The 114,930-nt window shown below is 58.1% G+C and carries 99 protein-coding genes, 7 pseudogenes and 1 riboswitch (2 of these 107 running past the window's edge); of the genes and pseudogenes, 57 read left to right on the plus strand and 49 right to left on the minus strand.

Annotation, left to right across the window (positions count from 1 at the left end):
• From B8783_RS17705 to B8783_RS17750, 10 genes are all read right to left on the minus strand, one after another.
• A protein-coding gene (locus B8783_RS17705) for a hypothetical protein (RefSeq protein ID WP_084421668.1) crosses the window boundary here: on the minus strand, positions 1-796 show its 5' portion. It extends 515 nt beyond the left edge of the window; the window shows 796 of its 1,311 coding nt (coding positions 1-796); the start codon lies at positions 794-796; the stop codon falls past the left edge of the window.
• A 102-nt stretch (positions 797-898) separates the two neighbouring features.
• Positions 899-1,642 (minus strand): SDR family NAD(P)-dependent oxidoreductase, encoded by a 744-nt coding sequence (locus B8783_RS17710; protein ID WP_169711850.1) that lies wholly within the window; start codon positions 1,640-1,642, stop codon positions 899-901.
• A 111-nt stretch (positions 1,643-1,753) separates the two neighbouring features.
• A complete protein-coding gene (locus B8783_RS17715) occupies positions 1,754-2,995 on the minus strand; it encodes an MFS transporter (RefSeq protein ID WP_084421672.1) in 1,242 nt (413 codons plus the stop codon).
• Between the two features lie 147 nt (positions 2,996-3,142).
• On the minus strand, positions 3,143-4,549 hold the full coding sequence (locus B8783_RS17720) for an aromatic ring-hydroxylating oxygenase subunit alpha (RefSeq protein ID WP_084421674.1): 1,407 nt from the start codon (positions 4,547-4,549) through the stop codon (positions 3,143-3,145).
• A gap of 145 nt (positions 4,550-4,694) precedes the next feature.
• Positions 4,695-4,928, minus strand: a complete 234-nt coding sequence (locus tag B8783_RS17725) for a biotin/lipoyl-containing protein (RefSeq protein WP_084421676.1) — start codon at positions 4,926-4,928, stop codon at positions 4,695-4,697.
• Complete coding sequence (locus tag B8783_RS17730; protein ID WP_084421678.1) at positions 4,925-5,848, minus strand: MaoC family dehydratase; 924 nt, start codon at positions 5,846-5,848, stop codon at positions 4,925-4,927. Before B8783_RS17730 ends, B8783_RS17725 begins: the two co-directional genes overlap by 4 nt.
• Positions 5,849-5,945: 97 nt before the next feature.
• The gene (locus tag B8783_RS17735) at positions 5,946-6,935 is read right to left on the minus strand and encodes an alpha-ketoacid dehydrogenase subunit beta (RefSeq protein WP_084421680.1); all 990 of its coding nucleotides are present in this window, start codon (positions 6,933-6,935) and stop codon (positions 5,946-5,948) included.
• The gene (locus tag B8783_RS17740) at positions 6,932-7,915 is read right to left on the minus strand and encodes a thiamine pyrophosphate-dependent dehydrogenase E1 component subunit alpha (RefSeq protein ID WP_084421682.1); all 984 of its coding nucleotides are present in this window, start codon (positions 7,913-7,915) and stop codon (positions 6,932-6,934) included. Before B8783_RS17740 ends, B8783_RS17735 begins: the two co-directional genes overlap by 4 nt.
• A gap of 112 nt (positions 7,916-8,027) precedes the next feature.
• Entirely contained in the window at positions 8,028-9,572 is a 1,545-nt protein-coding gene (locus tag B8783_RS17745; protein WP_084421684.1) for an AMP-binding protein, read from the minus strand.
• Between the two features lie 233 nt (positions 9,573-9,805).
• Positions 9,806-10,609, minus strand: a complete 804-nt coding sequence (locus B8783_RS17750; RefSeq protein ID WP_084421686.1) for a TetR/AcrR family transcriptional regulator — start codon at positions 10,607-10,609, stop codon at positions 9,806-9,808.
• 190 nt (positions 10,610-10,799) lie between these two features.
• Here B8783_RS17750 and B8783_RS17755 point away from each other — a divergent pair, with 190 nt between their 5' ends.
• Positions 10,800-11,576 (plus strand): 2-oxo acid dehydrogenase subunit E2, encoded by a 777-nt coding sequence (locus tag B8783_RS17755; RefSeq protein ID WP_084421687.1) that lies wholly within the window; start codon positions 10,800-10,802, stop codon positions 11,574-11,576.
• A gap of 23 nt (positions 11,577-11,599) precedes the next feature.
• Here B8783_RS17755 and B8783_RS17760 read toward each other — a convergent pair whose 3' ends face one another.
• From B8783_RS17760 to B8783_RS17770, 3 genes are read right to left on the minus strand one after another with little or no spacing between them, the layout of a single operon-like run.
• On the minus strand, positions 11,600-12,379 hold the full coding sequence (locus B8783_RS17760) for an SDR family NAD(P)-dependent oxidoreductase (protein WP_084421689.1): 780 nt from the start codon (positions 12,377-12,379) through the stop codon (positions 11,600-11,602).
• A 19-nt stretch (positions 12,380-12,398) separates the two neighbouring features.
• Complete coding sequence (locus B8783_RS17765; RefSeq protein WP_084421691.1) at positions 12,399-12,998, minus strand: CoA transferase; 600 nt, start codon at positions 12,996-12,998, stop codon at positions 12,399-12,401.
• 41 nt (positions 12,999-13,039) lie between these two features.
• Positions 13,040-13,933, minus strand: a complete 894-nt coding sequence (locus B8783_RS17770; RefSeq protein ID WP_084421693.1) for an aromatic ring-hydroxylating oxygenase subunit alpha — start codon at positions 13,931-13,933, stop codon at positions 13,040-13,042.
• Positions 13,934-14,125: 192 nt separating this feature from the next.
• On the opposite strand from B8783_RS17770, the gene B8783_RS17775 reads away from it, so the two are divergent.
• From B8783_RS17775 to B8783_RS17800, 6 genes are all read left to right on the plus strand, one after another.
• Positions 14,126-15,478 carry an aromatic ring-hydroxylating oxygenase subunit alpha gene (locus B8783_RS17775; RefSeq protein ID WP_139792414.1) on the plus strand — a complete coding sequence of 451 codons (1,353 nt, stop codon included), beginning with the start codon at positions 14,126-14,128 and terminating at the stop codon, positions 15,476-15,478.
• The gene (locus tag B8783_RS17780) at positions 15,475-16,437 is read left to right on the plus strand and encodes an alcohol dehydrogenase catalytic domain-containing protein (RefSeq protein ID WP_084421697.1); all 963 of its coding nucleotides are present in this window, start codon (positions 15,475-15,477) and stop codon (positions 16,435-16,437) included. The genes B8783_RS17775 and B8783_RS17780 overlap by 4 nt, the downstream gene beginning before the upstream one ends.
• A 123-nt stretch (positions 16,438-16,560) precedes the next feature.
• Entirely contained in the window at positions 16,561-16,968 is a 408-nt protein-coding gene (locus B8783_RS17785; RefSeq protein WP_139792415.1) for a Zn-ribbon domain-containing OB-fold protein, read from the plus strand.
• The gene (locus tag B8783_RS17790; protein WP_084421699.1) at positions 16,965-18,107 is read left to right on the plus strand and encodes a thiolase family protein; all 1,143 of its coding nucleotides are present in this window, start codon (positions 16,965-16,967) and stop codon (positions 18,105-18,107) included. Before B8783_RS17785 ends, B8783_RS17790 begins: the two co-directional genes overlap by 4 nt.
• 38 nt (positions 18,108-18,145) lie before the next feature.
• A complete protein-coding gene (locus tag B8783_RS17795; protein ID WP_084422180.1) occupies positions 18,146-18,466 on the plus strand; it encodes a 2Fe-2S iron-sulfur cluster-binding protein in 321 nt (106 codons plus the stop codon).
• Between the two features lie 502 nt (positions 18,467-18,968).
• Complete coding sequence (locus tag B8783_RS17800) at positions 18,969-21,359, plus strand: TonB-dependent receptor (RefSeq protein ID WP_169711851.1); 2,391 nt, start codon at positions 18,969-18,971, stop codon at positions 21,357-21,359.
• A gap of 237 nt (positions 21,360-21,596) precedes the next feature.
• On the opposite strand, the pseudogene B8783_RS18925 reads toward B8783_RS17800, so the two are convergent.
• Positions 21,597-21,743: pseudogene (locus B8783_RS18925) on the minus strand (IS6 family transposase); the annotation flags it as partial.
• A gap of 226 nt (positions 21,744-21,969) precedes the next feature.
• On the opposite strand from B8783_RS18925, the gene B8783_RS17805 reads away from it, so the two are divergent.
• Positions 21,970-22,437: a hypothetical protein gene (locus B8783_RS17805; RefSeq protein WP_139792416.1), complete on the plus strand. Its 468-nt coding sequence runs from the start codon at positions 21,970-21,972 to the stop codon at positions 22,435-22,437.
• A gap of 54 nt (positions 22,438-22,491) precedes the next feature.
• On the opposite strand, the gene B8783_RS17810 is transcribed toward B8783_RS17805, so the two are convergent.
• The gene (locus B8783_RS17810; protein ID WP_084421705.1) at positions 22,492-23,355 is read right to left on the minus strand and encodes a hypothetical protein; all 864 of its coding nucleotides are present in this window, start codon (positions 23,353-23,355) and stop codon (positions 22,492-22,494) included.
• A gap of 4 nt (positions 23,356-23,359) precedes the next feature.
• Positions 23,360-24,001 (minus strand): hypothetical protein, encoded by a 642-nt coding sequence (locus tag B8783_RS17815; RefSeq protein ID WP_233355856.1) that lies wholly within the window; start codon positions 23,999-24,001, stop codon positions 23,360-23,362.
• A 194-nt stretch (positions 24,002-24,195) separates the two neighbouring features.
• Between B8783_RS17815 and B8783_RS17820 the strand changes: the two genes are divergently transcribed.
• Positions 24,196-26,013, plus strand: coding sequence for an alpha/beta fold hydrolase (locus B8783_RS17820; protein WP_084421709.1), 1,818 nt, complete (start codon positions 24,196-24,198; stop codon positions 26,011-26,013).
• Here B8783_RS17820 and B8783_RS17825 read toward each other — a convergent pair.
• Positions 26,010-26,627 carry a hypothetical protein gene (locus B8783_RS17825; RefSeq protein ID WP_139792417.1) on the minus strand — a complete coding sequence of 206 codons (618 nt, stop codon included), beginning with the start codon at positions 26,625-26,627 and terminating at the stop codon, positions 26,010-26,012. The genes B8783_RS17820 and B8783_RS17825 overlap by 4 nt on opposite strands.
• A 267-nt stretch (positions 26,628-26,894) precedes the next feature.
• Between B8783_RS17825 and B8783_RS17830 the strand changes: the two genes are divergently transcribed.
• The gene (locus tag B8783_RS17830) at positions 26,895-30,056 is read left to right on the plus strand and encodes a hypothetical protein (protein ID WP_084421712.1); all 3,162 of its coding nucleotides are present in this window, start codon (positions 26,895-26,897) and stop codon (positions 30,054-30,056) included.
• A 153-nt stretch (positions 30,057-30,209) separates the two neighbouring features.
• Here the strand turns inward: B8783_RS17830 and B8783_RS17835 are convergent, their stop codons facing one another.
• The 5 genes from B8783_RS17835 to B8783_RS17855 form a co-directional block, all read right to left on the minus strand.
• Positions 30,210-31,223, minus strand: coding sequence for an NADP-dependent oxidoreductase (locus B8783_RS17835; RefSeq protein WP_084421714.1), 1,014 nt, complete (start codon positions 31,221-31,223; stop codon positions 30,210-30,212).
• A gap of 105 nt (positions 31,224-31,328) precedes the next feature.
• Complete coding sequence (locus tag B8783_RS17840) at positions 31,329-32,087, minus strand: SDR family NAD(P)-dependent oxidoreductase (RefSeq protein ID WP_084421716.1); 759 nt, start codon at positions 32,085-32,087, stop codon at positions 31,329-31,331.
• A gap of 83 nt (positions 32,088-32,170) precedes the next feature.
• The gene (locus B8783_RS17845) at positions 32,171-33,226 is read right to left on the minus strand and encodes a phosphotransferase family protein (RefSeq protein WP_084421718.1); all 1,056 of its coding nucleotides are present in this window, start codon (positions 33,224-33,226) and stop codon (positions 32,171-32,173) included.
• Between the two features lie 14 nt (positions 33,227-33,240).
• Positions 33,241-33,978, minus strand: coding sequence for an SDR family NAD(P)-dependent oxidoreductase (locus B8783_RS17850; protein ID WP_084421720.1), 738 nt, complete (start codon positions 33,976-33,978; stop codon positions 33,241-33,243).
• Positions 33,979-33,992: 14 nt separating this feature from the next.
• A complete protein-coding gene (locus tag B8783_RS17855; RefSeq protein WP_084421721.1) occupies positions 33,993-35,261 on the minus strand; it encodes an acyl-CoA dehydrogenase family protein in 1,269 nt (422 codons plus the stop codon).
• A 138-nt stretch (positions 35,262-35,399) separates the two neighbouring features.
• Between B8783_RS17855 and B8783_RS17860 the strand changes: the two genes are divergently transcribed.
• A complete protein-coding gene (locus tag B8783_RS17860) occupies positions 35,400-36,323 on the plus strand; it encodes a LysR family transcriptional regulator (protein WP_169711852.1) in 924 nt (307 codons plus the stop codon).
• Between the two features lie 229 nt (positions 36,324-36,552).
• Here B8783_RS17860 and B8783_RS18885 read toward each other — a convergent pair.
• Positions 36,553-36,835: pseudogene (locus tag B8783_RS18885) on the minus strand (IS6 family transposase); the annotation flags it as partial.
• A 515-nt stretch (positions 36,836-37,350) separates the two neighbouring features.
• Between B8783_RS18885 and B8783_RS17870 the strand changes: the two are divergent.
• Positions 37,351-38,241 carry a LysR family transcriptional regulator gene (locus B8783_RS17870; RefSeq protein WP_084421725.1) on the plus strand — a complete coding sequence of 297 codons (891 nt, stop codon included), beginning with the start codon at positions 37,351-37,353 and terminating at the stop codon, positions 38,239-38,241.
• A gap of 15 nt (positions 38,242-38,256) precedes the next feature.
• Here B8783_RS17870 and B8783_RS17875 read toward each other — a convergent pair whose 3' ends face one another.
• Positions 38,257-38,964: a Crp/Fnr family transcriptional regulator gene (locus B8783_RS17875; RefSeq protein ID WP_084421727.1), complete on the minus strand. Its 708-nt coding sequence runs from the start codon at positions 38,962-38,964 to the stop codon at positions 38,257-38,259.
• 183 nt (positions 38,965-39,147) lie between these two features.
• Between B8783_RS17875 and B8783_RS17880 the strand changes: the two genes are divergently transcribed.
• From B8783_RS17880 to B8783_RS17900, 5 genes are all read left to right on the plus strand, one after another.
• The gene (locus B8783_RS17880; RefSeq protein ID WP_084421729.1) at positions 39,148-41,355 is read left to right on the plus strand and encodes a TonB-dependent receptor; all 2,208 of its coding nucleotides are present in this window, start codon (positions 39,148-39,150) and stop codon (positions 41,353-41,355) included.
• A gap of 72 nt (positions 41,356-41,427) precedes the next feature.
• Complete coding sequence (locus B8783_RS17885) at positions 41,428-42,807, plus strand: acyclic terpene utilization AtuA family protein (RefSeq protein ID WP_084421730.1); 1,380 nt, start codon at positions 41,428-41,430, stop codon at positions 42,805-42,807.
• 38 nt (positions 42,808-42,845) lie between these two features.
• Entirely contained in the window at positions 42,846-43,154 is a 309-nt protein-coding gene (locus B8783_RS17890; RefSeq protein WP_084422181.1) for a DUF4387 domain-containing protein, read from the plus strand.
• 44 nt (positions 43,155-43,198) lie between these two features.
• Positions 43,199-43,957, plus strand: a complete 759-nt coding sequence (locus B8783_RS17895) for a class II aldolase/adducin family protein (protein ID WP_084421732.1) — start codon at positions 43,199-43,201, stop codon at positions 43,955-43,957.
• Between the two features lie 133 nt (positions 43,958-44,090).
• On the plus strand, positions 44,091-45,470 hold the full coding sequence (locus tag B8783_RS17900; protein WP_169711853.1) for an MFS transporter: 1,380 nt from the start codon (positions 44,091-44,093) through the stop codon (positions 45,468-45,470).
• 67 nt (positions 45,471-45,537) lie between these two features.
• Here the strand turns inward: B8783_RS17900 and B8783_RS17905 are convergent, their stop codons facing one another.
• The 5 genes and pseudogenes from B8783_RS17905 to B8783_RS17920 form a co-directional block, all read right to left on the minus strand.
• Positions 45,538-46,536: a phosphoglycerate dehydrogenase gene (locus B8783_RS17905; protein ID WP_084421736.1), complete on the minus strand. Its 999-nt coding sequence runs from the start codon at positions 46,534-46,536 to the stop codon at positions 45,538-45,540.
• Between the two features lie 22 nt (positions 46,537-46,558).
• Positions 46,559-47,164: a 3-isopropylmalate dehydratase small subunit gene (gene leuD, locus B8783_RS17910; protein ID WP_084421737.1), complete on the minus strand. Its 606-nt coding sequence runs from the start codon at positions 47,162-47,164 to the stop codon at positions 46,559-46,561.
• Positions 47,154-48,584 (minus strand): 3-isopropylmalate dehydratase large subunit, encoded by a 1,431-nt coding sequence (gene leuC, locus B8783_RS17915; RefSeq protein ID WP_084421739.1) that lies wholly within the window; start codon positions 48,582-48,584, stop codon positions 47,154-47,156. Before leuC ends, leuD begins: the two co-directional genes overlap by 11 nt.
• A gap of 151 nt (positions 48,585-48,735) precedes the next feature.
• A pseudogene (locus tag B8783_RS18890) lies at positions 48,736-48,822 on the minus strand (IS6 family transposase); the annotation flags it as partial.
• A gap of 110 nt (positions 48,823-48,932) precedes the next feature.
• Positions 48,933-49,847 (minus strand): LysR family transcriptional regulator, encoded by a 915-nt coding sequence (locus tag B8783_RS17920; protein ID WP_169711854.1) that lies wholly within the window; start codon positions 49,845-49,847, stop codon positions 48,933-48,935.
• Positions 49,848-50,225: 378 nt separating this feature from the next.
• On the opposite strand from B8783_RS17920, the gene B8783_RS17925 reads away from it, so the two are divergent.
• Positions 50,226-52,442: a TonB-dependent receptor gene (locus tag B8783_RS17925; RefSeq protein ID WP_084421743.1), complete on the plus strand. Its 2,217-nt coding sequence runs from the start codon at positions 50,226-50,228 to the stop codon at positions 52,440-52,442.
• Between the two features lie 184 nt (positions 52,443-52,626).
• Here B8783_RS17925 and B8783_RS17930 read toward each other — a convergent pair.
• The 3 genes and pseudogenes from B8783_RS17930 to B8783_RS17940 form a co-directional block, all read right to left on the minus strand.
• A pseudogene (locus tag B8783_RS17930) lies at positions 52,627-52,848 on the minus strand (DDE-type integrase/transposase/recombinase); the annotation flags it as partial.
• 173 nt (positions 52,849-53,021) lie between these two features.
• The gene (locus B8783_RS17935) at positions 53,022-53,945 is read right to left on the minus strand and encodes an NADP-dependent oxidoreductase (RefSeq protein ID WP_084421747.1); all 924 of its coding nucleotides are present in this window, start codon (positions 53,943-53,945) and stop codon (positions 53,022-53,024) included.
• 44 nt (positions 53,946-53,989) lie between these two features.
• Positions 53,990-54,361: a hypothetical protein gene (locus tag B8783_RS17940; RefSeq protein ID WP_084421749.1), complete on the minus strand. Its 372-nt coding sequence runs from the start codon at positions 54,359-54,361 to the stop codon at positions 53,990-53,992.
• A 116-nt stretch (positions 54,362-54,477) separates the two neighbouring features.
• Between B8783_RS17940 and B8783_RS17945 the strand changes: the two genes are divergently transcribed.
• Entirely contained in the window at positions 54,478-55,395 is a 918-nt protein-coding gene (locus B8783_RS17945) for an AraC family transcriptional regulator (protein WP_084421751.1), read from the plus strand.
• 112 nt (positions 55,396-55,507) lie between these two features.
• Here the strand turns inward: B8783_RS17945 and B8783_RS17950 are convergent, their stop codons facing one another.
• From B8783_RS17950 to B8783_RS17960, 3 genes are all read right to left on the minus strand, one after another.
• Entirely contained in the window at positions 55,508-57,847 is a 2,340-nt protein-coding gene (locus tag B8783_RS17950; RefSeq protein ID WP_084421753.1) for a serine/threonine protein kinase, read from the minus strand.
• Between the two features lie 77 nt (positions 57,848-57,924).
• On the minus strand, positions 57,925-60,510 hold the full coding sequence (locus tag B8783_RS17955; protein ID WP_084421755.1) for a hypothetical protein: 2,586 nt from the start codon (positions 60,508-60,510) through the stop codon (positions 57,925-57,927).
• 82 nt (positions 60,511-60,592) lie between these two features.
• On the minus strand, positions 60,593-61,159 hold the full coding sequence (locus tag B8783_RS17960; protein WP_084421757.1) for an ECF-type sigma factor: 567 nt from the start codon (positions 61,157-61,159) through the stop codon (positions 60,593-60,595).
• 220 nt (positions 61,160-61,379) lie between these two features.
• Between B8783_RS17960 and B8783_RS17965 the strand changes: the two genes are divergently transcribed.
• Complete coding sequence (locus B8783_RS17965; protein WP_084421759.1) at positions 61,380-61,841, plus strand: hypothetical protein; 462 nt, start codon at positions 61,380-61,382, stop codon at positions 61,839-61,841.
• Between the two features lie 103 nt (positions 61,842-61,944).
• Here B8783_RS17965 and B8783_RS17970 read toward each other — a convergent pair whose 3' ends face one another.
• Positions 61,945-62,817 carry a hypothetical protein gene (locus B8783_RS17970; protein ID WP_084421761.1) on the minus strand — a complete coding sequence of 291 codons (873 nt, stop codon included), beginning with the start codon at positions 62,815-62,817 and terminating at the stop codon, positions 61,945-61,947.
• Positions 62,817-64,343, minus strand: coding sequence for a vWA domain-containing protein (locus B8783_RS17975; protein WP_169711855.1), 1,527 nt, complete (start codon positions 64,341-64,343; stop codon positions 62,817-62,819). The genes B8783_RS17970 and B8783_RS17975 overlap by 1 nt, the downstream gene beginning before the upstream one ends.
• Before the next feature lie 233 nt (positions 64,344-64,576).
• Here B8783_RS17975 and cobT point away from each other — a divergent pair, with 233 nt between their 5' ends.
• The 4 genes from cobT to cobO are packed head-to-tail and all read left to right on the plus strand — an operon-like array spanning position 64,577 to position 67,471.
• A complete protein-coding gene (gene cobT / locus B8783_RS17980) occupies positions 64,577-65,593 on the plus strand; it encodes a nicotinate-nucleotide--dimethylbenzimidazole phosphoribosyltransferase (protein ID WP_084422182.1) in 1,017 nt (338 codons plus the stop codon).
• Positions 65,590-66,348 (plus strand): adenosylcobinamide-GDP ribazoletransferase, encoded by a 759-nt coding sequence (gene cobS / locus B8783_RS17985; RefSeq protein WP_084421765.1) that lies wholly within the window; start codon positions 65,590-65,592, stop codon positions 66,346-66,348. Before cobT ends, cobS begins: the two co-directional genes overlap by 4 nt.
• A complete protein-coding gene (gene cobC / locus B8783_RS17990; RefSeq protein WP_084421767.1) occupies positions 66,339-66,857 on the plus strand; it encodes an alpha-ribazole phosphatase in 519 nt (172 codons plus the stop codon). Before cobS ends, cobC begins: the two co-directional genes overlap by 10 nt.
• Before the next feature lie 11 nt (positions 66,858-66,868).
• On the plus strand, positions 66,869-67,471 hold the full coding sequence (cobO, locus tag B8783_RS17995) for a cob(I)yrinic acid a,c-diamide adenosyltransferase (protein ID WP_084421769.1): 603 nt from the start codon (positions 66,869-66,871) through the stop codon (positions 67,469-67,471).
• A 72-nt stretch (positions 67,472-67,543) separates the two neighbouring features.
• Here cobO and B8783_RS18000 read toward each other — a convergent pair whose 3' ends face one another.
• Complete coding sequence (locus B8783_RS18000; protein ID WP_169711856.1) at positions 67,544-68,170, minus strand: YceI family protein; 627 nt, start codon at positions 68,168-68,170, stop codon at positions 67,544-67,546.
• 155 nt (positions 68,171-68,325) lie between these two features.
• Positions 68,326-68,514, plus strand: a riboswitch (cobalamin riboswitch).
• A gap of 171 nt (positions 68,515-68,685) precedes the next feature.
• Here B8783_RS18000 and B8783_RS18005 point away from each other — a divergent pair.
• Genes B8783_RS18005 through cobD form a run of 7 tightly spaced genes read left to right on the plus strand, consistent with a single transcriptional unit; the run spans position 68,686 to position 76,545 of the window.
• Complete coding sequence (locus B8783_RS18005) at positions 68,686-70,530, plus strand: TonB-dependent receptor plug domain-containing protein (RefSeq protein WP_084421772.1); 1,845 nt, start codon at positions 68,686-68,688, stop codon at positions 70,528-70,530.
• 9 nt (positions 70,531-70,539) lie between these two features.
• Positions 70,540-71,385, plus strand: coding sequence for an ABC transporter substrate-binding protein (locus B8783_RS18010; protein WP_084422183.1), 846 nt, complete (start codon positions 70,540-70,542; stop codon positions 71,383-71,385).
• Positions 71,382-72,371, plus strand: a complete 990-nt coding sequence (locus B8783_RS18015) for a FecCD family ABC transporter permease (RefSeq protein WP_233355859.1) — start codon at positions 71,382-71,384, stop codon at positions 72,369-72,371. Before B8783_RS18010 ends, B8783_RS18015 begins: the two co-directional genes overlap by 4 nt.
• Entirely contained in the window at positions 72,364-73,125 is a 762-nt protein-coding gene (locus B8783_RS18020) for an ABC transporter ATP-binding protein (protein WP_084421776.1), read from the plus strand. The genes B8783_RS18015 and B8783_RS18020 overlap by 8 nt, the downstream gene beginning before the upstream one ends.
• Positions 73,122-74,609, plus strand: a complete 1,488-nt coding sequence (locus B8783_RS18025; RefSeq protein ID WP_084421778.1) for a cobyric acid synthase — start codon at positions 73,122-73,124, stop codon at positions 74,607-74,609. Before B8783_RS18020 ends, B8783_RS18025 begins: the two co-directional genes overlap by 4 nt.
• A complete protein-coding gene (gene cbiB, locus B8783_RS18030; protein WP_233355860.1) occupies positions 74,606-75,556 on the plus strand; it encodes an adenosylcobinamide-phosphate synthase CbiB in 951 nt (316 codons plus the stop codon). Before B8783_RS18025 ends, cbiB begins: the two co-directional genes overlap by 4 nt.
• Positions 75,553-76,545: a threonine-phosphate decarboxylase CobD gene (cobD, locus tag B8783_RS18035; protein ID WP_084421780.1), complete on the plus strand. Its 993-nt coding sequence runs from the start codon at positions 75,553-75,555 to the stop codon at positions 76,543-76,545. The genes cbiB and cobD overlap by 4 nt, the downstream gene beginning before the upstream one ends.
• On the opposite strand, the gene cobU is transcribed toward cobD, so the two are convergent.
• From cobU to B8783_RS18050, 3 genes are all read right to left on the minus strand, one after another.
• Positions 76,535-77,041, minus strand: a complete 507-nt coding sequence (gene cobU / locus B8783_RS18040) for a bifunctional adenosylcobinamide kinase/adenosylcobinamide-phosphate guanylyltransferase (RefSeq protein ID WP_084421787.1) — start codon at positions 77,039-77,041, stop codon at positions 76,535-76,537. The genes cobD and cobU overlap by 11 nt on opposite strands.
• Before the next feature lie 186 nt (positions 77,042-77,227).
• Positions 77,228-78,001 carry an SDR family NAD(P)-dependent oxidoreductase gene (locus tag B8783_RS18045; RefSeq protein WP_084421789.1) on the minus strand — a complete coding sequence of 258 codons (774 nt, stop codon included), beginning with the start codon at positions 77,999-78,001 and terminating at the stop codon, positions 77,228-77,230.
• A gap of 32 nt (positions 78,002-78,033) precedes the next feature.
• Positions 78,034-79,302, minus strand: coding sequence for an aromatic ring-hydroxylating oxygenase subunit alpha (locus tag B8783_RS18050; RefSeq protein WP_084421791.1), 1,269 nt, complete (start codon positions 79,300-79,302; stop codon positions 78,034-78,036).
• Between the two features lie 78 nt (positions 79,303-79,380).
• On the opposite strand from B8783_RS18050, the gene B8783_RS18055 reads away from it, so the two are divergent.
• A complete protein-coding gene (locus B8783_RS18055) occupies positions 79,381-80,124 on the plus strand; it encodes an SDR family NAD(P)-dependent oxidoreductase (RefSeq protein ID WP_169711857.1) in 744 nt (247 codons plus the stop codon).
• Here the strand turns inward: B8783_RS18055 and gloA are convergent.
• Entirely contained in the window at positions 80,121-80,537 is a 417-nt protein-coding gene (gene gloA, locus B8783_RS18060; RefSeq protein WP_084421794.1) for a lactoylglutathione lyase, read from the minus strand. The genes B8783_RS18055 and gloA overlap by 4 nt on opposite strands.
• A gap of 78 nt (positions 80,538-80,615) precedes the next feature.
• On the opposite strand from gloA, the gene B8783_RS18065 reads away from it, so the two are divergent.
• Positions 80,616-81,926: a cytochrome P450 gene (locus B8783_RS18065; protein ID WP_084421796.1), complete on the plus strand. Its 1,311-nt coding sequence runs from the start codon at positions 80,616-80,618 to the stop codon at positions 81,924-81,926.
• Between the two features lie 123 nt (positions 81,927-82,049).
• On the opposite strand, the gene B8783_RS18070 is transcribed toward B8783_RS18065, so the two are convergent.
• Positions 82,050-84,419, minus strand: a complete 2,370-nt coding sequence (locus tag B8783_RS18070; RefSeq protein ID WP_169711858.1) for a TonB-dependent receptor — start codon at positions 84,417-84,419, stop codon at positions 82,050-82,052.
• Positions 84,420-84,596: 177 nt separating this feature from the next.
• Here B8783_RS18070 and B8783_RS18075 point away from each other — a divergent pair, with 177 nt between their 5' ends.
• Both B8783_RS18075 and B8783_RS18080 read left to right on the plus strand, forming a co-directional pair.
• Entirely contained in the window at positions 84,597-85,895 is a 1,299-nt protein-coding gene (locus B8783_RS18075) for a spinster family MFS transporter (protein ID WP_084421799.1), read from the plus strand.
• A 166-nt stretch (positions 85,896-86,061) separates the two neighbouring features.
• Positions 86,062-86,799, plus strand: a complete 738-nt coding sequence (locus tag B8783_RS18080) for a FadR/GntR family transcriptional regulator (protein WP_169711859.1) — start codon at positions 86,062-86,064, stop codon at positions 86,797-86,799.
• Here B8783_RS18080 and B8783_RS18085 read toward each other — a convergent pair.
• Both B8783_RS18085 and B8783_RS18930 read right to left on the minus strand, forming a co-directional pair.
• Positions 86,791-88,185: an FAD-binding oxidoreductase gene (locus B8783_RS18085; RefSeq protein ID WP_084421803.1), complete on the minus strand. Its 1,395-nt coding sequence runs from the start codon at positions 88,183-88,185 to the stop codon at positions 86,791-86,793. The genes B8783_RS18080 and B8783_RS18085 overlap by 9 nt on opposite strands.
• Before the next feature lie 543 nt (positions 88,186-88,728).
• Positions 88,729-88,827 (minus strand): annotated as a pseudogene (locus B8783_RS18930) (IS6 family transposase); the annotation flags it as partial.
• A gap of 326 nt (positions 88,828-89,153) precedes the next feature.
• On the opposite strand from B8783_RS18930, the gene B8783_RS18090 reads away from it, so the two are divergent.
• The 22 genes and pseudogenes from B8783_RS18090 to B8783_RS18895 form a co-directional block, all read left to right on the plus strand.
• Entirely contained in the window at positions 89,154-89,915 is a 762-nt protein-coding gene (locus B8783_RS18090) for an SDR family NAD(P)-dependent oxidoreductase (protein ID WP_169711860.1), read from the plus strand.
• A 345-nt stretch (positions 89,916-90,260) separates the two neighbouring features.
• Positions 90,261-90,929, plus strand: coding sequence for a TetR/AcrR family transcriptional regulator (locus B8783_RS18095; protein ID WP_169711861.1), 669 nt, complete (start codon positions 90,261-90,263; stop codon positions 90,927-90,929).
• Between the two features lie 128 nt (positions 90,930-91,057).
• On the plus strand, positions 91,058-91,897 hold the full coding sequence (locus B8783_RS18100) for a phytanoyl-CoA dioxygenase family protein (RefSeq protein ID WP_084421808.1): 840 nt from the start codon (positions 91,058-91,060) through the stop codon (positions 91,895-91,897).
• A gap of 4 nt (positions 91,898-91,901) precedes the next feature.
• Complete coding sequence (locus B8783_RS18105; protein WP_169711862.1) at positions 91,902-92,687, plus strand: phytanoyl-CoA dioxygenase family protein; 786 nt, start codon at positions 91,902-91,904, stop codon at positions 92,685-92,687.
• Positions 92,684-93,064, plus strand: a complete 381-nt coding sequence (locus B8783_RS18110; RefSeq protein WP_084421812.1) for a nuclear transport factor 2 family protein — start codon at positions 92,684-92,686, stop codon at positions 93,062-93,064. The genes B8783_RS18105 and B8783_RS18110 overlap by 4 nt, the downstream gene beginning before the upstream one ends.
• 263 nt (positions 93,065-93,327) lie before the next feature.
• Positions 93,328-95,547 carry a TonB-dependent receptor gene (locus B8783_RS18115; protein ID WP_084421814.1) on the plus strand — a complete coding sequence of 740 codons (2,220 nt, stop codon included), beginning with the start codon at positions 93,328-93,330 and terminating at the stop codon, positions 95,545-95,547.
• A 152-nt stretch (positions 95,548-95,699) separates the two neighbouring features.
• The gene (locus B8783_RS18120) at positions 95,700-96,860 is read left to right on the plus strand and encodes a CaiB/BaiF CoA transferase family protein (protein ID WP_084421816.1); all 1,161 of its coding nucleotides are present in this window, start codon (positions 95,700-95,702) and stop codon (positions 96,858-96,860) included.
• A 134-nt stretch (positions 96,861-96,994) separates the two neighbouring features.
• Complete coding sequence (locus B8783_RS18125; RefSeq protein ID WP_084421818.1) at positions 96,995-98,059, plus strand: phosphotransferase; 1,065 nt, start codon at positions 96,995-96,997, stop codon at positions 98,057-98,059.
• A gap of 678 nt (positions 98,060-98,737) precedes the next feature.
• Entirely contained in the window at positions 98,738-100,021 is a 1,284-nt protein-coding gene (locus B8783_RS18130; protein WP_084421820.1) for a tyrosine-type recombinase/integrase, read from the plus strand.
• A complete protein-coding gene (locus B8783_RS18135) occupies positions 100,018-100,635 on the plus strand; it encodes a hypothetical protein (RefSeq protein ID WP_084421822.1) in 618 nt (205 codons plus the stop codon). Before B8783_RS18130 ends, B8783_RS18135 begins: the two co-directional genes overlap by 4 nt.
• Before the next feature lie 102 nt (positions 100,636-100,737).
• The gene (locus B8783_RS18140) at positions 100,738-100,926 is read left to right on the plus strand and encodes a helix-turn-helix transcriptional regulator (RefSeq protein WP_084421824.1); all 189 of its coding nucleotides are present in this window, start codon (positions 100,738-100,740) and stop codon (positions 100,924-100,926) included.
• The gene (locus tag B8783_RS18145) at positions 100,923-101,240 is read left to right on the plus strand and encodes a hypothetical protein (RefSeq protein ID WP_084421826.1); all 318 of its coding nucleotides are present in this window, start codon (positions 100,923-100,925) and stop codon (positions 101,238-101,240) included. The genes B8783_RS18140 and B8783_RS18145 overlap by 4 nt, the downstream gene beginning before the upstream one ends.
• A complete protein-coding gene (locus B8783_RS18150; protein ID WP_084421828.1) occupies positions 101,233-101,502 on the plus strand; it encodes a hypothetical protein in 270 nt (89 codons plus the stop codon). Before B8783_RS18145 ends, B8783_RS18150 begins: the two co-directional genes overlap by 8 nt.
• Positions 101,502-102,629 carry an AAA family ATPase gene (locus B8783_RS18155; protein WP_084421829.1) on the plus strand — a complete coding sequence of 376 codons (1,128 nt, stop codon included), beginning with the start codon at positions 101,502-101,504 and terminating at the stop codon, positions 102,627-102,629. The genes B8783_RS18150 and B8783_RS18155 overlap by 1 nt, the downstream gene beginning before the upstream one ends.
• A gap of 238 nt (positions 102,630-102,867) precedes the next feature.
• Positions 102,868-104,382 carry a terminase TerL endonuclease subunit gene (locus B8783_RS18160; RefSeq protein ID WP_199288168.1) on the plus strand — a complete coding sequence of 505 codons (1,515 nt, stop codon included), beginning with the start codon at positions 102,868-102,870 and terminating at the stop codon, positions 104,380-104,382.
• A complete protein-coding gene (locus B8783_RS18165; RefSeq protein WP_084421831.1) occupies positions 104,373-104,696 on the plus strand; it encodes an HNH endonuclease in 324 nt (107 codons plus the stop codon). Before B8783_RS18160 ends, B8783_RS18165 begins: the two co-directional genes overlap by 10 nt.
• Positions 104,697-104,698: 2 nt before the next feature.
• Positions 104,699-105,955, plus strand: coding sequence for a phage major capsid protein (locus B8783_RS18170; RefSeq protein ID WP_084421833.1), 1,257 nt, complete (start codon positions 104,699-104,701; stop codon positions 105,953-105,955).
• Positions 105,955-106,578 (plus strand): HK97 family phage prohead protease, encoded by a 624-nt coding sequence (locus tag B8783_RS18175; protein WP_084421835.1) that lies wholly within the window; start codon positions 105,955-105,957, stop codon positions 106,576-106,578. The genes B8783_RS18170 and B8783_RS18175 overlap by 1 nt, the downstream gene beginning before the upstream one ends.
• Before the next feature lies 1 nt (position 106,579).
• Positions 106,580-107,113, plus strand: a complete 534-nt coding sequence (locus B8783_RS18180; protein WP_084421837.1) for a hypothetical protein — start codon at positions 106,580-106,582, stop codon at positions 107,111-107,113.
• Between the two features lie 2 nt (positions 107,114-107,115).
• The gene (locus tag B8783_RS18185; protein WP_084421839.1) at positions 107,116-108,171 is read left to right on the plus strand and encodes a phage portal protein; all 1,056 of its coding nucleotides are present in this window, start codon (positions 107,116-107,118) and stop codon (positions 108,169-108,171) included.
• A gap of 213 nt (positions 108,172-108,384) precedes the next feature.
• Entirely contained in the window at positions 108,385-108,738 is a 354-nt protein-coding gene (locus B8783_RS18190) for a hypothetical protein (RefSeq protein ID WP_084421840.1), read from the plus strand.
• A 721-nt stretch (positions 108,739-109,459) separates the two neighbouring features.
• Positions 109,460-109,607 (plus strand): annotated as a pseudogene (locus tag B8783_RS18895) (integrase catalytic domain-containing protein); the annotation flags it as partial.
• A gap of 51 nt (positions 109,608-109,658) precedes the next feature.
• Here the strand turns inward: B8783_RS18895 and B8783_RS18935 are convergent.
• The 4 genes and pseudogenes from B8783_RS18935 to B8783_RS18210 form a co-directional block, all read right to left on the minus strand.
• Positions 109,659-110,239: pseudogene (locus B8783_RS18935) on the minus strand (IS66 family transposase); the annotation flags it as partial.
• A gap of 662 nt (positions 110,240-110,901) precedes the next feature.
• Positions 110,902-111,588: an OmpW/AlkL family protein gene (locus tag B8783_RS18200; protein WP_009802132.1), complete on the minus strand. Its 687-nt coding sequence runs from the start codon at positions 111,586-111,588 to the stop codon at positions 110,902-110,904.
• 94 nt (positions 111,589-111,682) lie between these two features.
• Positions 111,683-113,305, minus strand: a complete 1,623-nt coding sequence (locus B8783_RS18205; RefSeq protein ID WP_169711863.1) for a long-chain fatty acid--CoA ligase — start codon at positions 113,303-113,305, stop codon at positions 111,683-111,685.
• 126 nt (positions 113,306-113,431) lie between these two features.
• Positions 113,432-114,930 carry the 3' portion of a GMC family oxidoreductase gene (locus B8783_RS18210; RefSeq protein WP_084421842.1) on the minus strand. The gene runs 130 nt beyond the window's last position, so 1,499 of the gene's 1,629 nt are visible here — the last part of the coding sequence; its start codon lies off the right edge, out of view; the stop codon is at positions 113,432-113,434.

Consider the following 114,930-nt stretch of genomic DNA (forward strand, 5'->3'; position numbering starts at 1 on the left):
GACTGTTGATGTAGGCGTAGATTTCTTTGTGATGATCGAGCACGAGGGAGACCTCGTTACAAAACCGGTCAAGGAATTCCTTGGACGCAAAGTTCTTGGGCAGAAGCTGGGGCGCCGCAGCGGCATATTCGCGAATTTTTGCGAGCTTCTCATCCATCACTTCGCGGCTATGACGAAAGACTTCGCCGCCCTCGATCTGCGTCGCGGGCATGGGGAATTTCTCGCCGACGCCGGCGCCCAGCTTTCCAGCCCTGTGCGCTCCGGCAAGTGTCGCGACAGATTTGACGACGGTCTTGTAGTAGGCAAGTGGGTCGTCGAGATTGAAATCCTGGCATTTCTCGAGCATCGGGCCGATGCCGCCCTCTTCGAAGGCCACACGTTCGGTGATGACGATGCCGCTAACCGTTTCGTGGTCGAAGTCGGCGAAGTAGCCGGCCGGAATTTCAATCGGCAGCGCCGTCTTGATGGACAGGAGGTAGAGGCGCACTTCCGCTTCCATCGGATAGCAGAACAGCTCTCTCAGAGGATGCCCGTAATCGTGCGGGAACTTGATGAAGAGATTGCGATGCAGGCCATCGCCCCGCTCATAGGCGACATCGAGCAGAAGCTTGCGTCCCATGCCGCCGCCCACGAATTCCTTTGCGCGTGTAATCTCAGTGACGCGATCATCTTCGGGCAGGGACCCTGCCGCTCTGAAGGCTTTCGTCAGAAAGTCGGGCCCGGCCTCAAGCAGGGATTCTATCGTCGTGGGGAATTCGATGCCGGTTTCCTGGCCCTTCACGAATTTGGGAAGCATTGTGACCGCCTTATTCTAACTAAAAGTATCATGTGTTATAATATGCTGAATGGCAATGTTAAGGTTGTGTCGCTTGGAGAGACCCGCCGCGGCCGGGCGCACTCACTCTCCCAGATCCGGCACGGGGACAGGGCGCGAGATATCTTGCCGGCTGAGGACAGCGCGGATTTCACCCATGCTGCCGGTTGCCAGGAGATCAAGGGCCTGTTGTGCAACTTCGTCTGGACGCAAAGTGTCCGCTGTCCGCAATTCGACCGGAAAGAGGTCGCTTGAAAAGCCGCCCGGGCAAATTGCGTTTATGCGCACAGGCCCCGATGCGAGGGCAGCGCCCAGGCTGCGAACCAGTCCGACAAGGCCGTGCTTCGTCATCGAATAGACCGGATCGAACGGGATGGGTTGCAATCCGCCGACGGAACTGGTGACCGTTATCGCGCCTTCGCCGGCCTTCGTGAACAGCGGCAGGAGATGAGATATTCCATAGAATACGCCGTTGAGATTTACACGGACGAGTTGTTCGTACCGATCGACGTTCAGGATTTCTTCAGGTGAAATCGAAAGCTCCGGATTAAGGCGGCGTGTCATGATCCCGGCGTTCAGAAACGCAAATCGCGCCGGGCCTAGCTGTTGTTCGACATCGTCCAGTACGCCTGCCCAGTCTTCGGCCCTGCTTACATCCAGAGGCCAGAATTTTCCGTTGACCCGATCAGCCGTCGCTCGTCCTTCCAGTTCATTCAGGTCGAGCACGGCAACCCTCGCCCCCTGGCGGGCTGCGAGTTCCGCAGCTGCTGCGCCGAGACCGGTTGCACCCCCGGTGATGATAATCGTCTGGTCCTTGAAATGCGTCATCGTTCGCTTTCCCAATGATGTCTCCAGTCGCGTTGCCGGCTGGCCTGCCGCCTCACTGGGTGGTTGTCCGTCATTGTCGGAATTCCCGCTCATGTGGTCTGGAAAGCTGTCTCATGCTGCGCCTTCGGGGAGCGGCGGAACGGCCCGCGGCTTCAGCATCAGGATGACGGGCACCGCCAGTAACGCGATGATGACGCAACCCTGGAAAACGAGCTGATAGCTGCCTGTCTGGTCTCTCAGCCTTCCGGCCAGAACTGGCCCGAACGCGCAGAGTGTCATGATCGGCATGGCGAGGCCCATCACCCGGCCCATGTGCTTCGGGCCGAAGACATTGGCGACGATGCTGCCATTGAGGGGCATCAGCGCGCCGCTTGCGAAGCCCATGATGGCAAACGCCATGAGCGCGCCGGCATGGTTCGTCGTCGTCGCCAGCAGGAAGGACGAGAAGGCAATCGTCACGGAAGCAGCACTGAACAGGTAACGATTGTCGACACGGTCCGCCAGAAAGCCGAAGACGAGTTTTCCGAAGATCATGGAGAGGGAATAGGCCGATACGATCATGGCGGCGTCTGCCGGCGCGATGCCAAGATCGGCGGCGTAGGGATCGATATTGTTCTGAAGGCTGGTGAAGACGACAAAGGCCAGAAGATAGGCAGTTGCGTAGAACCAGAAGTCTGGCCGTTTCAGATAAAGCAACACGCCCGGCGTGTCCTCCGTGCCCTCGGAACGTGGCCCCGCCTTGCCAGCCGGAACATGATTGTTCTCATGGCGAAGCACGAGATAGCAGATCGGCGTCAGCACCACGCCTGCGACCACGCCGATAGAGAGGAGAGTTTCCCGCCAGCCGAAATCGGCCAGAAGACGGGCAAAAACGAACGGGAAGACGACCCCGCCAATGGACGTTCCCATTGACGTCAGGCCGAGCGCAAGTCCGCGGCGTTCGTCAAAATTGCGGGCGACCACAACCATTGCGGCCAGAGAGCCTGAAAGGTGAATGGCAACCGGCATGATGAGCGCGTAAATCAGGATGATCATCAGCATGCTTGTGGCGAAGGAGAGAAGGATTAGTCCGAGGGTGAATGCGGCGATGCCACCGCAGAGAAGATACCTTGATGGATATCGATCCATCATGCGGCCAAGAACGAACCCCCACGCGCCCGCAGCGAAGATATGTACTGTTACGGCTGTCAGGACCTCGCTGCGACTGAGCGAAAATTCAGCCATCCAGGGTGTGACGAGAAAGGTGAAGCAATATGTCGTCACGCCGATTGCTACGGCCTGAAGCACCACAACGAGCGCGAGGATCCGCCATGCAAGACCTGTCGGCGAGTGTTCGGCCGTGCTGGCGCGCATTGTCCTTTCCTCCTTGTTGGCGGTGAGCGGTTCGAGCCGTCACTCATAGTGTCAGCAAGGCGCGGCCGGTTGGCCCGCGCGATGAGATTACGGTCGTCTTGAGCAGGTTGGCCCTGCCTTGATGTACAAGGCCTGCGAGCTGAGGGCCTAGACGCCCGCCCTGTTCATCGACTCGCCTTCGATAATGAGGCGGTCGATCATCTTGTGGAGCTGCGCGATCTTCTGCTCACTGTAGCGGCCGAGCGTCACAGCGCCATTGCCGGATGCCTTGAGGCCGCTCTGAACATGACGAAGATTGCCCATGTCCTGTTCGAACACTGCACAGAGGTCTGCACCAAACTGCTCTTCGGCATCGGACATCGGTTCGTCGATCTCGATACGCTGCATGGGCGCGGGCTTAGGCCGCTCGCCCGACATGTCGTATGGGCGAAGGATCATGATATCCATAATGCTTGTGTCGGGATCGGTCCCGTTGGGCCGCCACCTGTATACGATGTTCGACACGTAACCGGCCCAAAAGCACATGTTCGGGAAGACGTTGTACAGGATGGAGTCGAGCATTTCTGCATCGGTCGCGTGGGAATAGTCCTTGCCGGTCTGTTCGCTCAGCGAGGCCCGTGCGCCCTCTGCAACGTACTTGCGCGCTGTCGTGCCTTCCGGAAGCTCCGGTCCACCGCTATTATCCTTGATCTTCATCTTGCGGCCGGTGAGATAGTTGAGAATCTCCTGCTCAGAAGGCGGCTCTATGAAGGGGCTGGGAATGCCCGTCGCCGAGAACTGGCGGCTGACCCAGTCATTGGGGACATCATACTGGCTGTTCGCATCACCAATCCCTGGTAGGATCTGCGGATGTGTCGTGACGCTATGGTGCGCTTCCATGAAGGCTTCTGCGGTTGCCTTCCAGTTGGCGGGGACGACTTTTTGTACCCAGGCGGCGCGATAGCGGTTGGCAAAATCGAAGCGCTCGAAATCTTCGGCCAATGGCTTGATGACATCCATCAAGGGTTTGGCCGCCGGGTCGAAATTGATGAAAACGAAGCCGCCCCAGCATTCGACCTTCGCTTCAGGAAGGGAATAGTTCTCAGGAGGGATGTGCTGGAAATCCCAGTCTATCGGGTTCTCCTTGAAGCTGCCATCCCGATTCCAGGTGAAGCCGTGATACGGGCACTTGAATTCCTGCTTGCAGCCATTCTGCGTGACGAGTTTCCGTCCGCGGTGGAGGCAGGCATTGTAGAAAGCCTTGATCTCGTTCTCGCTAGACCGGACCACGATCAGTGACCGACCAAGGATTTCGTAGATGTGGAAGTCGCCGACTTTTGGGATGTCCTCTTCTCGGCAGGCCAGCTGCCAGGTGCGGCTCCAGACGTGTTCGGCTTCCTTCTCGAAGAAGGTCCGATCAAAATAGCGACTTGCGGCGACGGGCTCCGGGCCGAAATCGACGACCCGTCCTTCTCGCAGATAGTCCGGCACGTCCCGGGACTCCATGTCGAGGACTTCGCCATAGGAGATCGCCGGGTGACGGTCAGGGCGGAACTTAGGATCGTGGACGTTCATGACTTCTTTCTCCCTTGATGATCGCCGCAGTTTTTCTCTGCTGTTATTGCTTGAGATCAGCCTAGGAGGTCAGAGCATCATGTCAACAAAAATCGTGCATGTTATCTTTTTGGAATTGCGTCCGAGACGGCCCTGACTGGTACGGTCAGTGCTCGATAATGGCGATGATCTCGCCGACTGGATAGGTTTCGCCTTCCGTGCCGATCCGCTGAACGACACCAGTGACCGGAGATTCTACATCTTGCGCTGTTTTTTCGCTTTCCAGCGTGTAGAGCAGGTCGCCCTGTTCGATCTTGCCGCCGTTGTCGACATGCCAATCGGTGATAGTGCCTTCTGCCATACCCGCGCCGAGGCCGGGGATCCTTATTTCGGTTTTCATGATTGCTCCTGACTTTGTTTTTCCAAGGTTGAGGTCTTTCTACTGGTGCTCTCGCTAGCGGGGGACAGGACCGTGTAGCCACCACGAACGACAACGACGTCCCTTTGAGGAACCGAGGCTTCGAAGTGGATGGCATCGCCGTTCTTCCACATGTCGACCTTAAGGACATCGCCGGGAAAGACGGGAGCGGAGAACCGTGCTTCGTGGCTAAGGACTCTCGCTGCATTCATGTTTGCGTAGGCGCGAAGAACTGCGCGGCAGGTTAGTCCGTAAGTACACAGGCCGTGGAGAATGGGGCGGGGAAATCCGGCCGCCTGTGCGACGGCGGGATCGGCATGGAGGGGGTTGGAGTCCCCGTTCAGACGGTAGACGAGCGCCTGATCTTCTCGCGTGGCGATCAAAATGCTCTGATCTGCCGGGCGCGAGGGGACGCTGTGGCTTGATGCGGGTGTCGTACTCGGTCCACCAAATCCACCATCGGCTCGCGCCATGATCGTATTGTCGAGCGTCGCGACCAGCACCCCGTCACGGTCAGTCCAGCGCGTTTGTGTGGTGACAATCGCGCCGCGATCCGGCCCCTTGTCGACAACGTCAGTTGTGCGCGTTTGCGTCGTCAGTGTGTCGGCCGCCAGCAGAGGCCTGTTCAGTGTGACCTTCTGACTCGCATGAACCACTTTCGCGAAATGATAGGAACTCTTCCGCGTCCCCGGAGCGGCAGACAGTGCCGGCATGATCGAGCCGCCTAGCACTGTAGCGGCGGTCGGAACGACCTGGAGATTTTTTTCGTAAACGAAGTCGAGACCGTCAGCTTCTTCGCTCATGCCGATGCCGAGTGCGTACAGCATGACGTCTTTCTGGTCATAGCTGAACTCTCGGGGCACCGTGGCCTCGGACAGAATATCGGGAAAATATATCGGCATTGTTCCTGTCGCGGCAGCGTGCTGCAGGCGCACGTGCTCTGCTAATTGGCCAGCAAGGGGCTGAACCGGCAAAAAAACTGGTTCAGCCCGCGCCTGCTTAGCCGAGCACTCGCCTGATGGCTGAGGTGATTTCTTCCGGGCTGTAGAGGAAAGCCTGCTCTAGCGGCGGGCTGAACGGGACAGGCGCGTATTTAGAGCCAATCCTTTGCACCGGAGCTTTCAGGTCGCTGAAAAGTTCCTCGTGAATTCGCGCGGAAACCTCTGCGCCAACGCCGTGGGCCTTGATAGCTTCGTGCACGATAACCGCCCGCCGGGTCTTGGCTACAGAATTCAGCACCGTCTCGGCGTCAAATGGTGAGATGGTCCGCAAGTCAATAACCTCGACGCCGATGCCCTCCTTGGCCAGGTCTTCGGCAATAGCGTCCACTGTTTTCACCGGCCGACCATAGGTGATGACCGTTACATCGTCGCCCTCGCGGCGCACTCTGGCCTTGCCAAGGGGCACCTTGACGCCTGCTTCCAGCGCCGGGCCTTTCTGCGCGTACATCATGATGTCTTCGATCACGAGGGTCGGGTCGTCATCCTCGATCGCTGATAGCAACAAGCCCTTGGCTTCAGCCGGATTTGAGGCCGACACAACCTTCATGCCTGGAACATGCGCGAACCATGCTTCCAGCATATCCGAATGCTGGCCGCCGAAGCCGACGCCGGCGCCCGTCGTGCAACGCACGGTAAGGGGAACCCAGGTTTTGCCTCCAGACATGAAACGCAATTTTGCGGCATGATTGACCAATTGGTCCATGCAGACGGTCAGAAAGTTCATGAACATGATCTCTGCCACGGGCCGATAGCCGGCAATTGCCGAACCGATAGCTGCGCCCATGATCGCTTGCTCGGCGATCGGGGTGGTTCTGACGCGGTCGGTGCCGTACTTGGCGGACAGGCCGGCTGTCGCCTTGAAGACGCCGCCACCCTGTGCGTCGGCAATATCCTCGCCGAGCACGAAAACCTTGGGATCGGCAGCCATGGCCTCATCGAGCGCCTGGTTGATCGATTGGGAAAAGGTAATTGTATCCGCTGTGCTCATGCCGGGATCTCCTCTTTCAGAACGTCAAAGCGGATTTCGTCAATTTCCGGAAAGTCGCTCGACAAGGCGTGTTCAACGGCTTCATCGAGTTCTTTCGTGATTTCATCCTCGATTGCGGCGAGAGCTTTCTCGGAAGTACCACGGTCCAGCATCATCTTTTTGAACAGCGGGATCGGGTCTTTCTCCTTGGCTTCCTGCTGTAGGTCTTTCGGGACGTATGAAAAATCGGCTCCGAACGTATGACCCAGCATCCGGTAGGTCATTGCTTCAATCAGCGTAGGGCCTTCTCCGGCCCGGGCTCTTTCAACTGCTTCCCGGGCGGCGTTATACATCTCGATCGGGTCGTTGCCGTTTACCCGGATGGCGGCCATGTCATAGCCCGGCGCCCGGTCGATAATCTGCTTGGCAGCTGTACTGGCTGCGTAGGCAGTGTGCTCGCCATAGCGATTGTTCTGGCAGAGGAAGATCACCGGAAGTTTCCAGATCGAGGCAAGGTTCAGCGACTCGTGGAAAGCGCCGATATTCGACGATCCGTCGCCAAAACTCACGACGGTTACCCGGCCATCTCCCGCCAGTTGTGAGGAGAGCGCAAGGCCATTGGCAATCGGAAGGCCGCCGCCGACAATCCCTGTGGTGACCATCACGCCGGAATCCGGGTCCGTGATGTGCATCGGGCCGCCTTTGCCTTTACAGGTTCCGGTGACCTTGCCCGTAAACTCAGCCCAGAGGTCCTTCAGCGGGATGCCTTTGGACACCTGGTCGTGCACGCCGCGATAGGTCGTCACCAGATAGTCATCAGGCTTCAGGGCGCACATCATGGAGGCCGAAAGGACTTCCTGACCGCGCACGGGATAATACACCAGGCGCAGCTTTCCGCTGGTCAGCATTTCGCGGAACCGCTCGTCGGTCTTGAAGACCCGCATGGAGCGTCGATAGATCTCCAGCAGCTTTTCGGGGTCTATGTCATTCGACTTTGTCATCGTTCCTCCCTCAATCATTCGGACAGCGATCTCTTAATTCGCTTCGTAAAGTATCATGCGTTATAAAAATGGAGAGATCAATCGCCGGATTTCGTGCTTTGTGAATTTTAGTTCAACCGATCGTGCGTTCCGTGGGCCAATAGGAGGCTCGAAGCACGCGCTTGTTGACCTTTCCGGCGGGCGTGCGGCCGACATCATCAACAAAGTCGATCGACCGGGGGCATTTGTATCCAGCCAGCCTTTTGCGCAGATATGCCAGGATCTGTGCCGGATCAGGCGGGGCGTTCTTGTCTTTCGGAACGATGAGTGCCTTCACCTCTTCGCCAAAATCGGCATTCGGCACACCAATGACGACGGCGTCATCGACGAGATCGTGACCAAGCAGCACCTGCTCGATCTCAGCAGGGTAAATGTTGACGCCGCCACTCACGATCATGTCTGACACGCGATCAGTGATGTAGAGAAAACCTTCTTCGTCATAATAGCCGATGTCGCCAAGCGTGAAGACGCCCGGCTCCCGGTGAGCGGCCTTGGTTTTCTCCGGGGCGTTACGATAGACGATGCCCTTGCCGAGCTTGTCTCGAAAATAGATTTCACCTGGCTCATTAGGCCCAAGCAGTTCGCCGTTCTCGCCGTAAATTAGTAATTCGAAATTATCGACGGTCTTGCCGACAGAACCTGGATGCTGCTGCCACTCATGGGAATCTATCACATTGGTCGTTCCCGATTCCGTTCCGCCATAGGCTTCGATCAGGATCGGACCTACCCAATCGATCATCGCCTGCTTGACCTCTCGGGGGCAGGCAGCGCCGGTGTGGGTAACGCTCTGCAGTGAACTTAAGTCATATTTTTCCCTGATCGCTTCGGGCAGGGCGAGCAGGCGCTTGAAATGGGTTGGCACCATGAGTGTCGTTACGACCTTGTATGTGTCGATCAGGCTCAGGACGGTTTCTGCGTCAAAGCTGCGCATGACGATCAAGGGATGACCAGCTGCGAGCATACGGACCGAGTGTAGGGATGCGTTGAAGTAGAGTGGTCCGAGCGCGAGATGTGGCCCCTCCGGCCGAGCGGCGGTCCATTCCCGCATTAGGTCGAAGAATTCCTCGGTTGTCTTGGCGACAGGCAGGGTCGTGGCGACAGCGTCGATTGCTTTTGGAAAGCCCGTCGTGCCTGACGTGAACTGAAGATAGCGTTTCGGCTCCACATCTGTTCGCGGTTCGTCGGAACTCATTTGATCAAGCCAGTTCAGACAGCTCTGCGTTCCCTCGGGAGCCGGTCCACCCCACACGATTACCTTCACATCACCAGTCAATTCTGCGGCACGTTTTCCTATTTCCGCAGTCTCTGCGGAGACAAACAGAAGCTCCGTTTCTGACTCCTTCAGGATGTAGGCAACTTCCTCTTCAGTCAGATGAGAGTTTATCGGAACGGCAGAGACGCCAGCATGAAGCGAGGCTAGATAGGCGAGGACGGTTTCCTTGCTGTTGGTCGCGAAAACCGCCATGCGCCGTTCCGGCCCAAACGGAAAGTCCAGAAGGCCATTGACGAAGCGGTTCAGACTGCTGTTCAGCTCAAGCCAGCTCAGGCTCGAGTCGTTGTCGGCCAACGCCGTCTTCTGCGGGTGCGTTTGTGCAAGTTTCGCTGAAGCAAGTGCCATTAATTCTCTTCCCTTGGGCCGATGACGTGGCTCGCTGGCCAGGTTCTGGACGGCATCCATTCTGCGTGGATCGATGAGAAGGGAGCGTATACCAGACCCAGGAAACGTTCAATAATGCAGTGCGTAATAATTTTGAAAATCTTGGCATGACGTAGGGGCGACACTACGCAGCCATGTGCCTCTGAAGAGCTTTCGGTCGGTAGCTCAGACGATGAACGACGCGGATGTGGCCCCTATTTCTGGGACTCCCGGTCCGTCTTTTGCGATGATTGAAGGAAGGCAGCGCGCAGCTCCCTTGGTTCGACATCTGCGAGGCGGCGGAAAGTGCTCCAGCTCCGACTATTGGCCCGCAGGTCGGACAGCCACCTTTCGGCCGCCGCCCTGTGCTCGCCAGTTGTCGAACCGATGACGACCAGCAGCAGGGCCTCGCATATCCGCTCGACAAGAAACTTGTCTTCGAACTCGTTGAGGCACCAATCAGTGAGCACGGAATAGGTGTGGCTGGTCACGTTGTAGACCATTGATTCAATCACAACATTCGGTTGAAGCGCATCACTTTCCTGAAGTTCCCGGATGTAGGGCATGACCGAAGCGTCAGACATGGCGCGGATCGTCCGCCGTACCTCGGGAGGCGCAGTCGGCGCATTGTAGACGGCCATGAGAGCGGACGTGTAGGCGCGAAGTTGGGTGTTCCTGGAATTGACCTTTATCTTTCGCTCCAGCTGGCCTTCCAGTTCGGAGGCGGGGAACTTATAATAGACCGACTTGTTGAACTCATCAGTGTATTCTTGGACAGCGGCGGCGATGACGTTGTCCTTGCTTCCGAACGCATTGTACAAAGTCTTCTGTGCGACTTCGGCGCGCAAGCATAAATCCCGCACGCTTAGCTCCTCGATTCCCTTTTCCGCGATCATTTTTCGGGTGACGCGCAGAATTCGATGGCGCCGCTCCTGCATGCTGTCGCTGTTATATTTGCTGGGTCGGCTCGGACTTGTACTTTTCAAACGATGCTCCAATGTCAAACGGGCGTTATGCATGTAACTGTTGTTATAAAATTCAATCTCACAAATTGAAATACTTTCGTGTGTCTCTGCGTCCGGTAAGCGCTTAGTGCGGTCGCTAAGTGGCTGTCGACGGCATTTGGAGGCATGGTGTCCACGTTTTTCTTGAGCCAGAACAGTCAATGATATAACAAGTTGTAAAAATAAATCGTTCTAAGGAAGCTTTATGATTACGCACCAGGAAATCGCAAAGACGATTGATCCGTCCGACGCTATCGTCGCTGAACTGGAGGCGCTTGGTCTGCCGCAGGCAAGTTATTCAATCCAGGCGCTGGACGTGACGCGCAAGACCGTCGCAAGGCGGCTTACAGAGTCCTTTCGCGACGTCCCTCACTTCGCGTTGCAGTGCAAGGTCGAGATGGACGCGCTTCTCGCTTGCCGCAAGCGGTTCAATGTCGACCAGACAAATGCCTCCGTGACGATCAACGACCTCATCATCAAAGCGTGCGCGCTTGCCATCAAGCGGTTCCCGGCCGTCAATTCGAGCTTCACGCAGCACGGAATATTGCGGCATCATAATGCCGACATCGCAGTCGCTGTCGCAATTGAGGGAGGGCTGATCACACCGATCGTGCGTCACGCAGAAACCAAGTCGCTTACGGAAATTTCGGCTGAGGTGAAGGATCTCGCCGCGCGCGCCAAGCGCAAGCGGTTGCAGCCACATGAGTATTTTGGCGGTACGTTCTCGGTCTCGAACCTAGGCATGTTCGGCGTGTCCAGTTTCGGTTCGATTCTCAATCCGCCGCAGGGCTGTATCCTCTCCATAGGGGCGCCGGAAAAGCAATACGTGTTTGATGACGGTGATGAGCCGCGCATCGCTCAGGTGCTTACGCCAACGCTGACCTGCGATCACAGGGTCGTCGATGGCGCAACCGGGGCGCAGTGGCTGCAGGAATTCAAGACCCTTGTCGAGAAACCGGAGGACTGGGTGCTCGGGGGCTGAGACTGGGCGGCTGCCTTGGTGCTTCAGTTTCCTTCGAAGGGGCGCTGTTTCATGTAGGCTGTAAGCGCAGTTGTCATGAGCTCATATGGATCTCCCAGCAGCGATTCTGGGCTGTTCAGTATTGCGTCTCTCAGCAAGCTGGCGTGAAGGTCAGGAAATACTGAGACGCGCCCATCTATCCAGCCTTCCAGAGTTTGGCGGGCAATTTCCTCCGGCGAAGTTTTCACAAGTGGCGTGTCCCTCATCATGTCCGTGTCCATAAGTCCCGGATAGGAGAGTGTGACGCCGATATTAGGATAGGCGTGGCGCACGGCATGTCCGAGCATCGTACCGGCCGCCTTGCTAGCGCTATACAGCTCAGCATCATGCGCTGGCGTCAGGGCCGCGAGAGAGAGAATGTATATAAACCCGCCTTGACGTTTATTTAGACTTTTTGCGAATGCTTGAACCAGACGGAGCGGACCGAAGTAATTCGTCTCCATAGTCGCTCTGGCGCCATCCAGCGTTACCTCGGAAAGCGGGACCATATAGGTCACGCCGGCATTGCTCACGAGTAAATCCACTTCCGTCAAAGCTCGTGCCGCAGCATTTACCTGGTCGGTATTGGTGACGTCGAGGGCGACGCTCTCGGCGCGAGGGCCGAAACGGTCCAGAACCGCATCCATCTTGTTGAGATTTCTGGCGCCGCAATAGACTTTCGATGCGCCGAGCGCGAGCAGATGCTCGACAATAGCGGCACCAAGTCCGCGATTTGCACCCGTCACAAGCGCGACCTTGCCTTCGATCTGGCGGTGATGAGACATTTTTTTCCTCCGAAATCCCTTATTGCTGAATTATGAGGGCGGCCCACGCCAACTGGTCCGCAAGCGCTTTGCTAGCGCCGGGTCGGTCGCTGTCCTGCCATGCCGGTATGGGCGCAGCCGGAACGCCATAGGTCAGGCAGGTGCCGACGGCGTCCTCGACTTTGTGGGTATCGAGTACGGTTGTCGCGAACTCGTTGATCCAGGGGGACTCCCACGCCTTCGCGGCAGGGATATTCCGGTAAGCCGCGAGACTGAGAAAGGTCGCGCAGAAATCGCGCCAGGCCTGCTGGCCGCTCGTGCTTACCAAGAGCCAGCCATCGCGCGCTCGCCAGACCGAAAGGGGCGTATTGCCTGGCAATTTCCGGACGTCCGTCTCTGGCAGGACGTCATCTTCATGGTGATGTCCGCTCGACGCTCGGGAATTTACGGGTCTGCCTCGCGCTCTCAGTTCGGGAGAGCGACACATCTGCATCGCGGTTTCCAGAAGGCCGCCAGCTCTTTCAATGATATCCCCTTTTTGCTCGCCTTGGAGCGAGACGTCGAAGGCGCTGCCACGTGATGTGCGATCAACACGTGCGGCCTTCTCGGGCGCCGTGTGCGCGCTGGGCCAGAATTTCAAAAATGAGCCGCAAGCCCGCTGCAATTCGGTCACGGCGACGACTAGGCCCGGTGGGCGGTGGATGGTCGAAGGTCGACCGTATCGAACAGCGTTTGCGCCAGCCGGGCGGCGACAGGATTCTGGTCTGGTAGGCTGACGCCCGACCTTTCGAGTCCGTCGAGCGCGCTGGTGAGTTCCGCCTGAAGGGCGGCATCGTCGCCAAGGTCCCGGTCGCCATTGGTGCAGCGGACGATCTCAAGCGTCGTTGTCCGTTCGTCCAGCGGCCACAGCGCAATGAGGCGGACCAGATCATCTCTTTCGCTGACCGCGACATTCGGCAGATGCCAGATGCTGTCCTTCCCGATGGGAAGCTCGGCCAGCCGCTCGACAGCTGCTTTCCAGTTGGCGTGTAGCATAAAGGTCTGGCGGTCATGGAAGCGGGCGGCATCGCCGAACCGGTTCAGCGCAGTGGCAAGCTGTCCGGCTTCTTCGATCAGCGCAGGCCCCTCCTTCTTCTGCCTCACCCAGAGCCATCCATTCAGCTCTTCAGTATCGAGTGGGACGAGTGAATAGGCGCAGCGATTGACCTCTCCGAAGTCGCGCTCATCCGGTACCGCCATCAGCTTGCCGAACGTGTCATAAGTCCAGCTGTGATACTGGCAGCGAAACGCGCGGGCTCGTCCGACTGGCGTTCTCACCACCGGCGCGCCCCGGTGACGGCAACTATTATAGAAGCCGCGAACCGTTCCATCCACCGACCGCATGAGGACGAAGGGCACCCTTGTGCGGTCCCATGTAAAGAAACTGCCGGGCGTTGGAATTTCGTCAGAGCGCCCGACGGGAAGCCAGACTCTGGAAAACAGATTTGTAATCTCGCTTTCGAAGATGTTTGCTTCGAAATAGGCCGAAGCCGGAAGCGGCTTTCCCGCCGTCATGACATTGCCCATTTTGCTCATCGTCTCCCTTTTCGCTCGTGCGGTTCATCCGCAATTTATGTGCGGATCGTCGTCTTTTCGTGCCGAACTTACAGACATTTTTATTAAACTCTAGCACACATTCCCCTTTTCTGGCTAATATGGCCGATATCGACCCGTCTTTTTGCTGAGCAGCTGGCGCAGGAAGAAGAGAAAATCCAAAGGAGGACGACGTTGAAAACGGAGTTAATGGAGAAGATCAAGCAGAAGATCCTCTGGGAGTTCGAACGGGACGGGTTGCCTGAAGGTTTTCCTGAATTGCCGGATATTCCGGCTGGCCGTTACACCGAACAGGAATTTTTCGATCTCGAGATGAAGCACATGTGGCCCAAGGTCTGGCTCTATGCCGGCCGGCAGGAGCAGGTGCCGGAACCGGGCTGCTATCAGGTCTGGGACTATAGCGGGCCTTCGATCGTGATCGTTCGGGATGAGGCCGGACATTTGCGGGCCTTCCTGAACGAAAGCCCGAACGATGCGCCGCTCGTGCCCTATACCGATGTTGGTGCGGATCAGTCAGAGCGCCCATTCGATGCGCCGGGCCACTTGTTCATGCAAGTGCGCTTTCCCAGCTACCGGCTCCCTGAAGGGAGACTGAAATGCCAGCGGAAGGGGTGGGAGTACGATCTTTGTGGTAAGCTTGTATCCGTGCCGGGCGGGCAGGTCCTCGAAAACATTCCGCATGCCGATCGCCAGCTGACCGAGTACCGTTGTGATGTCTGGGGCGGCTTCATTTTCATCAACCGGGACACAAAGGCTATTCCGCTTGTTGAGTGGCTTGGGCCTGTTGCTGAGCAAATGGAGCAATACCAGTGTGAAAAGTTACGCATGTTCTCGCGCGCGACTGTGCTACTTCGGACCAACTGGAAGGTGGCTGTGGAGGCTTTTCAGGAAGTCTACCACTTCAAGCACATTCACCATCACGAAGGTGTCGTCTCGCTCGATCAGCGGGGGGTCACGCATGCCATGTTCCCGCACGGGCACTCGCGAATGGTCACACCTTTTGCGAAGCGCCAGCAGATGGCCATGGGGATGAGCGGGCCAACCGACTGGAGCGCGGCGGATGATGCCTTGCGCGACTCCCTGATTGGCACCGGCGCCGGTCAAATTCCGACTGTGCGGGAGATCGTAAATGGGGCCGTGCTGACCTACAGTCTCTTCCCCAATGTGACGACACCGACTTCAGCGCGCGGCTTGCCAATGTTGGCGGCGTGGCCCGTCGGCCCGGCGCACACCTTTTTCGAGTGGACCTCCTTCGTGCCCGACTGGGGCGAGGATACGCCTGAGGTCGAAAAGATGCGGCAGGTCGCGCTTGATACCCCAATGACCATTATGGAAGAGGATGTGAGGAACATGGAGCCCATGTTCATGTCCTTGTCCTCGCCTGGGCTGCCGGGGCTTCATCTCGGCTATAATGAACGCCGACTCTACAATTCCGCAGAAGTGCTCGACCAGATCATCGGAATCGAACGCATACCGAAACATCTGCGCGTCAAGCAGCTGCTCGACAAGTTTGTGGAGCCAGAATGATGACGCGTGCGAGAGTTGTTGTGCTTCGGGAATATGGCTTCCTGGGTATTGAAGAGATCACGTTACCGCCGCTTTCCGATACACAGGTTTTGATTGAACTTTTTTCGGCAAGCATTCAGCCGGCACAAATACGCCTGGTTCAAGCTGCAGAATCCCCGGGCTGGGCTCCCGTCGTGCCTGGCCTCGAAGGGGCGGGGCGCATCATTGCGGTGGGCGGTGGGGTAACGGGACTGAAAGTTGACGACTTCGCCATCGTGGGTTCGGCCCTGGCAGGTGCGGCCGATGGCGAGCCAGCTTGTGCCGAGTTCGTCTTGGGGCAAGGTGATGTGCAATCGGGGCGGGCGGTTTCGACATGGGCGACACATGCGCTTGTCGATGAGCGCTTCGTCGCCGCGGTTCCTGGCGATCTTTTGAAGGATCACGACAGCCTCGCCGTGCTGGGAGACACAATTCCACGGGTCGTGGCCATCGTCAGCAGGGGTGGCATCACGCCTGATGCTCGGGTCGCCATTCTCGGCTCTCGCGGTACAGGCACTGTGACTGAGGCGGTCTGCCGTGCTAGCGGCGTTGCGGATATTGTCATGATCGGCCGAGACCCTGTCGACGCACATCGGGCATTGGACGTTCTGATCATCTGCCAGGATGACCTGACCGATGAGGAGGCCAGCGGGGGGATGCCTGTGTCCGCAGAAAAGGTGTTTATTGTCGCTTCGCCGGAGCCGGGCATGCAGTCGGATGTAGGTGGGCGACCTTCTGCCTTTGCGGATGGCCAGATTGTCCTGGTAGAGCCGCAGCGCGATCTTGAGAGGGCGATCGCCTTGATCCGTGAAGAACGTCTCGACATCGGTGCCGTAGTTGCTCGCAGGTATACAATCGAGCAGATCAACGAAGCTGTGCTGGACCTCGAAACTGGAACGGTTACCGGACCGGCCCTGCTGATTGTGGAGCCGCTGCGATAGCCCCCCAGCGCAGGCGCAAAAAAAACCTCCATTGTAAAAATATATAACACGTACTACTATTTGGCCTGTAGGGCGGTGAGAGCCGCGAATCGGGACCTGGAGGGGCGCTAAGTGGAAGTGAGAATGATTGCGGATGGATTGGTACGTTTCGATGGCAAGGGTCCGAAGCTGATTGGCGGCCGCCGCGTTGCGGACGGGAAGGTCGTTTTTCCGATGCCTGAGGGGCACTCTGCAAAGAGCTTTGAAGAGATAATCTTGCCGGATCACGGCACTTTGTGGTCCTACACGATCCAGAGGTTTCCGCCGAAACCGCCTTATCGGGGGCGCGAACCTTTCGAGCCGTATGCTGTCGGCTATGTCGAGCTTCCCGAGACGGTGATCGTCGAAAGCCGAATTGAAATTGATGACTTCAGCAAGCTCAGGATCGGCATGCCGATGACCCTGACCCTTGAGAAATTCCGTGAAGAAGAGGGTGAGGGCGCAATCCACACTTATGCATTTCGCCCCGCCGATGAAGGAGCCCACTCATGACCGATATCCGTATTGTTGGCGCAGGAATTCATCCATTCGGGCGCACAGAAGGCCGAAGCGGTCTCGATCAGGGGCAGTTCGCGGCCGAACAGGCCTTGCAGGATGCGGGGCTTTCCTGGTCTCAGATTCAGTTTGCGTTTGGCGGATCGCTAGCTGCAGGCAATGCCGATTCACTTCTGCCGCGTCTTGGTCTGACGGGGATTCAGTTCATCAATATTGCCAATGGATGTGCCACCGGCGGTTCAGCCCTATTGTCTGGCTACTGGGCGATCAAGTCTGGAGAGTTCGACCTTGGTATCGTCGTTGGCTTCGATAAACATCCGCGTGGCGCCTTTAATGCCGACCCCAAATCCAGCGGCCTGCCACACTGGTATGGGGAGACGGGCATGATGCTGACGACTCAGTTCTTTGCGATGAAGATCCAGCGCTATCGAGAACTTCATGGCATCAGTGACACGACCTTGGGCCTGGTGGCGGAAAAGGCCTTTCAAAATGGTTCCAAGACCCCGCATGCCTGGCGGCGCCAACCGGTCGGCCTCAACACGATCATGAATAGCGACATGATTTCCGACCCTCTGACGAAATACATGTTCTGCTCGCCAGCTGAGGGCGGAGCGGCTCTCATTCTGGCGTCCGACCGAAAGGCCCGGGAACTCGGCCTGACCGGACCTCTCATTCGCGGCGCGGCTGTCCGCACCCGCGAGGAAGGTTCTTTCGAAGTATTCGCGCCTTCCCTGGACGTCGAGCGCGGCGTTGCTCCGACGGTGCAGGCCTCAAAAGCTGCGTATCAAATGGCCGGTGTCGGTCCGTCCGATGTCGATGTGATCCAGATTCAGGATACAGAGACCGGTGCCGAGATAATGCACATGGCCGAGAACGGCTTTTGCGAGGATGGCGAGCAGGAGGCACTTATCCAGAGCGGAGCAACAAAGATCGGTGGATCGATGCCGGTCAACACCGATGGCGGGTGCCTTGCTTGCGGGGAGCCGATCGGTGCCTCTGGTCTTCGCCAGGTGTATGAGAACGTACAGCAGCTTCGAGGCCGAGCAGACGGCCGTCAGGTCGAAAGCGCGCAGATTGGCTACAGTCAGGTTTATGGTGCGCCCGGTCTTTCAGCTGTTGTCATTCTTCAGAACTGAACTGGCAACGCATTCGAACGATTAGGATGGAAACCTTCATGGCTAAAGTAAAATTCGTACAGCCTGATGGCGCTGAGACGGTGATCGATATCAAGCCCGGCCTTTCCGTTATGGAGGGCGCGACGTCCGCCGGGATAAGCGGCATTGACGCTGACTGCGGCGGAGCCTGCGCGTGTGCGACGTGTCAGGTTTATGTCGATGAGGCATGGCTCGAGAACACGGGCGAGCGAACCGATCTCGAGGACGCCATGCTAGACTTCGCCATTGAGGTCCAGGGCAATAGTCGTCTGTCTTGCCAAATAACTATGAGCGATGCGCTCGACGGCCTGATCGTCAAGATTCCTCCGACCCAGCGATAGATCGTCGTTCTTGGCTCGGGAAGGGTAAGGCAAAATAAAACAAGTTACATTATTGACACTCTGGCCAAATGCAAAATGGTGTTCAGGGTGGAATGTCCTGTTTCTTTTGGATTTGCGAGATCCAAATAAGCTAACTAGTAACCAGATTAAAAAGTATATTTTATAAAAACTCTGCGTCAAATTACGATGCGGTTGACGCTCGGCTGCCTTGCGAAAAAATAAGCTATAACTCGCTTTTTCCCTCTCTGAGTTCGCTTGACAGAATGAAATAAGACAGATTGTATAACACGTATGCCAATTAAAAAGGCATGGCAGTTTGCGCTGTTCAAATAAAGAGTCCTGGGAGGGAACAATGAAGAATCAATTCGGTGGCGCGTCACATGTCTGGCGCGCACTTCAGCGAGTGAATCCGGAGGGTCGGAGTGTCCGTCAGAGTAGGGTGTCCTTGCCCGCCTTGCTTTGTGGGACAGCCGCGATCGCCGTCTGGAGCGCAAGCTCTGCAATGGCGCAGACCGCCGTGCAGGCCGACAACGAGAAGGCAGGCGACGCCGTCCGCTCTCTTGAAACGGTTACTGTGACCGCGCGGCGGACTGAAGAGCGTCTGCTGGACGTCCCGGTAGCTGCGAGCGCGCTCGACGCGGAGGCGCTCGAACGCTACGGCACCAACGACCTCTCATCGATCGCCGGACAGGTGGTTGGTGTAGAGCTTTCACGTTCTGCTTCGTCCACCAGCGGCGGCAGCTTCACGATCCGCGGCGTCGGCAATCTGGCCAACGATCTCGGCAATGAGCAGCCGGTTGCCGTGAACATCGACAATGTGATCTTCACCCGTGGCCGCGTGGTCAATGTAGCCCAGTTCGACATGGAACGGTTCGAGGTCCTCAAAGGCCCTCAGGCCCTGTTCTTCGGCAAGAACAGCCCCGCTGGCGTCGTCAGCGTGCTCAGCCGTTCACCGACACTCAATGGCGAGATCGAGGGCTATGTGAAGGGTGAGTACCAATTCTATACCAACACGCCGAGCATAGAGGGCGCTGTCAGCCTGCCGGTGAGCGACAAATTTGCCATTCGTCTGGCCGGTCGCTTCAGCGACATGCAGGACGGATACTACAAGAACGTCGCCAAGCCGAGGCCCGATCCCTTTCCGGCAGAGGCCGGCATGACGATCCGCGGCGCGAGCTACAAGTGGGGGCCGGGCACTGAAACCGAGGCGGCCCGCCTTACCGCTCTCTGGCAGCCGATGTCGAATCTCACCGCCACGTTCAAGACGCTGGTCTCTTCGGAGACAACCAATAATGGTGTTTCGGGTGCAGAGTTGATCGGGTGCGGCGGCACATTGCCGACGACATACGGCCTTCCTGACCCGACCGGCGATTGCAAGGGTGACAGGGTCACGTCCAACGGTCTTCCGCCAATCGAGGTGACGAGGAACCTCTACAACGCGCCGGATGACGGAAAGTCGATCAACGAGACCAATATCTGGCTGTCGTCTCTAACCGTCGACTGGGACGTCGGTCCGTTCACCTTCACGTCTGTGACCGGTTATTACGAATTCGACAACTATGCATTCGACAACTTCGACTACACCACCTGGGGACAGGCGACGAATACCCAGGACGTCGAAGGCTCACAGCTGACGCAGGAGTTCCGTGTCGTCTCCGCCTTTGATGGGCCTGTGAACTTCACGGGCGGCGTCTTCCTGCAGGACGATGAGCGTGAATATGCCTCTGGCACGAAGATCGCGGCCCTGGGGCCGTATACGGGGGGCGGCGAGTTTGACGGTATCTATGACAGCCTTGTCACGACCGCCGCGAACGAGGGCGAAACCGTATCGGCTTTTGGCCAGCTTCGCTGGCAAGTGACGGACGCCGTCGAGGTTGCTGGCGGCGCGCGATGGACGCACGAAGAAAAGAAAACGGATATCGGCAATATTTTTCGCCGGCCCGAACTGGCAATTTTCGCGCCAGCGGGCTTCCGCTACACGCCCGAGTTTTCGGACGACAATATCTCGCCTGAAGTGACCATCAGCTGGAAGCCGCAGGATAATCTGACCATCTACGGGGCTTACAAGACAGGCTACCTCTCGGGTGGTTCGTCAAACCCTGCGACAGTTTCCAACTATACGTCGCTGCCGGATCCAGAACGGCCGTTCCGCTACAAGTCGCAGACGGTTGAAGGCGGTGAGATCGGCATCAAGGGCTCTTTCCTGAACGGCCGCCTGGTCGGCGATGCGACAGCCTATCACTACGATATCGAGAACCTGCAGGTTCAGGTCTTCGATGCGCCAACCACCTCCTTCTTCACCCAGAACGCAGGCGGTGCCCGCAACAAGGGGATAGAGGGGCAGGTCCAGTATATGGCCAACGACGATCTTACCCTACGCCTCGGCGCGCAGTATGCGGATCTGAAGTTCACCGACTATGATGGCGCGCAGTGCTATGCGGGTCAGACTGTGTTGCCTATCCCCGCTGCGGGACAGGGCAAGATGAGCGGCGCCTGCTATGCGAACGCCGCCGGTGGTAAGCAGCGTTACATGACAGGCCTGCGATACGGTTCGGCTCCATTTCAGGTCATTACTGGCCTGACTTATGACCGCCCGGTCAGCGACAGCTGGAATATGACCGCCACTGTGGACGGCTATTTCTATAACGCGACGCCGAAATGGCTCATCCCGTATTCCCCCGAAGGCGGCCCAAGGCAGGTGCTGAACGCGTCTGTCCGGTTCAGCCAGATCGACGGGCCGTGGACGCTGTCCCTGATCGGAACCAATGTGACGGATGAAAGCTGGTTCCCGCCAGCGCGGACCGACAAGCCGCTCGGTGCGGCTGGGGACATCGTGACCTACAACACCATGCCACCGGCGCTATTCACCTTGCAGGCCACCTATCAATTCTAGGCCTGCGCTTTCTTGGGCGGCGCGATCTATACCCTGCCAATTCTCCTCCGCTTTGCGGCAGGCGCGTCGCCCTCCTTTTCTCATGCGTACGGGGTTGAGACACTGCCGGACGGATGTGAGCCGAATACAAGCCAATGCGATTGTTTTGGGCCGCCCTCCAATCGGTGTTGTCAGACTAATGTAAACTCGTCTCTGCTTGTCAGCAGACAATCTCTTGCTTAGGCGGTCAAAAGCACATTTGAGCAGGGCGAAATTGTGGTTCTGTTTGAAGCGGGATCTTGAGTTAAGATGGCGGTCAAGATTGAAGTGGTTATAAAAGGAAGCGTGGGTCGCGGCGAACTCTTGTAGGTTTGACATTCGTCGAAACCGCGACATCACGTTCTGTAAGAAAGCGGTTTTTGGTCCATCTCACCCGTTTGGGTGAGCGCGTCACTCCGTGATGCTGCACAATCCAGGAATGTTGATACATCGTCTGCTTCCATACTCGACTGCCCTTGTTGCTTTTCTGCTCCTTATCTCAGCTTGTTCTGGTGAGCCGGTCGGCAAAGAGGAGCCCGCGAGCAAAGCGGTTGATCCGATGCCGCTATCTCAGTTGGCGCCCGCCCAGCGTATGCCGGCACGAATGGCGCTCGGCAGTCAGTACGCCTACATGCTGGTCGATATTACGGAAAATGACGACGCACTTACGGGCACGATGCGCATTGAGATCGACGGTCAGTCTAGTGAGGCCTGCGGCAGCCTGCTTGATGAGAGCCCATGGCTGGAACTCTGCGAAGCTGCAGCTTCAGAAGGGCGCGCTCTGACGCTCGAAGCTCCTGCGGAGTTTCCTCGCTCAACCGTAAGACAGGGCGAATCCCTTGTGATGGCCGGAGCGTATGCGAGCTTTACGCCTGAAACGCTCGATGAGCCTCTTCATATTGGATATGTCCATTTGGATGGCGGCGACATGTTGCTGATCCAGTTGGATGGTCCTGAGAAGGACGCGCCTGTCGTCTCGAGGTTCAAAATGAGCAGCAGTGACAACTCAGCGTCCAATGTCGAAAATGCAAGACTGCTGATCGCAGAGCGTCGGACTTAAGGCCCGCACACTTGTCTGTCTGATGCCGCCAGCGATTCTGGCATATCACGCCCGCTATCGCACGGGACCCGTCAGTTTGACGCTCGCGCCGCTTTTCGCTTTTGCCATGGCTGCGCAATTTTCCGGATTGGCGCAGGCAAATGCGTCGCACTCATACTGGATTTTTTCGAGGTAGCTGGGGCTTAGATAGCGGTGATTAACTTTGAAGGTCACCTTGCTTGTCTGCGTACGGTTGAAAGGTGTGCGCCCCTTTGAAGCGGGACGGTGCATCTCAAAGGCCTCTCCGCCCGCGATGATCTTGCTTTTATATTTCAAGACACATTGCAGATGCACGCCGCCTTGCGAAATGAAGTCCGTTGGCAGCTTCAGCTCAACAGGCACAACAACCGGCGATGTAGCCGCAGACAGATATTTGATGCGATCACTGGCAGGGGTTGCTGGAGAGGCGACAGAGCATAGTGCGCAAGCCGTTGTTGCCGCGCAAGCTTCATCGTAACAGTCAGTCTTTCCATTGCCGTCATCGTCGATCCGGTTGCTGCAATTTTCCCGGCCGACATCGCAAACAGGCGCACCGTCGCAGTCTGGATCTGCGCAATCAGCCAAACCATCGCCATCATCATCGCGTCCGGAAGAACAGATCTCCGCTTTCGTCATGCAGGCTGCAGTTCGCGCGCAAACCGGATCTGCGCAGTCGCTTTTGCCATTGCCATCTTCATCGCCTGGCAAAAAGCAATTTTCGACGTCTTCCATGCAGGACGCAAGGTAGGCGCATGCCCGATCTGCACAATCAATCCTGCCGTCTCCGTCATTGTCGACGCCGTCATAACACATCTCGGTCTGAGCATTGGCGGGACCGGCATAAGCGAGCGCGAGCCCCGCAACCGATAAAAATGCCAAGCGGATAAGCGGTCTGGTCATCTGCCTACTTCTTCTGCAGCGGTTGTAGAGTGCGGGAAGGATTGAGCAGCGCCTTGCCCGGACCATCGAGCGAGACGGGCGGCTCGGCCTGGCAGGACTCGACGCATGCGATGGCTGCCGCGCAATCGATGTCGGCGCAGTCGGCCAGCCCGTCTCCGTCATCGTCTTTACCGTTGCTGCAATTCTCAAGCGAAGCTGGCTTTGAACACCAGCTCGTTCCGGCGCAATCTCTATCTTCGCAGTCTATCCGGCCATCATTGTCGTCGTCCTTCCCGTTCGTGCAGAGTTCGATAGGAGCCACGCAGACCTTGAGCCCTTCGCAATCACGATCATCACAATCAATTCGTCCGTCTTGGTCATCGTCACGCCCGTTAACGCAATTCTCGATCGGGGTAATGCAGACTGCTTTCAGACGACACTCACTATCATCGCAGTCGATACGACCGTCGCCATCATCGTCGCGGCCATTGATGCAATGCTCTTCGACGCGTGTGCCTGGCGCCTTGCTTTGCTGGGCATGGGCCGCAAAGGCCATTGCCAAGACCACTGCAAATGCGAGAAAGCCTGCAGAGGCGCTGAGCCGTATCGGACGATAGCGGATATTCACTTTGGGCTGGCTGGAAGAGCCGGACATGACTTGTTCCACGAAGGATCTCCTTGAGAAAAGGAGGTTAAACCCGGCATACGGCAAGCGCGCTCACCCATTTGAGTGACGCCCGGAACGCTTCACGCCGGCACGTCCGAGCACCCTCACCGCGCGACCACGTTCGATCTTCATTTGACGGAACCTGGAGCGAGGGTAAATGTTCAAGAAAATTACAAAAGAATCAGAGCGCGCCCATGATCCGATCTCACATAGTTTCCGATGACGGGACCGTGCTGCAGCACATTGTCTGTCGGTCGGAAAATCCTTCCGGGAAGACGGCTTTTGTCACGCACACCCAAGCCCAACACTCATTAAATCTCCTCAAGACGATCAAGGGTCTCGCAAACCGTGGCTTCGATGTTCACGCCGTCGACCTTCGCGGCCATGGTCATTCATCCGGGAAGAAGGCGCCGCTCGGCCATATGCAGATCGACAAGGGCTGGGACCTTCTGGTTTCAGACCTTCGCAAGGCGTTCGAGATTGCCTTCGAAGGGACGGACTGGGCTGATCGACTTATCGTTGCGCCAAATATCGGCGCGTCCCTGACGCTCGACATTCTCAAGACCTGGCCGGACCTCGCAAAGAACATAGTGCTTTCTTCGCCGCCGCCTTCAGAGCCGCGCCTTATGCGGATGGGCCAGGCCTTTACAAAGGCGAGAACCCTTTTCCATGGTGAGGACAATAAAGACGAGCTGACCCTGCAGCAGCTGTACCGGTTCCTCGGCCTGCATCTGGAGAGCCAGTCTTCGCTGATCGACGTCGTGTCATCCGACCCGGAAATTGTTCGCGAGCTGACGAGCGACCCCTATGCCTGGCCAATCCCGACAACCGGCTATTTCCATGAGATGTTTCGCGGCATCGAGCGGGGCTGGACCTGGGACGAGGGGCAGTCAGTAAGGGCCGGGACACGCTTCCTGCTGCTTTATGGCGGTGAGGACCCGGTCAGCGCGCGGGGGCTTTTCATCGAGCCGATGATGCGGACGCTTTTAGAAATCGGAAGCGACGACGTCGGGGCATACTGTATCCCGGAAGGTCGGGGCGGTCTGCTGATCGAGGAAGAGCGTTTCCAGATCTCCTCGCTGCTGGCGCAGTGGGAAAGCGGCGACCTGCCGATCAAGACCATGTCGCAGATGAAAGCCGAATTTCAGGTCCCCGAAGGCCAGACCGGTCTACATGTGGTTAGCTCCACCATGCTTGAGCGGCTTGGGTCTGCGCCCCGGGCAGACATCCGCTCTGAGGATCTGGTTGAACTTTGCTACACAGCCATCGACAGCGAGCGCCACTGGACCGAAGCGCTTTACCAGCTTGCCTTCGAGATCGCTCATTCGAGCGAATTCGACAATGATCGGGTCGGCGACATGCTGCGCCAGATCATGCCGCACTGGCAGCGGGCCTTCATGCTGAGTAAGCAGATGATGCAGAACGCTGTCATCGGCAGCATCCTGCAGGACATTATCGGCCGGTTCGGCATCGGGATCGGGATTTTTGCGACCGATTCAAATCTTCTCTACGGAAACCCGGCTTTCTATCAGGCCCTTGAACGCCACTTCGGGGGGGATGGTGCCGACCCGCTCAGGGCCTTGGGCAAATGTGTTCTTGAGCAACCAAAGACCGATCGCAGAGAGACGCTTCTCGTCAAGGGTGACGAATCCGTCGGGTTTTTCTTCCATCCGCCGATCATGGACAAGATGGGCATGGAGCCGAGCACAGGATCAGGCGTCGTTATCCTGATCGACCGCGCGGAGGAGGCGGTTGCAAGCGAAGATCAAAAGGAGTTGTTGAGGCTTGCTTATGGTCTCACTGACAAGGAGGCCGAGACGACCTTGCTCGTATCAAGGGGGCTTTCGCCTGACCGGATTTCAGACAAGCTTGCTGTGTCCGTGAATACAGTGCGTACCCATCTGAAATCCGTCTTCGAGAAGATGAATGTCAGAAGCCAGAGTGAGCTTGTCTCCCGGCTTCTGAGCGGTGCCTTTTCGCTCGTGCTCGACGGGTCGCCGGAGCGGACCTAGCGGAAGCCGCATTCCTCCAGCTTATTGCTGTAGCGGCCGGATATGTCGCTAAGGTCGGTCATACGCGATTCCGGGCCATAGCCTACCCAGTTCTGATATTTACCTTCTGCGCCACGGGTGTCGAAAGCGTGCTGAATGGAAAACCATTCGACCAGCTCGCTATCGCTTTCTGAAGCGAGGAAGGCATCGACCGCGCAGTCGCATGTCTCATCGCTTTGGCGATAGCGCTCCTTGCAGGTTGCGAACATGGCGGTTCGAACGTCATTGTTGCGCGAGCAGGCCCAGAGCCAGGGGTTCAGGCCGGGTTGCTGTTCGCGTACTGCCGGTATGAGCGCGACACCGCGATCGAAATTTTCTTCGCCGCAAATGTCGGTGAGCTTGTTCATCGTACACTCGCCATAGTCGCTCTCGAACGGCGCCATCGCTTTGGCGATGCGAGGGTCGCACCCGTCTTCCTTGACGAGTGAGCGGGCAAAACCGTTGAGTTCGGACTTTTTGACCTCGCCGGAGCTAGCCGGGGCGCTGGTCGCCGATCCATCGCTGGGGGCGCCGTCGCTGCACCCACCAAGTAGAGCGACCATCAAGCCAAGTGCCAAAGCCTGTGTCCTGAGCATAATTGTCTGACCTTCCTGTTCCAGCGAGCCATCGCGACCCGGCGATTCTACGGCGACTGCGTCCCCCCACGGGCACCAGCCTGTTTTCGAAAGCAGGATTAGAATGAGCGGCTCCGCGACACCTCACCCAAATTGGTGACTGGGTGAATTTATCAGGCCTCGCTCCGGATGCGCAGAGATTGCGAGTGCTGTGGGTTCACCTCATTCATTTGGGTGAGCGCCCTTCACATGGCTGGTTGGTAGATTCCAGCCAAGGAGACTGGACTCATGGGGCTGAACCAAAAAACCAAACACAGGCTGGATGGAACCGGGCTAAGCCGGCGCTCTCTTCTGACAGGGGCTGCCAAGGCCAGTCTTTTCGGTCTGGTTGCCGGGGCTGGCGGATTGTCGCTGGTAGGCTGCCAGAAAGAGCCGCTCGCGACCGATGACAATCCCTATACGGTCTGGAAGGAAGTTCAGGCTGCGCTTCGCGCTAGCGCTGACCATCCGGTGGGGCGCGCGGCAGCGCTGGTCGCCGCGAACGATGTTTCTGGTCTGCATGCCTTTGTTCGCGATGGCATCCGGCTTGTCCCCTATGAGGGCGGCCGGTTTACGATGGGCAACAAGATAAGGTTCGGCACACGCGCCGCGCTGAGGGCAGGGGCAGGCACCGCCCGCGAGAAAGCTGACATTCTCAAACAGCTTGTCGAGCAGACGGGCCGCACAGCAGAGGTCGTCGAGATTGGGGCTCTGCCCCGCAGCGAGACCAATCGAGTCTTCTTCCGCGATTACGATCAGGCGTTTACGCCTGATATCTCTGAAAAGCAGATGAAGAACTGGCAGACTCGGCTCGGGATCGCCGACGGGCTTGCGCCCTCGCTGCCGGTTATCGAAGAAACAGGCACGCTGAACTCCGCAGCAGACGGTATCCGCCAGGCGCTCGGCGACAAGCTTTCTGCCGTAGGCGGATCCCGCTTCGACAACCGGCCGGTCGGCAAGCGACCGGTAGTCCGTGTGACCGACACAGATGGGAGCGTGCTTCTTGCTGATCCAGTTGATCCTGCGGCAGAGCTAGCCGGCTGGCCTGAAGGCCTTTCGTTTTCGCCGGCGCCTGCCAGCGAAGGCATGGAGACCGTCGAGATTTCAGTCCTGGCGTCAACGGCTCAGCGGCCTGAAGAAACGCTGGAAATCGTGCGTGGGGAATGGCCTGCGGGGGAACTTGCCGGGCGTCAGTTGAGGCTAGCTTTCAAATCCTCGCCAGACGTCGTCAGCTCCCTTGCGACGCCGATACAGGATCTGCGAACCTTCGTGCCCGTTCTGGCCCTCCAGGCCTTTGATGGCGCGCCCATGGCCAGCGAGGCCGCGATGGTGGTTGGCGACGCGATCACACTCGACGGGGATCATATAGCGATCAATGAGGCAGGCGAGCTCGTCATGAACGGGCAAGTAGTGACTGCGGCTGAAAAATCCGCCAACGCGGCCCGCGTTGCAAGTGTCGATCTATCTGTGAATGCGACCTTTTTTCCGGAAGTCCGCCTGAGCGTAACCCCGCGCGACTCCGATGGCGCGATCGTCGAAGGTCTCGCGACAGGCGACTTCAGCTTTACCGATGAGGGTGAAAACGTCTCCCATAGTGTTAAGGCGTTCGACTCCGCGCCGAATATTCTCTTCCTGTCGGACAACTCATTGTCGATGCCGGATGCCTATAGAGGCAAGGGGTCAGCCATGACCGACCTCGTCGAGCGCGTCGAGGTTATCGCACGTGAAATTCATCCAAATGCCAAGGTTGAGTTGCAATCAACGGGGTCCAGTCTTTGGCGCGAGCTGGAGAAGGCGGTGGTCTCGACCAAGGCAAACTTGATCGTCTATGCGACCGATGGCGATCTTAATGGCGGCGGACCGACGCCGCAGACAATGCAGCTTTTAGGCGATGGGCCGCCGGCAATCATCATCAATGTCGAAGAAGGTATGGAGGGTCTGCGCGAACGGTCATCCTCCAACATCTTCGATGATCTTGCCAACGCCACGGGCGGCACGGCTATCGGTGTCGACCAAGAAGGCGGCACCGATCTGGTCGCAGCCATTGAGACGTTCCTGCGCGAGCAGAAACGGCCTGCCTATCAGATCAGCTACCGCACGCGGTCTGAAACGCCCGGAACGCGCACATCGTCCGTGGTCATCGGGCAGGCGAACGCCAGTGCGACTTACGACGTGCCAGAATTGTTGCAGGCATCCGACAAACTTGCGCGCCTCGATGTTCGTATCAAAGTGGGCAGCAAGACGATTACGCGCACCATCGCGGGCAGTGATGGTATCGGCGATCCGACCGAGGAAGACCTTGCGGTGTTGCACGGCACGCTTCTCGGAAGTCACATGATCGCCTTCGAAGGGGCCGCACCCTCATTCTCCACAGTCCTTGATGACATGTTGAGCGCCCGGCGTGGGCTGGAGCGGCTTGACCGGGCCAGCGCGGCCGAAGGTGACGATCTCGACGCGATCGTTGAGGCGCTGGAAGCTGGCGTACCGTTCCTTCCGGGCGAGCTGGCGACGCTCATGAGCCGGCCTGCGCCTCTTTCAGGGGAAGATTTCTGCGCGGCCGAGACAGGGCTTAGCGTGACCATGTACCGGTCTTACCTTGTGCCCGGCACCGACCAGTTCGTCCGCAAAATTGACGTCATGCCCTTCGCCGAGACCTATATTCTGGCCGAGGATCCCGCGACCAAACGTGCTCGAAATTTTGAACGCACCTTGCTTGTTGCTCAGGCGGAAGCGGCGCTTTTCGACGATAGTACGCTCAGCCTCCTTGAGGGAAAGTCCCTCGGCATCATCGGAAGGCGGCCATTCAGATCTTCCGGGCTTGAAGCGGAAGACGTAGCGGTCTGGTACGAGCATATCGAACGGCTGAGGGCAGAGTACCCGTATCCTGGCGCCTACTTCATCGGCGCCGCAGACGGGTCCACAAAAGCGCTCTGGGCTGTTGAGGTTGCGACAGGTGAGGTTACGGGAATCATGCCGGATCTCACCGGTGGGGGCGATGCAAAAGAACGGATCGACCGGCAATTGAAGCAACTGGATACAGCCATCACCGCGCTCAACCTGGCCGCCGGGTTTGCAGGCGCCGCTGGCGCTGTCAGTGGTGCCGGCGGGGTCTCGCTTGGCATTGCGGCGTCCTATGGACAGCGCCTCGCCCGGCTCTACGGTGCGGTCGCATTGTCGCTCATCCTTATGGATACAAGCGGTATCCCTGCTGCGGTACGTCTCGCCATGGTCGGCATGTGCTGCGAGATTGTGAAAAACATTACGCTTGGCGTTTTCGCCGGCGCCGGCAAGGTCGCCAACAATGCGGTGATGATCTTTACGACAACGGAGGGGGTGGCGGGCCTGCTGGCCACCAACAAGACATTCGCCAGTGAAACCGAAGGCGCGCGCAAAGCGATATCTTGTGACTAGCGGTGTTGTCGTCTGCCTGAAGCGAGACATCGCGCGCGCTCATCGCCGAAACGGCAAGTGTGAGTTTTCGGCCTGATTACCTGCTCAATCGGCTTATTCCGCTGACAGGGACCGTCCACAGGAGTTCGGACGGTGGAGGAAACGTCGCGGGCCTTAGCCGGCGCCACCAATCTTGACCAGAAGCCTGCCGGAAGACCTTTCTGAGAACTGTGAAACAAATCCATCTACCGCCAGGTCGATGCCGGTAAGGATGTTGGGACTGTCTTGCATCGCGCCAGACAAGACCCATTCCCGGATGCGTTCGAGCGCTCGATCAAACTGGTCCTGGAAATCAAATACGACAAAGCCTCGGAGGGTTAGTCTTCGCGTAATGACGGACGTCATCTGACGGCAGCCGCGAGGCTCTGTTCTGTTGTATTCGCTGGTCTGGCCGCAGACGGCGATCCGGCCGAACAATTTCATGTTCTGAATAACCGCATCAGAAATCTCACCCCCGACATTATCGAAATAGGCGTCGACGCCGTCCGGGGCTTTTGCTTTCAAGTCACGGACAAGCGACTTTGAGGCCCGATAATCGAGAGCGTCGTCGAATCCGTAATTTTCGATCAGGTCACGACACTTTTCCTTGCCTCCGGCAATGCCAATCACACGACATCCCAATATTTTGGCGATCTGTCCGGCAGCGCTCCCGACAGAGCCCGCCGCCGACGAGATCACTACCGTCTCGCCGGGCTGGACAGCGAGCACATCGGTCAACCCGAAATACGCCGTCAAACCTGATGGCCCCCTCGCGCCGAGCGCGGTGTGCAGCGGTAGATCCTTTAAATGCTGGCAACCAATGCGACTTATGTCAGAAGCCGCTACGTTGGCATGTGTTGCCCAGGCGAGCTGTCCTACGACCAGATCGCCGGGTTCGAACAAGTCGCTTGCGGAGTCCAGAACGACCCCGACGCCCATCCCCGGTATGATCTCTCCAACCTCGATCTTCGCCGCATAGGTGTCTGCGCCGATACGCGCCCGGATACCGGGAGCAACCGTGTGGTAGCGAATTTCGACCAGGACCTCCTCATTTGAAGGCGAGGGAAGGTCGATTTCCGCCAGAGAAAAATTCGAACTGGAAGGCATTCCGACGACCGGCGATGCCAAGACCCATTGCAGCGCTTTCATGAAGAGGTCTCCTTGAAATGGCGGAGTCAGATTAGAAACCTACAGGCAATGATGGCGGACATGATCTGTCCGCCCCATCGGCCTGGTCTACTGACAACACCTCCGTCAGGCATTACGCGCCATTAGACCGCCATCGACAGGCACGACGGTTCCAGTCAGATAGGTCTGGGTCGGAAGGCTCATGGCGAGAGACATCTGTGCCACTTCTTCCGGCCCGCCATAGCGTTTCAGGGCGGTGCGCCGCTTGGCAAAGATCACTTTTTGATCAGCTGGCGCGAAGGACGTCATCGCTGTGTCGATGGGGCCGGGGCAGATACAATTGACCAGAATGCCTTCCGGGCCAAGATCTACAGCCAGCGCCCGCGTCAGCCCCGCAACGCCCGCCTTGCTTGCAACATATGCGCTGTCGAGTGGCGTGGCCCCGAGTGCTTCGGTGGAAGCGATGTTCACGATCCTCGGCGACTCGCTCTTGCGAAGCCAGGGCAGGGCGCTGCGGACGATCTTCTGTTGAGCCGTCAGATTGACATTGATCATCCGGTCCCAATGCGCGTCATAGTCCGGGTCATCTATGGCGAGAAAGCCTGCGATACCGGCATTGTTCACGACAATGTCTATGCCCCCGAACTCTGCGGCGACGCTTTCGATGACGGCGGGAATCTTGTCTGTGAGGGCAAGATCGATTTGCCAGGATTTCGCCTTGCCTCCGGCGTCCTCAATCTGTTTTAGCGTCGCTTCAAGACCGTCCTTGTTCCGGTCCAGCAATGCGACCGTGGCACCGTTCTGGGCAAACAGAACAGCAGTTGCCGCGCCCATACCGCTACCGGCACCAGTGACAATGGCAATCTTCTTATCGAGTTGGGTCATGTGAAGTGTCCTTGTATTTTGGGTTCTAGCGAAGCGAGCCTACCGGGAGGAGAGTTTCGGACGCTACGGGTGGTCACGTCCGTCTATTGCCAGACGGTTCGGTTTAACCGGGCATGAGCCCGTTCAATCAGGGTTACGGATGTCTCGTGCAGGGTTTGGCCAATGGCCTTGGGCGCGGCGCCGCTGAAAGCGCGCGCATATGTGCCCTCAAGGATGATGCCGAGCTTGAAGCAGGCGAGGACGATGTACCAATCGATATGAGAAAGGTCGCGCTGTGAGCGATCTGCATATCGCTGGATCATTTCATCAATCGACGGAAACCCTTCCCATGGCTCCACCACCAGAACCGGCAGGTCCCGCCAGGCAGGATCTCGCCATGTGCAGATAACCCAAGCCAGATCGATGAGCGGGTCGCCGATGGTGGACAATTCCCAATCTATGACAGCCGCCAGTTGCGGGCCATCATTGCGGAACATGACATTCCCGATGGCGTAGTCACCATGCATGATGCCTGGCTTGAAGTCTGGTGGCACATTGGCACTCAGATAGTCAGCCAGCGTGTTAACGTCACCGAGGCCTTCGCCACCGGGCCATCCTTCGTGCTTGGTGTAGCTTTCCAGCTGTGACATCCACCGACCGGCCTGACGCGACAGGTAGTTTTCTGGTTTACCGAAGTCTTCGAGGCCAAGGGCTTTATGGTCCAGGCTGCCAAGTTCAGCCGCAGCATCCACCATGGCAAACCCCATTTCGCGGCGGATCTGCGGGCTTGAACGATGCAGATCGGGCAGGCCGGTCACGGCGTTGAAGCCATCGACCGCCTCCATCAGATAAAAGGTTGCGCCAAGCACGTCCGGATCATGGCAGACGGCGATAAACCGGGGGTGAGGCACGTTTGTACCCGCAAGAGCGGCAAGAACCCGGGCTTCTCGGGCCATCACCTCGTTGGCTTTCGCGCGAGGGGTCACGCTTGGCCGCCGCAAGACAAAGGGGGCTCCGCTGCGCTCGAACTTCGCGATAATGTTTTGCGTGCCGCCGGCAAGTTGTGTGAGGCCAGTAATGGGACCTTGACCGATCCCATTCGTATCCATCCATCTCTCAAGTTGGACCTGATCGATACCCGGCACCGCTGAACTGTCCATTCTCGGGCCCTTTTCTATAGGAGCAATCCGCCGTCCGCGACGAGCATCTGGCCGGTCATGTAGGATGACAGCGGAGAGGCGAGGAAGAGGGTGATTGATGCCATTTCGTCAGGCGTGCCGAACCGGCCCATGGGAATGCGCGACATGGCGGCATCCTTGTGTTTTTCGTTCTCTGTCGTCTGCGCGGTCATGCGTGTGGGGATGAAGCCGGGCGCGATCCCGTTGACCCTGATCCCCTGGTGCGCCCAGGCTTGGGCAAGGGTCCGGCAAAGCCCGTACGCGCCAGTCTTGGAGGCATTGTAGGCCGGGTTTCCACGCGTCGCGTGGAAAGCGGCCGAGGAGCTGACGATAATCAGTGACCCGCCAGCTTTCTTCAGATCCTCATGGAAGCGCATGGCGCAGGCCATCACGCTGTTGAGGTTCACATCGACAACCCGGCGGAAGCCATCCATTTCAAATTCTTGCCGGTTGTAGAGGACCAGTCCCTGGGAAAGGACAAGGACATCCAGGCTGTCGAATTCGGCCTTATAGTCGCGGACACTGTCAGAATCCGTCGCATCCATCGTCTGGTAGGTCATACCGGACAGGTCGCTGTCTTCTTCCTTATCATAGTCTGCCGCGCTTGGCCGGGTGCCCCAGACCCAGACCTTGGCGCCAGCGTCGCGAAATGTGCGCGCGGTTGCATTTCCAATGCCCGTCGTGCCGCCAACGACGAGAACTTTCTTACCGGAAAAATCGAGTGGATTATTCATTTCGTCATCCTTGATTAGCTAATGCCGAATTTTGCCTTGGCGCGGGCTTCGCGCTTGTAGGCGATATATTCAGGGAAATCGGACTCTGCTGGCTCGACGTTTTTCAGGATTTCGCGTGCCACGACCAATTTGTGCACTTCCGTCGGTCCGTCTGCGAGACCGACATGATGACTGTTCACCAGCGCGGCCGTAAACGGCATCTGTGTCGACAGTCCCAGGGCCCCATGCAGATGAAGGGCTCTTGCGGAGATATCATGCAGGATTTTCGGCATGACGGCTTTCACGGCAGAGACATTCTGGCGGAGGGCTTTCCAGTCATGCCCCTGATCAGCAAGCCAGGCGGTTTCCAGCACAAGGAGGCGGAACTGACGAAGCTCAATCCAGCTGTCGGCAATCTTTTCCTGAACCAGCTGCTTCTGCCAAAGCGGCTCGCCTTTTGTTTCCCGTGATTTGACGCGTTCGCACATCATGTCATAGCACTTCGTCGCCTCGGCGATGGTCCGCATGGCGTGGTGCATGCGCCCCCCACCCAGTCTGACCTGTGCAACGACAAAAGCGTCTCCCCGGCCGCCCAGCATATTTTCTTTCGGGACGCGCACATTGTTCCACTTCACGTGGCCGTGCGTGCCTTCCGGTTCGCCATGGAAGGTGTAGTCGCGGACAATCTCAATTCCTGGCGAGTCAGCCGGGACGATGAACATCGACATACGGCGATGGAGGTTGTTTGCCTCTGGCTCTGTAACAGCCGCAATGATGTAGAACTCCGCAAAGCGTGCATTGGAGGCAAACCATTTCTCGCCGCTGATAACCCAGTCATCTCCATCCTTGACGGCCATGGTCTTCACCATGGTCGGGTCGGCGCCCCCTTGAGGCTCGGTCAATGAAAAGCAGGAGACGATCTCATTGTTGAGCAGCGGCTTCAGATACTTCTCTTTTTGCTCGTCCGTTCCGTAATGGGCGAGGATTTCAGAGTTCCCGGTGTCGGGCGCCTGTGCGCCAAAGACGATAGGGCCGAAGCGCGAACGGCCGAACTGTTCGTTCATGAGGGCCAGCTTGAGTTGGCCATAGCCGGGCCCGCCAAGTTCCGGGCCGAGATGGCATGCCCACAATTTGCGTTTCTTGACCTTTTCCTGGAGCGGCCGAACAAGCTTTTCAAACAGCGGATCATGAATATTCCACTGACTGCCCAGCACGTCGTCCAGGGGTTCGACGTCTTCCCGAACAAATTCGGAAATCCAATCAAGCTCGGCCTGGAACTCTGGCTCTGTCTGAAATGACCACATAGGTGTTTCCTCGTTCTGAAACGATTGCTTCGGGCCTTTGCTATCAATCGTGGGGACGAGCGTCGAATTTGATTTTTTTTGCCGATTAATAGGAGTAGGTTATAAGAAATCGTCGATTGGAAGGAATGACCGCTGGACTTGCATGCCACACCTTTGAGAGCGTTTCTGGCGGTTGCGGACGCGCAATCCTTCACGCGCGCAGCCGAAGAACTGAACATGTCGCAGCCAGCCTTGTCGGCGAAGATCAAGGAGCTTGAGCGCCGGTTGGGGTTCGACCTGCTCAAGCGGAGCAAGCGCCATGTCGAGCTGTCGCCGGGCGGACGTTCATTTCTTGCGCATGCGCGGCGTATGGTCCTCGAAAACGAATGGATGCACCAGAAGATCAGGGATATCCGAACGAATGCGGTGAGGATCGGCGTTCCCTATTATTCTTCGAACATCCCGGCGCGGACCCGGCTGACAGATGATTTCATTGCCAACCATGGAGCCGACGGCATCGAAATCATCGGAATGAGCCATGACCGGCTCTACAGGGCGCTTGCGTTTGAAGATATCGATCTTGCCCTTGTGCTGGAGCCTGAAGAGCAGTGGTTTGATTCCGCAATCAGCCCCGCAGCCGAGACCGATTTGCGCGGACATATCATCGAGAGCCGTGAACTTCAGTTATCCGTACCGGAGTCGAGCGACCTGTATCGAAAGACAGTGATCAGCGCCGCCGACCTGGAAGGCCGCTCCGTCGCGTCCATCAGCCGTGTTCACGGGGTTGCGCTATCAGAGGGGGTCGCCCGTTTCCTCAATGCGCACGGGGCTACGCAGTATAAACTGCCAGAATCGAACGCGGTATCAACACTCCGCCTCGCGCGCCGGCTTCAGGTGCCAGCCATCTGCCTCGGCTGGTTTACTGAAGATACTGGGGCCTGCGGTGGCAATTCCCGGACGCTTCCATTCGAAAACGAGGGTATAAAGACCCATTTCGTCATCCGGCGTCGGTCCGATTCGCTTCGGCCGCTCGCCGAGACATTCTGGACGGAGGCAACGACCGCGCGCCAGGAACAAGAATAAGTTCGCCAGTGGCGGGCGATTTCGGGAAATCCGAGATCTGGGCTCTGAATTTACGTCCGTGTGGCGGTGTTGTCAGACTAATGCGAACTCGCATCTGCTATCTGACGAATAGACCCTCTCAAGCGGCTGAAAGCTGGCGCCATTCGAGGAGCGCGGCGTCGCGATTTTGCTTTAAGCAGGATCTAGGACTGAGGTGACGATCGAGATTGAAGTGGTTGTGAAACGAGGCGTGGGTCACAACGTTGATCTTCAGGTAGACTTCATCCAGGTGCCATCGCCAATGCGTGACTTGGCGAAGTTGTTGGCACCGGCGCTTCCTGATTCCGCCGGCAAAAAGCGGCCCAAGCCGGCTCCACCAATGGCGGACCGTCTCGTGGCTGACTTTCAATTCCGAACTCGTGCAGAAGGTCTTCCACGTTGCGAAGCGATAGTGGAAACCTGACGTACATCATTACCGCCAGACGAATGACCTCGGGCGACGTTTTGAAATAGCGGAAGGGTGACTTGGCCATGACCCGCAGAGCAGGGCGGTCCTCCACTCGTTCTCAAGCGAAGTTCTTCTGACGCTGCCAGCAAAAGTCCTCGCTTCGGAATGCCCGATCGGGCAATTTAGAGGAAATTCCGGGAGTTTGCCGAGGGTCGTATCCGCGAAGATAAAATGCTTCGTGCCCTAGCATTTATGTGGAGTCTGGAGGATCAGGACTCATTTGATGAATTGTTCAGCTCTATTGAAATACCTGCCTATTCTTTATAGCAAGGTAGGTCCATTGGTTACCGAATAGGCCCGGAGATCATGTTCTTTTGTGGGCCTCATTGTTTCAATCAGCATGTTGGAACTCTTTTCTGATCAATTTCTTGAGGCTTAGGTTCAAGTTTATTTCGCCCCATTTCATTCCATTTGCCGATGATCATACTGGTCCTGGCAGATATTCAGAACCGCGATTGTAGGCCATGCTTACTTGCTCGCATCTCATCAGCTACACGGCCTGGCAAATGACTGGCTGGCGAATTCAAGGGCCTGCTCTATATGAATACGGAATGGCTCGACGATTTTTTAGCGCTGATTGAGCATGGCAATTTTGCGCGGGCCGCGGAGAAGCAGGCTGTAACCCAGCCAACGTTCAGTCGGCGGATTCGCTCGCTAGAAGATTGGACCGGCGTTCAGCTGATCGACCGTACCACGCATACAATGCGACTGACTCCTGCCGGGCAGGCGTTCAAACCTGTCGCCGAACAGATCCTTCGCCGCCTGCAGCTGGGCCGTGACGAAATTCGCGCGATCGGAAATGTGTCTGCTGAGACGTTGCGCTTTGCATCTACCCATGCGCTCTCGCTGACGTTCTTTCCGGCGTGGCTACGCCAGCTTGATAGAGACGAGCCTACGAACGTTACGGTCGAGCTGACGGCGGACCATATGGTCGCCTGCGAAAGAATTATGGTGGAGGGGCGCGCGCAGTTCCTGCTCTGCCATCATCATCAAGCGGCGCCGACGCGCTTCGACAAGGATTTCCGCTCGATCGTCCTCGGCGAAGATATTCTGCTCCCTGTCATGGCACCGCGCCTTGCAGAAAGAGCAAGCCCATCAGAGACCCCGCAGCTGGCATTTGCGCCGGAATCGGGAATGGGCCGTATTCTGGCTGCGGCCTGGGCAGCCTCTGGCGCGGCGCCGCCTGCAAATCCGATATTCACCTCGCATCTCGCCAACGTCCTGACGGCCATGGCCCGCGGTGGCCGCGGCGTTGCGTGGACAGCGCTCAGCCTTGTGAAAGAAGACATCGACAGCGGCACGCTACTGAGGGCAGGAAGTCCGGATCAGGATGTACCGATCGAGATCAGGCTTTGGCGTCCGCGCGCCCGCCAGTCCCCAGCCGCCGAAGCGCTATGGAGCAAGGTGTTGAAGGCATATCCCTCCGTGTGAGAGCGCAGAAGGGCGTCAGTCCTTTGCGTGGGGTGCAGGCTCGTTCTGGAAGGTGAGGCTGTTCAGCTGGCTCATATCCCTGACCGTCCAGGTGCCGTGAAGCTTGTAGATCAGGTTCCGCTTCTTGAGCGCGGAGATTTCCTTCTGCACAGTCTGGCGCGTGACACCGAGAAAGCTCGAGAGGTCGGCGATGGTGAACGGCACATCGATTTCCCGGTACTGGCCGACCTGCTGGGCATCACTTACTTCCGCCAAATTGTAGAGCACGCGGGCCACGCGCTGACCGACATTCGCCTGAGATTGGGTTTCTCTGAACGAGATCATCGAGCTAAGGGCCGTTGCGAACTTTCGGCAAAGCGCTTCAGGGATGGACGGGTACTGGCAGTAGAGATCGTGAAAGTCCTCATGGTTGAGAAAGGCGATGCGGGCCGCGCTGGCTGCCACCGTCGTGTGATGATGAGGGCGCTGCGCGATCACTGTGGATTCACCGAAACAATTGCCGCGCATGTAGATGAGAAGCAGGGCGCGCTCGCCGTCGGGCTGGTCGGCTAGCATTTTGATATAGCCGGACTGAACCTGATACATGCCTTCGGAAGGCTGGCCGGCTTCGCCGATCACGTCGCCCGCGCTCAAATTCCGATACACGAAACGCTGACGTATGGCCATCTGCGCGTCTTGCGGCAGCTCTTCGATCCAGTTCAGGCGTCCGGCGATGTGCATCATGGTCTCCGTCGGCCAATCTGCCTCAAACCCCCTTGGACTGGCAACTCTGACGGCTCAATCCCCCGCCAGCACACTTTCTCCAAAAATGTAAAATTCTTGCCACGCGGTTTTCGCCTTCCTGGTTTTAGGCTCGCGCATCGGTGGACGACACACCGGATGAAAAACGGACTGGGAGGAGTAGACATGAAGACCCTAACGACGAGCCTTATGGCCGGGGTGTGTTCTTTTGCATTGGGCGCAGCTCTGGCGATGCCGGCGCAGGCGCAACAGGCAGTTGACTCGCAAGATGCAGAAGAGGGCGATGCGCGTCTGGGCGTTGTCACCATCACGGCGCAGCGCCGGGCTGAAAGCCTACAGGATGTACCAGTCACGGTGACCGCCTTTGGTGCAGAAGAGATTAAGAATGCGCGCATCCAGCAGATCGACGACATTGTGAGCCGCACGCCGGGTCTCAGCTTCGATGCATTTCCGGCCACGCAGGCCCGCCTGTTCATCCGAGGGATCGGTTCATCTGATCGCGGCGCTGCAGGTGACCCCAGCTCGGCTGTTTTCCTTGATGAAGTTTATCTCGGTCGGCCTGCCATGGTCGCCTTCGACGCTTTTGATCTGGAGCGGATCGAGGTGCTCAAAGGCCCGCAAGGCACGCTGTTTGGCCGCAACGTCGTGGGCGGTGCGATCAACGTCATCACCAAACGGCCCGATCTTGAAGGCTTTGATGCCGGCACAAGCCTTACCTATGGTAATTACAACCGGCTCGACGGGGCCGGCTTCGTCAATCTGCCATTTGCAAACGGGTCGAGCGCTGTTCGTGTCAGCGGGTCCTATCGCAGTCATGACGGCTATGTAGAAAACCGATTTCTGAACGAGGACGTTGAGGATCAGGACACGCTGAGCGGGCGGGTGCAGTTCTATACCGAGCCAACCGAAACGATGCGTGTGCATCTGACGCTGGATGGCACGAGGGACCGCTCATCCGGCCCAGCCAATCACGTGCTCGAGCTCGATTCGTCTGATCCGCTCTCGAATTTCTACAGCCAAAACTTCGATCCAGACGTGACTTATGGTTCACGGGTCGGCTTTCAGGATCGTGACACCTATGGCCTACGCGGTGAGATCGCGAATGACTTCAGCTTTGGTACACTGACCTTTCTCGCCTCCTATCGCGACCTCGATTACGGGTTCAATTACGACTTTGATGGAGGGAACCCTGACCCGACATCACCCGGTTTCAACGGCGTCGATATCAGCAGCGACTCTCCAGACGTAAGCGGGGAGCAATCAGAACTTTCCAGTCAGGAATTGCGGCTTTCTTCCCTCCCTTCGAGCAATATTGATTGGGTTGTCGGGCTTTACCGGTATGCCCACGAAGTTGATCGGCTCGACGTCTTCACGCTCGATTCTGCGCTCGTCGCCCCGATCCCGTTGACAGAAGTCTTCGATCAGCATGCCGAGCTCGACAGCTATGCTGTCTTCGGTGACGTCTCCGTTCCGGTCGGCGACCGCTGGAATATCTTCGGCGGTCTGCGTTATTCAAAGGACGAGAAGTCCTACACTGTGGGGAACCTCGATAGCGATGCGCCTCTTCGTGCTGACGACATATTTGAGGCGAGCGCTTCGGCCGATTTCGACGACTGGACCTATCGCGCCGGTCTCGAGTTCCAGGCCACACCTGATGATATGCTGTATGCCAGTATCTCCCGCGGTTATAAGAGCGGCGGTTTCCAGGATCAGCCGGCGACGGCCGCCGAGGCTGTCATTCCATTTGAGCCCGAGTCGGCCATCCAGTATGAAATCGGTCAGAAGAGCACGCTGTTTGACGGGGCGATGATCTGGAACAACACGCTGTTCTATCTCGACTATACCGACCTTCAGACGGTCCAGACCATCAACGGTATCAATGTCACAAACAATGCAGGCGCAGCGACCATCAAGGGCTATGAAACCCAGCTTGCCGTCTCGCCAGCTGACGGCCTCAATCTGGCCGTGGCCTACGCCTACACGGATGCGACCTTTGATGAGTTCGTAGAGGGCGGTGTCGACTATTCGGGCAACAGGATTTCTCGGACACCCGAACACAAGCTCACGATCTCGCCCTCCTATGTGTACACATTCGCCAATGGGGTCGATCTGACGCTGGCGGCGGATTACCGGTATGCCAGCGAGATATTCGACGACAACAGCAACCAGCCTCCGGAAGTGCGAGATCCGACACATTTCGTCGATGCGCGCGCAATTCTGGGAAATTTTGGCAACGGGCTGGAAGTGTCGCTTTGGGGCAAGAACCTCACGGATGAGCGTACACGCACCTTCCAGGCTGTATTCCTTGGCGCCAATTTCGGGGCGTTTAGTCCACCGAGAACCTACGGCGTGACGCTGTCCTGGGACTACTAGGCAAACAACAGGATCAGAAGATCTCTCACCGCAACGTTTCCTCCCATAGCTTTTTAGAGACCGATAGCAAAAATGACCAATGATAGCGGCTTTTCAGTAAAAGTGCTTGTGCCGTGCGGATCGCTAGGCGCGGGCGTGCGCGAAGACGAGGTCGAGTACGGCCTTTCCCAAGGCGCTCAGGCCATCGCATCTGATGCCGGCTCAACTGACAGCGGTGCAGCCTATCTCGCGACTGGAAAATCCAAGAATAGCCGCGGGGCGGTAAAGCGGGATCTGACGATCCTGATGAGGGCCCATGCGAATGCTGGGATTCCGGTCATTATCGGGACCTCGGGCCAGGCTGGCGGCGATCTCAATGTCGACTGGACCCGGGACATTCTTCTGGAAGTGGTCGACGAACTCGGCCTCTCGCCCAAGATTGCCTTGCTGTACAGCGAGCAGTCTTGCGCCGACATCAAGACCTTCAACCGGGAAGGTAAGATCAAGCCATTACCCCCCCTTGGGCCGCTCGATGACGAAACTGTCGACGAATGCGACCACATCGTCGCGCTGATGGGCGTCGAGCCGTATATCGCTGCGCTTGAAGCCGGGGCGGATGTGATTCTGGGCGGCCGGTCAACGGACCCCGCCGTCCTGGCCAGTTTTCCCATATGGAAGGGAGCAGGATGGGGGCCGTCATGGCATGCCGGCAAGATTGGCGAATGCGGTGCCCAATGCGCCGACAAGCGGGATGGAGCCGGCGTGCTTCTCACAGTCGGCCACAAAGGTTTCGAGGTTGAGCCGCTTGCGCAGGACAATCTCTGTACGCCGCAAAGCGTTGGCGCTCACATGCTTTACGAGAACACCAATCCTTACGTCCTTACCGAGCCGGGCGGTCAGCTCGATGTGACGGGGGCGACGTATGAGCAAGTGCCCGGCGATCGCGCGGTCCGGGTCCACGGTGCGCAATGGGTGAAGCGGCCCTATACGATGAAGCTCGAAGGCGCTGGGGGCGGGATGTATCAAACCATCATGCTCGTGGGCATTCAGGATCCGGATGTACTGGCTGACGTGTCCGGATTCCATGATCGGTTCTTGGCTGCGCTCGATGCGAGGGCACGCGAGTCGATGCCGCCTGAAGAGCATGACCATTTTAATATCTCGGTCAGAATGTATGGCTGGAATGCCGTTGACGGCGCTGCGGTTCCGGAGGGCACGCCGCCGCCGCGCGAGATCGGCGCTTTGTTCGTTGCAACAGCGAGGTCGCAGGAACTTGCCAACGCCATCGCGCATGCCTGCAATCCTTACTTCTTTCACTATCCGGCGGTGATGGAGAAGGAGCTTCCAAGTTATGGTTTTGCCTTCACGCCGGCCGATGTTCCGCGAGGCCAGATCTACGAGTTCAAACTCAATCACGTGGTTGAAGTTGATGATCCGCTGCAGCTTGTGCGGACAGGATGGATCAATCCATGAGCGCTGTCCCGGATAGAGAGAAAAGGGTGCCGAACACTGTGACCAAGCTACGTGACGTTTGTGAGCACATCAGATCGAAGCAGGCCGGCCCGTTCTGGGTGACCATGGATATATGGTTCGACAGCGCTGACAGTTTCGAAAGATACAAGGACAGCCAAGCGTTGGGCCCCGAAGCCTTTCGTCGCCTTTACGGAACAGATGCGGCGCTCGTTAAAAAGATAGACGTTCCCGAATTCCACCTCATCAAGATCTCTTATCCAAGAGCGACCCCACAGGGCGGAATGGTCGAGCGCGACATGCATTCGGGCCAGCAATATGTCCGGCTCCTGGATGTCGATCTCGACTAAATCTGCCGCACGCCGCCACTCGAATACAAATCAGGAGCGACACCATGACTGCACTTGCTGAACGCCAGCTGCCATCTTGCACTGAAGCCGAATGGAAAATCCGCTGCGATCTCGCCGCCGCGTACCGGTTGGTCGCCCTGTTCGGATGGGATGACCTCGTCTTCACGCACATTTCCGCTCGGGTGCCCGGGCCAGAACACCACTTCCTGATCAATCCCTATGGATGGCTGTTTGAGGAGATCACGGCGACTTCCCTCGTCAAGGTCGATCTCGACGGCCAGAGGGTCGATGCCTCAGATGCGATTGTAAATCCTGCCGGCTTCACGATCCATTCGGCCGTGCATGACGCGCGCGAGGACGCCAATTGTGTCCTGCACCTACACACGGTGGATGGGGTAGCCGTCTCCTGTCAGGAAGAAGGCCTGCTGCCAATCAATCAGACATCGATGTTGCTCAATGGCCAGCTCGCTTACCATGACTATGAAGGCATCGCGCTCGACCATGACGAGCGGCCAAGGCTTGTCGCCGACCTTGGCGAGAGCAGTGTCATGATCTTGCGCAATCACGGCACGATGGCTGTCGGCGATTCCGTCGGATCGGCGTTCACCTTCATGTACTTTCTCGAACGCGCCTGCTCGATCCAGATCGCAGCGCAGGCGAGCAGCCGGCTGATGACCCCGCAAGGCGAGGTGCAGAACGTTGTCGAACAGCAATCGAAGAGCATGGCGAAGGCCGCGGACATGTTGGTCTGGCCGGCCCTCTTGCGGCGTCTTCGCCGGCAGAATCCTGGCTTTGACAGCTAGCGATGGCCCAGCAGGGGCAGGCAGCACAGCGCTCACTCACCTCAGACGTCGCTGATCGGCGCGTGTTCCCGGTGTGATGGCCCCATTCTGATCGCTACAGCCCTTCGTTGGCCTTTTAATGAAACGAGAACCTATGTCCGAGGATACCAAACCATCAGGCCGCCTGCCGCTCTTTCGGCTGCTCGCCTATTGCAGCCTGACCTTTCCGATTGTTGCGGTCGGTTTGCCCGTGACGACCTACTTGCCGCCGCTTTATGCGAGCCAGGCCGGACTTGGTCTGGCGGCGGTGGGCATCGTCTTCATGATCGCCCGCGTCTGGGACGTCATCTCGGATCCGATCGTCGGCATCGTTGTCGACCGGTATCAGTGGCGCCATGGCCGGCGGAAGGCGTGGATCGCCGTCAGCATTCCGATGATGTGCATCACCGCCTTCTTCCTGTTTATGCCGGAACGGGGCGGCCAGGCGAGTGCGGGTTTCCTGCTCCTGCAGCTGCTCATCATCTACACCGGCTGGACCTTCCTGCAGACAGCCCACCAGGCTTGGGGCGCTGACCTGGCGCCGGGCTATGACGACCGCTCGCGGCTGTTCGGAGCCCGCGAAATCGTCAATGCGTGCGGGACGATTTTCATCCTGGCCCTGCCAGCGCTCGTCGGTATGCGATTTGAGGTCGATGCCTATACCGAAGTTTCGGTTATGGGCTGGTTCCTGATCCTTGCCCTCCCGGCCGCCGTGGTGCTGGCTTTCGTGTTTGTCCCTGACAAGACGATCTCGCCAGTCAAGGTCGAGCGCCAGGAGATGAGCCTCAAAGAGATCGCGGCGAGCCTGAAGAACTCGACGTTGTGGCGTGTCCTCCTGATCGAGATCGCGACCGGTGTCGGCGTTGGCGTTACCGCTGCAACCTTCCTCTTCGTCGCGAGAGGTATCGCCGGATTTGAAAACGGTGCGAGCACCGTCCTGCTTGTCTTCTTCGTCGCCTCGATAATCGGTATCCCGCTCTGGCTGTGGTTCAGCAAGCGCCTGGAAAAGCACACTGCGCTGATGATTGCCTGTCTCTACTCGCTGACCGGCAATATCGTGATCATTCCGGTGCTGTTATTTGGGCCGACCTGGCTGTTTGTTGCCATGATTGCTGTCATGGGTATCGGCTTCGGCGCGCCCCAGGCCCTTCTGCGGTCGATGATGGCCGATCAGGTGGATCGCGAGGATGTACGATCAGGTGTCAACAAGGCCGGCTTCTATTTCGCTTTCATGAGCACGGCCTACAAGATCGGCCAGGCGCTGGCGATCGGGATCAGTTTCCTGCTTCTGGCCTTGATCGGATTCAATCCCGAAGAGCCAGGCGACCCGAGCCACCGGATCGGGCTGATCATGGTTTTCACGCTTGCGCCGATCCTCGTCTTCGCCCTGTGCGCGTTTCTGTGCCGCAACTATCCGCTGACACGGCAAGCGCACAGAGAGGACCGTGAGTTACTGGAGGCGCGGGCCTCTGTGGTACCGTCGAGCGATGCATAGAGGCTGAAAATCGCTTAATAGCATGGCGCTGCAGCCCCGGTCCGGCGCTGAGACGCGCCGCCGCCTGTCAGCGCCCGTCGACGATCACGCATTGGCGAGGCGGGTCGCGGCCGTCGATCACATCGGCCGCGCAGACGGCGGCAATCATGTTCGTGCGCGCTAGCGCTTCGTGCGTTGATGCCCCTGCATGCGGGGCTGCGATGACGTCATGGCGTGCGATCAGGGCGTCAGTGACAGGCTTCAGGGAGGGATTGCTCTCGCTCTCATAGACATCGAGACCAGCACCAAGGATGCGCCCGGTCTCAAGTGCCTGTAGCAGGGCGGCATCGTCTACCAGGCCGCCGCGCGCTGTATTGATCAACACTGCCGTCGGCTTCATCGTCTCGAAGGCGTCAGCATCGAACATGTGCTTGGTCTCGGGCGTGAGAGGGGCGTGAATGGATATGTAGTCGGCTTCTCTCAAAAGGGTCTGAAAGTCGACGGGTTTCAGTCCATAGGTCTCGATATCGGCCGGATCGAGGCGCGGCGAACAGACCAGAATATCGGCGTCGAAACCCTGCAGCCGTTTTGCAAGACTGCGCCCGATCCGTCCGAAGCCGAAGATGCCGACTGTCTTCTGATGGAGTTCCGTTCCCACAAGGATGCCCCATTTCCGGTCCGCCATCGCCCGGCGAGCTTCCTCGAATCGTCTGCCGAGTGAGATCATCATGCCGATCACCTGATCGGCGACTGAAGCGTCATTGCCACCTGCTGCAATGGCAACCACCTTGCCCATCTCTTTCGCGGCTTCAGTATCGACCTTTTCATAGCCGACGCCCCGCCGGGAAATCACGGCAAGATCAGGCAGGGCAGCGAGGACATCACGTGTAATGCGCGCATGGCCAACGATCCAGCCGCCAGCGCCAGCCAGCAGTTTCTCGATATCGCCGACATCAAGATCAGCTTCGGACTTGCCGTCCGGCAGTGTTGCAATCTTCACCTCGATATTCCGATCCCTGAGATAGGTGATGGCTTTTTCGTCAAAGAACTTCTGGGTGACGACCACTTTGCGGAGCGGGGTGTTCATGTATTGAATTCCTCAGTTTCGATCAGGCAAGCCATGGCCGGTCAGCAAGATACTGGTCCTGGAACGCTTCGATATCCTTGCGCCGTTGCAGCGTCATGCCGACCGCATCAAGGCCTTGAAGAAGCATCGTCTTGCGCTGTTCGCTAATGTCGAAAGTCAGCGTCCGGTCCTGCGTCTCGATCGCCTGGCCGGGCAGGTTGATGGTGACTGTTTGCGCCTCCTGGGCGCAGCCGGTCAGATGACCGACATCTGTTTCGGCAGCTTCGATGGCGAGCAGCCCGTTTCGGGCACAATTATCGAAGAAGATGCCAGCAAAGGACGGTGCGATGATCGCTCTGATACCAAGTTGGAGAAGGCCCCAGACCGCATGCTCCCGGCTCGATCCACAACCGAAATTCGCGCCCGTCACCAGAAATCGGGCATTCCGCCACGGTGGCTGGTTGAGGACGAAGTCCGGGCGCGGCTCACCACGCTCATCAAATCGCAAATCATGAAACACGCCGCGCTCCAGCCCGCTGCGGTCGATACCCTTCAGAAACGTCTTCGGCATGATGACATCGGTGTCGATATTCGCGGCGGGAAGGGCCGCGATCGTGCCGGAGACGTGGTCGAACGGGTCAGGACGCATAAGACACCTCGAAGTCACGGACATCGCAGAGATGGCCGGCCACAGCTGCGGCAGCAACCATGGCAGGGCTCATAAGATGCGTCCGTGCGCCGGCACCCTGACGGCCTTCAAAATTGCGGTTGGTACTTGAGGCACAGCGCCCGCCGGCCGGGATCACATCATCATTCATCGCTAGGCACATCGAACAGCCGGACTGGCGCCATTCGAAACCCGCCGAGAGAAAAACCTGGTCGAGGCCTTCCGCTTCGGCCTGGCGTTTTACCTCACGCGAGCCGGGAACGATGATCGCCTTGACGCCGGCCGCCACCTTGCGCCCGTCGAGAATGGCAGCTGCGGCGCGCAAATCCTCGATGCGGGCATTTGTGCAGGACCCGATAAAGGCGTGGTCGATCGCGATGTCGGTCATGCGCGAGCCGGGCGTGAGCCCCATATATTCGAGCGCTCTTTCGGCGTCGCGGCGTCGAGACGGCGTCGGCTCAAGCGCCGGGTCGGGTATCGTGCCATCGATCGGAAGCGCCTGATCGGGGCTTGTGCCCCAGGAGACCATGGGCTGGATTGTCTGCGCGTCGAGCTCGATGCGCCGGTCGAACTGCACGTCAGGATCGGACTTCAGCGTCTTCCAATAGGGATAGGCCAAGGCGAGATCATCAGCCTTGGGCGCCCTGGGCCGTCCGGCGATATAGTCGAAGACTCTCTGGTCCGGCGCGACCAAGGCGCCTCGGGCTCCGCCTTCCACCGCCATATTGCAGATCGTCATCCGCCCTTCGATGGAGAGGTGTTCGATCGCAGTCCCAGTGAACTCAACCGCATGACCCTGCGCCCCATCGGCGCCGATCTCGCGGATGACCGCCATCACGATATCTTTCGCCGTCACTCCGATAGGAAGCGTCCCGCTAATTGCGACTTCCATCGTCTTTAGGCGACGATAGAGCAAAGTCTGTGTGGCGAGGAAGTGTTCGATATCGGACGTTCCAATGCCGAAGCCGAGCGCTCCAAAAGCACCGTAAGTCGTGGTGTGGCTGTCGCCGGCTGCGATAACCAGTCCCGGCAGCACAAGGCCCAGCTCCGGCATCACGACATGCTCGATGCCTTGCTGGGTGTGGAACAGATCGAAGAGTTCAATGCCAAAATCACGGCAGTTGCGTACGAAATACGACATTTGAATATCGTCGGACTGGTCCTCGGGCGACGTCATGTCAGGCGGCTGTGTCGAGTTCACATGGTCAATGACCCCGAGGGCGGAGCCGGGCCGAAACACCTTCCGATCCGCCTCCCGCAGAGCAGTAAAGGCCTGCGGGCTCGTATACTCGTTGAGTACCGTGCGATCGACGTAAAGCAGGACCTCGCCGCTCGCCTCATCGATCGTACGGACCGTATGGCTGTCGACCAGCTTGTCATAGAGAGTTCTTGGCGCGGTCATTCTGCTCCAGAGTCAGTTCTTTCCCAAAACAGATTAGCAGCCGGCAGCGCTCATTTGTGGTGCAAATAACGCATCAATTCATTCACATCTTGCGCCCCTGAAAGTCGTTTCGAAGATGTCGTTTAACTAATGCAAACTTGTCTCAGCTTTTCGAGAGCGAAGCGCGCATGTACCTCATGACTGCAAGCTGGATGATCTCTGGCGACGTCTTGAAGTAGCGGAACGGTGACTTGGTCATGCCGCGAAGGGTAGGGCCCTTAGGCTCCGCGGTACAAGCCAAGTTCTTCTGACAATGCCGGCTGTATGATGATTACATTCCGTAAACGGCTCAATCGGAGTAGGGTAACGCTAAGACAACAATTCGAGCCCAGCCTTTTCCAGCCCTTGGCGGACGAGATCGATAATTCCGCGCACGACTGGAAAGTGAGCTGCCTCATCGGTGACGGCGACTGAGCAGGCTGAATGATATCGGCGAGGCAGCGGCAGGGTCACGAAGCGTCCGGACTGAAGATCAGACCGAAAGACGAGCTGGGAGGCGAGGGCGACAAAGTCCATCTCTTCGACCAGCCTGTGTGCACATTCCATATCCGACGTTCTGACGGTTGTGAGGATTTGTTCGGCCCCAGCGGGCAGGCCTTCTGAAAAGTACGGCGCGTAAGTCTTGTAACGAACGGTCGAAACATGAGGATAATTCAGACTGTCTTGCCAGGTGATGTTTGCGATTTTGGTCAAGGGATGGTCGGCGCGAACGATTGAGGAGCCAGGCTCATCCACAAGCGGCAGCACGCGCATGTCGGGGAAGTCCAGCAGGGGGCTGAAGTGTCCGACGACAAGATCGAGTTGGCGTGAAATCAGTCTGTCATACAGTTCGTCAGAGGCAAGCACGTCGACGTCGAGATGCAGGTTGGGAAAGCGGGTCAGAATTTTCGTGACCAGTTCCGGCATCAGCAATGCCTTCGCGCCGGGCCCGATGCCCATTCGAACGCGGCCGACTTCTCCGCCGGCAAGAAGTTCGACTTCTCGGGCGAGCTGATCCGACCAGCGCAGAATTTCGCGGGCACGCGCGCTTATGTGCGTTGCAAATATCGTTGGTGTTGCCGACCCTCCGCGCCCGCGTTGAAAGAGGACCTGACCGAGCTGATCCTCAAGACGAGCGAGAGTCTTGCTCAGTGTCGGCTGTGAAACGCCAAGTGTCTGCGCCGCCTTGCCAATGCTGCCACGCTCACAGATTTCCGCGACAAGGCGCAGGTGATGAAGATCCATTTCGCGGTCTCGCAATCCAGGGCCGTTCAAAGCCGAAATTCTCAAAAAGCATAGACTAAGGCTATGTCCCCACGCAATCATCTTCTGTTTCGGAATATCGGTGGCTCGACAATACTCACATCAACCGGCGAACAGAGACCGGATGACAGGGAGGGGTTTGTGCTTGTTAAAAGTGCACCTTCGACATCTGTGAATCGTGACCTCCCGAACGTTGCCTGTCTTTGACAGACCAGGCGGCAGCATCTGCGCTGTGAGCTTGTCGGCTCGAAATTTGGAGAAGTGCGCCAGACCCCACCATCAATAAAATGGCGCCATGCGGAGGAAGCATTGAGAGAATCAAAGTGGAAGAGAGCGATACTCGTAGGGATCGCGACATCTATGGCTGGTGCAACCGGCGCGGTCCACGCGCAGGAGGCTGATCAGGATACGGAGCAATCGCGCACCCTGGAGACAGTGACCATTACGGCGACCAAGCGTGAAGAAAACCTTCAGGACGTGCCGATCTCGATCTCGGCGTTCAGCGAAGCACAGATCGAAGCGACCGGCTCACAGAACCTGCAGGACCTGGCCAACTCCATTCCGAACCTCGTCTATCCTTCAAGCCGTGAAGGCGGCGGCGCCGATATCTCGATCCGGGGCGTTTTTCAGCAGGCCCAGCCGTTGCAGATCGGCTTTGACAATGGCTACGGCGTCTATCTGGACGGCGTCTATATGGGCAAGCATTTCTCGGTCAATCAGGATCTCGGCGAGATTGAGCGCGTCGAAGTCTTGCGGGGGCCGCAAGGAACACTTTTCGGAAAGAACACGATCGCAGGCGCGCTCAACATTGTGTCCAAACGGCCCGACAATGAATTCGGGGGACAGGTCTCTGCCGAAATCGGCAATTACGATCTGAGACGTGTCAGGGCGAGCGTCAATGTCCCGATCGTTGAAGACAAACTCGCTTTCCGTCTGGCGCTGTCGGGTACCGAACGCGATGGGTATGTAAAGAACAAGACCCTGGGGGTAGATCTCGCCAATATTGATGACTTCAACGGTCGCCTCCTGGTCGGCTACACGCCAACGCCCAATACAGGTGTGTATCTCTCAGTCGATCATCGCCACTCCGTTTCACGCCACTACGAGGCGGAGAACGCGGATATTGGCTTCACCAATTACACCGGAGATGATGAGCCATTCACAGTGTATCGCGACTTCGTCGATCGAAATGATCTACAGACATTTGGTACATCGCTGACGGTCGAGCACGAGTTCGAGAACGGATTCTCGTTGACTTCGATTACGGGCTATCGCGACGACAAGATCAATGCGCCGAGAGACGTCGATGGATCAGACTTTGGCGGCTACAACCGCAACAAGATGGTGGTCGGGCAAAATCTGTTCACCCAGGAACTGCGTCTGGCATCGCCTGAGTATGATCGCTTCGATTATGTGGCTGGTCTGTATTACTTCAAGCAGGCCAACAGCCGTGATGAAGTTGCAGAGGTTCTGCCGACCTGGATTCCGGCGCTCGTTGGCTTTGCGAATTTCCAGTATGATGTCGATGTCGAAAGTTATGCGGCATTCTTTCACTCAAACTTCCGTGTCACCGACGATTTCACACTGTTTGGTGGCTTGCGTTACACAGATGAAACAAAGGAACTGGAAGCGCTGCAGACCTCTGATCCGGCGGCGATCCTGCCAGCTTTTGGTGTGCCATTCGGCCAGGCGGATATCGATGAGGATATCCAGGATAGCGACATCTCATACACTGCCGGCCTGCGCTACCAGTTCACCGATGACATTATGGCCTATGGGAGCGTGGCAACCGGCTACAAGTCGGGTGCATTCAATGTCGGCGGTAACATCACGACCGGTATTCTTGCCAACGATCTGACCGTCGATCCAGAATCTGTAACCAGCTATGAAGCGGGCATGAAGACCCGCCTGTTCAATGGCATGGTGCAGCTCAATGGCGCTGTCTTCCTGCTGAACTATGACGACCTTCAGGTTCGTGTCTTCGACCCGACCGTCGGAACGATTGGCACCAATGTCCTGAAAAACGCGGCCAGCGTCGAATCCAAGGGGTTTGAGCTGGAATTATCCGCGAGACCCACCGACCCGCTGCTTGTGGCCCTCGGCATCGGATATGTCGATTCCACCTACGATTCCTTTGAGGGTGTGCCGCTCCAGCGTCCCGCTGGCAGCTTTGGCGACGACAATGATGGTGTGATTGACCGGCGAACCGACGCGACTGGCAATCGCGTGCCGCTCGCCCCGAAATGGACGATCAATGCGGCAGTTGGCTATGATGTCCCGTTGCCTAATCAGGGCCAATGGCGCTCACGCCTTGATTACAACTACAAAAGCGAACGGTACGGCGCGGACGGCTCCACGAATGATCCGGCAGACCTGCTACCTGGCTACTCGCTTATAAATGTCCGCACGGGGTATGAATCGCCGGACGGAAATTACGGCATCTATCTCTGGGCAAAGAATTTGACCGATGAAAGAGAACTGGATGAGACCCGGTATATTCAATTCATCACCAGTAGACTGCAACAGCGCTACATCGAACCGCGAACCTACGGCGTTAGCGTGAACATGAAGTTCTAGGTTACAGGCCGATTTCGGAGACGGTCCTCAGAGCAGGTTCGTCTCCGCAAGCTGCGAAGCCACGCCGGACGACTTTGGCGGGTATCGCCAGACAAACGCAAACTCGTCTCTGCTATCTGACGAATAGACCCTCTAAAGCGGCCAGAAGCTGGCGCCATTCGAGGAGAGCGGCGTCACGTTGTGATTTAAAAGTCTGCCGGCGGTTGATGTGGTGATCGGCGACGACCTCAAGCGGCGAGCCGTAGCGCTTCATCGCTTTTCGCAGGAGCTTCATAGCTGCTGTTTTGTCTCGAGTTTTGGTGACGTAACTGTCCAGAACGTCGCCTTCGTAACCTACAGCGCGCCAAAGGTAGTGGGTCTTGCCATTGATCTTCACAAACACCTCATCGAGGTGCCATCGCCAGTGGCGGGCGATTTGGGGAAATCCGAGATCTGGTCTTCAAATCAGGGACTGTGTGGCGGACATCGAAGGAGAATCTTCGAACGTCCTTTTCCAAACTCTATCAGACTGGAACACGCAACTTCAAGCACTTGATCTCGATGGAGGGCCGGACGCATGACCAGCCCGACACAAGATTATCAGTCTGTCCAATCAGCAAAAATAAAGCCCAAGCGCCCCGCGCCTGTCCGCCCCCCGGGGACGACCACCAGCTTTCCTTTGGGCAACCCTGTTTTCTCGAGCTCGACGATGGTCGGAATTGCTTCGGACAGCGGCACGATCCGGCCGATGTCAGGGATGAGTTGGCCTCTTTCGCATGCAATGGTGACGCTGGTGAGTGTTTCCAGGGTCGGGTTGCCGAATACCAGGCTGTGCCGCGACGAGAGCAGACTGCCGATTATCTTGGCCATTGTCGGGACGATATGCAGCGATCGGCCACGCCGCTTGAGCATCACGCTACATTGGCTGAGCGACAATTTTCCCGCAGTATCGAACACCACGTCAAAGCGCTTCCGGTATCGCGCGAAGTCGAACTCATGGTAATCGACAACCTCGCTCACGCCCAAAGCCAGAGCTTCCTCGCGCCCGGCCGCGCTGCAACTCCCGGTGATCCCCGCCCCGTTCATGAGGGCGATCTGCACCGCGGCACGGCCAACGCCGCCCAGGCACCCGGCGATGAACACCGATTGGCCCGCGCTCACCTGCGCCTTCTGCACCATCCCGGTCCATGCGGTCACGGCGACCAACGTCAATGCAGCCGCCTGCTCGAACGAAATCGCCAGCGGCTTGAGGGCGGTATTCTTCTCCTCTGCAATCACTGACTCGGCGAAGGCGCCTGGACCGACGGCACCGACGATCCCGGCGAAATCATGGCCCAGCCCGCGCGGAAACCGGGACCCGGAGAGCATCTTCATTTCGCCGCGACGAATCTTCCAATCCATTGGGTTGGCAGCAGCTGCCCTGACTTGCACGCGGATCTGGTCGGGCCCGGGCTCTGGCTGGGCGACATCTTCGAGCTGCAGCTCTTCGGGGCCGCCAAAGCGATGATATTGAACGCGCTTCATGAGGTTAGCTCAGTTTAAAATGCTGGGTGATCACAAGCGGGCGGTCAACTTCCGCTCCACCATTGCCAAATGAAAGCCGCTGACAGCACCGCCTCGCCCACGACCGAGCGGAAGATGCCGGCACCGGCGCGTCGCGACAGGAATTCGAATAGCCCCATTGACGCAAGAACCGCGACCGCACCGGCCATGACCAGACACATCGCTGAGCGGAAATCCGAGGGAGCCGCATTGCGTCCCAACAGAAAGATCACGGCGAGGCCGAGATAGATCACGCCCAGCCGGCGAAAGAGGATGAGGGCGCCAGCGGTGACCTCAACATCCCACTCCTTGAGGACGCCTGCGCCCGCGAAGATGAAGCGCAACCCCAGAAGGCACGCAGCGCCCGCCGTGATGTACGCCAATATTTGAAAACTCATTGTCGATCTTCCTAATCAGGCACCGAGGTCACAGGCACTATTTGGCATGATCATGGATGATTGTTTTTGGACGATCTATGCTCCATCATCCGTTTTTCGTTGGAGATCGTCCAGCTATGGATCCGCTATCCGATGTCCTCGCTCTATTGGAACCAAGAAGCTACCGTGTCGGTGGCTTCGAGGCGGGCGGCAATTGGTCGATCCGTTTCGGCGCCTATGACGATGCGATCAAATGCTACGCCCTGTCCGCAGGCAGCTGTTGGATCACGGTCGAAGAGGCAGGTCCGCCTTTGCTGCTTGAGGAAGGCGACTGCTTCCTGTTGCCGCACGGCCGGCCGTTCCAGGTTGCGAGTGATCCGACCCTGCCGGCCGAGGATTACCGGCCTTATTTCGTGGGCTCCCCCGAAGGGGCGGTTGTCAGGTTGAACGGCGGCGGCGGGGTCACGGTGCTCGGCAGCCATTTCCAGTTCGCCGGGGCGCACTCAGAGATGTTGCTCGGGCTGCTGCCGCCGATTGTCCACCTGCACAGCAAGACCGATCGCGTGAGTTTACGCTGGGCCTTTGATCGGATGCGCCAGGAACTGGCGGTGGCCCAGCCGGGTAGCGTCCTGATCGCACAGCACCTCGCCCACATGATCTTCGTCCAAGCGTTGCGCCTTTATTTGGGCGAAGGCACCGACGCCGGGTGGTTGTCTGCGCTCTCTGACAGGCAGATCGGGGCGGCGATTGCCGCAATCCATCGTGAACCGGCGCGGCGCTGGACAGTAGAAACACTTGCCGCCGAAATCGGCATGTCGCGATCCAGTTTCGCGGCGCGCTTTAAACAATTTGTGGGCGAAGGACCGATCGAATATCTCACCCGCTGGCGAATGCTGCTCGCCGGCCGTAGCCTGTCGCGCGGCGACGCCATCGGCGCCGTCGCCCGCTCGCTCGGGTATGAATCAGAAAGCGCGTTCAGCACTGCCTACAAGCGCGTAGTCGGCAGCACGCCGCGCCGGCACATGCGCCAAGCAACAGTTGGGCGCCGTAGCTGAGGCTGCATGCAGAATAGAATGGCGGTGTTGTCAGTCTCGCGCGAAGCGGGTCTCCCGGTGCATCGATCTTCCGGGCCTTCAGGCCAGAGCCTCATAGCCGCTAGCCTCGCGCCTAACTTTCTTCCAGTTGTGCGGTGACAATGCCGATCAGATCCGGGCGGCTGCCGTCTTCGGTCAATACGGCCAGCGACTGCTCGAAGTCGGCTCTCGCGCCCTCGCTGTCGCCCGCGGCCAGTTTCGTCTGGCCGAGCTTCAGGAGGTACTGTCCCTTGATGACCGGCACGTCGTCGATCAGGCCCTGATTGCGCGCCACGGTCTCCTCGATCATGGCGAAGGCGGCCTCTGTCTCGCGCTTGCGGGCGAGCGAGCGGGCGATGTCCAGTTCGGTGTAAAACAAGATGTCACTGTTCTCGACATCATATTTGCGGAACAAGTCCGCCGCTGTCTCGAAGGCGGCGATGGCGCCATCCTGGTCGCCTTGCTCGGTCATCGCCATCGCGCCCATGCGGTAGGCCAGGCCAAGGTCTACGCTGGGGCCGACCTCACTTTCGAGATAAGCGATCAGCCGGTCATTCAGAGCCATGGCGTTTTCATAGTCCTTCGAGCGAAGGTACTGGCCCACCAGGTTGTTCAGAAGGGTAGAATCCTTGACCTCCTGCGGCCCGCGCACCTGGCTGTTCACCTCCAAAGCGCTTTCCAGCATAGCGATGGTGCGCGGCCGGGTGTCGAGCATAATAGACCAATAGCTGGCGAACTCGTTGAGATAGACGTAGCGAATGCGCCGCTCATCCGTGGAGAGATCGAAACTGGCGGTCAGAGCGATGACCTCGTCCACCACCGCGTCCATGGTCTCAACATCACCGTCGATCTCGGCGAGCTGCCCGCGCGCGACGAGCAGATCCTCGGCGTAGAAATCAGGATCCTTCTGCATCAGCGTGATCGAGCGAACCAGCGCGGCCCGCGCGCCTTCATAGTCTCCTGTGAAGGTGGAGAAGGTGCCATAGTAGAGCAGCATGATGGACGAGACGGGCGTTACCACGTCCGGATTGTCCGCCTGCGGCTGCAGCGCCTTCAATAGTAGGCGCAGGTCGCCGCGCTGCTCGCTGAGCTGCGCGAGCGCAAACAGGCGCGGCCCGGCAAGGTCCGGCACGTCGGTGAAGCGCGATGCCTCGGTTTCAATCTCCTGCTCGATAAGGGAAGGGATTGTGGTGCTGGCTTCGCCGGTGGATTCTGTTGCGCGCACGATGATGGTGCGCAGCGTGTTGCGGCCCGCCTGGGCGCGCAGGCTCGCAGCCTGCGATCGCTTGAAGGCAAGGTCGCGCTCTTTCAGCGCGTCCTGCGCGTGCAGCATCATGGTCGTCGTGCCCACAACCCCAAGAGCAAGCGCGGCGACCAGGCCGATGCCGAGCAGGGCGCCGACAGGGTACTTGGCGACGAACCGGCTAATCCGGTAGCCCGCCCCGCCACCACGCGCCTCGACTGGCTCCTTCCAGAGAAAGCGTTCGATGTCGCCAGGCAGCGCGCCCGCCGAGGCGTATCGCGCGGCGGGATCGTCAGCGAGCGTGCGGGCCAGGATCGCCTGAAGATCGCGGGGCAGCGCCCCTTTTTTCACGACAGCAGAGGCGCCGTTTCTGGCTGGCGGCTCTCCCGTCAGCAGCTCGTGCAGCGTCGCGCCGAGGCCGAACACGTCGCTCGCCACGGACGCCGCCTCCCCGGCAAGCTGTTCCGGCGCGGCATAGGCCAGCGTCATCGGCGCGCGCACTGAACCGCTGAGTTCGTCGACCAGGCCCGCCACGCCGAAATCGATCACCTTCACCACGCCTTCGCGCGTGACCATGATGTTGGATGGCTTGATGTCACGGTGCAGGACCAGCCGGCCATGCGCGTGCGAGAGCGCTTCGCACACCTTCAGGAAAGCAGTCAGCACCGCTTCCCGCGACAGCCCTTCGCGGGCGGCATGCCCGGCCAGCGTCTCGCCCTCGATCATCTCCATCACGAGAAAGGGCGTGCCGTCCTCGGCGACCCCGCCATCGATAAGGCGCGCGATATTGGGGTGTTCCAGCCGGGCGAGCACCTGACGCTCACGGCTGAAATGCTCGAACGCTTCGCGGTCGGCATGCGCGATGCGCTTCAAGGCACCGGTCTGGCTGTAATGACCATCCGCGCGCTCCACGCGGTAGACTTCGCCCATTCCACCCGCGCCCAGGAAGGCCTCGACGCGCCAGTTGCCGATCATGTCACCCGGCGAGAGCAGGACCAGTCCGGTCGGTGTCGCCCCGCCGGTCTCAAAAAAGCCGGTCGAACGCGTATGAGAGGTCAAAAGCCGGTTCAGCCTGTCGCGCTGTGCAACCGTAAGTTCCGCGCTTGCAATGGCGTCAGCCTGTTCCGCCGGGGGCAATTCCACCACCTGCGAGAAAACCTCGGCGACCTTCGACCAGTCCTGATGCTGCATCCTTGCACCTTCACCTTTCCTGTCTTGAAGCTCGGCTCGCAAAACGCGATCGCACAATCCGTGAGCTAGGCGTTGCCTCAGTTTTTCCCGAGTACCTCATCCTTCATCATGCAGATCAACTCAGGCGGATAGGCAGGGTCCTTTATCTCCGCATACAGGTCATAGAAGGACTGATAGAGTTCGTCCGGCACGCCTTCGAGCTGTTTCTCGATGATGGCATCGATGTCCGCTTCCGTGAACGAACAGCCGGCGACCAGCCCGGATTCTGCCATTTGCGGCGCGGTGTAGGATGAAGGCGACCGCAGCTCGGATTTCCGCTCCGATTGCCATTCGGCCAGCATTTCGCTCTTTGCGGCTTCCGGCATGCCGTTCCAGGTCTTCTCGCCCAGCACGTCGCGCGGGTGCATCGCCCACGCGAAGGCTTCCTCTGCTGAGGCCAGTGCGAAGGGAGTATACACTTCACCGCTGATCTTTCCGGTGATGCGGGCCTCGCAGGGCTCGCCGGGATCGTCCAACTCCACATCATAGCGCAGGCGCACATGGGTGTTGCTTTGCGAGATTACCGTCACCGTGCCGCGCCCGTCGGCATAGGTCGGTTCATAATAGCCGCGCGCTTCCAGGTCCGGCTGGGTGTAGACCAGCGAGAAGCGCGCCGGATAGGTGCCCGGCCCTGTCAGGCGTTGCTCGGGGGTCATCTCAAAATTCAGCTCGAATTCCGACGTCGCGCCAGATAACTGGCCTGATTTCATCGCCTGCATCGCCCCGGCCTGCACACTCGCCATGCGCGCCTGACAGACCTTCAGCGGGGACTCTTCAGGCAGACCACCCGTGGGCATGCCGCCGAATATCAAGCCCATGTCCTCGCCGAGTGTGCCCACGCCAAGGGCCGTCATCGCCCGCGAACAGGTGTCCAGTCCTTGCACACCGCCCACGCGGAAAATGCCGGAGAAGGTCGGCGCCTTGTCGAAGCCGGTGCCCTCATATCCCATCACCGTGCGCCCAGTCTCCATCAGCACCATCGGCCCGCTCGGCAGCGGCGGCACGACTTGGCGCGGGCGTTCGCAATACGTGTCCTTCTCCGCGAATGTGGTCACGTCCAGGTCGGCCTCGGCCTTGTGCACCCCCTCGCCGAACGTGACGGTCAGCTCCAGAGGCCGTGTGTCGGCAATCGCGTCACGACGGGCATTGGTGAAGACCAGCGTCATCTTGCCGTCTTCGAACGAGGCGTCCGGGTTCATCAGCAGCTCCCAGTTCTTGACCACGTCGCCAGTGCGAGCATCCTCGACCACGAGACCATTTCGAATCCGCGTGGCTTTCTCGACCGGCAGGGAGGCATCCGTTTCGGCCCCGTCAATCTCATGCTCAAAACTCTGGTCCGCGACGAGGATGAGGCCATCGAGATCTGCCGCGTCCGCATCCTTGGACTCTGCCAGCACGGCAAAACCCGGCGGAAGGAGCGGGTCCAGCCCCTCACCGTCCCAGGAGACGACCACGCACTGAGAGCCGGTTGGCCGGAGGAAGAAGGAAAGCGTCTCCACAGGCCCGAGCAGGGAGAGCGTAACTTCCTGGCAGCCTTCGTCCTCAACGCCATTCAGCCCCAGCTGCCAGTCGTCGCGCGTTCCGGCAGAAAAAAGCGCACGCGTCGCGCCAACCCAGCGCGTCACCGCCAGAAGCCGGGCAAGTTGGCCCGGCCCATCGTCGGTGACATAGGAATCGTCGAGCCAGGTCCAGACGCTTTCCAGATCGTTCGGGCTTTTCGCCGACTGGTCATAGGCCTTCAGGAAATTATCGTCTGCGACATTGGCCAGCATGAACAGCGCGTATTCAGGGTTCATCCCTTCCGCCAGCAGCGGCATGGACAGATTGCGCCGCCCGAAGAAGGTCTCAAGATAGCGGTTGGCCTCTTCGAATTTGCCGACTGCCTGGCGCGCTCTCACCTCCTTATCGAGCCGCTTGAAGATCGTATACCAGGACCATTTGGCCTCGCTTGCGAATTGCGGTTTACCGAGCGCCGCGATCAGCCCCTCCACACTGCCAATCTCGTTCATCGCGCGCTGGTAAGGCGTCCCCGTCAGGTCCTCGCCTGCAAACGTTTCATCGCAGGCTACCGCCGCTTGCATGCGACCGAGCGTCATCGCCGCGTCCAGCGCAGGGATCGGGATCGAAGCCGTGGGGACGGAAGGTGGCTCATCCCGCAGCCATGTCTCCGGCAGCAGTAAATAAGGCAGGCCCGACGGCGTCGCCACGGGCTCGACGCCCCAGCAGCCCCTGGCGGTCGGCCTTTTCACACCGGCGCGCAGGATGGCGAGTGTATGCGCGGCCGGGTGGTTTCCCAGCGTCTCTCCGTAGATCGGGGCGGCGAACAACTCTCCGTTCGCGTGTCGATGCCAGAGGGAAAAGTTCACACGGGTCATCAGCCGCTGGGTGTAGACAAGAAAGGTGTCCTCCGGCGCCTCCTGCAGGCGCAGGCTACCGGGCGTGACGCCATCCCGGAAAATCGTCCCTGCAGGCGGGGCCTCGTCCATCACGATGGCCATATGCGCAAGCAGATTTTTGTCCCGTTCACTCGGTCCCTGTTGCGCCCCTGCGGAGAGAGACAGACCCGACAGGGCGGCAAGTCCGCCTACCGCTAGCGCCAGTGTGCGTTTCCATGTCGGTGCCATCGCCCTGTCCTTCTGTGACCTGCTTCACACAGGACCACGCAGGCGCCGCGGATATCAGGACATGGAAAGCAGATCGCATTAATCAGAGCTGGGCGTAATCGAGGCGCAATTTCAGATAGGCCCGCGCCTTCTCCCAGTCGCGCCGCACGGTGCGCGAGGTTACGCCCAGAAGGCTCGCCGTCTCATCCTCGGTATATCCCGCGAAAAAGCGGCAATCGATCACCCGAACAAGGCGTGGCGAGTCCTCGGCCAGATCGCTGAGGCAGGCCTCGACATCGAGGATGCGGTCGAGATGGCCGTCATCGGCATCATCGGCCACGTCGACCTCATCGATCGAGACCGCCGCCTGCCCGCCGCCGCGCTTGGCTGCCTTGCGGTTGCGCGCATGGCCGATCAGGGCATGGCGCAGGGCCAGCGCCATTGATGCGAGGAAGTGCTCCTCGTCGCGCCAGTCCTGTTCCCGCTGCATCTTGAGGAAAGCATCGTGTAGCAAGTCCCCGGTCAAATAGGTGTCTCTTGCCAACCTGCGCCGGCGGATGCGCCGGGCCAGCAGGAGCAGGTCGTCATACCGGGTCTCGAACAGTCGCTGGGCCGAATAGCTTTCCGCCTTCGGCCAGATGTTCGCATCTGAATAGAATGACCCGTCCATGTGCCCCGCAGTGTGCCTCCCGCCTGTTGCCGCTGGTGAATCCAAACAGATTCAGCTGGTTTGTCCACCATCACACATGAACACTGGGTGATCGCAATCGTAAAGAGTGGTTCAGGTTTGGCGCGCAGGGCGTCCGCTTTTGCTGGGGGGCTGCGTGGGAGGATGCAGGGATGCCCACGCACAGCGTCCGGGGTTCCGGTTCAAACGAACAGGAGACAATATGTTCAAGCACACGACCAAATCCGTTCTGGCCACCGCCGCCCTCATGCTCGCCGCCTGCGGTTCTGAAAACCCTCCCGCGGAGGGCACACCTTCCAAACCCGCCGCTGAAGCACCTGCACCAGCCGTGACCTATTCGACATCCAGGCCGCGCACCTCTGACGATGTCACCGTCGCCATGCAGGCCGCCTGCTATCTGCGCAATTCGACCGGTGAGGTCTGGTATATCGCGAAGGCCACGGAAGTGCAGATCCCGGCCCGATCGTCGGACTTCAAGGTCCCCGCCAAGGAGGCTTTCGTCGCGAAAGTCCGCGCTGAACGACCTGCGTCCGAAATTGGCGACACACCGATGAACCCGACCTGCTTTGTCGATTTCAAGCCCGAGAGCGTCAACGCCCAGCTCGACCGGTTCACCACCGCCTCGAAAGAGCCGGGCATGAAGATCGTCAAGATCAAATTCTGAACCCGAACCGCCCGCTCCGAAACGCATGAAAGCCAGCCCAACGGGCTGGCTTTCTCTTGCTCCGCATGCGTCCCCGCCCCGGCCATGACCGAGGCCGCCTGCGTCACTCCTCGGGCACGGAAACATCCGGGATCGGAAAACACGCCTGGCGGTTGGCAGCGTAGACGGCGAATACCTCCATCGCTTCTGACACCAGCGCCGGATCGAAGGCTTCGTAGTCGATGTCGGTGGCGACAGCTGTGTACGCCGCCATCCGCTCCTTTGCCCCGTCGGCGCCATCGGCCGCAGCGACAAGCCCGTCCCAGGCACACGCGCAAGCGTCCCTCTCCAGCCTGTCGACCTCCGTGCACCGGTGGATGAAGGCTTGCCGGTAATCCGCCAACGGCGTTTCAAGCGGGCCGGCCTTCTCGATCCGGGAGAGGGAATCATCCCAGCCCACCGTGTCCATATCGATGATCTTTGCCGGTTCGGAGCGCAGCAGGTCTCCATCCTCATCCAGGATGACCGCACTCCCCCGCCGCGCGGGAGGCGGCGTTTCGGCATCCGCGTCCGCGCCCTCAAGCATGCCGGTGAAATCCACAGCACCGCTGTTGATTGGCTCGGAGCCTTCCTCAAGCAGGTCAATCATCTCGTCGGCATTGTCCAGCTCGCCATACCGGTCGGAGGATGCACAGTTGAGCATGGCGACGGTAAGCCCGCTCATCGCCGTCACGCTCACCTCATAATCGCGAGGGGACTTGACCTGCTCTGACATCACCCGGGCGGCCGCCATCGCATCTTCCGCCGAGGGATCAGGCAGCGAACGCGACCATTCATCGAAACCGCAGGTACATGCCGCGAGCTGGTCTGCCCCCCGCTCTTCGCACTGGGCGAGGAAGGCGGAACGGTAGGTGCTCACCGTCGGCTTGGGCTCGTCCGCCGCCACCGGCAGCGCGCCCATAACAGCCGCTGCCGTGAGGAATACGCCGACCCGCATCACTGCACCGTCAGCGTCTGGCGCGCGATGACATAAGGCACGCTCGACACGATCACATAGCGAAGTTCGTAGGTTCCCGGCGCGTCCGGTGCCGTGAGAGCCACCGAGTCGCCCGACGTGTAGACATAGTCATAGCCCTGCGAATAGCTGCCCGCGCCTTCGTCCGGCTCGGTGATGGTCACATAGACATCGCTGCCGCCATCCGAAACGACGGGGCCGCTCGCGACGACGGAGAAGCTGGCACCGGCAGACACGCTGGACGGGGCATCCATGCTGGCCGCCGACGGCGCAATGGTCAGCGCCTTGCGTTCCTGGACCGTGTTCACATCACCGGCCTCGCGCACGACACGGATCTCGTAGGCTCCGCCTTCGCCCGGCGCGCGCAGGATGACGCCTTCTTCGGTCAGGTATTCAAACACCTCATACTCGGCGTCGGCGGCGTCGGCTGCAACGATGGTCACATAGTCTGTTGCAGGATCGAAAGCGGTCGCCCAGCGTACAGGGACGGCGTAGCCCGCCTCCACGCTGTCCGGCGCCTCGATCGCGCCCTTCACCGGGGTGAGCAGGATCGGCCGGGTGGCGAGCACGCTTTCCCCATCGCTCGCGACATAGCGCAGCTCATACGCGCCTTCTGTGCCCGGCATGCGCACTTCCAGCGGATTGCCCTTGGACACCAGACCCGAAACCAGCGCGTCGCGCACATCCGCCCCAGGGGCATAGACGCCGATCCTGTCGAACTCCCCTCCGGGGCCGGTCCAGGCCACCTCGACCAGCGTGCCAAGTTCGGCTTCGTCCGGCGCGTCCAGCGTAGCAGGGTCAAGTGCGACAGGTTCAGGCTCAGGTGCCGGTTCGGTCTTCGGCGCGGCCTGGGCGGTCTTCTCTAGAGCGGGGCCGAGGTCCTTGGCACTGTCGACATCGGTATAGGTGCCGCCGGTCTGGTCGGCGATGCAGGCCAGTGCAGCCTTATCGGCCGGTTTGCGGATGTCGACACCGACCACATGGGCCACGAGGTCGATGTTCTGTTTCTTCAATTCTGCCGCCAGCGCGCACGGGTCACCCCCGCAGGTCTCGATCCCGTCGCTGACAAGGATGATTGAGCCTCGGCCATCGCCCGGCAGCAGGCCTGCAGACTTGCGTAGCGCGCTCGTTATCGGCGTGCGCCCGCGCGGAATGATGCCATCGACTGCATCAATCATGGTGTCGCGATTGCCGGTCCCGGGCTCGGCGATCACTTCGATATCGCTGCAATCGCTCTGCTTGCGGTGGCCGTAGGCAACAAGCCCCACCGGGCGGCTCGCCTCAATGCGCGGCAACAGGTCGCCGAACGCGCCGCGCGCCAACGAAATCTTCGCCTCGCCGTCGATCTGACCCCACATGGAGTTGGACCCGTCCAGCACGAACACGACGGGATCGTCGTTCGGCGCGGTGTTCTGCGCGGCTGCAGTCAGCGACAAAGCAAGACCGGCCAGAGACAGGCTGCTAAGGAGCGCGGTTCGCAGCGGGCGATGGAAGGTGTATCGGGTCATGTCGGCATCCTGTGTAGAAGGGGGCGAAAACGTCCCGTCATGGGACTTCTCCTCCTCTCCACGCATCGTGATCGGGAAACCGGACACCAATTCGCAATTGGGAGCGGTTAGGCGCCGCGTGGGGGCTACAGACCGATGAAAAAAATGTGTTTGGTTTGAAGCATTAGTTCGCGCGTGTGCGGGGGCAGAGATAAAACTGTATGGCTCTGCCTCCACCATGGCGATAGAGCGGCATGATGACGACGCCCAACGAAGATTTTCAAACATCGATCCAACGTGCCCTCGATTCCAAGACCAAGCCGGTTGGTTCGCTTGGGCGGATTGAGGGATTGGCTGCCCAGCTTGCAAAAATCCAGAACACCCTTCTGCCCATCATAGCGAATTGCCAGCTCACCATATTTGCCGGAGACCACGGCATGGCGGCGGCAGGGGTGTCTGCTTACCCGCAGGATGTCACCCGGCAAATGGTGTCGAACTTTCTCGCGGGTGGTGCGGCGGCGAACGTGTTTGCTCGCACGCTTGGCGTCGATGTGCAGGTGGTCGATTGCGGCGTCGCGGGCGAGCCGATGGATCATCCCGCTCTTCTTTCGCTTCGTATTGGGGCGGGGACCGCAAATGCGATCAACGGCCCGGCCATGACAGGAGATGAACGGGACCAGGCGCTGGCCAACGGACGCGTCATTGGTGCCAAAGGTGATCATCACGCGGCCTGCTTCGGTGAGATGGGGATTGGAAATACGTCCTCGGCAAGCCTTATGGCGGCGAAGATCCTGGGCTTTCCTGTCGGAGCGCTTGTCGGGCGCGGGACCGGTCTGGACGGCGATGGACTCCAGAAGAAACAGGCGTTGCTGGAAACGGCCGCCGGGCGGACACCGGAGAAACTCCACGCAGACACAGCACTAATGGAGTATGGAGGCTTTGAGATTGTCACCATGGCGGGCGCCATGCTCGGTGCGGCCGAAGCCGGAAAGATCGTCATCGTGGATGGCTTCATTGCAACCGCTGCAGCCCTTTGCGCGCGAGACATCGTGCCAGGCTGCGAGCGCAGCTTTGTCTACGCCCACCGCTCCGCTGAAGCTGGGCACGCTTGCGTGCTGGATGCGCTCGACGCCAAACCGCTCCTCGATCTCGATATGCGTCTGGGCGAGGGCACGGGCGCGCTGCTCGCCTGGCCACTGATCCAGGCAGCGGCTGCGATGTTGCGCGACATGGCGAGTTTCGACAGCGCAGGCGTCAGCGGTCCGGCATGAAGGACGAACTCGCCAAGCTTGGCCTCGCCATCCAGTTCCTCACGCGCATCCCGCTGCCCATAGAGCCGGGTTATACGCCAGAGCGGATGGCAGGTACGCCTGCCTACTATCCGCTGGTTGGGGCGATGATCGGGGGCGTGTGTGCGGGGGGCTTCTGGCTTGCATCGCTGGGCTTGCCAGCAGGTGTCAGCGTCGTCATCGCGCTCGGGGTGGGCCTGCTCCTGACCGGGGCGTTCCATGAGGATGGTCTGGCCGACACGTTCGACGGCGTGGGCGGCGGACTAACGCGTGAGACAGCGCTCCTTATCATGAAGGACAGCCGGATCGGCACTTATGGCACCGCGGCGCTGGTCGTTGTCCTGCTTCTCAAGGCGGCTGCCCTGGCCGCCATGCCGGGCGCAGTTGTCATCGTCGCGCTGGTCGCCGGCCATGCCCTGTCGCGGCTCTCCGCCGTCCTGGTCATCGCGACCAGCCGCTATGTGCGGGAGGAGGGCACTGGCAAGCCGGTCGCGGCGGGCCTGTCTCTCGGCGCATTGTGCGTCGCCTGTCTGACCGGCGCGCTGACCATCGCTTTCTGGTCTCTCCTTCAGCCTTTCTCGGCCATACTCTGTGGGCTTGGCGGACTTGTCATCGGCCATGTGCTCATGCGGCTGGTCTTCGAGCCCAAACTCGGCGGATATACCGGTGACACGCTGGGCGCAGTCCAGCAGGTCAGCGAGACAGGTTTCTATCTCGGTCTGCTCGTATGGTTCTGACGCTGCTGCGCCATACCCGCGTCGATGTGGCACCCGGCACCTGCTATGGCGTAAGCGATGTCGCACTGGCGGCGAGTTTTGTCAGGGAGGTGGACGCGCTCCTCCCCGGCCTGCCGGAAGTCGACCTTGTCTTGACCAGCCCTCTGTCGCGCTGCCGGCGGCTGGCCGAGCGCATTGCCACGCACGTAATCCGGCCGCTCAGTGAAGATGACCGCATCCGTGAGATGGATTTCGGGCGGTGGGAAGGCCGTTTATGGAACGAGATCCCGCGCGCCGAGATTGATGCCTGGGCGGCGGACTTCCTGCATGCCCGCCCGCATGGCGGAGAAAGCGTCGCCATGTTGCGTGCCCGCGCGCTGGACGCCTTGCGCGATCATCGCAACAACGACGGTCACACCTTGATTGTCACGCATGCAGGCGTCATCAAGGCAGCCCTCGCCGCAGAGGAGACCGCCGCAGGCTACGCCATGGGGATCGACTTTGGCGGGTTCGTAACTCTGATCTATTGAAAGGACGTTCCATGCCAACTCAGCAGACCCATACCGACAGGATGAAAGCCCTCCAGGCCGAGCAGAAGAAGAAAACGTCCGAAGCCCGCGACCCGGGCCGTGGTCTCGTCCTGGTTCACACTGGCAATGGCAAGGGCAAGTCAAGCTCGGCTTTCGGTGTCATCATTCGTGCGCTCGGCTGGAAACAGAAAGTCGGTGTCGTCCAGTTCATCAAGGGAAAGTGGGTGACTGGCGAGAAGCAGTTCTTCATGAAGTTCGACGACCAGATCGACTGGCACACCATGGGTGAAGGCTTCACCTGGGACACCCAGGACCGGGACCGTGACGTCGCGGCCGCCGAATCGGCTTTCGCCCGGGCCGCCGAAATGATGCAGAGCGGTGAGTATGATCTCATCGTGCTGGACGAGATAAATATCGCCCTGCGTTACGACTATCTCGACATCGACAAAGTGCTTGGGGCCCTGAAGGCCCGCTCCAATCGCACCAGCGTCATCCTTACGGGTCGCGATGCCAAGCCGGAGCTTTGCGATTATGCCGATCTCGTCAGCGAGATGACCGAGGTGAAGCACCCCTTCAAGGCAGGCATAAAGGCCCAGCGAGGTATTGATTTCTGAAAGGCCACCCGCCGCCAGACACTCTCTGGAGCAAGGCACGGTTTTTCTGGAAAACCTCTCCTGGCGTGGCGATCACTCGTCTTCGGCCTCGAAGACAAAAGTGAATGTGACGGGTGAGGCCGGCGTGATGGAGGGCAATCCAGCCACTTCGCGCAACCGCTCAAGCCCATTGTCCAGATTAAATTCGGCCACGTTCACCACCACGGGCTCTGCAGACGCTACCTCTATGCGGGCGTCCCCAATCCGGGTGACGAAGACATCGGCATAGACCGGGGCCTCCACGCCGTGCAACGACAACTCGCCCGTGATCTCCGCCTTAGTGCGGCCACCGACCGGTAGATCGGCAAAAGCCTCCGGATCGACGGAGGCATTTATCGTGGCCACGGGATAGGTGCCGGTCTCAAAGAACATCTCTCGCATGCGCTCATTGCGCAGGTCGATCTTGGTTTCGACCTTGTCGAGCGGGATATCTATCTCGGCTTCGCCGTCAGGTGAAATCTGTCCTGAAAGACCTGCAAAAGTATGGCTTTCAATCAATTCACCTGCCTTGATTGAAGCGAACGCAATGCTCGACCCTGCGGTATCGAGCGACCATGTCGCTGAAACTGGTCTGGCGTCGGCCTGTTGGGCGTTTCCAGCTTCCGGTGTTCCCTGTCCACAACTTGCCGCCATAAGAATGGCCGCGGCCAAACCTGTCATTGCTTTCGCTCGCATATCGTCAACCTAACGCACTTGCTTTGAATTCCATCCGACTGTGAAGTGGGGGCTGCCCTCGTTCCGACCGCTTCACCACACGCAGCGTTGCACACTGACAGCGCCAACCGCAACCCAATTGACAATCTCTCGCACTTGCAGCATCCAGCGCCTCAGATGGTGCTCCCTTAACAGGGGGCTAAGAGGGAAGCCGGTGTAAATCCGGTGCTGTACCCGCAACTGTCAGCCAGGAGCTGATGGCCAACCAAGCCACTGGGGCACATGCCCTGGGAAGGCGGCCAAAGGCATTGATCGGCGAGCCAGGAGACCTGCCATCGCGTCGTTCGTCCGGAGACCGGGATAAGTTCTCTGAGGGCGGGAAGGCTGATGCCTCTCCTTTTGTAACGACACCCTGAAAACAGGCTGGCCGCCCGCATGAGCCATAGGCTCATGGGTCAGATATTGTCGTTATGAATTGCACCTGTCTTCACGGGCGGCGCGGTGCTGTGAGAGGAATACCCATGTATAAGACGGCTCTGCTCAGCGCGGCGGCCATCGGCATTGCTATGCCGGGTTTCGCGCAACAATCGGATACTGAAGAAAACAAGCTAGCTCCGATCATTGTCGAAGGCTCACGCCTCGACCAGACAGCCACAGAAGTCGGGTCCAGCGTCAGCATCATCTCTGCTGAAGATCTTGAAAAGCTCGACCTCGACTTCGCACTCGACGCAGTGGCCACAGCGCCCGGCGTCACGATAAATCAGAACGGCACCTTTGGCGGTTCAGCGAGCGTCCGCATCCGTGGGGCCTCGTCAGGGCAGACACTTGTCCTCATAGACGGCGTCCCGGTTGGCGATCCTTCGACGACAGATGGCAGCTTCAACTTCGCCTATCTCGACACCGCGAATATTGATCGGATCGAGGTTCTGAAAGGGCCGCAGTCGACGCTCTGGGGCTCAGACGCCATTGGCGGCGTGGTTTCCATCACGACTAAACAGCCCGACGATGGTTTCGGTGGCATGGCATTCGCCGAATACGGCTCGTTCAACACGCTGCGTGGCGGCGCTTCCGTGGAAGGCGCAAATGAGACCGGCGATTTCCGGCTGTCCGCGTCTGGCATTTCGACCGACGGCATCTCCAAGGCCGACGAAGAGAATGGCAACACGGAAGATGACGCTTACGAGTCGACCACCCTGTCTGCAAGGGGCGGGCTAAACCTGCCAGGCGATGCGCGGCTGCAGGCAAGTGTTCTCTATAACGATGCCGAGTCCGAGTATGACAGCTTCAACGGCGCGGCTCAGGGAAGCGTCGCCGATGGCGATGAAGTCACGCAGAATGAGACTTTGTCCGGTAATGTATCGCTGGAAGTGCCGCTGCTCGACGATCGTCTGGATAACCTGTTCCTCGTCGGCTACTCCGATATCACCCGCGAGAACTTCACGAATGGGGCGCAAAGCTATTTCGCTGAGGGCGACCGGGCGATCTTCCGGTATCAGGGCACGTTCGAGATCAACGACATGAACACGTTGTCGGTCGGCGCTGAGCGAGAAGAAACCTCAGCCAATGGCGAGGACGCTGATACAGACAGCCTGTTCGCCCTGTATGAATTCAAGCCTGTCGACTCTCTGACGCTGACAGCGGGCGTTCGCAATGATGATGACAGCCGCTTCGGATCTGAGACGACATCCCGCTTGGCAGCGGCTTGGAATCCGACCGAACAGGTTACCATTCGCTCAAGCTGGGGGCAGGGCTTCAAGGCGCCCAGCATCTTCCAGTCCACGTATATCTGTACGTTCTGCGGCCTGACTGAGCCCAATGCCGACCTAAAGCCCGAAACATCCGAAGCCTTCGACATCGGCGTGGAATGGCGTTCGGTCGATGGACGGGCCGAAGCCGGCATCACCTACTTCGATCAGGACACGGAGAACCAGATCGATTTCTCCTACACGGCTGGTTATGACAACATCGCCTTGGTCGAGAGCAAGGGCGTGGAGTTGTTTGGCGGCTATGTCCTGAATGACTGGCTCAGCGTGAACGGCAACTACACATACATCGATGCCGAAGACGGCGACGGTAATGAGCTGGCCCGCCTGCCGCAACATTCTGGCAATGTTTCGCTCGCTGTCGATCCGGAAGGCCCGTTCTCCGGGGCGGTGCTGGTTCGCTACAATGGCGATGAAGCCAATACAAACGGCACGACACTGGACGGCTGGACCCGTGTCGACCTGACAGGGCGCTACGAACTCAATGAAAGCGTCGAGCTCTATGGCCGCGTCGAGAATCTGTTCGACGAGGATTATCAGCAGATCCTTGGCTACGGCACGCCCGGCCTTTCAGGCTCGGTCGGCCTGCGGCTGCGGTACTAGGTGCAGTTCATGTCGAGACTGGCGATCCTTTCTTTCATCGGGTTCGGACTTGCTGCCTGCGGTGATCCTCCCACGCCGCAGGTCAAAGATGGCGACCGCCCGATGCGGATCGTCAGTCTCGATTATTGCGCCGACCAATATGTCCTGAAACTTGCCGACGAGGAGCAGGTTCTCGCGATCTCTCCCGATGCCGTGAAGGACTTTTCCTACATGCGCGAAGAAGCGGTGGGCGTTCCAACCGTGCGGCCCATCGCGGAGGACGTTCTTATCCTGAAACCCGATCTGGTCGTTCGTGCCTATGGCGGTGGACCGAATGCTGAAGCTTTCTTTGAACGCGCTGGCGTCCCGGTTCTGACTGTAGGTTGGACGTCGAATGTCGACAGTGAGGAAGTCGGCTCCATACCGAATCTGATCCAGCACATGGCCGATGGCCTTGGCCAGAGCGAACGCGGCCGCCAACTCGTAACTGACTTCAGGGCGCGTCTTGCTGCAATCGACAAGCGAACCAACGGCGAAACGGCGCTCTATCTCACGCCTGCCGGTGTCACGACGGGGCCCGGCGCCATGGTGCACGAAATGCTGGTCTCAGCCGGCTTCGAGAATTTTGAGGAGCAGCCCGGCTGGCGCTCCATTCCGCTCGAACGGCTGGCCTATGAGCGGCCGGACGTGATCGCAGCCGCCTTTTTCGAGCAGAAGACAAACCATCCCGATTCCTGGAGTCCGATGAAGCACCCGGTTGCAGAACGTCAGATGGACGAATTGACCGTCGTCCCGCTCAAAGGTGCATGGACGGCCTGTGGCGGCTGGTTCATCCTCGATGCCATCGAAGCGCTCGCCGAGGGAGGCGCATCGTGATCCAGCGTTTCCTCGTTCCGGGACTGGTTGCTGCCTCGCTCCTCGCCGTCTTTGTGGCCTGCCTGCTGGGTTCCACGCCGCTGCCTGCGGAGCGTGTTCTTGCCGCTTTCGTTGGCGGAGCGGAGATTGGCGACCGCCTCGTCGTCTGGCAGATTCGTCTGCCGAGAGCGATCGCGGCCTTCATAACCGGCGCCGCGCTGGGGATTAGCGGCGCCGCCCTGCAGGGGCTGCTTCGAAATCCGCTGGCTGAGCCGGGCGTGCTGGGCGTGTCCGCCTCTGCGTCCCTGTTTGCGACATTCTCCCTCTATTACGGGTTGGCTGTGCTGTCGCCCTGGGTCCTGCCGATTTCTGCGATTGCAGGCGCGCTCGCCGCAACGGCCTTGATTGCCCTTGCCGCAATCCGGACCCGCTCAGTCGTTACTCTTATTCTGATCGGTGTCGGCCTCTCCAGCTTCGCCGGCGCGGCGATGAGCTTGCTTATGAACCTCGCGCCCAACCCCTTCTCCCTGTCGGACATGATCAACTGGATGCTGGGCTCGGTCGCCAATCGCAGCTTTGAGGAAGTGGGGTTCGCAGCCCCTTTCCTGATCGTTGGGGCGGCGATCCTGCTCGCCTCACGCCGCGGCCTCTCCGCGCTGACACTTGGTGAGGAAGCAGCCAGCGGGGTGGGCCTGAACCTGCGAAATCAGCGTATCCTGACCGTTCTGGGCGCGGGGCTGGCGACCGGCGGCGCGGTCGCCCTGGCCGGCGCGATTGGATTTATTGGCATTGTCGCGCCGCACATCATCCGGCCCTTTGTGAAGCATGACCCGGCCCGCTCGCTCATCCCTTCCGCCTTGCTGGCCGGGCTTATCCTTGTGCTCGCCGATATTGGTGTCCGCTTGTTGCCGACCTCCAACGAGCTGAAACTCGGCGTGGTTGCGGCCCTGATCGGGGCGCCGGCTTTTGTCTGGATTGCAATGCAGAGGCGCGCGCTCAATGGCTGAACTCGTCACTCGAAATCTGACCGTCATGGCCGGCAAGGCCACGCTTGTCCGCGAGGCCAATCTATCGCTTGCGAAGGGAGAGCTCGTCGCGTTGCTAGGGCCCAACGGTGCTGGCAAGACAAGTTTGCTGCGTTCAGCACTCGGGATCGAGACGCGAGCGGGTGGTGAAGCGCACCTGGACGGTACGGACAGCGAACGCCTTTCTCCGATGCAGCGCGCGCGCAAGGTCGCCTATCTGCCTCAACAGCGCCCCCTCGCCTGGCCGAATACGGTCCGCGATGTCGTTGCCCTTGGGCGTTTCGCCTATGGCGCAGCCCCCGGCCGGCTGAACGCAGCTGATGCGGATGCCGTCAACCGTGCGATCGACATCTGCGACCTCGGTGCTTTTGCCGAGCGCCAGACCAATACGCTGTCTGGTGGTGAGCTGGCCCGGGTTCACTGCGCGCGCGCCTTTGCCGCCGAGGCGCCGCTTCTGGTCGCTGATGAGCCGGTGGCCGCACTCGATCCTCGCCACCAGTTCAGGATCATGGATATGGTGCGCCAGTTCGTCGACAATGGCGGCGGCGCACTCGTCGTGTTGCACGACATTCCGCTGGCGGCACGATATGCAGACCGGATGGTCTGGATGAAGCAAGCGGAAATCGTGGCGGACGGCTCACCAGAGGAAACGCTGACAGCTGAGCGCATGGCTGAAGTCTATGGTGTGCGAGCTCGGATAGATGGGCGGTCGGTGGAGATCGAAGGCACCATATGACGGCAAAAGTCTTGATGCTCCAGGGCACCGGTTCTGATGTCGGCAAGTCGATCCTTACAGCCGCGCTATGCCGAATCGCCAAGCGCCATGGCCTCAGCGTTGCCCCGTTCAAGCCGCAGAACATGTCCAACAATGCGGCCGCCTGCGCATTCGGCGGCGAGATTGGCCGCGCCCAGGCGCTCCAGGCACTTGCTTGTGGCCTCGACCCGCATGTCGATTTCAATCCGGTTCTGCTCAAGCCCGAGACGGACAGACGCGCGCAGCTCGTCGTGCATGGTAAGGCCATCGCGGCGATGGACGCTGCCCATTATATGGCGCACCGCGGCGACCTGATGGATCGGGTTATGGAAAGCTTTGAGCGACTCACGGCTGCCCATGACCTTGTGATTGTTGAAGGGGCTGGGAGCCCTGCGGAGGTAAATCTGCGTGCGCGCGACATTGCCAATATGGGGTTTGCCCGTCGAGCGGGCGTCCCTGTCTGCCTCATCGGCGATATCGACAAGGGCGGTGTCATTGCGAGCCTCGTCGGTACGAAAGTCGTGCTGGACCCGGCCGATGCTGCCATGATCACAGGTTTTCTGGTCAACAAGTTCAGGGGCGACCCAGAGCTTTTCGAGGATGGCGTTCAGGCGATCGAGGAGAAGACCGGTTGGCCCTGTTTTGGCGTGATCCCATGGCTGAGCGCCACGGCTCACCTTCCAGCAGAAGATGCCGTCGCACTGGAGCAGGCTGTCAGGACCTCGGGCGGCAAACTGAAAATCGCCGCGCCGATGCTGTCGCGCATGGCGAATTTCGACGATGCCGATCCTCTTAGGCAGGAAGCCGGGGTGGAGTTCGAATGGGTGCGGCCAGGCAAACCGATTCCTCGCGACGTCGACATCATTATCCTGTTCGGCACGAAGTCCACACTTGGTGATCTCGCCTTTCTGCGTGAGCAGGGCTGGGACCACGACATCATCGCCCACGCCCGTGCCGGCGGCCGTGTGCTGGGTATTTGCGGTGGTTATCAAATGCTCGGCAACCATATTGCCGACCCGAACGGCGTAGATGGTGAAACCGGAGAGGCGCCCGGTCTTGGCTTGCTTGACGTCGAAACGAGGATGACGAGTCACAAACAGGTCGCGCCCGCGACCGCTCGTTGCGCTCAAACCTCGGCGCCAGTGAATGGCTACGAAATCCACACCGGGCAAACAAGCGGTCCGGATACGGGACGCCCCATGTTCGACCTGTCAGGCGCGCCCGATGGTGCGCGGTCGGCGACTGGGCACATCGAGGGCACCTATCTGCATGGTGCTTTCTCGAGCGATGTTTTTCGCCGCGAATGGCTGGGGCGCGCTGACGGCATAGCCGATGCCGGGTTCAGCTATGCGGCGTCTATTGAGGGCGCACTCGACGAGCTGGCAGATGGGGTTGAAGCGAGCGTTGACACTGACGGTATCTTTGCGATGGCCCAGCAGCCGGGCTGGCGACCGGCGTCAGCGTGACGGCCGCGCTGCTCATGCTGGCTGCCTGGGCAATCGAGGCAGCTTTTGGCTGGCCAGGCTGGCTCTACCGGCGCGTGCGCCACCCGGTTGTCTGGTTTGGTGCGCTGATTGGCTGGTTCGAAAGGGGCCTCAACAGGCCGGGCTTTCCGCATTGGGTCCGGTACTTATGTGGCGCGCTGGCCAGCCTGTTGGCTATAGCGCTTGCCACAGCATTGGCTCTTCTGGTTGCGCATGCCCTTTCTGACAGCTGGATGGGTTTCGCGATTCAGGCAGCGATTGCGTCCAGTCTGCTCGCGTCTCGTAGCCTCTACCAGCATGTCGCAAGTGTCGCGGCGCCGCTGTTAGCCAGCGACCTGTGCGCGGCGCGAAAGGCGGTGTCGCTCATCGTGGGCCGCGATCCTGCGCAACTGGATAAGGCAGGCATTGCGCGCGCCTCGATTGAAAGCCTTGCCGAGAATGCGTCTGATGGTGTCATCGCCCCGCTGTTCTGGGGCGCGATCTTCGGCCTTCCGGGCATTGCCGCCTACAAAGCCATAAACACTCTGGATTCGGTCATCGGTCATCGAAACGAGCGTCACGCAGCCTTTGGGGGCTTTGCCGCACGCCTCGACGATGTCGCCAACATCGTACCTGCGCGATTGACAGGGCTACTCATTGGCATCGCCTCAGCAGAGCTTTCAGCGCACCGTATCATGGTTCGAGATGCCAAGAGACATCGCTCCCCAAATGCTGGCTGGCCGGAAGCGGCGATGGCGGGCGCTCTTGGGGTTCGTCTTTCAGGTCCGCGTCTCTACGGCGACAGGCGCAGCGAAGAGCCGTGGCTCAATCCAGATGCGCGTGACCCCGGTAGCGTAGATATTAGGCGAGCGTTACGCCTCTACATCCTCGCACTGATGGGGGCTGCGCTGCTGTTGACTGGCTTTGCCCTGATGCAGGAGGGCTTGTGACACAGGATCTACTCCACGGCGGCGCGCTTGACCGGATGCGCGCGGCCTTCCCAAATGCGCCCGAGCCATGGATCGACCTGTCGACCGGGATCAACCCCTGGGCCTATCCGATTGGCGCCATTCCGAACGCGTCCTTTCGCCACCTGCCAACCCACGACGCCTATGAGGCATGCCGCCATGCCATCGCTGGAAGCCTGCAGGCGCCAGCAGAGAGTTTCGTGCTTGCTCCGGGCAGCGAACTGTTGATCCGCCTGCTGCCGCTTCTGATCAGTCCGAAGACAATAGCCATCCTGTCTCCAACCTATGGCGATCATGTAGCTGCATGGCGCCGGGCCGATATCGAGGTTATCGAAACCTCCGATCCACTACACATAGGCGGCCAGGTCGATGCCATTGTTATCTGCAATCCCAACAATCCGGATGGGCGCCACTTCGAGCCCGACGTCCTGTTGAAGACAGCTGGCAATCTAGCTGATCGGGGCGGATGGCTTATCGTCGACGAAGCCTATGCCGATCTTGAGCCCGGCTTGAGCCTCGCGCCTTCTGGTGGGGCAGACGGGCTGATCATCTTGCGCTCCTTCGGCAAGTTCTTCGGCTTGGCAGGCCTTCGGCTCGGGGCGGTATTGGCGCCTGAACCTGTTCGCGCAGCAATGCGAAATCTGCTCGGCATTTGGCCAGTATCGGGTCCAGCTCTCCACATCGGCGCTCAAGCCTGCAACGACCAGGCCTGGCAAGACGGCACCCGTCACAAACTTGCCGAAGCCAGGTGGCGTCTGGACACCATTCTTCGATCACGAGACATCAAGGTCGTCGGCGGAACGGACCTCTTTCGTCTTGTCGAGACAGACAATGCGAGCGCCTTTTGGGAAAAGCTTGCCCAGGCGGGGATCTATGTGCGCCGGTTCGCCTGGACTGACCGGCTCGTCCGGATCGGTCTTCCAGAGAACGCAGAGTCCGAAGACCGCCTGGTGGCCGCTCTCAGCCCTTGAGGCGCAGCGGCAAGCCGGCAGCCACGAATTCGACCACGTCGCAGACCGAGGCAACACGCTGATTGAGCCGCCCCTGCGCATCCCGGAAGGCCCGGCCGAGCTTGGTTTCAGGTACTAGTCCAAGCCCGACTTCGTTGGAAACGAGGAACACTGGCTGCGTCATCATCTCAAGGGCCGCACAGAGGCTCTCGCTTTCGGCATCCACATCCCGCTCATGATGCATCAAATTGGATAGCCACAGGGTCAGGCAATCGACAAGGATTGCGTCTTCAAGGGGGGCGCTGCCAAGCGCCGCAACCAGATCGAGTGGCGCTTCGACGGTTTGCCAACCGGTCCCTCGGTCTGCCTGATGCCGGGCAATTCTGCGTCCCATCTCATCATCGAGCGCCTCAGCAGTCGCAATAAAGGTACGGTCGGGCGAGACCTGCTCGGCTAGTTCTTGCGCCCGCCGGCTCTTGCCAGATCGCGCCCCTCCCAGGAGAAAAGTGATTGCCATTGGGTTGGCTACCGTGCCTCGGCGATGCGGTCTACAGAGCCCTTCGCATTCGTGTGACAATACCCGTCTCTGTTATCCGAACGCTCAGTGTGGTGTTGTCAGACTCATGCAAACTCGTATCCGAAATGTTCAGTTGCGCACGGGCATTGCCAGCTCTGCAATCGAATCTGTGACCATAGACGTCAGTTACCGCGTTTGCCCGCCATCGACAGGGATGATCGCGCCGGTCAGAAAGCTTGCGCGCGGGCTTAGCAGAAACGCTGCAACCGAGCCGATCTCCTCAGGCGTGCCGAAGCGTTGCATTGGAACTTCACGGTTGATCCACCGTGTCCACGCATCCTTGCGATCGCCATCCATCCGCTCCTGCCAAGTGCCGTCCGGAAAGATAATGTTACCTGGTGCCAGAGCATTGACCCGGACATTCGACTTGCCGACCAGACGGGCGAGCTCCTTGGCGAGATGGTTCATCGCTGCCTTTGCGGTTCCATAGGTCAGAACGGTGCCAAGTGCGCCGATCCCCGCAATCGAACTGATGAAGAGCAGCGAGCCTTCTTGCCGTTCTACCTGCCTTCGCAGCACCGAACGGGCGAAACAGAACCCGGAATCCAGGTTTTGATTCATGCCAGCCGACCAGGTTTCGTCATCAACCTCGAACCCGGGCGGGCAGGGGTGAAGGCCAACATTCGCAACGGCGCCAAAGATAGGCCCAATGTCGGTTTCCACGCTGTCGATAATGCGTTCGACAGTTTCGCTGTCACACATGTCCCCGGCAAACATTGAAAGCTTGTCGCTTCCGAAGATATCGGCAAGCCGATCATGCTCTGATTTGAGCTTTTCGACCCCGCGGGCCGTCATGACAAGGTGTGCGCCTTCGTTGAGGCAGCTTTCAACAATTCCGAGACCGATGCCACGACTGGCACCGGCGACAAGAATTATCTTTCCATCAAGTGAAAGATCCATGGCGTTTCCTGTATTGAATTAGACCGATGAACCTAACGGCGGCCATCAAGATACTGATCAAGAACGTGGTAGAAATGGCGCAGGCGCCGTTCCTGGTGATTGAACAGCATGCCCTTGAAGGACTTTGAATACACGCCTTGCTGGACCCAGGGCACATTGTTGGCGTCCTGATTGTAGACCTCATTATCGAACTTGAACTCGCGACCCTTGCCATAGGTGATCTCTGGCAGAGGCGCGGGCTCTTCATTCGGGCCGCGCCGCTCAAATTGCTGGACCCAGAAGACCATTTTGGCCGGATCAAGCGGGTCCGGCATGTAGCGAAAGACCGAAAATTTGTCCGCAAACGTGTTCACGGTGATGTTCGGAAAGATGAAGTAGTGATGGTCATCCGTCATCTGGTCGTCTGTCAGTTTGGACACATCGCACCCTCGAGCTGACAAATTGGCGCGGCGCGCTTCCTGAATGGCGAGGCGCATCTCATCCAGCTTGCCGACATAGTCATCCGGGTTCACGCCTTCTGACTCAGCAATCGCGCGCAGAATTGGATTTGCTTCGCGGCGCTCATCATCGCTCAGCCGCTTGCACGGCGCGCCCATGATGTAGATCCCGCGATTATGAAGCTCGAACAGATCGATCTGCATGTCCGGGCTGTCTTCGAGAACAAACTGAAGCTGCGGGTGCGTGATCGGGCCGTGATAGCCTTCCTGAAAGGCATCCGCCCCGATCTTCCAGTTGCAATCCCATTCTACGATGGTTTCTTCAACGAGGTCATACTCTTCGAGCTTGTAGCGCTCAAACTCCGGGAGGACTTCACCTAGGAACTCTTTGAGTGGCGGGGCTTCGGGGTCCATGTTGATCCATGCAAACCCACCCCAGATTTCACACTGAATCGATGGAAGAACGAGATCTTCATCATTGGTGTAGTTGCCGAAATCCTCGCGGTCAGGAATGTTTTTGACCGAGCCATTTAGATTCCATTCGAAGCCGTGAAACCAGCAGAAAAGCGATTTGATATTGCGTGGGCGCGTCACGATCTGCCGTCCGCGATGCCGGCAGACATTATAGAAAGCGCGGATTTCGCCATCATCAGAGTGCACAATGACGATGGGCTCCTGACCGATCTGGATAGGGTAGGCGTCGCCGGGCGACCTTAGATAGGCGAGCGGGCAGGCCATCAGCCAGGCGCGGCCGAAAACGTGTTCCAGTTCCGCTTTGAGCGCTTCTTTCGAGGTGTAGCGTTCAGGGTCGATCCGCTCGGTCCCGAGCTCTGCGTCAACCTGGTGGGTTCCGTCGGCACTCATATTCTTCCTCCATGTAATAGGCTTTTCAATTCCTTATCATGAATTATAGTCGGGCCACAACAAGTGGGAGTTCGAAACGTGAAAAAACAAAATGTAATCGTCACTGGAGGCGGATCGGGTATTGGTCGCGCAATCGCGCAAAAGGTTGCGGACGGTGGCGCAGAAACCATTATTCTTCTGGATCTGGATCTGGATCGCACTGGAATGGAGGAAACGGCGGCGACGATTGAAGGCTGCCGCGTGGAAATTCACGCGCTGGATATCACCGACGATGCGGCCGTGGACGCTGTGTTCGATCAGATTTTATCTCGTCACGAAGCCATTCATACGGTCTACAATTGCGCTGGCATTCAAACCGGGTCTCCCGCCTGGCCGGAGGTGTCACCAGCGCGGATGCGAGCGGTCGTTTCGGTCAATCTGATTGGGCTGATGTTCGTCACGCAAAAGGCGATCGGCCTGATGGAAAAGACTGGCGGAAGCATCCTCAATATCGCGTCAACCAGTGGCCTGAACGCCTATCTGAGTGGGGCGGTCTATGGCGCATCCAAGGCGGCCGTTATCCACTTTACGGCGTGCAATGCCAGCCTGAAAGAGTCACACAACATCCGTATCAACGCGATCTGTCCAGGCATGGTGAATACACCATTCCTTGAAAAGACTGGCGCTGGCGGAAAGGTCGCTGGCTGGCTGCAGGACCGGGTGAAATCAGGCGAGATGCTGACCGCGGAACAGGTGGCCGACGCAGCAGTCCGGCTGGCCAATGATGAGACCAAGGCCGGCTGCCACGAAGTGATTGATTATGAGGGGGCGGCCTCCGACTAGGCGGGGGCCGGAAACGGAAGCTGAAGCAGCTCGATCTTGTATCCGTCCGGATCCTCGACGAATGCCATTTCGATCTCTGTGCCCAGCATCGGGCCGGGCTCTCGTGTGACCGTCACACCTTTCGCTTTCATGACCTCAACAAAGGCATAGAGATCCTCGCAGCCGAATGCGATGTGGCCATAACCTGAGCCGTGCGAGTAATCCTCCTCCTGGTGCCAGTTGTAGGTCAGCTCCAACACATTTCCTTTTTCTTCTTCTTCAGCACCAAGATAGGCGAGCGTGAACTCGGCATCGGGGAAATCGCGCTTCCGGATCAGGTCCAGACCGAAATTCTCTCCGTAGAATTGGATCGATTTCTCAAGATCCTTCACGCGGATCATGGTGTGCAGCAAACGCGTTGCGGTCTTTGACATTCATTCCTCCAAATTGACGGCGCGACTAATTCCTTATAATAAATAAATTAACGCCGCAAACAAGAGGTAGGGAGTGACATGCAAATAAAAGAAGCTGACCGGATCGACCCGTATGAGAACCAGAGAACTGAACCGGGGCCCGTTCATGCGCCGGTGTTCCCTGTTGACCTTCAGATCGACCTGACGGCGGAGGACGCCTACCTCGATGGGGCGCCCATGGAGGATGTCAAACGACTTAGCGACGCTGCGCCGATTTTCTGGCATCCGGAAAACAAGCCGTATGAGCCGGGGTTCTGGGTGCTCACGCGACACGAAGACATCAGATACGTTTCGCAGAATCCCGGGCTATTTTCATCCGCTGTTGGGGCAGGTGCGCTGCTTTCCTTCGAGACATCTGGGTGGGATATGACCCCAGAGGAGCATGCCATTTACATGGCTAACATGGTCCAGATGGACCCGCCTGAACACAAGGACTATCGGGCGCTGATTATGCCCTATCTCGGCGGGCCGGCGGTCAAGCGCATTGACCCGATCATTCGACAGAAAGTTGGCGAACTCGTCGGCGAGCTGAAGGCGGACGAGCCATTTGATCTCGTCAGTCGCTTTTCAGCTATTACGCCCGGCGTGACGCTCTGCCACTTGCTGGGTGTGCCGCCGGAAGATCGCGAAACCATCGTGGAATGGGGGGACACGCTCGCCGGTTCGGGAGACCCCGAATATGCCGAAGCAGCAGCCGGGCTCCACGCAAAAATCTATAAATATGGCTGGGACCTGCTCAACAAGAAGAAGGAAGAGCCTGGCAATGACCTTCTGAGCGCGGCCATCAAGGAATATTCCAAACAGGAAGGTGGCAAGCTGCGCCCCGGCTCCATGGAAGGCCTGTTCACCCTTATGGTCGTTGCCGGGCACAGAACCACTCGCAACACGACCACAGAAGGCTTGATGCTCCTCTACAAACACCCTGAGCAACTGGAGCTGCTTCGGTCAAATCCGGACCTGATCAACAATGCTGTCGAGGAAATCCTTCGGTACAGCACGGTTGTGCCGGTCTTCCGACGGACCGCTCTTGATGACACCGAGCTTAGCGGACAGAAAATCGCCAAGGGCGAGAAAGTTGTGATGTGGTACTCAGCGGCCAATCGCGATGAGTCCGTCTTCGAAGACCCGTATAAATTCGACATTCAAAGACCGAACGCCAAATCGCATCTCGCCTTTGGCATTGGGGAACATATGTGCGCTGGAAACATGCTGGCGCGCCTGCAGATACGCACGGCAATTCTCGAGTTCATTCAGCGCTTCAAGACGATGGAAATCGTCAAGGAGCCTGAGTACCTGCAGACGAACCAGGCAGTTTCGATCAAACGACTGATCGTGAAAACTGGACTGTAAGTCTGTCCTGGCGAGCTTTGTCGCCGTGCCAGAGCAATTTAACTCTCGCTCGTACGAAAAACCGCCTGCCAGAGACGATCTGGCAGGCGGTTTCAGTTTGTATTCCGGGAGGGCTAGGTTTGTTTAGAAGCTGGCCTTCAATTGGACAGCAAACGTGCGGCCAGGATCAGTGCCCTGTACGTAGGCCCCTGCAACGAGCGGAATATTGTACCCGAAATTGCCAACGATCTCATCGGTGAGGTTACGGCCTATAATCGCCACTTCCCAGTTTTGATCGATCGGCGCGACGCCCAGGCGCAAGTCCACTTTCGTATAGGCGTCCGTCTCTTGGACGGGATTTCCATCGGGAGAAACGAACTGGTCACCGACATAGTTGAGAGACAGGTTCACCAGGCCTTCGAAGCGAGGCGAGATATTGTCCCTCCAGTCCACATTGAACGATCCTGACCATTCCGGTGCGTATTGAAGCCGCGCTCCGGCGAGGTCCTGCGCGCCGCCGACGCAACCGGTCTGTGCCGTCTGGCCAGCATAGCAGGCTGCACCGGGAAAGCTGTCATATTTAGCGTCGAGATAAAGCGCATTGGCGCTGAGTGTTGTTGACGGAACGACAAGGTAACGGCCTTCTACTTCAATCCCCCGGCTCGTTGCTTCAGCGGCATTGCCAACGGTGAATGTCGATCCGTTGAATGCTGAGACTTGCAGATCCTCGAAGGTGTTGTTGAAGGCTGCGACCGAAATCTCCGCGCGGTCATTCAGCAATTTGGACTTGTAGCCAATTTCGTAAGACTTGGCTTCTTCCCCCTCGAACTGAAGGTTCGCAGGATCAGGCGCCGTCTGGCCAACATCGAAGCTACCGGACTTGAAACCAGTTCGGTACGAGAAATAGACCATCCCTTCAGGAGAGATGTCATACTCGACAGCAATCATCGGCGAAAAGGAATTATCACTGCGCTCTGATTTTACCGCGTAGTTCTCGCGGCCAATGGCTGCGAACAAGGCAAGCTGGACAGGGTCTTGTGACGCGGCGCCGCAGCCATCTGTTCCCGCGTCTGTCACGAAGTGTGATTTGGCGAGCCGTTTGTTGCTCTCCTGATAGCGCGCGCCGGCCGTGACACGCAATTTGTCCGAAATGTCCAGGGTGCCCTGTCCAAAGATACCAAGGCTGTTATCTGTCAATTTCGCGTTATTGCAGGACAGGCCATCGAACGGCAGTCCAAAATCCGTGAATCGAAGTCCCGAGAATGTGTTGGGAGAGGTCTGTATAATTGAGTTTTCGTAGTAGGCGCCAACGATATAGTCGAAGCGCCCGGCATCGCTCGGCTCCAGCCGGAATTCCTGGCTGAACTGCTCAACTTCCTGACCGAGAATTGTCGTCACTACCGAAAGCGGGGTCGTGTCTGCATCGATATGTTCGATCCAATCGGCATCAATGTAACCGGTTACAGACGTCAGTCGGACAGGGCCGAAATCATACGTTCCCAAGAGTGTGAATGTCTTGGCTTCGTCGTGCCCGGTTTCATCTCCATAAAGGCCTGTGCCTCCTGTCGAGCGTCGATCATCAACAGAGAAATCGGCATTGGGGTCCGCTGCACGGACGAGGTCAATGAAGCTCTGCAGACGTGGAAACCGCGGATCAGTAGGGTCGTCGACAAACGAAACCTGCTGCGTGCGACCATCGCTGTCGGCTTCTGTGGACTGAGCCGTGAAGAGGACGTTGAGACGGTCTGTAAGGTCGGCTTCCAGGCTCAAGCGGACCGAGAAGTCATTTGAGGAAGGATCCTGACGGTCGCGATTGGTATTGTAGAAGAACCCGTCCTGTTCGGAGGCTTTCGCCGCGAGCCGGAAGTAGAGATTGTCGGCGACAGGCCCGGTCACGTAGCCTTCAAGGCTCCTTTGATCGGTGTCATCCAGATTGTAGGTAAGGTTCATCGCGCCGCCAAACTCGTTTTCCGGACGGGCAGAAATGATGTTCACGGCGCCGGCGATCGTGCCTTTGCCGAATAGCGTGCTTTGTGGCCCTTTCAGCACTTCAACCCGCTCGGTGTCGAGAAACGACAACCGTGAAAGTCGCGCAACTGTGAAGTATACGCCGTCGAGATAGATGCCTGTTGACTGTTCGAAGCCTTGATTGGAGCCGGAGCCGATGCCGCGAACGTAAATCTGTTCGCTGAGGCCCGCAGTGCCGATATGCAAGCCGGGGACAAGGTCCTTCAGCCCTTCCAGGTTCGCGATTCCCTGATCCTGCAGAACATCACCTGTAACAGCCTGCACAGTAACCGGAACGTCGAGAATGCTCTCCTCACGCTTTTCGGCGGTCACCTGAACGGTGTTTAGTTTGTACTCGTCGTCTGCGCTCGTTGCGTCCTGAGCGAGCGCCAGAGGTGACGCCGTGATCAGTGCGATCATGCTCGCACCTGCAAGCCGTGCGGCGAAATTAATCCTGGAATACTCGCGTGCAGTATCCGGTTGTTTGGCAATTTGATGTAGCGACATGTTCCTCCCCATCGCGTTTTCTATGCAGTCGATCTGGCCGCGAATTATTTCGTCTGGCCGCGTCGACACGTTGCGGTATCGGCTGTCCTTAATCTGTTGAAAAATGGACTTGCTATTTATGATACTTTTTTTGAGTATCTTCAAAAATAATATCTGTCAATTCCGTGGGAGGAAGTTTTGAATAGTGCTTTTAGGGGTGCGGATCCGCGCCCGAAATACGTGCTTGCGATACTCACGATTACCTTTGTCCTGGCGAACATCGACAGGAACATCATCAACATGCTTCTGGAGCAGATTCGCGCTGAATTCGATCTGCTCGACTGGCAGCTGGGACTGTTGTCAGGCTTTGCATTTTCGGCGGTCTACGCGATTGCGGGGGTGTGGATTTCACGACTGGCAGATCGGGGTGACCGGATTACGATTATCTCCATTTCATTGACGGTGTGGAGCGCCATGACGGCCCTGTGCGGCATGGCCGGATCGGCGATTCAGCTCATGCTGGCCAGGGCTGGTGTTGGCCTCGGAGAGGGAGGGTGCAGTCCACCTGCCCATTCCCTTATAAGTGATCTATTTCCGGCGTCCAAAAGAGCGACGGCGCTCGGTATTTATGCGTCGGGTGCAACCGTGGGGCTGGCGGGCGGCTTTTACCTTGGGGGCTGGCTGGGTGAGGCGTTCGGCTGGCGGGTAGCATTGCTCGCGGTGGGGCTGCCCGGCCTGTTCGTCGCAATTCTGTTCAGGTTGACGGTAAAAGAGCCGAGGCGGTCCGTTGAGCAGGTGCAAAGCCAGACCGCGCCAAAGCAAAACCTTGTAGATGCCGCGCTTCGTATCTGGCGCAGTCGTAGCTTGCGCCATGTGATGGTCGCAGCCGCTCTGTCGGCGATGGTTGCGTCTGGCACGATTACCTTTGTCCCGTCCTTCCTTATCCGGACCCACGACATGACCACTCTCGAAGTTGGGACGGCCCTGGCAGTCATCACTGGGGTGTTTGCCAGTTCGGGGGTGATTTTTGGGGGCTGGGTTGCCGACCGGCTTGCCAGACGCGACCAGCGCTGGAATGCGTGGATACCAGCTCTCGCCAAGCTCCTTGCCCTGCCTGGCATGCTCATCTTCTTCCTGATCGACAACAAGGTCTTTGCGCTAGCGGCTTATGCGTTGCCGAGTTTTTTGTCTGGCATGTGGCTTGGTCCCACATATTCAATGGTGCAGGGACTGGCGCCGAAAGCAATTCGGTCGACCGCTGCAGCCGTTTTGTTGTTGGTCTACAATATTTTGGGGCTCGGTGTCGGGCCGATTATTATTGGTGGTCTCAGCGACTTCATTCGTGACGTATATGGCGGAAATTCGCTTCGAACGGCCTTGCTGTGTATTGCGCCGATCTCTTGCTGGGCTGCCTTCCATTACTGGTGGTCGGCGCGGTTCCTGCGTGAGGACATGAAAAACCCGGACCTCGATTTAGAGCTTGCAGAAGTGCTGTGACACTGTGAACGATATGCAGGAATCTCTATCTGTTATAAGGGTCTTCAAACCTTATATCGCGTTAGAGTGTGACACTGCAACGTGGCCAGCAATGAGCAAAATTTTGACTGATCAGACATCAGCGCGCCAAGCGCCTACTCCTTCCAGATCCCGGACGCGCCGAAAAGTGACCAAGGAGAAGGGGGCGCTGCGTGTTGCTCGCGAAATTGCCAAGCACATCCAGGAAGAGAAACTGATGGCCGGGGAGAAATACCTGTCAGAGGCGGAAGCGATCGAACGGTATCAGGTTGCGCGCGGCACACTGCGCGAGGCGTTGCGCCATTTGCAGATACAAGGCGTCATTGAGATCCGCCCGGGGCCAAAGGGCGGGCATTTTGTCGCCGATCCGACCGCAGACAATCTCGCGTCAACAATCGCCTTGCTACTGCAGTTCTCGGATGCGACCATCGAGTCCCTGATTGAAGCTCGCGGGTCGATTGAGCCGGGTATGGCGGCCATGGCAGCTGCCCACGCGACAGAGGCTGACATTGAAGCCATGGACGAATTGCTGGCCGAGATGGAGGACTCTCTAGGCAATTATGAGGCCTATTATGCGGTCTACATGGATCTCTGGGACGTTCTTGCCCGCTCCACGCGCAATGCGTTTTTCGTATTCCTGTCTCCCGCACTGCGGAACATTACTTGGACGGCGGGCATAAGGCCAAACGAGCGCCAAAGGGAGAGAGCGCTTCGCAACCTGCAGACTGTCAGGGATGCGGTTGCCAAAGGCGATCCGGAAGAGGCTTTTCAGGCCATGCAATTGCTTGAGCGCCAGTTCCTGGCAACTATGCGCGAAGAGTATCCGCGGGAAATTTCCAAAATTGTGTCCTGGTCTGATTTTGGAAGGCGCAACGCTTCAAATTGAGAAGATTTTCCCAGGATTGAAGATGTTGGCGGGGTCTAGCGCCTGTTTGATGGCCCGCATTGCTGGTAAGCCGCTGGCATGTTCCAGCTCTAGAAATTTCTGTTTGCCCGTGCCGATGCCGTGCTCGCCGGTGCAGGTTCCGCCCATCGAGATTGCGCGTTCGACAAGCCGGTCATGGAGTGCGTGAGCGCGCTCCAACTCCTTACTATCGTCCGGATCGACGAGCAGAAAGAGGTGGAAGTTGCCGTCACCGACATGTCCAACGAGCGGGGCAACCAGGCCGGAGGTCTCCAGATCGGCTTTTGTCTCAACGACCGCGTCGGCAAGGCGGGAAATGGGGACGCACACATCTGTGACGAGAACCTGTTTTCCAGGGCTCAAGGCGCGGGCAGCGTAGAGCGCATAATGGCGCGCCGTTTCGAGCTTGCGCCTCTCTTCTGCCTGCAGCGCCCATTCGAACTGACCGGCGCCAAAATCGCCCGCCAGCTCTTTGAATGTCGAGATCTGGTCGTTCACGACGGCCTCGCTTCCATGAAATTCGACGAACAGCATGGGCGTCTCAGGCAGCGACAGGTTTGAATAGCTGTTGCTGGCGGCCACCTGAACTTCATCAAGAAGCTCTATCCGGGCGACGGCAATCCCCATCTGTATCGCCATGATCACTGTGTTGGTGGCGTCTGCAATGGAGTTGAAGGGCATTACGCCGAGCGCAATCTGCTCCGGAATTCCATAAAGTCTGAGCGTCAGTTCCGTTATAATGCCAAGTGTCCCTTCCGACCCAACGAACATCCGGGTGAGGTCGTAGCCTGCCGCAGATTTGCGTGCCCGATGTCCGGTCCTGATGACGCTCCCGTCGGCTAGAACGACCGTCAGTTCGAGAACATTGTCCGCCATTGTGCCGTAGCGTACCGCATTGGTCCCGGATGCACGGGTCGCCGCCATGCCGCCCAGCGTTGCATTCGCGCCCGGGTCGATTGGAAAGAACAGTCCTTGATCTCGCAGAAACACATTCAGTTGCTCGCGTGTGACGCCGGCATCAACGCGCACGCACAAATCTTCGCTCAGGACTTCTCTGATGGTGCACATTCTAGAGGTGTCGATACTCAGGCCGCCATGAACTGCCGAGACGTGACCCTCCAGCGACGTGCCTGCCCCGAATGGAATGATGGGGCAATTGTGTCTGGCGCAGATCTTGACGGCCTCTGACACGTCCTCAGTGCTTTCAGCGAAGAGCACAGCATCTGGAGGGACGCAGGCATGCCACGACTCATCCTTGCCGTGGGCCTCCAGCGTTGATGAGCTGCTGTCCAGCTTGTCGCCAAAGAGTTGAGCCAGTTCAGCGACCACCGCATCAACATCGTATAGCCGTGCTAGATTAACCGTCATGAGTTTCGCATTTCCTTGCAATATAATTATGATCATAATTATAGATTTGGGTTGCGCTGGACAAGCCCACACGACGGTTGCGCCAGATTTTTCGCTCGAATGACAAAAGTCGCTGATCCTTCAATGCGTACTTGGATTGCCATCTGCAGCGTCATTTGCTGACGATGATCTCGGGAGATGTATAGAAGTAATGACGGGCAGGTGAGGGGCAACTTCGAAGCCGCCGGCCGGTGTGAGGCGGAGACAAGGCCGTCGATCTCTTTCTCATACACCGCATTTTGCCATCTTCGATGAATGGCGTCTCGCAGGACTCAGTCTGCAGCACTTCAACCGATGGGGCCGCCTCTAGATTGAACACTAAGAGATCTGGCGAAACTGGCGGGGTAGGGACTTCGGCTAAAACAGAGACCGGAGCCCAAGAAAATGCCCGCCAGTGGCGGGCGATTTCGCGAATTCCGAGATCTGGTCTTCAAATCAGGGACTGCGTGGCGGTGTTGTCAGACTAATGCAAACTAGTCTCTGCGAACCGGCGAATAAGCAGGTTTAGACGGCCAGAAGCCGTCGCCATTCTTGGAGGGCGGCGTGGGTGGAGATGAATTTCTGAAGGTTCGACATCCGCCTGAACCTCAGCATCGCTCGCTGGATGATCGCGGGCGACGTTTTGAAATAGCGGAAGGGCGACTTGCTCATGCCGCAAAGAGTAGAGCGGCGCGCTATCCGTTCTCAAGCAAAGTTCTTCTGACAATACCGTGGAAGGGATTTCGGGACATGAAGCGACGTTTGCCAGGATAGCCGACCCGCTCAATTGGCTTTGTTGCGCTGACAATGCCCGTAGTGTGTTTGCCCTGAATTTATGGATACGCCCATTGTGTATATCTGTGCGAGCGATGTCGATTAAAACATTTGTTTTTTATAAGTTGAGCTTTTGAACGATCGCATTATTGTGCGCAAAAAAAGGGGAGAAAGCTTTGCAAGGTTTGGATGGAAAGATCCATGTCATCACGGGCGGCTATGGTGGCATTGCCATAGCGACGGCCCGGTTCCTGTTGAAGCATGGTGGCCGCGTTGTGCTGACCGGACGTGACGCGGAGAAGGGGCGGGCGGCGATAGCGGCACTTTCCGATGAATTTGACGGGGGCGTACACTTTTACGAGCAGGATGTGACGGACCCGCAGGCGACCGACATCTTGGCCGGCAGAATTGAGCAAGCGGTTGGACCTGTGTGGGGCGTGGTTGCCAATGCTGCGGGTGCGTGGCCTGGCAATTCCTTCGATTTGTCTGCGGAGGATTGGCGCAAGACCTTTGCGGTCAATCTCGATGGTGCTTTCTACACGGCGCAAGCCTTCGCGCGAAATATGCGTGGGCGGGGAGGTTCGGTGGTCATGGTCTCGTCGATTGCCGGGACGATCAACACAATACCGCTCGTTGTTGCGTCGTACTCGACGTCAAAGGCGGGCATGTCATTTCTTGCGGCAAGACTTGGTATCGAGTGGGCACGGGAGGGTATCCGGGTCAATGCTGTCGAGCCCGGCCATATTGATACGGAATTGACCGCAAAGGCGCGAGCGCGTCGTCCTGACATGATTGAGCGCTGGATCTCGGAGGTGCCCATGCAGCGCCTTCTTGATCCGGAAGAGGTCGCCCACACGATTGCATTCCTGCTCTCAGACCTTTCCAGTGGAATGACGGCGTCCACGCTGACTGTCGATGGTGGTTATTCGCGCTGTTGAAGCGGTTGTCGTTGAAAACATTTGTTTTGCGATGACTTCATCTTGATTGGAAAGGGCGTGCCAATGGGCGCAGTAAGTATGCCCCTTATTACTGACAAGCTGCGACGTCATAGATATCTCGGAAGTGATGGTAACAGCTTCCTGAAGAGACTTTCAGCATCCTAAACCTTCGGGTTTGCAATGCTCAATCAATTGTGTCTAAGCATGCCTTACTGGTCCTGTCCTTGGGCAGTGCCATGACTATGTAATTTCGATAGCACATTCACATTGAGTGACGATAAACTCAGGCAAGTCCCGAGTCTCTTTTTCATGAAGGATCAGCCGCTGCTCTGGTCCGGAGAATCCATGGCCCAATCATCTTCTAACGACGCGAACATCACCTCAGATAAGGATGATACGCGAACCAGAATTAAGTCTGCCGCCAGAAAATTAATTGCGGAACGCGGCGTCGAGGCGGTGAGCACGCGCGACATCATGAAAGAAGTCGAGGCAAGGAATTCCAGCCTGCTGAATTACTATTTCGGATCCAAAGAGAACCTCATCAGTGAGCTGATGGCAGACATTTTCAAGTATGCCGCACAGCGTTGGGAGGCCCGGTTGCAAGCGCTTGAAGCGCGTGGGGGGCCAAGAACGGTTCGGGATGTTGTGGAAGTCATTGTGCAAGAAGCTGAATGGGGGACAGACTCCGATTCAAGCCCGACAGTGACCAGGTTTCTGATGAACGTGTTCTGCACGCGTCGTAAATCTGTCCGCAGATTGGCGGACTCCGTCGACATGTCCTCGTTCAACTATTTACTTCAGATGATCACGCAGCTTCTTCCGGACATTCCAGAGCACACAATGCGGCAGCGGCTCGTATTTTTCGCATGGTATCAGCTCGCGACGCTTAGCGCATATGAAGCCTTCCTGGCTGACCCAAACGAGCAAGGAAGCGTCTGGATCAAAGATGATGCACGGCGGAATATTGTCGACACTTCGGTTGGCCTTCTGATGGCACCCGTCTCCTCGGAGTAAATGCCCGAGCACAATTAATGCGATCGATTAATGCAATTGACTAATGCGGTCGCTTAATCTATGCCTCTCCTCAAGTGCTCACCAGCGCGTTGCGCAGAGTGGGCCAGATCAGGGAGAGGGCGTACGCAATGCCGCAGATGCAGACAGCCGACTTGCCACGATTGATCGGGCCTGACGAACTCGAACAAGCAGCATCAGACGTTCGAAATCACGGCATCTGCCTGATTGCGAACGTCCTATCCTCCCAGCAACTGGAGAGAGCCCATCACGCTGTCTATGATGCCGCCCAGCATGACGAGACACGTGACCACATAGACCAGTTCGAACTCGACTATGACGACAAAAACCATCGGATATGGAATCTGCTAAGCCTTAACTCAGTTTTTGTTGAACTCGCCGAGCATCCTACAGTGCTGCATCTCTTGCGGGCCGTGCTTGGCTGGCCCTGCCTTTTGTCCAGCTTCTCGGCCAACATAGCTTATCCAGGCGGAGATGCAGGCGCGCTGCATGCCGATCAGTTCTTTGTACCGGGCGCCTGGGACCGGCCTATAAGCCTTAATATCGGCTGGGCTATCGATGATTTTACGCTGGAAAACGGGGCGACACATTTCGTGCCCGGCAGTCATCGCCTCAAGCGTTCGCCAACAACCCGGGAAAACCAGAGCCAGACCGGCGTTCAAGGGATTGTGCCTGCTGGGTCGCTGATCGCATTTGAAGGACGTCTCTGGCACAAGACGGGCGCAAACAGAAGCAAGAACCAGGCTCGTGCCGGACTGTTCGCGAACTATGTGACCAATATCTACCGCACTCAGGAAAACATGTTCCTGTCGGTGAATCCCCTTGTTGTTCAAATGGCCTCAAGAGAGCTTCAGGTCCTGCTTGGCTATCGCACTCGCGGGCTTGGCATGGTGAATGGCCTTCCTCCTCTTTGGCACGCAAGCGACGACAAAAAAGCAAAGCAGGAATAGTATAATGTTTAACGCCAAAGCCTTTGATCTGTCTGATGCGCTTTCCGCCTTTGATGAAGAGGGTGTCGCGATCGTCACCAATGTCCTGCTGCCAGCGGAGCTTCAGGACATTCGCGACGCCGTAGAAGAGGTCATTGCCACGGATAGGGCGCGTGGCGAACAGTTGACCGGCTTCTCCTATGATCCAGATGATCGAAATATTCGGATACGAGATCTTGTCCTCAAGCATGAGGCTTTCCGTGCGCTGGTCGAGAATCCGCTCGCATTGACGTTCGTTGAGCATGCCCTGGGCGAAGACTTTCGACTGTCAAATTTCAGTGGGAATGTCACAGGCCCAGGCTCCCAGCGGATGTATATGCATGCCGATCAGGGATTTGTGCCGGCCCCGTGGCCACCATACCCTTTTGCGATCAATATCGGCTGGGCCATAGATGATTTCACATTCGAAAATGGTGGAACGGTCTATGTTCCCGGGAGTAATCACAAGAGCCACGGACCAGCCCCGGAGGGAGGTTATCCCGATGAGAAGGCTATCGAATGCCCAGCAGGGTCCTTCTTCGCAATAGATGGACGGACCTGGCATCAGACGGGCGATAATCTGACGACGGATCAATCGAGAACGGGTCTGTTTGCTTATTATGTGCGATCATTCCTCATCCTGCAGAGGCCTTGGTACCGCTTCGTTTCACCGGAACTCGAAGGCAAATTCACTCCCAGCCTGTGGAACATGATGGGCATGGATATCGGAGAAATTCCAACACTTCGCTCCAGCAAGGCTGATGCGTCATGAAGAGCGCCGCCGCTGAACGTACCCCAGATGACGCGCTCTTTGTGGCAGAGGCGTTCACAAGAGCCATCGAGGAGCGCGATGCCGCAGCTCTTGCTGCCCTGTACACTGATGAGGCGCTTGTTTGGCATAGCCATGATCAGCAGTCGCAACCAAAAGACGATGCGGTCGAGCGAGCCCGGCTTTGGTTCTTGTCACTCGATGGGGTCTCAGTTCGGGTGGTCTCGCGAAGCCGCACGGAGCTTGGTTTTGTTCAAGAGCATCTCATTACAACCAGGATGCGCGGTGCCTCGCAGCAGGGCAGCACGAAACCGATCTGTCTTGTCGCAACCGTTCGTGGCGGGCGCATTTCACGGCTTAATGAGTATATCAGCGTATGAAAAAGGGAGGGACATAAAGTCATACTATCAAATTCGGCATCACTCCCTTGAGATAAACAAAGGCAGGGGCTGAAGCCGTTTCAGTTAAAGACAAGTCCTGTGGCGATGCGAGAGCGCAAGCCACAAATATATTGGAGCAAAGGCACAGCCGCTCCTCATAGAAAAACGGATAACACCAATGCGCGGCATTAGCCGCCAACCCTTGGCTATGCGCTCAAGGTCGCACGTCCACGTTCGCCGCTGAGGAATATGGGAGGAAATAAATGAGAAATATCACAGGCAAAGCTGTCTTCGCTATCGCGCTGGCCGCGATATTGACGCCCGCTGCCACGGCTCAGGATGGCGATGAAGACTCCGACCGGGCTGTAATGAAGGAAGTTGTCGTGACAGCCCGTAAACGCGCGGAAAGCGTGCAGGATGTCCCATTGAGCGTTACTGCTGTCAGTGAAGAAGACCTTCGCGCAAAGGCCGTAGTAACAATCGAGCAGGTCACCGCCGTCACTTCGGGACTGACCGTGTCACGGAACGCTAACAATATCCCGACATTCCGGATCAGGGGTCTTGGTACGGGAGGGGGGTCTGAGTCCTTTGAACAATCGGTCGCCCTGTTTATTGATGGCACATATCTTGGTCGTGTGAGTGAGTATAATCAGCCACTTTATGATCTTGAGCGACTCGAGGTGATCAAGGGCACGCAGGCCGCTCTGCTGGCCAAGAACACCAGCCTCGGTGCCATAAGCCTTACCACGCGCAAACCTGGCCACGAGTTCAGCTACGACCTGTCGACACAGTACGAGATGGAGTTGGGATCCAGCATCGTTGATGTTGGTGTGACCTTGCCGGTATCCGATACCTTGTCCTTGCGGCTCGCTGGACAGGCGATGAATGCGACCGGCCCGGTCAAAAACACCGCGCTCGGAACCGAGCAGAGCAACGACAGCCTGGCTGGCCGCTTTACGGCGGTCTGGACCCCTACAGCCCGCTTCAATGCCATCTTCTCCTACAATGACTATGAAGTCGAAATGATTGGAAGTTCAGAGGAGGCCGCGTCCGACACACTGGGTATCCTTGCGGCCAGGGGCGCGCTGGAAGGCATTCAAACAGAAGCTCGGCTCAACTACAAAAATCAGGTACAAGGGTCGATCTTCGGCGATATCAAGGATCGAACGACAGGCCGCCGGGCCATCCTTACACTGAATTACGACATCGGTGATTTTACGCTGACCTCGGTTACGGCAGGTGCTGAGTATAACCAGGTGCGCTTCTTCGATACTGATGTCGGGCCAGGCCTTTGGGCAGACCAGAACCCCGTCAAAAATGGCAACGAGCAATTCAGCCAGGAATTGCGGATTGCTTCTCCAGCAGGCGACCGCTTCAATTGGCTGGCCGGCCTCTACTATCAAAACGAAGACTTCTACATTCATCGCAAGTACGACATCTATTCCGACCTCGCTGCGGGTATCGCCGGAGGGTCTCCCATAGCTGGGGCCAACCAGGATAATTACGACCAGTCCACAGATACGTACTCTTTGTTTTCGCAAGCCAATTATGAGTTCAATGACCGCCTGACGGGCAGCCTCGGCCTTAGGGTCACAAATGAAAAACGTTCAGCTGAATACATGCGGATTGCAAGCCGTTCCGGGCTTTTCACCACTTTCCTGTTTCCTGATCTCGTGGGCTCCCCACCGGAAATCGACGAAACGTCAGTGGATGGGTCGATCGGCCTTCAATACGAGTTGAACGATGATCACATGATCTATGCGTCCTTCTCTAGAGGTTCGAAAGGAGAGGGCTTTATTGCCCAGCCGACGAATATTCCAAACTCGTCGGCGCCAAAAGAAACGGCTGACAGCTTTGAGATCGGCGCCAAGATCAATTTCAATGGGGGCTACTTCAATATAGCCGCATTCGACACGCAGATTGAGGCGCTGCAGCAAGCCCTGTTCAACGGAACCCGTTTTGATACGAGCCCGTACGACCTGTCTTCTCGAGGCTTCGAGTTCGATACGCGATACCATTTTTCACCAAGCTGGGGTATCAACGCGACAGCGACATATGCAGATGTTTCGTATGAGACAGATATCAGTCCGCAGGCCGATGGCCTAAGGCCACTTAACACGCCAGAATGGTCGGGTAGTGCCAATTTGCGGTATGATGCTCCCATTAGCGATGATCTGGAAATTACCGCCGAAGCCGGGATCGACTATTCTTCAGAACTGTACTGGTCTTTGAGAAACCAGAACACCTGCACGGGGTCAGCGCCGAGCAATACGATACCGTGTACGGATGCCTACACGAAAGTGAACGCACGCATCATGTTGAAGAATTCGTCGCAGGGCTGGGATCTCGCCTTGGTCGGTCGCAATCTGACTGATGAGAAAACGATTGCATATGCGCGGGCATCAACCTTCATCAACGGTGTCGTCAATGCCTCTCTCGCGCCCCCTCGCACGGTAGCGCTTCAATTCAGCATTCACCGCTAGGCCTTGGCAGAATGGCACTTGGGGTGCGGGCCTCAATAACCCGTACCCCAAGCATTCTACGAATACGTGTCTTCTGAACTGCGCCGCCGGAAATCCGGCGATGCCGGCAGGGATACGGCACCAGAGCCGCCGAACAAAAAAGGAAGTATGGGATGAAACCTGGACCTTGTTCTGGACTTCGTGTGATTGATATGTCCGCGTTGATTTCCGGTCCATATTGCAGTCAAATTCTTGCCGATCTCGGCGCTGAAGTTATCCGTGTGGAAACGCCGGGAAGCGATGTCATACGACATGTCGATCCAATCCACCGCGATATGTCCGCTTACTTCGAGCAGGTGAACCGGGGTAAGAAAAGCGTATCAATTGACGTAAAGTCCGAACAAGGGCGTGAGCAGGTCAGGGCCTTAGTACGAAATGCTGACATCTTTCTGGAAAATAGCCGCCCCGGAGTAATGGAGAAGCTCGGTTTCGGTTACGAAGACCTCAAGGCTCTAAATTCTAAGCTGATCTATGTGTCAGTCTGCGGCTTTGGTGCAGATGGCCCTCACAAGGATCGCGCGGCCTATGATCCGGTTGTGCAGGGCGTTGTGGGCTTCATGCCTTTGCAAGGTACTCCTGGCGCACCCCAGGCAATCCACACCGTCATTGCGGACAAAATCACAGCCATCTGGGCCGCAAACTCGGTAATGGCGGCCCTTCTCGACAAGGAGCGGAACGGAGAGGTTGGCCAGAAAGTCGTTGTGAATATGGTCGCGGCCTACGCGGCCTTCATGCTACTGGAAAACATGGATCACCATACGTTCCGGGACGCTGAATTCCCTGTGGTCGACCGGCCTGTCGGAATGTTCAGCACGCTCGATACGCGGGACGGGCGGGTGATTGGCATGATCCTGCAGCCGAAACAGTGCCTACAATTTTGTACAGCCCTCGGAGTTCCGGACCTTGCACTTGACCCCCGCTTTGGCGATGCGATGTCGATCGTGCGAAACACTCCATTGCTTTACAAGGAGGTGGCGCCCATCGTTTCAGCGATGTCTACGCAAGACTTTCTGGCGTTGATGTCCAAACACAGTGTTCCCTTTGGGCCTGTAAACGATATCGCGACGTTCATGCAGAGCGAAGAGGCGCTGCATGCGGGGGCTTATACAGAACTCGAGGACGGCGAGTACGGCGCGATCCGCCATCTGAACTTCCCGGCTTCATTCAGCCGTTCAGCTGTAGGTCCGAGAGGTCGGGCCCCTAGGCTCGGAGAACACAACGCCGAGCTTCTTGGCTCTCCGGGCGCCGGAGATAAAGACAGTCAAATCGGGTAGGAGCGGCCCAGTACGTACAACCTGGAATTTCCCCTGAAACAATGCCCGTTCATCGCATTTCCTCATGACTTCCTGAGGTCCCAAATCACCGATTAAATTATACAAGTGTTTTAATTGTAAAAAGGATATTCGCTATGAGTGAACTCATGCTGCCACACACCTTCGAAGACTTCACGGCCGACTGGTTCACTGAGGCCCTGTCGGCGAAGTTCCCAGGCGTGAACGTCAGCAATTTTACCCGCAGCGGGGACCGGATCGGAACGTCCGCCTCGTGTACGTTTTCGCTGGAATACTCCGATCGCGGAACCGCCGACGATCCACCCAGCTCAGTTTACATAAAAGGTGGTTTTACGGAGAAGCAGCTAAATCGGTACTGGGTCGTCCTGCAGCAGGAAGTCCGCTTCTTCAACGATATGGCGCAAGATGTGCCGATGAATATTCCGCACTGCTATTTTGCCGCCTGCGATGACAAGCGACAGGGCCTCACAATGCTGGAAGATATCGTGGCCACGCGCGGCGCGAGGTTCGGCAATTGGGGCGCGCTCACTGTCGACGAGGTCGCAGCCTTGCTGGAGCAGTTCGCCCGCATGCATGCACGCTGGTCGGATGACCCTCGCCTCAAGGGGCTAGACGGGTTTGAAAAGCCGCAGAGAGAGTTCTTCCAGTACGTGCTGCGCGACAAGCACTGGGAGGAATTGAAGACACGCCAGTTCGGGCCTCGCCTCGATCGACTATTTCCCGACCCCCAATTGCTACGCGACGCGCTGACACGCCTGTGGGAACTGAACGACGCTGCCCCAAAAACGCTTTGCCACGGCGACGCGCACGGCGGCAACATGTTCTTCGAGCGCGATGGAACGCCCGGTGTTCTCGACTTCCAGCTCTATTTTGCCGGCACACATATGCACGACGTGTCATGGCTAATCGTAAGCGCGCTTTCGATTGAGGATCGCCGGAAGGAAGAACAGCGCCTTCTTCGGCATTATCTCGACGCGGCGCGCGCTGCGGGCATGGATGTCTATTCCTTTGATCAGGCCTGGCTAATCTACCGTCAGCAGATGGCCCATGCCGTGCCTAGCGGCGCATGCAATCCAATCGAGGCAGGTCCAATCGATATGATCAATGCTGCGGGCGAAGTTGTGACCGTTGCTGCTGAAGATCATGACGTCCTAGGGGCGCTGGGTATTGCCCGCAGGTGACGTTGTTGGGAACCTGGCAGATCATGAAGAGGATTTTGTGCGCCAAAAGGTGATGAAGTCAGCATCTGTCAGGACTGGCCGACCGCATTGTTCGGAACAACAGGAAGTATCCGGCCAACTGAGCTGGAGATGACCCTTTCCGGGGTATCGTCGTATAAGCCAGCGCGTTGCTCATTCCCGGTTTGTGCCCGAATTTCGGTGAGAGCGGGAGACAAGGCCGTCGATCTCTTTCTCATACACCGCATTTTGCAATCTTCGATGAATGGCGTCTCGCAGGACTCAGTCTGCGGCACTTCAACCGATAAGGCCGTTTCTAGATTGAACACTAAGAGATCTGGCGAAATTGGCGGGGTAGGGGCTTCGGCTGGAAAATCGCGGCTGATCAGGGATTTCGGCTAAAACAGAGACCGCAGCCCAAGAAAAAGCCCGCCAGTGGCGGGCGATTTCGGGAAATCCGAGATCTGGTCTTCAAATCAGGGACTGCGTGGCGGAGAGAGAGGCTGACTATCTGCCGTAACGACCCGTAACGGTTCGTAACATTGCCGTATTATTACAGTGCATTAGTGGCTTTTTCTTGTAACGCCCCGTTGCCATAAAGTGCGAACAATGCCACTTTTTATGGCGGGTACAAAAGCAGGCGCATAATTTTGTGTTGGCGGATGAAACGGGATTCGAGCCATGCCAAAGAAAGCTAAAGAGCTATCCGCCGTCGAGGTGAAAAGGCTTCGCCATCCTGGGCATGGCCACAATGCCACGTTCGCGGTGGGCGGCGTCGATGGCTTGTTGATGCAGGCGACACCTACAGGCGCGCGCTCTTGGTTGTTGCGGTGCAAGGTCGGTAACAAGCGGCGGCATATCGGACTTGGCGGGTTTCCAGACGTCTCGCTTGGTCAGGCGCGCGAACGGGCACGGGATGCGCGTGACCTGATCTGGCAGGGCATCGACCCAGTTGAGCATCGCAAAGCACAGCGCGCGGCCCTGAAGGCTGCCCAGCATCGCGGGCTGACATTCTCCGAAGCGATGGAACGCTATCTGGAAAACAAGCTGTCTGAACTATCCAGCGACAAGCATCGCAAACAATGGCGCGCGACCTTGGACAAACACGCTGTTCCTGCCGTTGGCGATATGCTGGTGGACGATATTGGTGTGCATGACGTGCTGCGCATTCTCGAACCTATCTGGCAGGAAAAGACGGAAACCGCGTCCAGACTTCGCGGACGTGTTGAATCCGTCCTGTCATGGGCAACTGTGGCCGGGCATCGCACGGGCGACAATCCAGCCCGCTGGCGTGGCAACCTTGATGCGATCCTGCCGAAACCCGGACGCATCGCCAAGGTAAAGCATCACCCTGCGCTCGCCATTGATGAAGCATCTGACTGGTTTGCAGAAGTGAGGGGCAGGGAAGGCTTTGCGACCCGCGCGCTCGAATTTCTCTCAATGACTGTGGCTAGGTCTGGCGAAATTCGCGGGGCGGTCTGGAAGGAAATCGACCTTGATGCGGGAATGTGGATCATTCCCGCCGAACGCATGAAGATGCGGAAGGAGCACCGCGTCCCGCTCACAAAGGAAGCTGTCGTCTTGTTGGAAGCATTGCCGCGAATTGAGGGCAGCGAGTTTGTATTTCCTGCCGTGCGAGGGGGGATGCTGTCTGATGCGGCTCTGTCGGCTTGCATGAAGCGCATTCATGCCGCGAAGCCTGAAAAGTACGTCGATCCGCGATCCGGGCGTCCAGCCGTTCCGCATGGGCTCCGTTCAACCTTTCGGGACTGGATAGCCGAACGCACTGAATATCCAAGGGACATGGCGGAGATAGCGCTGGCGCACCATGTCGGGGGTGATGTTGAATTGGCCTATCGGCGCGGCGATCAGGTCGAAAAGCGCCGCACCATGATGGCCGCATGGGGGCGTTTCCTGCGAGGCGACGTCGGGGCGAAGATCATTACACTGGAGGCGAAGGCATGACATTTACAGTAATACCAGACGCTTTCCCACTTTCTGGCGTGATGGCAAAATTGGAGGAGGCTGACCGCTATATTGAACCGCCAATTGTCTGTGACACCCCGACAGGACAAGTTTCACGTCGTTTGCTCTGGCCTTACACACCGGGAGAGAACGCTTTTGTAGATTCTGTGGTGGCGCGGCAGGTATGGGAATATCGGCACGTTGAAATGATTAGGGATGGACTGTTGCAAAGCAATGGCCATTTAATTCTTTCATCAGATCAGCTTCCCCAGCGCGAAGTCGCGCCGAGAATTTTGGATTACATTGCCTCTTCGAGGTTGCGATATGGCATATTTGACGCGCTGGATTACAGGCTTGCAGCGCTTAAAGATTATGACGGCGGTCAGATATTCATTCCGCATGCTTTTGCAAAAAAAATCATAGAACGGATTACCCCTAAAGCTAAAGGCGGAAGGCCCGAGCACCCCGCGAAAGTGTGGTATCAAGAGCGCGGCTGTGACCGAGGCGGCATGACCATGAAGGAATTACAGCGCCAGATGAACGCTGCAGTCGGATCAGCCCCAAGCGAATCTATAATTCGTACTTGGGAGCGCGAAGCAAAAAATCGACAATAAGCCCCTACAGAAACCCGTTAAACGGTTTCTGTAGTTTTTGCAGGATTTCGAAATCGCGGCATACGTGAAGTTTGGAAGGCACCGAAACAATAAGGTGCCGCGATGCCCACTACATATCTCTCCGATGCTGACATTGCGAAACGCTACGGAATCGCCCGCCCGACTGTCTGGCGCTGGCACCGTGAGCGACCTGAATTTCCCCGCGCGATCCGTCTGACACCCGGCTGCACACGCTGGAAGCTCTCCGACATTGAGGCATGGGAAACAGCTTGCGCCGAGGTGGCCGAATGAAGGGCGATCTGCGCACTCTCACCCAACGGGCTGACTGCATAGCGCTTGCCGCCGATCACTTTACGGCGCGCGCTTATCAGGAACTGATTGATGCGATGGACGCCGTTGAAGGCGATCCTGACTTTGAGCCGTCTCTTGGAGCGCACATCTGCGATTCGCAAGAGGGCTGGGCCGACAACAATCGGGACGATGTAGAGCATGACCCCGCCGAACTAGGCGAGCTGACTGAAAGCGGTTTTCAGAACGAAGCCCCCTGGCAACTCTACACGGCGCTGTTTGGCGGCGTAGTGGATCAGGAGGGCAATTGTGTCTGATGATCGTCTGCGTGGTCCTGATCACGAATTTTCGCACCCGACACACCCTGAGGCTGTCACAACATGGCCGATACACCTTCCTCTTTACCAGTCGCATTTGAACGCGGCATTCGTTCTGGAAGCCTACGATCCGGCCCTTGCGATCTTTCACCGCCGCATGGCGGACGTTATCCGCAATCGGATGATTGAGGCCGAGCTAGGCTTGATGAACGCGCATCCTGAAAAGCGTGTGCAGCACGCTCTCAAAGCGAGGGCGGATTGATGCTGGATAATGTCACCCGCTTCGAGCGCGAATTTGCAGACCGCACGCTAGGGCCTGAAACGCCGTCCAAGAAGCCCGCCGCTTTCTTTTCAGCTGCCGATTTTGACGGCGAGGAGATTCCCGCGCGGCGCTGGCTTGTCCAAGACATGATCCCTTTCCGCACGACGACGCTTATGTCGGGTGATGGCGGCACCGGCAAATCCCAGCTTTCGCTTCAGCTGGCTGCATCTACCGCGCTTGCGCTTGCCTGGATCGGTCGGGAAGTTTTCCAAGGAACAGCCTTATTCTTCACGGCTGAGGATGAACGTGACGAGCTTCACAGACGGCTCGCCAGCATAGCCAATGTCTACGGCGCGCGCTTTTCAGACATGGACAGGCTCCGCATTTGCAGCGTTGCAGGTGACACGGCCCTTCTGGCAAACGAAGTCGCTGACACGCTTCAACCGTCACCGCTCTACGAGGCAATCGAGGCTGAGGCAGCAAGGCAGCGCCCGGCACTAATCGTTATCGACACGCTGGCAGATGTTTATCCAGCCAATGAGAACGACCGCGCCAAAGTCCGGCAATTTGTCCAGCTGCTGAACCGGCTGGCGATGCGCTTTGACTGTGCGGTTGTCCTGCTGTCGCATCCATCCCTCGCCGGTATGTCCAGCGGATCGGGCCTAAGCGGTTCAACCGCCTGGAACGGCTCTGTGCGCTCTCGTCTCTATTTCAAGCGCATTATTGAAACCGGGGAGGAAAAAGAGGCCGATCCTGACGCGCGTGTTCTGACAACCATGAAGGCTAACTATGCCCGCACGGGTGACGAGGTTTTCCTGCGTTGGCATGACGGCGTGTTTATAAATGAAGGCGCCGTGCCTAGCATCGGTGAGGGCGTGAAGGCGGAGCGTGTTTTCCTGAAGCTGCTTCGCGCTATGGAACGGCAAGGTCGCACGGTGAGCCCTAATCGCTCGAATACGTACGCGCCGACTGTGTTTGCAGGCATGCCGGACGCTGAGGGCGTGAAGAGACCGGCGTTCACAAAAGCGATGGAGTCGCTGCTTTCTCAAGAGCGGATCGAGGTGGTCAAAGAAGGCCCACCATCAAAGCAGCGCACCCATCTAAAGACTGTGGAGGGCGTCGAGTGATGACCTTCCAACGGTACCTTCCAACGGTCTTCCAACACTGTTTTCCAACGCCTTCCAACCCAATAGTGACAGGCTTCCAACGGGTGTTCCCCGACACTCTACTACTACGTAGTAGACAGGCGCTCGCCCTTGGCAGCTATGCGCCTGTCTATCTGGTCCCAATGCCGCGACTTGGAAGCCGGGGGGGTGTCGCGGGGCGGGCTATCGCGTTCGCGCTGTGCGGTTCGGAGGTGGCGCCATGCTGACCTCTACAAAGGCGATCCGTTTTCTAGAAACGCTGGAAATCCCTGAAGGTCCGAAGGCTGGCGAACTAATCAAGCTGGCACCCTACCAGAAGAAATTCGTGAAAGGCGCGCTTGCCGATGGCGTTTCGGTGGCCGCTTTGTCGATTGGACGCGGCAACGCCAAGACGGCCCTTTCCGCTGGCCTTGCCCTGGGCGAAGTAAAAGGCGAATGGGATGACCAGCCGCGCCGGGAAGTGGTCATTGCTGCGAGAACCCGCGATCAGGCCCGCATTGCTTTTGATTTTTGCGTGGGCTTCATTCGCGGCCTGTCAGAAGACGAACAAGCGCAATTCACAATCCGCCGTTCGCCTAAACTCGAAATCGAATTTGAAGACGAGAACGGCAGTCACTTCATTCGCGCGATTGCTGCCGATGGCAAATCAGCTCTGGGGTCTGCCCCGACGCTTGTGCTTATGGATGAGCGCGGCCATTGGGCCGCCGATCAAGGAGATGCGTTGGAACACGCGCTCTTGTCCGGTCTGGGCAAGCGCGGCGGCCGGGCGCTTATCATTTCCACGTCAGCCGCTGACGATGCTCACCCCTTTTCTGTCTGGCTGGATGAGGAACAAGAGGGCGTTTACGTCCAAGAGCATCGCCCGCCGCCGGGCCTGCCTGCCGATGATCTGGAAAGCCTGAAAGAAGCTAATCCGGGCGCTGCCTATGGGATCGGCTCAAGTCTGGACTGGCTTCAGGCACAAGCCCGCCGGGCAATTGCACGGGGCGGCTCAACGCTGACGAGCTTCAGGCTCTACAATCGAAATGAGCGCGTTTCAGGCGAAAACCGCGACGTGCTGCTGACCGTGGATGAATGGCTGGGCTGCGAGGTATCCGAACCGCCCGCCCGTCAAGGGCAGGTGGTGATCGGCATCGACCTTGGCGGCTCTGCCAGCATGACGGCAGCGGCTTTCTACTGGCCAGAAACTGGACGCCTGGAGGCACTGGGCACATTCCCGTCAAAGCCTTCTCTTCTGGACCGTGGCCAGCGTGACGGGGTGTCTGGCCGCTACGTCGAGATGCAAGATCGCGGCGAGCTTTCGACGCTTGGTGCGCAAACCGTGCCGGTCGCGGAATGGCTTGGCGAGGTGATGGCCCATGTCGAGGGCGAAACCGTCGCGGCGCTGACTGCCGATCGGTATAAACAGGCGGAACTTGGCGAGGCGATCGACAAGGCGGGCATCCGGTGTCCAGTTGTCTGGCGGGGGCAGGGCTTCCGTGACGGCGGCGAAGATTGCGAACGCTTCCGCCGCGCGGCCTTCGACGGCAAGGTGCAAACCATTCCGTCGCTACTGCTGCGATCTGCTTTCGCGGATGCTGTGACGCTTCGCGATCCCGCCAACAATCTGAAATTGGCCAAGGCCCGTTCAACCGGCCGCATTGATGCGGCGGCGGCAACAGTGCTGGCGGTGGCTGAAGGTGCCCGGATCATGGGGCGGCCGTCTCACAAGGGGGGCCGGTTCGCATGGGGTTGAGGGAACACAAGCGCCACTCTGCCGGCGTCACGCGCGGCCCGCGCTGGAAAACCATGCGGATGAAGGCGCTCGACCGCGACGGCTGGGCCTGCGTCCAGTGCGGCGAGCGGCGGCGGCTCGAAATCGACCATGTGCAGCCCGTCCGCACACACCCGGAATTGTCTTACGTGCTGGCAAATCTGCAAACACTCTGCGGGCGCTGTCATGCCCGCAAGACAAGAATTGAGGTTGGCATGGGCCAGCCCGATCCCGCCCGCGAGGCGTGGAAATCCCTGCTGCGATCCATGCAGCGCAATCCAAATAATGGAGACTAAACATGCTTGAGAGCGTGAAAATCACCCGTCGCCAGTCTGAGATCAGGCAGGAGCTGGCGGGCCTTGTCGGAAAAGAAAAGCCGACTGAAGACGAAACCCGGTCGATGGAAACACTCGATTCGGAATATCGGCAGAATGAAACCCGCTATCGTGCGGCCCTGACTTCTGAAGACACCGAACGTCGCGAAGCTGGCGAGGAACTGGAAACCCGTTCTGACAAGGAATGGGCGAAAGTCATGGCCGGTTTCGAGATGCGGCAAGTGGCCTTGTCTCTCGATGAGGGCCGGGCACTTGACGGCAAGACCGGCGAGATCGTGCAGGAGCTTCGCTCGCATGGCGGCTATCGCGGCGTTCCTGTCCCGTGGGAAGCGCTGGAAACCCGCGCCGGTGAGACGGTCGCCAGCGGCACGCCAAATCCTATCCGCACCGCGCCTATCATTGAGCGTCTGTTTGCTGGCTCTGTGGCGGCTCGCATGGGCGGCCAGATGGTGAATGTCGGCATGGGGGAAATGGAATATCCCGTGACGACTTCTGCGGTGTCGGCAGGCTGGGCGAACGGTGAAACCGGAAACGTGACCGGGCCGAGCGCTTACACCACATTGGACCGCCCGTTGAAGCCTGATCACAATCTGGGCGTCCAGATGCGCATCACCCGCAAAACGCTGAAGCAATCCGGGGCAGGACTGGAACAGGCGGTGCGCCGGGATATGAATGGCGCAATCGAGGAAGCGTTTGACCGTGCCGTGTTTCAGGGCAGCGGATCGGCAGGTGAGCCAACGGGCCTTTTTGCCGGGGCTGACGCATGGGGCATCGAAGAAACCGATGTGGATGCAGCCGCGACCTGGGCCGCGATCCGTGCTGAAATCGTGGGCTTCATTACCGGCAATGCGGCAACCGGCCCCGGTGACGTTCGCGGGCTTTTCCGGCCCGAAGTCTGGGATGCAATGGATGACGCGATCTGGGACGCTGGAAGCGGCATCACGGAATGGGACCGCATGGCCAGCAAGCTGGGCGAAACGGTTCTGTCGCACAATGCACTTGCCGCCCCGGCTGGCGATCCGCTTGCGTCCAAGGTGGTGCTCACAACAACCGCCGGCGGCGTCGCACCTTTCTTTGTCGGAACATGGGGCGCGGTCGATCTTATCCGCGATCCGTACTCTGACGCACAATCGGGCGCGCTTCGCCTGACGGCACTGGCCACGATGGACGTGACCATTTCCCGCGCGGTGCAGACACGCATCCTGAACGGGGTCGAGTAATGCTCTGGGGCGGTCACAGTGGCGGGCTGGAACTCCGCAAGCGGGCATCCGGTGGCTTGGCGCTGCGTGGCCGCTTCCCTTATGGAAATCGCGCGGTCCTGTCCGATGGAGGCAGGACCGGGCGTCCCCGAAAGGAAGTCATAGCGCCGCGGGCTTTCGCCTATCGGGTCGATAATCCCGACGAGGATATTCACTTTCTGGTTGGTCATTCATATGACAGGCCGCTTGCTTCACGAAAAGCGGGCACGCTGGACCTGCAAGACAGTGACGAAGCCCTGACATTTGAGGCGCGAATTACACCGGAAATGCAGGAAGTAAGCTATGTGCGGGACTTTCTCACTTCGTTCAATGCCGGGCTGATTGTCGGACTTTCGCCCGGCTTCCGCATTCCGCCGAAACGGGCCGTGCAGGAAGCTGAGCGCATCGAGGATGAAGGCAGCGATCCTGAAAATGGTGAGCACAATGCGATCATTCGCACGGTGCTTCAGGCGCTTCTTTATGAAATGAGCGTTGTCACCCGGCCAGCCTATGATGGCACCCAGATAGAGGCGCGCAATTGGTCAGCCGAAACATTTGATCCGTCCGCCGGTCTGGTCCGCACCCTAAGCAGATGGAGGGTGTGACATGGCTGTGACACTGAAACAGACTGAAGCTATTCCAGCCAGCTATCCCGATAGCCCGGACGGGTTGTCAGACAAGGCGGCAGCGGTTCCGGCTGATGCGATCTGGGAGCGTATCGAATCTTATATCGCGCACCGCTTCACGCCGCGCTCTGTGGTCTGGACTGTTGAGGGCGGCGGTGACTGGCAAGCCCCTTTGACCCCGGCCAGCTTCGAGACTGTCGAGGTCTGGTCAGATGGTGTCTGGGCTGACTGCATGCCGGACGCATCGCCCTGGGGCGGTTATGAGCTTCCAGGCGATAGACCCTACCGGATCACCGCTGATGTTGGTGGGGGGGATGTTCCTGCCGCCGTCTCCGAAGCCTTCCGGCGTATGGCTGAATATCTGGCCGAACCGCGCCGCGCGGCGGGGTCTTCCAGCTTTTCCATGCGGCTGGACGTAATCGAAATATCAATGCAGCGGAATCCCGCCTGGCTGGCGCGTGCAATGCAAAACAGCGGCGCTGGTGATTTGTTGCGTCCCTATAGGAGGCCGTGAAAATGTGGCCATTCAAACGAAGAGTAACCGAAGAAACCCGCGCCAGCGGTTCCGGCTTCACCGCTGAAATCATGGCGGCGCGGGAAGCTTACATTTCCGGGCGGCGAGGCATTGGCGAATTGACCGCCACGGCGCAAGGCGCTGTCTCGCTCTGGGAGAGCGGGCTATCGCTTGCCGATGTGAAGGGCACTGATTTACTGGACCGCCGATCCCTTGCCCTTTCTGGCCGTTCGCTCGCCTTGCGAGGCGAAGCGTTGTTCCTGATCCGGGATGACGGGCTTGTGCCATGCAGCGATTGGGACTTGCGCACGCGCAATGCGAGGCCGACCGCTTATCGTGTTTCAGTTTCCGAGGCAGGAGGCGGGCGAACCGAAACGGCGCTGGCCGGTGAGGTGTTGCACTTCCGAATCGGCTGCGATGTGGCCGCGCCTTATTATGGCACCGCACCGCTGAAACGTGCGCAACTCACCGCCGGTCTGTTGAACGCCGTCGAAACGGCGTTGGCAGAAATTTACGAGACGGCCCCGCTGGCGTCCCTTATTGTGCCATTTCCGGAAGCCCCGGAAACCGATCTTGAGGGCATGGCGCGCGGCTTTCGTGGCAATCGCGGCAAGGTGCTCATTCGCGAATCGGTAAACGTCGCTGCGGCGGGCGGACCCGCACCGATGCAGGATTGGAAGCCGCACGATCTAAGCCCGGACCTGTCGAAGACGATGACGACCGAAACGCTGGGCGCGGCCCGCGATGCGATCAATACCGCTTTCGGCGTGCTGCCCGGCCTGGTCAATTCAGCATCGACCGGGCCGATGGTTCGAGAGTGTCAGCGGCATCTGGCGCAATGGGTCTTGCAGCCGATGGCGGCCAGCATGGCGGAAGAGGCCAGCAACAAGCTGGGCGAAAGGGTTTCACTCGACGTAATGCGGCCCTTGCAGGCTTTCGATGCGGGCGGACGTGCCCGCGCAATCACCGCGATCATTGGTGCGCTGGTGCAAGCCAAAGTGGCCGGTGTTGATCCGACTGACGCCATGAAAATGGTCGACTGGGGGAACGAATACTGAGACCGGGCTGGCCGCCCTGCGGTTTTTAACAGTCACCGCGAAAGGCCGGGATCAGTCAGACAGTGCCCGGCATGGTCTTGCCACAAACCCTGAAAGGACGCGGCGGAATTTCCTTTCCCGCGCGGCGTCCATATCCTCTATCAAAAGGGATTAGATCAATGCCTAGCGGCTCGAATCGTGTGACTAGAGTACTCCCGTAATGTCGAGGCTACTATGAAAGTTCACCTGCTTGTTTGTCCTGAAAAAGGCGAGAAACCCGAATATACATTTGCGATGGAGATGCCATCTTTGCCGCATTCTGGTGATTATCTCAGCGTTTTAAGAATTGACCCAAAGACCAAAGAAGCCTTGACCGACGAAAGCGGGCAATTGCAGTTCGAAAGTTACGTAGTGGTTCGACGGCGGTTTGTTTGTCATTTTCCTGACGATGGAAAAATCTATAATAATCAGGGTCAGGGCTTCACGGATGACGTTGGCATAGAGCTGCGCCCGGCGAAGAGCTACTACACTGCACAGAATTTCGAGAAGTTCTTGAGCGCCGATTCCGAAAAGTGGGAATGGGGATAACTCTAACTACAAATGTTTGGCAGTAAGAATGGCGGGTGGCAGAATGCCATATAATTTAATGCATTAAATACAACGCATTATGGGCGCATGTGGCGGGCCGTGCGGGATGAAGGTGGGCACTATTGCTACGCGATAGCACTATGATGACATTAACATTTTCGGTTGTTGGCTGGAATGGAAGCCATTTGATACGGAGGTCGCAGGGTGTCCACACATGATCCAGGAGGAGCCGCGCAGAGGCGGGAAAAATTCTTCGGAAGGACGGTTTCAAGGTCCGGCAGGTGTCGTCCAAGTCACCCGGCGTTAGCCGGGAACAAGGGGCGAGGCACTTCATTTGGAAATGGAAAGAACTTCTACTGGCCGGCTGCGGCTTCATCGCGTATCACCATTACTGATGAATTGACCTGATGCAGGACGCTTGACGGGGGTGCCCAATGGAATCGAGGCTGGCCACAAGCTTTGAGGACTTAAAAAGGTGTATTGCAGGGGAAAGGTGACACCCGACGTCTGGTCACCTCTCGGCGCCAAAAGCGTCTCGACGATGAAAAGTGCTGGTGCGCCGATCGGTTTTTAGTCAAGAAAGCGGGACGTGCTTGCGTACTCCTCGCTCGGGCCGGAGCAGTTTGAGGTTGCCTGGAAAGCTGGCATCGATTTTTGGACGACAGTTCCGAAAGAATCCGCGAGGGTGTTCGTTGTAAAGACCGGATTAAAGTCAGATGAACTCGACCTTGTGTGCGGCAAGATTGACTATCCGAAGACGATCCGGGTCGACCAAGGCTCTGAGTTCATCTCCCGTGAACTTCGACCTATAGGCACATCCAAACAATGTGACGCTGGACGCCTCACGGCCCGGAAAACCGACAGACAGTAAGCGCCTCGCCGATCGCCTACGGATTTAGGCATGACATTTTCCGGAATCGTCAGGGCATGAGTTCCTCGATCTGGCTCTGCGGATGGCCGTTGATGATGGCGTCGAAGGTATCTGCGCGGTAGGCAATGGGATTAACGTCGTTGAGCTTGCAGGTGGCCACGACGGATGAGAGCAGCGCTCAGTTTTCGGCCGCGATCTCGTGTCCAGAAAACAGGGCATTTTTTCTGATTAGGCATATCGGCCGGATGGCGTTTTCGACCGGGTTGGTATCGAACTCGAGCCGGCCATCGCCAGGAAGCGGGTGAGCCCTTCCCAATGGGCAAGACCTTAGAGAATGTCTTCGGCCAGCTTAGAGCCGGAGGAGACCCTTGACAATTGCTTTTCAAACTAGGGCTTCAAGGCGGCTATGATCGGGGAGGAGTGCCGTTGTCGCGCGGCGATCCGAGTTTGTGGCGTCATTCCTCGCACCGTCGCCTCAATGGCGTATAGCTTAGTGAACTGGCGCACGGCGGCCTCGGCGATCGGGGACTTGGTGTTGCGCGCCAGCTTCACGAACCTTCGGCGCAGATGGACCCAGCATTGGACGAGCTTCCACGGTCCTTGCGGTCATTCCAGGCGCGTCAGCCGTTCGCTGACGTCCTGGCCAATCCTGGCCATCTCGCCGCAGCCGCACGGGCACAACGCGCGCTCGGGCTAGATGACCTGCTGCACCCGCGGCCTCACGCCGACAGGCGCGCGCCGAGCGCCTGAGCTTTGGGATGGCTCCGGGCTCGGCGCGCTCGCCAACCAACACGCTTTGAGCTATTCAACCAACGGACTCTCCCAATAATCTCGGAACCCATTGGGGGCGCCTCAGGACGTCCATTTTGCCGTCTGCTCCCAATTGGACCGTCCGACTCTAACGATCGGCGGACTCTTGCCACATTCACCTCATGCGCCGCACGAGGGGAGCAGTGTGGCGCTTACGACAGACAATGACTTTTCATCGAGTCATTCAATGGCCGGCTCAGGGCAAAATGCCTGAACCAGCACTGATGGATCGCCTCGTTAGAGCCAGCCGTTAGAGGTAAGGAAGCGCCAAATACTCCAGCCCTGAATGAGGGCACTTTTAGGGGCGGCCAAAAAATAAGGTGAGACTCCCAGAATAAACTCTGCCGCGTGGAGCTTAGGTCAGTCACGCAATACGTGTCCGCTTCGTTCTGAGGTCGGGCCCGTTTCCTCACATCTCCAAGAGCTTGCTTTTCGAGTTTTTGTTACTCACTTTCCTTGCCAGCTCTTCTAGCAATAATAGCTTAAAACCGGTAGGCAATACCGATATTGAGAATTGTTGGGTCCACCGAAATCTTGCCTCTGACTGGCGCCCCGCCGAGTGTCCCAGAGATATCTGTTTCGAATGGCGTGTAACGTATATCGGCATTGGCAAACCAATTATCGCTCATTTGATAGCGCATTCCAACTTGGACAGCGGGCGCCCAGGCGTCTTTCAAGTCGAAGTCCGCGAGTGCATCCCCTTGTTCTTCCAGAAACAAGATTCGAGCGATACCGGCACCAACATAAGGGCTAACGGATGAATTAGTCGAAAAGTGATATTGAAGCGACAAAACAGCAGGGCCATATTCCGTCTCTCCAACAGGCAGTCCTGCCAAACTGCCGCTCCCTGCAAGATTAGCGCTGGCAGGCAAACCACCAAAGAAGTTCAACGCTACAGATGAATTCAAAAAATAGGAAACGTCGAAACTCAGCGTGGTGTCATCGGTGATATTGACACCAGCCCCGGGTATTGGCGCACCGCCCGCGCTGATTGAATCCAACGTTTCGTTCGTGAATACTTTCGCCGCATTCAGGCCAAAAAGCCAGTCGCCCTTGGAGTAAAGCGGTTCCGCATTTGCGACGCTGAACGACGAAAAGCCACCGATCATCGTGATTAACACAAACTTCGAGGCAAAAGGCCCCTTGGATTTTACATTAGATTGTTTCATTTATTCCTCCCTTTTGGTCGTTTTTTTCGCGCCCTATGCGCGGTCGCAAACAGGCGGAACATGCGATCCGCAAACCCGCTTGCCTGATTTCAGGCTATGCCAGAAGCACGTCCCCATAGGCTTCCCGCAGCTTGTTCTTCAGCACCTTACCGGTTGCGTTTCGTGGAAGTTCATCCACAAAAACGACCGTATCCGGGATCTGCCATTTGGCGACTTTGTCAGAAAAGAAGGCAATCAAATCCTTCTCTGACACTTTTGCTCCTGGTGCCTTGACCGCGACAAGGACCGGCCGTTCGTCCCATTTTTCATGTTTTGCCGCGATTGCGGCGGCATCCACGATACCGGGATGACCGACCGCGATGCCCTCAAGTTCGACGGTGGAAATCCATTCGCCGCCAGATTTGATGATGTCCTTGGAGCGATCCCGGATCGTCATGAACCCATCGGCATCAATCGAGGCCACATCGCCGGTTTCAAACCATCCATCGGATGCCAAAGTCGTGCCTGGCTCCGCACCAAAATAGCTGTCTACGACCCAATGGCCGCGAATGCGAAGATTGCCTTGCGCCGCCCCATCCTCGGGAAGTGTGCTGCCTTCATCGTCAACGATCTTGAGTTCCACGCCATAGGGCGGGCGGCCCTGGCTTTCTCGCACTTTCGCCTGCTCTTCCTCGGTCATGCCTGCATGGCGTTCCAGCAAGGCATTCGCGGTCCCGAGAGGCGAGGTTTCGGTCATGCCCCAGGCGTGCACGACTTCGGTGCCATATTTGTCGCGGAATTCGGCGATCATCGACGGGGGACAAGCCGACCCACCGACCACTGTCCGTGTGAGGGTTTCGGCTTTGGAGCCGAGTTTGTCGAGCGATGCGAGAAGCCCCTGCCAGATTGTAGGAACACCAAGCGCGACCGTCACGCCTTCGTCGTCGATGAGCCGTGTAAGGCTGTCACCATCAAGTCCCGGACCAGGCAGGACCAGCTTTGCGCCGACCATCGCAGCAGCATATGGGATGCCCCAGGCATTGACGTGGAACATCGGAACCACGGGCATCATCACTTCGCGTGCTGAAATGTTCAGCGTATCGGGAAGGGCCGCGCCCAACGAATGTAACACCGTAGAGCGGTGCGAATACAGAACGCCCTTGGGGTTTCCTGTAGTCCCGGAAGTATAGCAAAGGCTGGATGCATCATTCTCATCGACATCCACCCAATCGGCGTTTTCGTCGCCCGAGGCCAGGAAGTCCTCGTAGAACACAAGTCCGGGGATTTTTCTTGCTGCTTTTTCATCACGCACGGACATAAGAACGAAGGTATCGACAGTCGTCAGCTTCTCCTTGATCCCCTCAATGATCGGCAGGAACGTCTTGTCAAAAAAGATGACCCGATCTTTCGCGTGGTTGATGATATAGACAAGCTGTTCCGGGAAAAGGCGCGGATTGATCGTGTGACATACCATTCCACAGCAGGAAATGCCAAAGTAGCATTCTAGATGCCGCGCATTGTTCCACGCGATCGTCGCCACGCGATCCCCTTTGAAGAGCCCCATCTTTGTCAGCGCCGAGCCGAGCTGCCGGGATCTGTCAGAAATACCTTTCCAGTTCGTCTTAGTCTTTGTGCCATCTGTTTCCACCGACACAATCTCGGTGTCGCCGTGGTAGCGAGCTCCGTGGTCGATCAGTGAATGAATGGTCAGTGGCATAGCCATCATCTGTCCGCGCATTTGGCTTCCTCTTCAGAACTTGAATTTTGGGTTGGAATCGTGCCGTTCTGAAACTGCTCGAAGCTTCTTACAATAAACCCCATCGCCCCCTGACACCGGACTGTTTTTCGCTTTTCATCATAAAGTTCAGGCAACTGAACGACTCCTGTCAAAAATACGCACCTGCCCCAGAATGATCTCGGCCGCATTCTCAGCGATGACCATGGTCGGGGCGTTTGTGTTGCCGGCGACAAGGCTTGGCATGATGGATGCGTCCACCACTCGCAGCCCAGATACACCGCGAACTTTTAGTTCCGGATCTACAACTGAAGCCTCGTCCGCACCCATTCGGCATGTGCCAACCGGGTGATAGATTGTTTCTGCGCTTTCCCGAATGAATGCCGCAATCTCATCGTCGGTCTGTACGGATTTGCCGGGGTGCACTTCGTATTTGCTGTGCGCAGACATTGCCGGAGCTTCGAGGATCCTGCGCCCGGCTTTAAAGGCCGCAATCATCGTTTTCATATCTTCCGGATCCCCAAGATAATTCGGCTGAATCAGAGGATCGTCCATCGGATCCGGGCTTTTGAGGCCAATATAGCCGCGGCTCTTTGGCAAAAGATCGCAGATGTGAAGCGTATAGCCATAACCAAAAGCGATCTTGCGGCCATGATCTTTCAGATATGTGGGCAGGAAGTGAAACTGAACATTCGGCCTATCGCGGTCAGGGGACGACTTAATGAACCCACCGCTTTCCGCAACATTTGACGTGAGAAGCCCTTTACGTCTGAAGATGTAGGAAAACAAACCACCAATGCCACGCGGCAGAAAGCTGGGCGCGACACCGATCGGGCGCCGTGAGCTAGCAGCATGCATAATCGTTACATCGAGGTGGTCGGCCATGTTCTTGCCCACCTCGGGAAGGTCGTGAACGACGGCTAGACCATGCCGTTTAATTTCTTGGGCATCCCCGATACCTGACAGAAGGAGAAGTTGAGGCGAATTCACGGCCCCGCCAGACAGGATCACCTCGCCGCCGGCATTGAGACGCAGTTGGCGATATTCGCCGCCCTGCCGCAAGGTGACACCCGTTGCGGACTTTTCTGCCATGACGACGCGGGTCACACGGGCGTCGGTGATGACTTCAAGATTGGAACGGGACTCAGCCCCCCGCAGAAAGGCTTGCGCCGAACTCCAGCGCCTTCCGTCCTTTTGCGTGACCTGGTACATGCCCAGCCCCTCTTGCGAACCGCTATTAAAATCGCCGTTGTGAGGAATCTGCAATTCACGCCCAGCCTGTACGAAATCGCGGCTCAAAGGGTTCACGGTTTTCAGCTCGCTCACGGAAAGCTCGCCGCCCTTACCATGACTATCGGATGCTCCGAACCGATGGTTGTCTTCGATCCGCTTGAACAGGTCTGTCATGCGGTCCCAGCCCCAGACATCCGTGCCTGCCTCGGACGCCCAGTAGTCGTAATCGGCCTTGTGCCCGCGGATATAGACCATGGCGTTGATGGACGACGACCCGCCCAGTGTTTTGCCACGAGGCCAGAACAGTCTACGGCCATTCAAATGTTCTTGTGGTTCGGTATCGAATGCCCAGTTCAGCTTTTTGCTATTGGCCAACAATGCGATCCCCACTGGCA

It is taken from the genome of Henriciella litoralis, assembly GCF_002088935.1.
Classification (GTDB): domain Bacteria; phylum Pseudomonadota; class Alphaproteobacteria; order Caulobacterales; family Hyphomonadaceae; genus Henriciella; species Henriciella litoralis.

What these genes read in the sequence shown, in the direction of transcription:
- B8783_RS18130 (WP_084421820.1), top strand. Translation starts at nt 98,738, where the DNA reads ATGCCAAAGAAAGCTAAAGAGCTATCCGCCGTCGAGGTGAAAAGGCTT.
- gloA (WP_084421794.1), bottom strand. Translation starts at nt 80,537, where the DNA reads ATGTCAAAGACCGCAACGCGTTTGCTGCACACCATGATCCGCGTGAAG.
- B8783_RS17960 (WP_084421757.1), bottom strand. Translation starts at nt 61,159, where the DNA reads ATGGACGGGTCATTCTATTCAGATGCGAACATCTGGCCGAAGGCGGAA.
- B8783_RS18140 (WP_084421824.1), top strand. Translation starts at nt 100,738, where the DNA reads ATGCCCACTACATATCTCTCCGATGCTGACATTGCGAAACGCTACGGA.
- B8783_RS18005 (WP_084421772.1), top strand. Translation starts at nt 68,686, where the DNA reads ATGTATAAGACGGCTCTGCTCAGCGCGGCGGCCATCGGCATTGCTATG.
- B8783_RS17755 (WP_084421687.1), top strand. Translation starts at nt 10,800, where the DNA reads ATGATTACGCACCAGGAAATCGCAAAGACGATTGATCCGTCCGACGCT.
- B8783_RS17975 (WP_169711855.1), bottom strand. Translation starts at nt 64,343, where the DNA reads ATGACCCGATACACCTTCCATCGCCCGCTGCGAACCGCGCTCCTTAGC.
- B8783_RS17935 (WP_084421747.1), bottom strand. Translation starts at nt 53,945, where the DNA reads ATGAAGCGCGTTCAATATCATCGCTTTGGCGGCCCCGAAGAGCTGCAG.
- B8783_RS17825 (WP_139792417.1), bottom strand. Translation starts at nt 26,627, where the DNA reads ATGCTCAGGACACAGGCTTTGGCACTTGGCTTGATGGTCGCTCTACTT.
- B8783_RS18170 (WP_084421833.1), top strand. Translation starts at nt 104,699, where the DNA reads ATGCTTGAGAGCGTGAAAATCACCCGTCGCCAGTCTGAGATCAGGCAG.
- B8783_RS17875 (WP_084421727.1), bottom strand. Translation starts at nt 38,964, where the DNA reads ATGATGCACATCGCCGGACGCCTGAACTGGATCGAAGAGCTGCCGCAA.
- B8783_RS18025 (WP_084421778.1), top strand. Translation starts at nt 73,122, where the DNA reads ATGACGGCAAAAGTCTTGATGCTCCAGGGCACCGGTTCTGATGTCGGC.
- B8783_RS17710 (WP_169711850.1), bottom strand. Translation starts at nt 1,642, where the DNA reads ATGACGCATTTCAAGGACCAGACGATTATCATCACCGGGGGTGCAACC.
- B8783_RS18020 (WP_084421776.1), top strand. Translation starts at nt 72,364, where the DNA reads ATGGCTGAACTCGTCACTCGAAATCTGACCGTCATGGCCGGCAAGGCC.
- B8783_RS17940 (WP_084421749.1), bottom strand. Translation starts at nt 54,361, where the DNA reads ATGAGTTTTCAAATATTGGCGTACATCACGGCGGGCGCTGCGTGCCTT.
- B8783_RS17750 (WP_084421686.1), bottom strand. Translation starts at nt 10,609, where the DNA reads ATGCATAACGCCCGTTTGACATTGGAGCATCGTTTGAAAAGTACAAGT.
- B8783_RS17715 (WP_084421672.1), bottom strand. Translation starts at nt 2,995, where the DNA reads ATGCGCGCCAGCACGGCCGAACACTCGCCGACAGGTCTTGCATGGCGG.
- B8783_RS18010 (WP_084422183.1), top strand. Translation starts at nt 70,540, where the DNA reads ATGTCGAGACTGGCGATCCTTTCTTTCATCGGGTTCGGACTTGCTGCC.
- B8783_RS17745 (WP_084421684.1), bottom strand. Translation starts at nt 9,572, where the DNA reads ATGGCACTTGCTTCAGCGAAACTTGCACAAACGCACCCGCAGAAGACG.
- B8783_RS17845 (WP_084421718.1), bottom strand. Translation starts at nt 33,226, where the DNA reads ATGGACAGTTCAGCGGTGCCGGGTATCGATCAGGTCCAACTTGAGAGA.
- cobC (WP_084421767.1), top strand. Translation starts at nt 66,339, where the DNA reads ATGGTTCTGACGCTGCTGCGCCATACCCGCGTCGATGTGGCACCCGGC.
- B8783_RS17805 (WP_139792416.1), top strand. Translation starts at nt 21,970, where the DNA reads ATGCCGGCACGAATGGCGCTCGGCAGTCAGTACGCCTACATGCTGGTC.
- cobT (WP_084422182.1), top strand. Translation starts at nt 64,577, where the DNA reads ATGATGACGACGCCCAACGAAGATTTTCAAACATCGATCCAACGTGCC.
- B8783_RS17725 (WP_084421676.1), bottom strand. Translation starts at nt 4,928, where the DNA reads ATGAAAACCGAAATAAGGATCCCCGGCCTCGGCGCGGGTATGGCAGAA.
- B8783_RS18200 (WP_009802132.1), bottom strand. Translation starts at nt 111,588, where the DNA reads ATGAAACAATCTAATGTAAAATCCAAGGGGCCTTTTGCCTCGAAGTTT.
- B8783_RS18070 (WP_169711858.1), bottom strand. Translation starts at nt 84,419, where the DNA reads ATGTCGCTACATCAAATTGCCAAACAACCGGATACTGCACGCGAGTAT.
- B8783_RS17840 (WP_084421716.1), bottom strand. Translation starts at nt 32,087, where the DNA reads ATGACCCAACTCGATAAGAAGATTGCCATTGTCACTGGTGCCGGTAGC.
- B8783_RS17965 (WP_084421759.1), top strand. Translation starts at nt 61,380, where the DNA reads ATGTTCAAGCACACGACCAAATCCGTTCTGGCCACCGCCGCCCTCATG.
- cobU (WP_084421787.1), bottom strand. Translation starts at nt 77,041, where the DNA reads ATGGCAATCACTTTTCTCCTGGGAGGGGCGCGATCTGGCAAGAGCCGG.
- B8783_RS18160 (WP_199288168.1), top strand. Translation starts at nt 102,868, where the DNA reads ATGCTGACCTCTACAAAGGCGATCCGTTTTCTAGAAACGCTGGAAATC.
- B8783_RS18155 (WP_084421829.1), top strand. Translation starts at nt 101,502, where the DNA reads ATGCTGGATAATGTCACCCGCTTCGAGCGCGAATTTGCAGACCGCACG.
- B8783_RS18205 (WP_169711863.1), bottom strand. Translation starts at nt 113,305, where the DNA reads ATGCGCGGACAGATGATGGCTATGCCACTGACCATTCATTCACTGATC.
- B8783_RS17760 (WP_084421689.1), bottom strand. Translation starts at nt 12,379, where the DNA reads ATGTCTCATCACCGCCAGATCGAAGGCAAGGTCGCGCTTGTGACGGGT.
- B8783_RS18100 (WP_084421808.1), top strand. Translation starts at nt 91,058, where the DNA reads ATGCCGCAGATGCAGACAGCCGACTTGCCACGATTGATCGGGCCTGAC.
- B8783_RS18145 (WP_084421826.1), top strand. Translation starts at nt 100,923, where the DNA reads ATGAAGGGCGATCTGCGCACTCTCACCCAACGGGCTGACTGCATAGCG.
- B8783_RS18085 (WP_084421803.1), bottom strand. Translation starts at nt 88,185, where the DNA reads ATGACGGTTAATCTAGCACGGCTATACGATGTTGATGCGGTGGTCGCT.
- B8783_RS18125 (WP_084421818.1), top strand. Translation starts at nt 96,995, where the DNA reads ATGAGTGAACTCATGCTGCCACACACCTTCGAAGACTTCACGGCCGAC.
- B8783_RS17855 (WP_084421721.1), bottom strand. Translation starts at nt 35,261, where the DNA reads ATGTGGTCATTTCAGACAGAGCCAGAGTTCCAGGCCGAGCTTGATTGG.
- B8783_RS17885 (WP_084421730.1), top strand. Translation starts at nt 41,428, where the DNA reads ATGACCAATGATAGCGGCTTTTCAGTAAAAGTGCTTGTGCCGTGCGGA.
- B8783_RS18165 (WP_084421831.1), top strand. Translation starts at nt 104,373, where the DNA reads ATGGGGTTGAGGGAACACAAGCGCCACTCTGCCGGCGTCACGCGCGGC.
- B8783_RS18000 (WP_169711856.1), bottom strand. Translation starts at nt 68,170, where the DNA reads ATGACAGGTTTGGCCGCGGCCATTCTTATGGCGGCAAGTTGTGGACAG.
- B8783_RS18065 (WP_084421796.1), top strand. Translation starts at nt 80,616, where the DNA reads ATGCAAATAAAAGAAGCTGACCGGATCGACCCGTATGAGAACCAGAGA.
- B8783_RS17955 (WP_084421755.1), bottom strand. Translation starts at nt 60,510, where the DNA reads ATGGCACCGACATGGAAACGCACACTGGCGCTAGCGGTAGGCGGACTT.
- B8783_RS18110 (WP_084421812.1), top strand. Translation starts at nt 92,684, where the DNA reads ATGAAGAGCGCCGCCGCTGAACGTACCCCAGATGACGCGCTCTTTGTG.
- B8783_RS17905 (WP_084421736.1), bottom strand. Translation starts at nt 46,536, where the DNA reads ATGAACACCCCGCTCCGCAAAGTGGTCGTCACCCAGAAGTTCTTTGAC.
- B8783_RS17740 (WP_084421682.1), bottom strand. Translation starts at nt 7,915, where the DNA reads ATGACAAAGTCGAATGACATAGACCCCGAAAAGCTGCTGGAGATCTAT.
- B8783_RS17830 (WP_084421712.1), top strand. Translation starts at nt 26,895, where the DNA reads ATGGGGCTGAACCAAAAAACCAAACACAGGCTGGATGGAACCGGGCTA.
- leuC (WP_084421739.1), bottom strand. Translation starts at nt 48,584, where the DNA reads ATGACCGCGCCAAGAACTCTCTATGACAAGCTGGTCGACAGCCATACG.
- B8783_RS17730 (WP_084421678.1), bottom strand. Translation starts at nt 5,848, where the DNA reads ATGCCGATATATTTTCCCGATATTCTGTCCGAGGCCACGGTGCCCCGA.
- B8783_RS17800 (WP_169711851.1), top strand. Translation starts at nt 18,969, where the DNA reads ATGGCGCAGACCGCCGTGCAGGCCGACAACGAGAAGGCAGGCGACGCC.
- B8783_RS18190 (WP_084421840.1), top strand. Translation starts at nt 108,385, where the DNA reads ATGAAAGTTCACCTGCTTGTTTGTCCTGAAAAAGGCGAGAAACCCGAA.
- B8783_RS18120 (WP_084421816.1), top strand. Translation starts at nt 95,700, where the DNA reads ATGAAACCTGGACCTTGTTCTGGACTTCGTGTGATTGATATGTCCGCG.
- B8783_RS17900 (WP_169711853.1), top strand. Translation starts at nt 44,091, where the DNA reads ATGTCCGAGGATACCAAACCATCAGGCCGCCTGCCGCTCTTTCGGCTG.
- B8783_RS18095 (WP_169711861.1), top strand. Translation starts at nt 90,261, where the DNA reads ATGGCCCAATCATCTTCTAACGACGCGAACATCACCTCAGATAAGGAT.
- B8783_RS17850 (WP_084421720.1), bottom strand. Translation starts at nt 33,978, where the DNA reads ATGAATAATCCACTCGATTTTTCCGGTAAGAAAGTTCTCGTCGTTGGC.
- B8783_RS17870 (WP_084421725.1), top strand. Translation starts at nt 37,351, where the DNA reads ATGAATACGGAATGGCTCGACGATTTTTTAGCGCTGATTGAGCATGGC.
- B8783_RS17795 (WP_084422180.1), top strand. Translation starts at nt 18,146, where the DNA reads ATGGCTAAAGTAAAATTCGTACAGCCTGATGGCGCTGAGACGGTGATC.
- B8783_RS17835 (WP_084421714.1), bottom strand. Translation starts at nt 31,223, where the DNA reads ATGAAAGCGCTGCAATGGGTCTTGGCATCGCCGGTCGTCGGAATGCCT.
- B8783_RS17735 (WP_084421680.1), bottom strand. Translation starts at nt 6,935, where the DNA reads ATGAGCACAGCGGATACAATTACCTTTTCCCAATCGATCAACCAGGCG.
- B8783_RS17770 (WP_084421693.1), bottom strand. Translation starts at nt 13,933, where the DNA reads ATGAGCAAAATGGGCAATGTCATGACGGCGGGAAAGCCGCTTCCGGCT.
- B8783_RS18180 (WP_084421837.1), top strand. Translation starts at nt 106,580, where the DNA reads ATGGCTGTGACACTGAAACAGACTGAAGCTATTCCAGCCAGCTATCCC.
- B8783_RS17925 (WP_084421743.1), top strand. Translation starts at nt 50,226, where the DNA reads ATGGCTGGTGCAACCGGCGCGGTCCACGCGCAGGAGGCTGATCAGGAT.
- B8783_RS17785 (WP_139792415.1), top strand. Translation starts at nt 16,561, where the DNA reads ATGATTGCGGATGGATTGGTACGTTTCGATGGCAAGGGTCCGAAGCTG.
- B8783_RS18185 (WP_084421839.1), top strand. Translation starts at nt 107,116, where the DNA reads ATGTGGCCATTCAAACGAAGAGTAACCGAAGAAACCCGCGCCAGCGGT.
- B8783_RS18045 (WP_084421789.1), bottom strand. Translation starts at nt 78,001, where the DNA reads ATGGATCTTTCACTTGATGGAAAGATAATTCTTGTCGCCGGTGCCAGT.
- B8783_RS18105 (WP_169711862.1), top strand. Translation starts at nt 91,902, where the DNA reads ATGTTTAACGCCAAAGCCTTTGATCTGTCTGATGCGCTTTCCGCCTTT.
- B8783_RS17820 (WP_084421709.1), top strand. Translation starts at nt 24,196, where the DNA reads ATGATCCGATCTCACATAGTTTCCGATGACGGGACCGTGCTGCAGCAC.
- B8783_RS18115 (WP_084421814.1), top strand. Translation starts at nt 93,328, where the DNA reads ATGAGAAATATCACAGGCAAAGCTGTCTTCGCTATCGCGCTGGCCGCG.
- B8783_RS17950 (WP_084421753.1), bottom strand. Translation starts at nt 57,847, where the DNA reads ATGCAGCATCAGGACTGGTCGAAGGTCGCCGAGGTTTTCTCGCAGGTG.
- cobO (WP_084421769.1), top strand. Translation starts at nt 66,869, where the DNA reads ATGCCAACTCAGCAGACCCATACCGACAGGATGAAAGCCCTCCAGGCC.
- B8783_RS17790 (WP_084421699.1), top strand. Translation starts at nt 16,965, where the DNA reads ATGACCGATATCCGTATTGTTGGCGCAGGAATTCATCCATTCGGGCGC.
- B8783_RS17780 (WP_084421697.1), top strand. Translation starts at nt 15,475, where the DNA reads ATGATGACGCGTGCGAGAGTTGTTGTGCTTCGGGAATATGGCTTCCTG.
- B8783_RS18050 (WP_084421791.1), bottom strand. Translation starts at nt 79,302, where the DNA reads ATGAGTGCCGACGGAACCCACCAGGTTGACGCAGAGCTCGGGACCGAG.
- cobS (WP_084421765.1), top strand. Translation starts at nt 65,590, where the DNA reads ATGAAGGACGAACTCGCCAAGCTTGGCCTCGCCATCCAGTTCCTCACG.
- B8783_RS17895 (WP_084421732.1), top strand. Translation starts at nt 43,199, where the DNA reads ATGACTGCACTTGCTGAACGCCAGCTGCCATCTTGCACTGAAGCCGAA.
- B8783_RS17945 (WP_084421751.1), top strand. Translation starts at nt 54,478, where the DNA reads ATGGATCCGCTATCCGATGTCCTCGCTCTATTGGAACCAAGAAGCTAC.
- B8783_RS17920 (WP_169711854.1), bottom strand. Translation starts at nt 49,847, where the DNA reads ATGGATCTTCATCACCTGCGCCTTGTCGCGGAAATCTGTGAGCGTGGC.
- leuD (WP_084421737.1), bottom strand. Translation starts at nt 47,164, where the DNA reads ATGCGTCCTGACCCGTTCGACCACGTCTCCGGCACGATCGCGGCCCTT.
- B8783_RS18135 (WP_084421822.1), top strand. Translation starts at nt 100,018, where the DNA reads ATGACATTTACAGTAATACCAGACGCTTTCCCACTTTCTGGCGTGATG.
- B8783_RS17810 (WP_084421705.1), bottom strand. Translation starts at nt 23,355, where the DNA reads ATGACCAGACCGCTTATCCGCTTGGCATTTTTATCGGTTGCGGGGCTC.
- B8783_RS17880 (WP_084421729.1), top strand. Translation starts at nt 39,148, where the DNA reads ATGAAGACCCTAACGACGAGCCTTATGGCCGGGGTGTGTTCTTTTGCA.
- B8783_RS17720 (WP_084421674.1), bottom strand. Translation starts at nt 4,549, where the DNA reads ATGAACGTCCACGATCCTAAGTTCCGCCCTGACCGTCACCCGGCGATC.
- B8783_RS18175 (WP_084421835.1), top strand. Translation starts at nt 105,955, where the DNA reads ATGCTCTGGGGCGGTCACAGTGGCGGGCTGGAACTCCGCAAGCGGGCA.
- B8783_RS17970 (WP_084421761.1), bottom strand. Translation starts at nt 62,817, where the DNA reads ATGCGGGTCGGCGTATTCCTCACGGCAGCGGCTGTTATGGGCGCGCTG.